This is a genomic window from Nevskia soli DSM 19509, from assembly GCF_000711955.1.
GTDB classification, from domain to species: domain Bacteria; phylum Pseudomonadota; class Gammaproteobacteria; order Nevskiales; family Nevskiaceae; genus Nevskia; species Nevskia soli.
Genome location: NZ_JONR01000020.1, coordinates 1 through 109054, shown reverse-complemented (window position 1 = coordinate 109054; position 109054 = coordinate 1). Strand labels below are relative to the sequence as shown.

At 66.9% G+C, this 109054-nt stretch carries 103 protein-coding genes; 48 read left to right on the top strand and 55 right to left on the bottom strand.

The genetic code is table 11. The features are described 5' to 3' along the window. Positions 1-275: 275 nt before the first annotated feature. Positions 276-1301: a hypothetical protein gene (locus BP26_RS0111960; RefSeq protein WP_029920817.1), complete on the top strand. Its 1026-nt coding sequence runs from the start codon at positions 276-278 to the stop codon at positions 1299-1301. Here BP26_RS0111960 and BP26_RS0111955 read toward each other — a convergent pair. The 11 genes from BP26_RS0111955 to BP26_RS0111905 all read right to left on the bottom strand — a co-directional run bounded on the left by BP26_RS0111955 (position 1298) and on the right by BP26_RS0111905 (position 13200). Then, positions 1298-2782 carry an FAD-dependent oxidoreductase gene (locus BP26_RS0111955; RefSeq protein ID WP_029920816.1) on the bottom strand — a complete coding sequence of 495 codons (1485 nt, stop codon included), beginning with the start codon at positions 2780-2782 and terminating at the stop codon, positions 1298-1300. The genes BP26_RS0111960 and BP26_RS0111955 overlap by 4 nt on opposite strands. A gap of 9 nt (positions 2783-2791) precedes the next feature. Further along, entirely contained in the window at positions 2792-5149 is a 2358-nt protein-coding gene (locus BP26_RS0111950) for a TonB-dependent receptor (protein ID WP_051748889.1), read from the bottom strand. Between the two features lie 227 nt (positions 5150-5376). Further along, positions 5377-6129 (bottom strand): c-type cytochrome, encoded by a 753-nt coding sequence (locus BP26_RS0111945; RefSeq protein WP_084183028.1) that lies wholly within the window; start codon positions 6127-6129, stop codon positions 5377-5379. 82 nt (positions 6130-6211) lie between these two features. Continuing rightward, the gene (gene mdcH / locus BP26_RS0111940) at positions 6212-7147 is read right to left on the bottom strand and encodes a malonate decarboxylase subunit epsilon (protein WP_029920813.1); all 936 of its coding nucleotides are present in this window, start codon (positions 7145-7147) and stop codon (positions 6212-6214) included. Beyond that, on the bottom strand, positions 7144-7785 hold the full coding sequence (locus tag BP26_RS0111935; protein ID WP_051748888.1) for a malonate decarboxylase holo-ACP synthase: 642 nt from the start codon (positions 7783-7785) through the stop codon (positions 7144-7146). Before BP26_RS0111935 ends, mdcH begins: the two co-directional genes overlap by 4 nt. Before the next feature lie 49 nt (positions 7786-7834). After that, positions 7835-8665: a biotin-independent malonate decarboxylase subunit gamma gene (gene mdcE / locus BP26_RS0111930; protein ID WP_029920811.1), complete on the bottom strand. Its 831-nt coding sequence runs from the start codon at positions 8663-8665 to the stop codon at positions 7835-7837. Next, positions 8662-9534 (bottom strand): biotin-independent malonate decarboxylase subunit beta, encoded by an 873-nt coding sequence (locus BP26_RS0111925; protein ID WP_029920810.1) that lies wholly within the window; start codon positions 9532-9534, stop codon positions 8662-8664. Before BP26_RS0111925 ends, mdcE begins: the two co-directional genes overlap by 4 nt. After that, positions 9531-9824: a malonate decarboxylase subunit delta gene (locus tag BP26_RS0111920; protein ID WP_029920809.1), complete on the bottom strand. Its 294-nt coding sequence runs from the start codon at positions 9822-9824 to the stop codon at positions 9531-9533. The genes BP26_RS0111925 and BP26_RS0111920 overlap by 4 nt, the downstream gene beginning before the upstream one ends. A gap of 5 nt (positions 9825-9829) precedes the next feature. Beyond that, the gene (locus tag BP26_RS29480; protein WP_157572493.1) at positions 9830-10750 is read right to left on the bottom strand and encodes a triphosphoribosyl-dephospho-CoA synthase; all 921 of its coding nucleotides are present in this window, start codon (positions 10748-10750) and stop codon (positions 9830-9832) included. An 8-nt stretch (positions 10751-10758) separates the two neighbouring features. After that, a complete protein-coding gene (mdcA, locus tag BP26_RS29475; RefSeq protein WP_029920807.1) occupies positions 10759-12423 on the bottom strand; it encodes a malonate decarboxylase subunit alpha in 1665 nt (554 codons plus the stop codon). Positions 12424-12456: 33 nt separating this feature from the next. Then, complete coding sequence (locus BP26_RS0111905) at positions 12457-13200, bottom strand: GntR family transcriptional regulator (RefSeq protein WP_084183026.1); 744 nt, start codon at positions 13198-13200, stop codon at positions 12457-12459. Positions 13201-13314: 114 nt separating this feature from the next. Here BP26_RS0111905 and BP26_RS0111900 point away from each other — a divergent pair, with 114 nt between their 5' ends. The 3 genes from BP26_RS0111900 to BP26_RS0111890 all read left to right on the top strand — a co-directional run bounded on the left by BP26_RS0111900 (position 13315) and on the right by BP26_RS0111890 (position 15437). Further along, on the top strand, positions 13315-14628 hold the full coding sequence (locus tag BP26_RS0111900; protein ID WP_029920805.1) for an MFS transporter: 1314 nt from the start codon (positions 13315-13317) through the stop codon (positions 14626-14628). A 187-nt stretch (positions 14629-14815) separates the two neighbouring features. Continuing rightward, positions 14816-15007, top strand: a complete 192-nt coding sequence (locus BP26_RS0111895; RefSeq protein ID WP_157572492.1) for a hypothetical protein — start codon at positions 14816-14818, stop codon at positions 15005-15007. 151 nt (positions 15008-15158) lie between these two features. Beyond that, on the top strand, positions 15159-15437 hold the full coding sequence (locus tag BP26_RS0111890) for a hypothetical protein (protein ID WP_029920803.1): 279 nt from the start codon (positions 15159-15161) through the stop codon (positions 15435-15437). 111 nt (positions 15438-15548) lie between these two features. Here the strand turns inward: BP26_RS0111890 and BP26_RS0111885 are convergent, their stop codons facing one another. After that, positions 15549-16040, bottom strand: coding sequence for a Spy/CpxP family protein refolding chaperone (locus tag BP26_RS0111885; RefSeq protein ID WP_029920802.1), 492 nt, complete (start codon positions 16038-16040; stop codon positions 15549-15551). 177 nt (positions 16041-16217) lie between these two features. Between BP26_RS0111885 and BP26_RS0111880 the strand changes: the two genes are divergently transcribed. Beyond that, positions 16218-17399: an acyl-CoA dehydrogenase gene (locus BP26_RS0111880; RefSeq protein WP_029920801.1), complete on the top strand. Its 1182-nt coding sequence runs from the start codon at positions 16218-16220 to the stop codon at positions 17397-17399. Positions 17400-17537: 138 nt separating this feature from the next. Here BP26_RS0111880 and BP26_RS0111875 read toward each other — a convergent pair whose 3' ends face one another. After that, positions 17538-18359 carry a hypothetical protein gene (locus BP26_RS0111875; RefSeq protein ID WP_157572491.1) on the bottom strand — a complete coding sequence of 274 codons (822 nt, stop codon included), beginning with the start codon at positions 18357-18359 and terminating at the stop codon, positions 17538-17540. 179 nt (positions 18360-18538) lie between these two features. Between BP26_RS0111875 and BP26_RS0111870 the strand changes: the two genes are divergently transcribed. From BP26_RS0111870 to BP26_RS0111860, 3 genes are all read left to right on the top strand, one after another. After that, on the top strand, positions 18539-19111 hold the full coding sequence (locus BP26_RS0111870; RefSeq protein WP_029920799.1) for an NUDIX hydrolase: 573 nt from the start codon (positions 18539-18541) through the stop codon (positions 19109-19111). Between the two features lie 82 nt (positions 19112-19193). Then, positions 19194-20147, top strand: a complete 954-nt coding sequence (locus tag BP26_RS0111865; RefSeq protein WP_084183025.1) for a DUF3187 family protein — start codon at positions 19194-19196, stop codon at positions 20145-20147. Between the two features lie 29 nt (positions 20148-20176). Beyond that, positions 20177-20785, top strand: coding sequence for a YiiX family permuted papain-like enzyme (locus BP26_RS0111860; protein ID WP_029920797.1), 609 nt, complete (start codon positions 20177-20179; stop codon positions 20783-20785). A 12-nt stretch (positions 20786-20797) separates the two neighbouring features. On the opposite strand, the gene BP26_RS0111855 is transcribed toward BP26_RS0111860, so the two are convergent. Both BP26_RS0111855 and BP26_RS0111850 read right to left on the bottom strand, forming a co-directional pair. Then, positions 20798-21760 (bottom strand): MBL fold metallo-hydrolase, encoded by a 963-nt coding sequence (locus tag BP26_RS0111855; protein ID WP_051748886.1) that lies wholly within the window; start codon positions 21758-21760, stop codon positions 20798-20800. Positions 21761-21768: 8 nt separating this feature from the next. Then, positions 21769-22395 (bottom strand): LysE family transporter, encoded by a 627-nt coding sequence (locus BP26_RS0111850; protein ID WP_029920795.1) that lies wholly within the window; start codon positions 22393-22395, stop codon positions 21769-21771. Positions 22396-22882: 487 nt separating this feature from the next. Between BP26_RS0111850 and cysS the strand changes: the two genes are divergently transcribed. After that, the gene (cysS, locus tag BP26_RS0111845; RefSeq protein ID WP_029920794.1) at positions 22883-24268 is read left to right on the top strand and encodes a cysteine--tRNA ligase; all 1386 of its coding nucleotides are present in this window, start codon (positions 22883-22885) and stop codon (positions 24266-24268) included. Between the two features lie 73 nt (positions 24269-24341). Here the strand turns inward: cysS and BP26_RS0111840 are convergent, their stop codons facing one another. From BP26_RS0111840 to BP26_RS0111825, 4 genes are read right to left on the bottom strand one after another with little or no spacing between them, the layout of a single operon-like run. Then, positions 24342-24926 carry a DNA-3-methyladenine glycosylase I gene (locus tag BP26_RS0111840; protein ID WP_029920793.1) on the bottom strand — a complete coding sequence of 195 codons (585 nt, stop codon included), beginning with the start codon at positions 24924-24926 and terminating at the stop codon, positions 24342-24344. Between the two features lie 9 nt (positions 24927-24935). Beyond that, positions 24936-26258: a dihydroorotase gene (locus BP26_RS0111835; protein WP_029920792.1), complete on the bottom strand. Its 1323-nt coding sequence runs from the start codon at positions 26256-26258 to the stop codon at positions 24936-24938. A gap of 5 nt (positions 26259-26263) precedes the next feature. After that, positions 26264-26986, bottom strand: coding sequence for a 16S rRNA (uracil(1498)-N(3))-methyltransferase (locus tag BP26_RS0111830; RefSeq protein ID WP_029920791.1), 723 nt, complete (start codon positions 26984-26986; stop codon positions 26264-26266). Beyond that, complete coding sequence (locus tag BP26_RS0111825; protein WP_051748891.1) at positions 26983-28062, bottom strand: aminopeptidase; 1080 nt, start codon at positions 28060-28062, stop codon at positions 26983-26985. The genes BP26_RS0111830 and BP26_RS0111825 overlap by 4 nt, the downstream gene beginning before the upstream one ends. A 74-nt stretch (positions 28063-28136) precedes the next feature. Here BP26_RS0111825 and BP26_RS0111820 point away from each other — a divergent pair, with 74 nt between their 5' ends. Together BP26_RS0111820 and BP26_RS0111815 are read left to right on the top strand one after the other, a co-directional pair. Next, the gene (locus BP26_RS0111820) at positions 28137-28421 is read left to right on the top strand and encodes a hypothetical protein (RefSeq protein WP_029920789.1); all 285 of its coding nucleotides are present in this window, start codon (positions 28137-28139) and stop codon (positions 28419-28421) included. After that, positions 28418-28714, top strand: a complete 297-nt coding sequence (locus tag BP26_RS0111815) for a type II toxin-antitoxin system RelE/ParE family toxin (protein ID WP_245611783.1) — start codon at positions 28418-28420, stop codon at positions 28712-28714. Before BP26_RS0111820 ends, BP26_RS0111815 begins: the two co-directional genes overlap by 4 nt. Before the next feature lie 18 nt (positions 28715-28732). Here the strand turns inward: BP26_RS0111815 and BP26_RS0111810 are convergent, their stop codons facing one another. After that, a complete protein-coding gene (locus BP26_RS0111810) occupies positions 28733-30850 on the bottom strand; it encodes a molybdopterin oxidoreductase family protein (RefSeq protein ID WP_029920787.1) in 2118 nt (705 codons plus the stop codon). A gap of 189 nt (positions 30851-31039) precedes the next feature. Between BP26_RS0111810 and BP26_RS30880 the strand changes: the two genes are divergently transcribed. From BP26_RS30880 to BP26_RS30875, 3 genes are all read left to right on the top strand, one after another. Next, entirely contained in the window at positions 31040-31171 is a 132-nt protein-coding gene (locus BP26_RS30880) for a hypothetical protein (protein WP_281172723.1), read from the top strand. Between the two features lie 57 nt (positions 31172-31228). Beyond that, positions 31229-31486 (top strand): hypothetical protein, encoded by a 258-nt coding sequence (locus tag BP26_RS0111800; protein WP_029920786.1) that lies wholly within the window; start codon positions 31229-31231, stop codon positions 31484-31486. A gap of 168 nt (positions 31487-31654) precedes the next feature. Then, positions 31655-31780, top strand: a complete 126-nt coding sequence (locus BP26_RS30875) for a hypothetical protein (RefSeq protein ID WP_281172722.1) — start codon at positions 31655-31657, stop codon at positions 31778-31780. Between the two features lie 34 nt (positions 31781-31814). Here BP26_RS30875 and BP26_RS0111790 read toward each other — a convergent pair whose 3' ends face one another. The 4 genes from BP26_RS0111790 to BP26_RS0111775 form a co-directional block, all read right to left on the bottom strand. Beyond that, positions 31815-32792, bottom strand: coding sequence for a threonine dehydratase (locus BP26_RS0111790; RefSeq protein WP_029920785.1), 978 nt, complete (start codon positions 32790-32792; stop codon positions 31815-31817). Continuing rightward, the gene (locus tag BP26_RS0111785; RefSeq protein WP_245611781.1) at positions 32792-33736 is read right to left on the bottom strand and encodes an MBL fold metallo-hydrolase; all 945 of its coding nucleotides are present in this window, start codon (positions 33734-33736) and stop codon (positions 32792-32794) included. The genes BP26_RS0111790 and BP26_RS0111785 overlap by 1 nt, the downstream gene beginning before the upstream one ends. Then, on the bottom strand, positions 33733-34764 hold the full coding sequence (locus BP26_RS0111780) for an ABC transporter permease (RefSeq protein ID WP_036516680.1): 1032 nt from the start codon (positions 34762-34764) through the stop codon (positions 33733-33735). The genes BP26_RS0111785 and BP26_RS0111780 overlap by 4 nt, the downstream gene beginning before the upstream one ends. A 151-nt stretch (positions 34765-34915) precedes the next feature. Beyond that, positions 34916-35797, bottom strand: a complete 882-nt coding sequence (locus BP26_RS0111775; RefSeq protein ID WP_029920782.1) for an ABC transporter ATP-binding protein — start codon at positions 35795-35797, stop codon at positions 34916-34918. A 145-nt stretch (positions 35798-35942) separates the two neighbouring features. On the opposite strand from BP26_RS0111775, the gene BP26_RS30335 reads away from it, so the two are divergent. Further along, positions 35943-37751, top strand: a complete 1809-nt coding sequence (locus BP26_RS30335) for an alpha/beta hydrolase family protein (RefSeq protein WP_029920781.1) — start codon at positions 35943-35945, stop codon at positions 37749-37751. Here the strand turns inward: BP26_RS30335 and BP26_RS0111765 are convergent. Further along, positions 37733-38707: an AraC family transcriptional regulator gene (locus BP26_RS0111765; RefSeq protein ID WP_051748890.1), complete on the bottom strand. Its 975-nt coding sequence runs from the start codon at positions 38705-38707 to the stop codon at positions 37733-37735. The two genes, BP26_RS30335 and BP26_RS0111765, sit on opposite strands and share 19 nt — an antisense overlap. Positions 38708-38885: 178 nt before the next feature. Here BP26_RS0111765 and BP26_RS0111760 point away from each other — a divergent pair, with 178 nt between their 5' ends. Both BP26_RS0111760 and BP26_RS0111755 read left to right on the top strand, forming a co-directional pair. Beyond that, positions 38886-40415, top strand: a complete 1530-nt coding sequence (locus BP26_RS0111760; protein WP_029920779.1) for a flavin-containing monooxygenase — start codon at positions 38886-38888, stop codon at positions 40413-40415. A gap of 36 nt (positions 40416-40451) precedes the next feature. Further along, a complete protein-coding gene (locus tag BP26_RS0111755) occupies positions 40452-41339 on the top strand; it encodes an alpha/beta hydrolase (protein ID WP_029920778.1) in 888 nt (295 codons plus the stop codon). 182 nt (positions 41340-41521) lie between these two features. Here BP26_RS0111755 and BP26_RS29465 read toward each other — a convergent pair whose 3' ends face one another. Continuing rightward, positions 41522-41809 carry a hypothetical protein gene (locus tag BP26_RS29465; protein ID WP_157572490.1) on the bottom strand — a complete coding sequence of 96 codons (288 nt, stop codon included), beginning with the start codon at positions 41807-41809 and terminating at the stop codon, positions 41522-41524. Positions 41810-42277: 468 nt separating this feature from the next. Between BP26_RS29465 and BP26_RS0111750 the strand changes: the two genes are divergently transcribed. Beyond that, a complete protein-coding gene (locus BP26_RS0111750; protein ID WP_051748884.1) occupies positions 42278-43318 on the top strand; it encodes a molybdopterin-dependent oxidoreductase in 1041 nt (346 codons plus the stop codon). A gap of 8 nt (positions 43319-43326) precedes the next feature. Beyond that, positions 43327-44235: a cation diffusion facilitator family transporter gene (locus BP26_RS0111745; protein WP_029920776.1), complete on the top strand. Its 909-nt coding sequence runs from the start codon at positions 43327-43329 to the stop codon at positions 44233-44235. 73 nt (positions 44236-44308) lie between these two features. Here BP26_RS0111745 and BP26_RS0111740 read toward each other — a convergent pair whose 3' ends face one another. Both BP26_RS0111740 and BP26_RS0111735 read right to left on the bottom strand, forming a co-directional pair. After that, positions 44309-44845 (bottom strand): TetR/AcrR family transcriptional regulator, encoded by a 537-nt coding sequence (locus BP26_RS0111740; RefSeq protein WP_029920775.1) that lies wholly within the window; start codon positions 44843-44845, stop codon positions 44309-44311. After that, positions 44835-45638, bottom strand: a complete 804-nt coding sequence (locus tag BP26_RS0111735; protein ID WP_051748883.1) for an alpha/beta fold hydrolase — start codon at positions 45636-45638, stop codon at positions 44835-44837. Before BP26_RS0111735 ends, BP26_RS0111740 begins: the two co-directional genes overlap by 11 nt. Positions 45639-45863: 225 nt before the next feature. Between BP26_RS0111735 and BP26_RS0111730 the strand changes: the two genes are divergently transcribed. Both BP26_RS0111730 and BP26_RS0111725 read left to right on the top strand, forming a co-directional pair. Further along, on the top strand, positions 45864-47399 hold the full coding sequence (locus BP26_RS0111730) for a WS/DGAT/MGAT family O-acyltransferase (RefSeq protein ID WP_169740695.1): 1536 nt from the start codon (positions 45864-45866) through the stop codon (positions 47397-47399). Positions 47400-47479: 80 nt separating this feature from the next. Then, the gene (locus BP26_RS0111725) at positions 47480-48361 is read left to right on the top strand and encodes a helix-turn-helix transcriptional regulator (protein ID WP_029920772.1); all 882 of its coding nucleotides are present in this window, start codon (positions 47480-47482) and stop codon (positions 48359-48361) included. Between the two features lie 918 nt (positions 48362-49279). Here the strand turns inward: BP26_RS0111725 and BP26_RS0111720 are convergent. The 4 genes from BP26_RS0111720 to BP26_RS0111705 form a co-directional block, all read right to left on the bottom strand. After that, on the bottom strand, positions 49280-49753 hold the full coding sequence (locus tag BP26_RS0111720) for a chemotaxis protein CheW (RefSeq protein WP_029920771.1): 474 nt from the start codon (positions 49751-49753) through the stop codon (positions 49280-49282). Position 49754: 1 nt separating this feature from the next. Next, positions 49755-56072: a hybrid sensor histidine kinase/response regulator gene (locus BP26_RS0111715; protein ID WP_029920770.1), complete on the bottom strand. Its 6318-nt coding sequence runs from the start codon at positions 56070-56072 to the stop codon at positions 49755-49757. Positions 56073-56187: 115 nt separating this feature from the next. After that, positions 56188-56751: a chemotaxis protein CheW gene (locus BP26_RS0111710; protein WP_169740694.1), complete on the bottom strand. Its 564-nt coding sequence runs from the start codon at positions 56749-56751 to the stop codon at positions 56188-56190. 23 nt (positions 56752-56774) lie between these two features. Further along, positions 56775-57194, bottom strand: a complete 420-nt coding sequence (locus BP26_RS0111705; RefSeq protein ID WP_051748880.1) for a response regulator transcription factor — start codon at positions 57192-57194, stop codon at positions 56775-56777. A gap of 199 nt (positions 57195-57393) precedes the next feature. On the opposite strand from BP26_RS0111705, the gene gshA reads away from it, so the two are divergent. From gshA to BP26_RS0111645, 12 genes are all read left to right on the top strand, one after another. Then, positions 57394-58716: a glutamate--cysteine ligase gene (gshA, locus tag BP26_RS0111700; RefSeq protein ID WP_029920767.1), complete on the top strand. Its 1323-nt coding sequence runs from the start codon at positions 57394-57396 to the stop codon at positions 58714-58716. 15 nt (positions 58717-58731) lie between these two features. Continuing rightward, positions 58732-59085, top strand: coding sequence for an MmcQ/YjbR family DNA-binding protein (locus BP26_RS0111695; protein WP_029920766.1), 354 nt, complete (start codon positions 58732-58734; stop codon positions 59083-59085). A 2-nt stretch (positions 59086-59087) separates the two neighbouring features. Then, positions 59088-60065: a glutathione synthase gene (gene gshB / locus BP26_RS0111690; RefSeq protein ID WP_029920765.1), complete on the top strand. Its 978-nt coding sequence runs from the start codon at positions 59088-59090 to the stop codon at positions 60063-60065. Between the two features lie 91 nt (positions 60066-60156). After that, positions 60157-60717 (top strand): YqgE/AlgH family protein, encoded by a 561-nt coding sequence (locus BP26_RS0111685; protein ID WP_029920764.1) that lies wholly within the window; start codon positions 60157-60159, stop codon positions 60715-60717. Further along, positions 60714-61190: a Holliday junction resolvase RuvX gene (gene ruvX, locus BP26_RS0111680; protein ID WP_029920763.1), complete on the top strand. Its 477-nt coding sequence runs from the start codon at positions 60714-60716 to the stop codon at positions 61188-61190. Before BP26_RS0111685 ends, ruvX begins: the two co-directional genes overlap by 4 nt. After that, positions 61187-62158 (top strand): aspartate carbamoyltransferase catalytic subunit, encoded by a 972-nt coding sequence (locus tag BP26_RS0111675; RefSeq protein WP_029920762.1) that lies wholly within the window; start codon positions 61187-61189, stop codon positions 62156-62158. Before ruvX ends, BP26_RS0111675 begins: the two co-directional genes overlap by 4 nt. After that, positions 62155-63414: a dihydroorotase gene (locus BP26_RS0111670; RefSeq protein WP_029920761.1), complete on the top strand. Its 1260-nt coding sequence runs from the start codon at positions 62155-62157 to the stop codon at positions 63412-63414. Before BP26_RS0111675 ends, BP26_RS0111670 begins: the two co-directional genes overlap by 4 nt. A gap of 118 nt (positions 63415-63532) precedes the next feature. Further along, positions 63533-63898: a response regulator gene (locus BP26_RS0111665; protein ID WP_029920760.1), complete on the top strand. Its 366-nt coding sequence runs from the start codon at positions 63533-63535 to the stop codon at positions 63896-63898. Between the two features lie 34 nt (positions 63899-63932). After that, on the top strand, positions 63933-65930 hold the full coding sequence (locus tag BP26_RS0111660) for a methyl-accepting chemotaxis protein (protein WP_051748879.1): 1998 nt from the start codon (positions 63933-63935) through the stop codon (positions 65928-65930). A 396-nt stretch (positions 65931-66326) separates the two neighbouring features. Then, positions 66327-68003, top strand: coding sequence for a phosphoenolpyruvate carboxykinase (ATP) (locus tag BP26_RS0111655; protein WP_029920758.1), 1677 nt, complete (start codon positions 66327-66329; stop codon positions 68001-68003). A gap of 133 nt (positions 68004-68136) precedes the next feature. Further along, the gene (locus tag BP26_RS0111650; RefSeq protein ID WP_029920757.1) at positions 68137-69618 is read left to right on the top strand and encodes a carotenoid oxygenase family protein; all 1482 of its coding nucleotides are present in this window, start codon (positions 68137-68139) and stop codon (positions 69616-69618) included. Between the two features lie 7 nt (positions 69619-69625). Then, positions 69626-70243, top strand: a complete 618-nt coding sequence (locus tag BP26_RS0111645) for a fumarylacetoacetate hydrolase family protein (protein ID WP_029920756.1) — start codon at positions 69626-69628, stop codon at positions 70241-70243. A gap of 127 nt (positions 70244-70370) precedes the next feature. Here the strand turns inward: BP26_RS0111645 and BP26_RS0111640 are convergent, their stop codons facing one another. The 3 genes from BP26_RS0111640 to BP26_RS0111630 are packed head-to-tail and all read right to left on the bottom strand — an operon-like array spanning position 70371 to position 72215. Further along, on the bottom strand, positions 70371-71252 hold the full coding sequence (locus BP26_RS0111640) for a sigma-70 family RNA polymerase sigma factor (RefSeq protein ID WP_029920755.1): 882 nt from the start codon (positions 71250-71252) through the stop codon (positions 70371-70373). Between the two features lie 9 nt (positions 71253-71261). Continuing rightward, a complete protein-coding gene (locus tag BP26_RS0111635) occupies positions 71262-71813 on the bottom strand; it encodes a hypothetical protein (protein WP_029920754.1) in 552 nt (183 codons plus the stop codon). Between the two features lie 12 nt (positions 71814-71825). After that, the gene (locus BP26_RS0111630; protein WP_051748878.1) at positions 71826-72215 is read right to left on the bottom strand and encodes a DUF2065 family protein; all 390 of its coding nucleotides are present in this window, start codon (positions 72213-72215) and stop codon (positions 71826-71828) included. Between the two features lie 100 nt (positions 72216-72315). Between BP26_RS0111630 and BP26_RS0111625 the strand changes: the two genes are divergently transcribed. Both BP26_RS0111625 and BP26_RS27580 read left to right on the top strand, forming a co-directional pair. Then, positions 72316-73512 carry an MFS transporter gene (locus BP26_RS0111625; RefSeq protein ID WP_029920752.1) on the top strand — a complete coding sequence of 399 codons (1197 nt, stop codon included), beginning with the start codon at positions 72316-72318 and terminating at the stop codon, positions 73510-73512. Continuing rightward, positions 73509-74105 (top strand): acyl carrier protein phosphodiesterase, encoded by a 597-nt coding sequence (locus BP26_RS27580; RefSeq protein WP_051748877.1) that lies wholly within the window; start codon positions 73509-73511, stop codon positions 74103-74105. Before BP26_RS0111625 ends, BP26_RS27580 begins: the two co-directional genes overlap by 4 nt. Here the strand turns inward: BP26_RS27580 and BP26_RS0111615 are convergent. Genes BP26_RS0111615 through BP26_RS0111595 form a run of 5 tightly spaced genes read right to left on the bottom strand, consistent with a single transcriptional unit; the run spans position 74093 to position 78520 of the window. Beyond that, positions 74093-74809 carry a site-2 protease family protein gene (locus tag BP26_RS0111615; RefSeq protein WP_029920750.1) on the bottom strand — a complete coding sequence of 239 codons (717 nt, stop codon included), beginning with the start codon at positions 74807-74809 and terminating at the stop codon, positions 74093-74095. The genes BP26_RS27580 and BP26_RS0111615 overlap by 13 nt on opposite strands. 26 nt (positions 74810-74835) lie before the next feature. Continuing rightward, on the bottom strand, positions 74836-75741 hold the full coding sequence (yihG, locus tag BP26_RS0111610) for a 1-acylglycerol-3-phosphate O-acyltransferase, YihG family (protein ID WP_029920749.1): 906 nt from the start codon (positions 75739-75741) through the stop codon (positions 74836-74838). Between the two features lie 20 nt (positions 75742-75761). Then, a complete protein-coding gene (locus BP26_RS0111605) occupies positions 75762-76256 on the bottom strand; it encodes a nuclear transport factor 2 family protein (protein ID WP_051748876.1) in 495 nt (164 codons plus the stop codon). A 39-nt stretch (positions 76257-76295) separates the two neighbouring features. Next, positions 76296-76811: a protease complex subunit PrcB family protein gene (locus BP26_RS0111600; protein ID WP_157572489.1), complete on the bottom strand. Its 516-nt coding sequence runs from the start codon at positions 76809-76811 to the stop codon at positions 76296-76298. 17 nt (positions 76812-76828) lie between these two features. Next, entirely contained in the window at positions 76829-78520 is a 1692-nt protein-coding gene (locus tag BP26_RS0111595) for a GMC family oxidoreductase (RefSeq protein ID WP_051748875.1), read from the bottom strand. A 304-nt stretch (positions 78521-78824) separates the two neighbouring features. Here BP26_RS0111595 and tfpB point away from each other — a divergent pair, with 304 nt between their 5' ends. From tfpB to BP26_RS31090, 3 genes are all read left to right on the top strand, one after another. After that, entirely contained in the window at positions 78825-80627 is a 1803-nt protein-coding gene (tfpB, locus tag BP26_RS0111590) for a type IV pilus assembly ATPase TfpB (protein WP_051748874.1), read from the top strand. 332 nt (positions 80628-80959) lie between these two features. Further along, positions 80960-81391 carry an Hsp20/alpha crystallin family protein gene (locus BP26_RS0111585; protein ID WP_029920744.1) on the top strand — a complete coding sequence of 144 codons (432 nt, stop codon included), beginning with the start codon at positions 80960-80962 and terminating at the stop codon, positions 81389-81391. A gap of 145 nt (positions 81392-81536) precedes the next feature. Continuing rightward, positions 81537-82460 (top strand): DnaJ C-terminal domain-containing protein, encoded by a 924-nt coding sequence (locus tag BP26_RS31090; RefSeq protein ID WP_029920743.1) that lies wholly within the window; start codon positions 81537-81539, stop codon positions 82458-82460. A 138-nt stretch (positions 82461-82598) separates the two neighbouring features. Here BP26_RS31090 and BP26_RS0111575 read toward each other — a convergent pair whose 3' ends face one another. Continuing rightward, complete coding sequence (locus BP26_RS0111575; RefSeq protein WP_029920742.1) at positions 82599-84089, bottom strand: amidase; 1491 nt, start codon at positions 84087-84089, stop codon at positions 82599-82601. Between the two features lie 159 nt (positions 84090-84248). Between BP26_RS0111575 and BP26_RS0111570 the strand changes: the two genes are divergently transcribed. Beyond that, on the top strand, positions 84249-85253 hold the full coding sequence (locus tag BP26_RS0111570; protein WP_051748873.1) for a CorA family divalent cation transporter: 1005 nt from the start codon (positions 84249-84251) through the stop codon (positions 85251-85253). Between the two features lie 27 nt (positions 85254-85280). Here BP26_RS0111570 and BP26_RS0111565 read toward each other — a convergent pair whose 3' ends face one another. Then, on the bottom strand, positions 85281-85706 hold the full coding sequence (locus BP26_RS0111565; protein ID WP_029920740.1) for a secondary thiamine-phosphate synthase enzyme YjbQ: 426 nt from the start codon (positions 85704-85706) through the stop codon (positions 85281-85283). Then, positions 85703-86284: an arsinothricin resistance N-acetyltransferase ArsN1 family B gene (locus tag BP26_RS0111560; RefSeq protein WP_036516676.1), complete on the bottom strand. Its 582-nt coding sequence runs from the start codon at positions 86282-86284 to the stop codon at positions 85703-85705. Before BP26_RS0111560 ends, BP26_RS0111565 begins: the two co-directional genes overlap by 4 nt. A gap of 135 nt (positions 86285-86419) precedes the next feature. Between BP26_RS0111560 and BP26_RS0111555 the strand changes: the two genes are divergently transcribed. Next, positions 86420-87583, top strand: coding sequence for an aminotransferase class V-fold PLP-dependent enzyme (locus BP26_RS0111555; protein ID WP_029920738.1), 1164 nt, complete (start codon positions 86420-86422; stop codon positions 87581-87583). Positions 87584-87744: 161 nt separating this feature from the next. Here the strand turns inward: BP26_RS0111555 and BP26_RS0111550 are convergent, their stop codons facing one another. Further along, complete coding sequence (locus BP26_RS0111550) at positions 87745-88449, bottom strand: DUF1134 domain-containing protein (protein WP_051748872.1); 705 nt, start codon at positions 88447-88449, stop codon at positions 87745-87747. 118 nt (positions 88450-88567) lie between these two features. Further along, positions 88568-89044, bottom strand: a complete 477-nt coding sequence (locus BP26_RS0111545) for an Mpo1 family 2-hydroxy fatty acid dioxygenase (protein WP_029920736.1) — start codon at positions 89042-89044, stop codon at positions 88568-88570. Positions 89045-89355: 311 nt separating this feature from the next. On the opposite strand from BP26_RS0111545, the gene BP26_RS0111540 reads away from it, so the two are divergent. The 4 genes from BP26_RS0111540 (at position 89356) to BP26_RS0111525 (ending at position 93959) form a co-directional block, all read left to right on the top strand. After that, entirely contained in the window at positions 89356-90333 is a 978-nt protein-coding gene (locus BP26_RS0111540) for a helix-turn-helix transcriptional regulator (protein ID WP_029920735.1), read from the top strand. 137 nt (positions 90334-90470) lie between these two features. Then, positions 90471-90785: a rhodanese-like domain-containing protein gene (locus tag BP26_RS28535; protein WP_084183023.1), complete on the top strand. Its 315-nt coding sequence runs from the start codon at positions 90471-90473 to the stop codon at positions 90783-90785. A gap of 105 nt (positions 90786-90890) precedes the next feature. Then, on the top strand, positions 90891-92312 hold the full coding sequence (locus tag BP26_RS0111530) for a TolC family outer membrane protein (RefSeq protein ID WP_169740693.1): 1422 nt from the start codon (positions 90891-90893) through the stop codon (positions 92310-92312). A gap of 135 nt (positions 92313-92447) precedes the next feature. Next, positions 92448-93959 carry a trypsin-like serine peptidase gene (locus tag BP26_RS0111525; RefSeq protein ID WP_029920732.1) on the top strand — a complete coding sequence of 504 codons (1512 nt, stop codon included), beginning with the start codon at positions 92448-92450 and terminating at the stop codon, positions 93957-93959. Between the two features lie 43 nt (positions 93960-94002). On the opposite strand, the gene BP26_RS0111520 is transcribed toward BP26_RS0111525, so the two are convergent. Then, entirely contained in the window at positions 94003-95997 is a 1995-nt protein-coding gene (locus BP26_RS0111520) for an OPT family oligopeptide transporter (RefSeq protein ID WP_029920731.1), read from the bottom strand. Positions 95998-96233: 236 nt separating this feature from the next. On the opposite strand from BP26_RS0111520, the gene BP26_RS0111515 reads away from it, so the two are divergent. After that, the gene (locus BP26_RS0111515; protein WP_051748871.1) at positions 96234-98267 is read left to right on the top strand and encodes a S9 family peptidase; all 2034 of its coding nucleotides are present in this window, start codon (positions 96234-96236) and stop codon (positions 98265-98267) included. A 122-nt stretch (positions 98268-98389) separates the two neighbouring features. On the opposite strand, the gene BP26_RS0111510 is transcribed toward BP26_RS0111515, so the two are convergent. Then, the gene (locus BP26_RS0111510) at positions 98390-99238 is read right to left on the bottom strand and encodes an HDOD domain-containing protein (protein ID WP_051748870.1); all 849 of its coding nucleotides are present in this window, start codon (positions 99236-99238) and stop codon (positions 98390-98392) included. A 76-nt stretch (positions 99239-99314) separates the two neighbouring features. After that, positions 99315-100295, bottom strand: a complete 981-nt coding sequence (locus BP26_RS0111505; RefSeq protein ID WP_169740692.1) for a CE1 family esterase — start codon at positions 100293-100295, stop codon at positions 99315-99317. A 192-nt stretch (positions 100296-100487) separates the two neighbouring features. Here BP26_RS0111505 and BP26_RS0111500 point away from each other — a divergent pair, with 192 nt between their 5' ends. After that, positions 100488-101177 carry a hypothetical protein gene (locus tag BP26_RS0111500; protein WP_029920727.1) on the top strand — a complete coding sequence of 230 codons (690 nt, stop codon included), beginning with the start codon at positions 100488-100490 and terminating at the stop codon, positions 101175-101177. Between the two features lie 84 nt (positions 101178-101261). Here the strand turns inward: BP26_RS0111500 and BP26_RS0111495 are convergent, their stop codons facing one another. After that, a complete protein-coding gene (locus tag BP26_RS0111495; RefSeq protein WP_029920726.1) occupies positions 101262-101585 on the bottom strand; it encodes a winged helix-turn-helix transcriptional regulator in 324 nt (107 codons plus the stop codon). A 58-nt stretch (positions 101586-101643) separates the two neighbouring features. Here BP26_RS0111495 and BP26_RS0111490 point away from each other — a divergent pair, with 58 nt between their 5' ends. Next, a complete protein-coding gene (locus tag BP26_RS0111490; protein ID WP_029920725.1) occupies positions 101644-102195 on the top strand; it encodes a carboxymuconolactone decarboxylase family protein in 552 nt (183 codons plus the stop codon). 30 nt (positions 102196-102225) lie between these two features. Here the strand turns inward: BP26_RS0111490 and BP26_RS0111485 are convergent, their stop codons facing one another. From BP26_RS0111485 to BP26_RS0111475, 3 genes are all read right to left on the bottom strand, one after another. Beyond that, complete coding sequence (locus tag BP26_RS0111485) at positions 102226-102426, bottom strand: hypothetical protein (RefSeq protein ID WP_029920724.1); 201 nt, start codon at positions 102424-102426, stop codon at positions 102226-102228. 284 nt (positions 102427-102710) lie between these two features. After that, positions 102711-104141 (bottom strand): bifunctional D-glycero-beta-D-manno-heptose-7-phosphate kinase/D-glycero-beta-D-manno-heptose 1-phosphate adenylyltransferase HldE, encoded by a 1431-nt coding sequence (gene hldE / locus BP26_RS0111480; protein ID WP_029920723.1) that lies wholly within the window; start codon positions 104139-104141, stop codon positions 102711-102713. A 25-nt stretch (positions 104142-104166) separates the two neighbouring features. After that, positions 104167-105123 carry a branched-chain amino acid transaminase gene (locus tag BP26_RS0111475; protein ID WP_051748868.1) on the bottom strand — a complete coding sequence of 319 codons (957 nt, stop codon included), beginning with the start codon at positions 105121-105123 and terminating at the stop codon, positions 104167-104169. Between the two features lie 183 nt (positions 105124-105306). Between BP26_RS0111475 and BP26_RS0111470 the strand changes: the two genes are divergently transcribed. Next, the gene (locus BP26_RS0111470; RefSeq protein ID WP_051748867.1) at positions 105307-106014 is read left to right on the top strand and encodes a dienelactone hydrolase family protein; all 708 of its coding nucleotides are present in this window, start codon (positions 105307-105309) and stop codon (positions 106012-106014) included. Positions 106015-106043: 29 nt separating this feature from the next. On the opposite strand, the gene waaF is transcribed toward BP26_RS0111470, so the two are convergent. The 3 genes from waaF to rfaD all read right to left on the bottom strand — a co-directional run. Beyond that, positions 106044-107051, bottom strand: a complete 1008-nt coding sequence (waaF, locus tag BP26_RS0111465) for a lipopolysaccharide heptosyltransferase II (protein ID WP_029920720.1) — start codon at positions 107049-107051, stop codon at positions 106044-106046. Continuing rightward, the gene (locus BP26_RS0111460; protein WP_051748866.1) at positions 107048-108085 is read right to left on the bottom strand and encodes a CHAD domain-containing protein; all 1038 of its coding nucleotides are present in this window, start codon (positions 108083-108085) and stop codon (positions 107048-107050) included. The genes waaF and BP26_RS0111460 overlap by 4 nt, the downstream gene beginning before the upstream one ends. Further along, the coding region (gene rfaD, locus BP26_RS0111455; RefSeq protein ID WP_157572488.1) for an ADP-glyceromanno-heptose 6-epimerase at positions 108067-109054 on the bottom strand (988 nt) is incomplete at its 5' end. The genes rfaD and BP26_RS0111460, both read right to left, overlap by 19 nt.

Below are 109054 nucleotides of genomic sequence, written 5' to 3'. Positions count from 1 at the left end.
AAAAATGGCCCCGTCCCGAAGGGTTGCGCCCAAAATCGCGCCAGGGCGGCCCCGACACGGTGCCCGAGCGTAACGAGGTGGGTGCGGGAGGGGCCGCCTTGGCGCGATTTTGGACTGCAACGCAGGTGCGATTCATTCTGTTACAGGCTCTAAGGCTTGCACCCTGGATGCGATTTGCCAAAGCGCAGGGGTGGACCGCGCAACGGCCATTGCCAGCCGGGCGGATGTGAGAGAGTGTCGGCGCCTGAATCCCCAGCGCGCCGGAAAACGATCCCTTGGCCAAGAAGAAGCCCACTACCGCCGAAGCCCTGCTCGAGGCGCACGTCGCCTTCATGCTGGGTCAGTTCGAGGGCAAGGCGCTGCGCCCGCGCATCGAGCGCGAAGTCGATGCCCTGCTGGCCGACGCCGAGCGCCTGAGCCTGAAGGACGTGGTCACCCGCGCGGCGGTGAAGGAGACGGTGCGGGTCTATGCGGTGAAGCTGGAACTGAACGCCGGCATTCCCGAACTGGTGGCCGACATCGCGCAGCGCCTGCATGCGCACAAAATCCATGAGCAGACCCGCCTGGGCGAACTGCTCTCCGACCAGCAGTTCACGGAGGTCCTCGACAAGCTGCTCGAGATGAAGGAACTGCGCACCCGCCTCCTGGACGAATCGGTGGCCAACCCGATCTACTCGGCCCTGGCGGCGGACATCGTCTACCACGGCATCAAGGGTTACCTCACCCAGAACAAGCTCACCGGCAACATCCCCGGCGCCGGTGCCGCGATGAAGCTGGGCAAGTCGATGATGAACCGCGCGGCGCCGAAGCTGGAAGGCGCCATCGAGGAGCGGCTGAAGGGCTATGTCTCACGCAACATCCAGTCGACCCTGTTGGAGAGCCGCCGCTTCCTGCTCGACCGCTTCGACGAGGCCTCGATCCGCGAAGTGGCGCTGGACGTGTGGGAGCAGCTCAAGCACAGCAAGGTTTCGCTGTTCCGCGACTACCTGCGCGGTTCGGACATCGAGGACTTCTTCGTCATCGGCTACGAATACTGGCACCAGCTGCGCAAGACCGACTGGTATGTGACCCTGATCGACGCCGGCGTGGACGGCTTCTTCGACCGCTACGAGGACAGCTCGCTGGGCGAGATCCTGGAAGAGATCGGCATCAGCCGCGACATGATCGTGGCCGACGCCATGCGCTTCGCGCCGAAGCTGATCGAGGGGCTGAACAAGCGCGGCTTGCTGGAGCCGATGGTGCGGCGCAACCTGCAGGACTTCTATCTTTCGGGTGCGGTGGAGAAGATCGTGGGCGGCTAAACCACCGGCGCTGTGCTCGCCGCACGCAGGCCCGCCTGCCGCCCGAAGTACGTGGCATCGGCCAGCGACATGCCGGAACTGTAGCCGGCTCCCCAGCGCGGCAGGCCGCAGGCGGTGCGGCCGGCGGCGTACAGGCCGGGCACGGGCTGGCGGTCGGCGTTGAGCACTTCGCCGGTCGGCAGTGTATCCAGGCCGCCCAGGGTGAAGTGCGAGTAGAAGCAGATGTCGATGCGGCAGTCCAGGGCCACGAAGGGCGGCGTGGTGAGCGGCTTGAGCCACTTCGCGCCCTTGTGGAACAGCGGGTCCGTGCCTTCCTGCGCGTAGCGGTTGTAGAGCTCCACCGTGGCCAGCAGCGAACCCTGCGGCAGGTCGAGGTCCTTCTCCACCTCGGCCCAGGTTTCGCCCGCCGCCGCGATGGTGATGTTGGAGAACTTGCCGAACTCGGGCTCGGCGTAGGTCTCGTGATCCTGCAGCAGGAAAATGCGGTTTCCGGCCTGCTGGATGATGTGCTGCGAGACGCGGCCGTGATAGCAGTCCTCGTTGATGAAGCGCTGGCCGCGCTCGTTGACGAAGATGCCCTTGATCAGCGATTCCGGCGGATACCAGGGCAAGGTGACGAAGCCCTCGTTCATGTTGATGGCGGCGCCGCCCACGCTCTGGCCGAGCAGGATGCCGGAACCGTCGTCGACGGTGCCGATGGGATGCTGCGAGCGCAGCAGGTGCGGCGCGTGGCGCCGTACCATGTCGCGGTTCATGACGAAGCCGCCGGCGCAGAGGATCACGCCGCGGCGCGCGCGCACGAAGCAGTCCCTGCCGTCGAGCTTCACCACCACGCCGTGCACGCGGCCATCGTCATCCGCAATCAGCGCCAGCACGCGCGCGTTGTAGCGCACGTCCACGCCGGCCGCATCGACCCGCTGCGCCAGTACGTCCATCAAATACTTGCCACCGCCCATGCCCAGCCACTGCGGCGTATGGCCGCGCGGACAGGGCTTGGCCTGCTCTACGAAGGGCCAGGCTTCCTCGCTGCCGCTCCAGATCAGGCAGTCGTCGGTGCTGGGCTCGACGATGCGCTGCGGGATGAAGGAGTTCTTGTACTTCACGCCCTGCGCCTGCAGCCACTCGAAATGCCCGAGGCTGTTGTCGGCGTAGGCGCGCACCTTGTCCGCGTCGGCATTGGGGCCGCCGGCCATCAGCAGGTACTGGTACAGGTCTTCGGTATCGTCGTGGAATCCGGCGCTGCGCTGGATCGGCGTGCCGCCGCTGCCGCCGACATACATCTCGCCGCCGGACATGGCCGAGGTGCCGCCGCTGCCCGCGGTGACCTCGAACAGCGTCACCTTCGCCCCGGCCTGCACCGCTTCCAGGCTGGCGCAGGCGCCCGCGGCGCCGAAGCCGACCACCACCACATCGGTTTCCAGGTCCCAGCCCGGCACATGGGAAAGACGGCAGGCCTGGTTGCGTGAATACGATGCGGTCATGGTGCGGACTCAGAAGTGGACGGTGCCGGTGATGCCGAAGGTGCGGGGATCGTTGAAGTAGGCTTCGGTCAGGCTGCCGAAACCGGGGCCGAAATCGATCAGGTTGGTCGCCACCGCTTCGTTGGTGACGTTGCGGGCCCAGACCGCCACATCGCCGCTGATGGAGCTTCCCAGCGGAATCTGGTTCAAGGCCAGGCGCAGGTTGAGCAGGCCGTAGCTCTTGACCCGGGTGTTTCCGGCGACTTGCTTGTTCTTGTCATAGCCCTGCGCACCGGGACCGCTAAGCTGGTAGGGATACAGGTAGTACGAAGTGGTATAGGCGTAGTCGGCCAGAGCCTCGAAGGTGCCCCAGGAGGTGCGCAGGAACTTGCTGTCGGCCACCAGATTGAAGGTATTGCGTGGCGCGTGAACGAAGGCACGGTTGTCCTTGACCTGCTGATCGGCATCCCTGAAAGAGTTGTAGTGTGCATCGAGGTAGGCATAGTTGGCGGATAAACGCGTGCCGCGCACTGGCGTCACCGCGCCTTCCAGCTCGATGCCGCGCACGATCGCCTGGCCGGCGTTGCGGATGGTCGATGAAGCCGCACCATTTCCGGTGAAGATCGATTCCTGCAGGTTCCTGACGTTGTTCAGGAACATCGCAGCATTCAATTCTGCCTTGCCGCCGAAGTAAGATGATTTCTCGCCCAGCTCGAACGTTATCTGCTTTTCCGGCTGGAAAGGCGTCTTGGTTTCCGTGATGTTGGCCTCACTTGTCTGAGTCACATCGCTGAACTCGCCATTGAAGCCGCCGCTTTTGAACCCTTCTGCAAAGCGAAAATAGGTATTGAGGTTTTCGCTGACCTTGTAAGCCGCAGTGAATGAGGGCGTGAAAGCCTCGAATCTGCCGAATGCATGAGTGCCCTGCGGAATGAGGTATTGATACCCCCCCGGCGTCGCACAAGCAGGACCGGTGCAGTAGCCGAAGATGCGATCCAGAGCCTTGAGTTCTTCGGTGTAGCGAACGCCCGCTGTCAGGGTCAAATTGTCGAGTACCTTGTAGTCGACCTGACCATAAGGTGCCCAGGCGTCGGTGCGAGTGCCGTACTGCGAATCGTATTGCGCACCGCCGAAGAAGAAGGTCTGCGGGTTATTGGTATAGCCGTCGTCGTGGAAGTAGTAGAGGCCGCCGACGTAGTTCCAGCGGTCGAGATGGCCGACCCACTGCAATTCCTGCGAGACCTGGTGATACTTGGTCAGCCTTTGCGTCGCCGCCACCGGAGTCGGAGAGCCATCGTAGTCCGCCGCATCGCGGCTATCGAGATGGCGGTAGGCGCTGATCGACTTGAGCGTGTTGTTGCCGCCTGCATTCCAGGTGAGGGTCAGCGAATGGCCCTCGGTATGCACATTTTCGAACGAGGGCGCATCGACGCTGGCGGTGGTCTGCCGATCCTTCGAGGCGTAGGGTGCGAGCGCCGGATACAGCGAAAAGCCGGAATCGATGCTGTAGAGCTGGCCGAACTCGCCATTCTCGTCGATGTTGGTCTTGTCGAAACGATAGTCGGCTTGCAGATCGCGCGTCAGGGCGAAATTCGCGGCCAGGCGCAGGCCGGTGTTGCCGCGGTTGTTGAGATTGTCGGTGGAACTACCGGGCGTGGTATTGACCCAACCGTCGCGCCGGTCGGAAATGACGCCGAGCGAGATGCTGGCGATGCTGACCTTGGGCAGGTCCAGCGACAGCTTCTCGACATGCGAGCCATAGTTGCCGGCGGATACGCTGGCATCGCCGCCGAACACACCGGTGGGCTTGCGCGTCACCAGGTTGATGGCGCCGCCGATGGTGTTGCGTCCATACAGGGTTCCCTGCGGGCCGCGCAGCACTTCGACGCGGTTGAGATCGACCACATCGAAGACCGAACCCTGCGACTTGCCCAGGTAAACGCCGTCCATGTAGACGCCGACCGCCGTATCCCAGTAGATGGCGGGATTGATCTGCACATTGCCGCGGATGGCCACCTGCGAGATGGAGCCGTTGGCCGGCGATTTCTCGACCTGCAAGCCCGGTGACAGGGCGCTCAGGTCAGCGATGTCCTGGATGCCGCGGGACTCCAGTTCCTTGGCGGTAATGGCCGTAACGGCGATGGGCACGTCCTGCAATTTCTGCTCGCGCTTTTGCGCGGTGACCACGACCTGCCCCAGGGTTTCGGTCGCACCCTGTTCCGCCGCCTTGGCCGGAGTCGGGGAGGCGGGTGCCGGCGTCACGGCGTCGGCCTGAACCGGAACCTGCGCCGCAGGCTGCGGTGTTTCATCCGCTCGCACCGGAACCGCGATGATCGAGATTGCGCCTGCCAGCGACAGGATCGCCGACGTGTTCTTGACTCGCACCATTTCCTCTCCTCCCACGATGACCGGTGTTCGCGGCGGCCTTGCCGGGCCTGTCGCGAGCCCTCTTCAGACTGAGGGTTTTGTATGGGGGTATTGGACCTTCCGCGGGAGAAAGCCGGCTTCGTCCATGCGGACGAGGCCGCGGCCATACTCCGGAAAGGTTGGGCGGGAGAATCAGCCGCGACGGCGCGGCCGCTCCCGGAGCAGCGGGGATTTTTTCGGGATGCGGATCAGCGCTGCGGCTTGGGCGGCGGCAGCTGCGCGAAGTAGGCGGAGACCGCGGCGATGTCGGCCGCGCTCAGCTTCCTGGCCAAAGACGACATTTGCGCGCCGTTGTCATTGCGGCGCGAACCTTCCCGCCATGCATCCAGCTGTGCGGTGATGTATTCGGCGTGCTGACCGGCAAGGTAGGGAAACACGGGAGGCTGGCCGCGACCGTCGGGGCCGTGGCAACTGACGCAAGCCGGTACACCAGTCGCGGCGTCGCCGGCGCTGGCGAGCTTGTGGCCCGCATCCAGCAGTTTTGCATCGGCCTTTTCCGGGGCGACCGCGGGCGCGGTCAGCCCAGCGTAGTAGGCGGCGATATCCGCCATGTCCTGCGCCGACATGGCCTTGGCGAAGCTCACCATCACAGCGTTGTCGCGGGTGCCGGCCGCGTAGTCGCCCAGTTGCCTGGCGAGATAGGCCGCGGATTGCCCGGCGAGCCGGGGGAACCGGCTCACCGCCAAGCCCTCGCCGCGCTGGCCGTGACAATGCGAGCAGGTGCTCACCAGCTGCGCCCCATGCCCAGCATTGCCGGCGGCAATGGATACACTGCCGGCCGCCGCCGCGAGTTGCCACAGCACGGCAGCGGCAATACCGGCCAGAGCCGCAAGGCTGCGCTTCATGGCTGCGCCCGTCCGCTCACGGCGTTGTCGATCTTCATTGGTTTTATAAGGCGATCCATACACAAGCGTTTTCACCGGGTAGTCCGGCGCATCCATGCAAGCGGGTCAGTCTGCCTTTGCCGGATCGGACAAGGCAAGCACAGCGGTACACCGGTGGCCTGAAAACGGCTCGCGGCGTTCAACCGTCCTGTGACTGCTCGCGCCGTGCCAGCAGCACGACCGAATCCAGGTCCACGTCGCCCAGCGCCACGCTGCGGGCGTCGCCGAAGGCCTCCCGCGCCAGGCGGCTCAGCACCTGCCCCGGCGGGGGTTCGACGAACAGCCGTGCGCCCAACTCGTACAGCACCACCGTCGCATCATGCCAGCGCACGGTACGGGCGACGTTGTTGATCAGGTCCTCGGCCACGCCCGCAGCGTCGCGCGCCACCCGGGCGCGGCAATTGCCGACATAGGGGATCCGCGGCGCCCGCAGCTCGATCTTCGCCATGGCCTCGGCCAGCTGGCTGGATACGGCATCCAGCAGGGGACAGTGCGAGGGCACGCTCACCGCCAGACGCTTGGCCTTGCGCGCCCCGGCCTGTCGCGCGGCGGCGATGGCGGCATCGAGCGCGGCATCCGGCCCGGCCAGCACCATCTGCGTCGGCGCGTTGATGTTGGCGAGGTAGAGTCGTGAATTCGCACCGCCCGCGCGCTCGACCAGCGCGGCGACGCGGCGCTCGTCCAGGCCAATGATCGCAGCCATGCCGTAGCCCCGCGGATAGGCGCGCTCCATGCCCTGGGCGCGCAGCTTCACCAGCGGCAGGGCATCGGCGAAAGACAGCGTGTCGCAGGCGACGGCGGCGGCGAAGGCGCCGACCGACAGACCGGCCACGGCGTCGGCGCTCACCCCCTCCCCGCCCAGTACGCGCCAGGCGGCAACGCCTGCGACCAGGGTCGTGAGTTGCACCGCGACGGTGGAGGACAAAGCTTCGGCACTGTCCAGGGCGAGGACATCCTCGCCCAATATTTCGGAGGCTTGATCCAACGTGGCGCGGACCAGCGGGTGTTCGGGCAGGCGATGCAGGAAGCCCGGACTCTGCGCGCCCTGACCGGGAAACAACAGCGCGACGCTCACGCGCTCAGTGCGCTGGCCGCGCTGGCAAGCCAGGGATCGGCCACCAGCCGCGCGCCCAGCGCGGTGCGCAACATCATCACGCTCTTGCCCCTGGCGTACTCGGCCAGCGCCACCGCTCCCAGGGGTGTTTCCAGCAGGACGTCGACGCGCAGCGGCAGCCTCGACAGGGCCGCCCACAGCGCGGCCGCGTCGCGCACGCCGAGCGGCTCCGGCACCTTCAGCACGAGGTCGAGATCGCTGGCCGGGGAGACACAAGGCAAGGTACTGGCCAGTTCGAAGCCGACGCTGCCGCCGGGACCCCAGCGGCCGGCGTAGCCGTGCGCCTGCAGGATGGCTTCCACTTCGTCGAGCAGGGCCAGCGCGGGAATCGTGTCGGCGCAGGGCCGCTGGCGCCAGGCGCGTGTCGTCGCCAGCATCTCCGGGGTGACGAAATCCGCCACCGCGGCGTCCGGCAGCCAGGCCGCGCAACGTTGCGGGCGCAGGCCGCCGCGGATGCCGACCGGCCACAGCCGCGGACGCGGCTCGACTCGGCGCACCACCACCCAGGGCGCAAGCTCCAACGCGGCGACAGCCCAGTCGGGGCGACCCTCTTCCCAGATCAGTTCGTCGACATGCCGCAGCCGCAGCAGCGTGTGCACCGCCGGCCGCGGCTCAGAGCTTGTCCGTGAATGAATCACGGATGAGCTCTCAGGCGGCATCCCACTGCTCCGCCAGGCGCCGCCGCACTTCGATGGAGGCGGCGCGCGTCGCATGCGCCTCCGGCGATGCCAGCCGCGATGACAGGTCGCGCGCGCCGGAGCGCGTATCGGCAATCGCCGCCAGCAGCGCTTCACGCACGCGCTGCACGTCGGCCGTGCCCGGTGCATCGGCGTCGACGCCTTCGATCAGCTGGTGCAGCAAACCAAGCTTGGCGTAAGCGCGGATGTCGTAGGCCATGGGCGCGATGCGCTCGCCCAGTTTTTCCAGGTCCGCCACCGATCGGCGGGTGACGCGCGCCGCCGCCTGCTTGCCCATGGCGTGCACCATCACCTCGGGCGAATCCAATGCCAGCAGGCGATTGGCCTGGTACCCGTGCGCGAGGAAAGCGCCGGACATGGCCTTGCCGACCAGCAGCGCGATCACCGGATGGCCGGCAAGGCGCGCGGAGGCATAGGCGTCGGCCGCCGCGGCGCAAGCCAGGTGAACGCCGAGCAATTCCTCACGCCGGCCGTAGGCCTGGCTGCTGACGTCGACCAGGGCGATGATCGGCCGGCGCGCGCCGTCCTTGCCGGCGGCGATGATCTTCCGCACCTGCCGCGCCAGGGCCCAGCCTTCTTCGAGGCCGACCTCGCCGTTGCGCGCGCGCGGGAAGCGGTTATGCGGATCCGGCACCACGGCGATGAAGCTGGCGGGCTCGTCGCCCAGCGCGGCTTCGGCCACACGCACCGTGGCCGGGGTGCCCTGGAGCACGCCGTCCTGCGCGGTGAGCGCCCGCAACCAGGTGATGCCGCGGGCCGATAGTTCCGTCTGTGTGCTCATGACCGTGCCGCTCCATGCCAGAGGGCGCGCAGACCAGGACCATCCAGCGGCCGCTGCGGATCGATCGCGGCGAGGCGCTCCAGGTAGAGATCCACCTGGGCGCTGCGCTCCTGCCGCGGCAGGCCCTGCGCGAATGCGGTACGCACGGACGCGGCGATGGCCACCGCGTCGTCTTCGAGCAGCTCGTCGACGAGACCGACCGCGTAGCGCTGCTCGCCGCCGATGAGACTCCATACCAGGGCGCGATCGGAAGCATCGAGTTCGGCGATGCCCGCTTCCTGCTCGATCACCTCGGGACCGTTCATGCCCAGGCGCGCTTGGCGCGTGACGATCAGGCGGCTGCACAACGCCGCCGCCAGCGACATGCCGCCGAAGCAGCCGACCATGCCGCTGATCACGCCGATCACCGGCACGTGCCGGCGCAGGGCGACGATGGCGGCATGGATTTCCGCGATGACGGCGAGGCCGAGGTTGGCTTCCTGCAAGCGCACGCCGCCGGTTTCCAGCAGCAGCACCGGCAGCACCGGCTTGCCCTGCTCGCAATCGCGCAGCGCCAACTCCAGGGCGCCGGCAATCTTGGCGCCGGAGACTTCGCCCATGCTGCCGCCCTGGTAGATGCTTTCGATCGCCGCCACCAGCGCCGGCCTGCCGTCGAGCGTGCCGCGCGCCAGCACCACGCCGTCGTCGGACTGCGCCACGATGCCCTGCAGGGGCAGCCAAGGCGACTTGAGGCGGTCGAAGGGGCCGAGCAGTTCGCGGAAGCTGCCCGCGTCGAGGATGGCGCGGGCGCGCTCGCGCGCCCCCATCTCGATGAAGCTGGTGCGGCCGAGGAACTGCCGGTGCTCGCGTACGGCGGCGACGGCGCTCATGCGCGCACCGCTTCCGCCGCCTGCTCCAGGCGCAGCATCACGGTGCCTGGAGTGGCGCCGAAATCGTTGATCTCGATCGAAGCCGCGCCGCCGAAGCGCTCGAAGAAACGGTCCAGCACGCTCTTCCACACCACGCCGAAACCGTCGACGCTGGTGTTGACCAGCACGTGCGCGCGCTGGTCCGGCGAGGGCTCCAGCAATACCTCGAGATCGCCCGAGCCGACCACGCCGACATGCACGCGGCGCGGCACGGCGTGCCGGGCGGGATAATCGAGTTCGATCCTTTCCATTCGGATTACCTCGTCGAGGAATGTGGGGCGCGCGCGGCGGCCAGCGGCTGCGCGCGGTCGAGAAACAGGCAGGCGGCGAGCAGGTCGGCGCAGCCGCCCGGGGAGGCGTTCAGCGCCAGCAGCTCCGCGTCCAGGCGCAACAAAGCGCGCCAACCTTCGGCGCTGGACGTCCCGCCCTCCGCCAGCACGGCGGCGGAGCCGGATTGCGCGGTGCGCAGCGCCGGCCAGCCGCCGCGATGCAGCAGGCAGGTGTCGTCGAGACTGCACATGATCGCCATCAGCGCATCGAGCCGCGCGCAGGTTTCGTCCGCGCCCTGATCGCGCGCGGCCCGCAGCGCAGGCAGCCCGATATCGACCACGTGCGGGAAGCCGGCATGGGCTTCGCCGCGTGCGCCGGCCACGCCGTAACGCTCGCACACGCGCAGGCCGTTCGAATCCAGGCGCGGCGCATGGCGGTCTTCGAACTGCGCGATGCGCGCGGCGACTGCGGCGACTTCATGCGGCGTGGCGCCGGCACCACCGCTGGCACGCGCGGCGATCAGCAAACCAAGCACCCAGATGGCGCCGCGATGCGCATTGCTGCCCTCGGTGGCGGCGAGCATGTCGGCCTCGCCGGCGCGGCCGATTGCAGCCAACTCTTCGCGCAACGCCTGGTCCGGCCCGCGGCCGGCGGCGACCATCGCCATCTCCAGGAAAGCGCCGCGCAGGGAGCGGGCGGAACGCAGCAGGCGGCCGAGATCGAGGTCGCGGTGCGCGCCGGGGCCGCGCTGGTCGACCAGCGCCGGCTTGGGTGTGAGCAGGGCTTCCGCGATCAGCGATTCCACCGCCAGGTCGGCCAGCTGCCGGGAATGGAATTGCGGACGCTCGCGCCAGCGCGTCAGCCGCTGGCTGACGGAGACGCGCAAGGCGGTGCCGATGGCGCTCATGGAAACTCCTACCAGCTGCGGAAGCGGGCCGGCGGCCGGTATAGCCCGCCGGACCAGGCGGCGAGATCCTCGATGCTGCGCGCGGCCAGCAGCGAGCGCTTCGCCGCCATGGGCGAGACGCCGAGGTCTTCGGGATAAGCGATGACGCCGCGCGCACGCAGCGCGGCACTGCGCGCGGCATCGGCGCGCAGGCCGATGGGCGTGGCGCCGGCGATGGCCGCGACGGCGGCGCGGCGCTCTTCGCCGCTGTCGGTCTTGTACAGGTAGGCGATGCCTTCCTCGGTGACGACGTGGCTGACATCGTCGCCGTAGATCATCACCGGCGCGATCGGCATGCCGCTCTTTTTGCCGACCTCGATCGCATCGAGCGACTCGACGATGGTGGGCGTGCCGCCCTTCTTGAAGGTCTCCGCCAGCTGCACCACCAGCTTGCGCCCGCGCACCACCGGCGCGTCGGCGGTGATCATGTTGAGCCAGGGCGCGCTGCTGTGGCGGCGCCCCTTGGGATCGTGGCCCATATTGGGCGCGCCGCCGAAGCCGGCGAGCCGGCCCAGGGTGACGGTGGAGGAATTGGCGTCGGCATCCATCTGCAGGGTCGAGCCGATGAACAGGTCGACGCCGTACTGCCCTGCCAGCTGGCACAGCACGCGGTTGGAACGCAGGCTGCCGTCGGCGCCGACGAAGAAGATATCCGGCCGCGCGCGGATGTAATCCTCCATGCCGACCTCGCTGCCGAAGCAGTGCACGCTCTCCACCCACCCGCTCTCGATCGCGGGGATCAGCGTCGGATGCGGATTGAGCGCCCAGTTGCGGCAGATCTTGCCTTTGAGCCCGAGCGATTCGCCGTAGGTAGGCAGCAGCAGCTCGATGGCGGCGGTGTCGAAGCCGATGCCGTGGTTGAGCGAGGTGACACCGTGGCGCTCGTAGATGCCGCGGATCACCATCATGCCCATCAGCACCTGCAACTCGGTGATGTGGCGCGGATCGCGGGTGAACAGCGGCTCGACCGCGAAAGGCTTGTCCGCCACCACCACGAAGTCGACCCAGGAACCGGGGATGTCGACCCGCGGCAGCTCGTCCACCAGTTCGTTGACCTGGGCGATGACGATGCCGTGGCGGAACGCCGTGGCCTCGACGATGGTCGGCGTGTCCTCGGTGTTCGGGCCCGTGTAGAGATTGCCCTGCGCATCGGCCTTCTCGGCGCAGACCAGCGCGATGTGCGGCGTCAGGTCGATGAACATGCGCGCGTACAGCTCGACGTAGGTATAGATCGAACCGATCTCCAGCTTGCCGTCTTCCAGCAGCTGCGCCACCCGCAAGCTCTGCGGCCCGGCGAAGGAGAAATCCAGCTTGCGCGCGATGCCGCGCTCGAACAGCGTCAGGTGCTCGGGACGGCTGATGGTGGAGATGAGCAGATGCAGGTCGTGGATTTTCTGCGGATCGACCTGCACCAGCGCGCGCGACAGGAAGTCCGCCTGCTTCTGGTTGTTGCCTTCCAGCGCCACGCGGTCGCCCGGCTGGAGCAGCTTCTGCAGCGTCTCCACCATGGCGCGCGCTTCGAGCACCTTGTTGCCGGCCGGGGCGCCAAGCGCGGCAAGGCGCCGCGCCTTGGCGTCGCGCAAGGTCGTCCATGAGCGCCCGGCGTGTGCAGCTTCGCCAGCGGTTTGCTTCATGCCCATCGCTGCTCCTTCGTTGCGGCCCGGCGATTATGCGCCGGCCGCTGCACCGGTCTTCCTGACCCCATTGCGCCGTTTGCCGCTGCCCGGCGCCTTGTCCGCGAGATGCTCGGCCAGGTAACGCGCCACCATCTCGCCGGTCTGCAACAGGTGCGGTTCGAGAATCCTCACCGCGGTTTCGATCTCGCCGCCGCGCACCGCCGCGAGAATCTGCTCGTGCTCGTCGTCCGACTGCTGCTTGTACGCCGGCAGGTCCAGCTTCAGGCGCAGGTAACGCTCGCCCTGGCTGTGCAGCGAATCGATCATCGCGGACAGGCGCGGACGCCCGGCCGGCGCATACAACGCCAGATGGAATTCGCGGTTGTGCTGGACATGAAGGGAGCGGTCTGCCTCGCCATGTGCGGCGCGCAGGATGGCAGCGGCGCGATCCAGGCTTTGCGGCGTATGCCGCGGCGCCGCCAGGCGCAGGGCGGTGACTTCGAGCGAGGCGCGGATCTCGTAGATCTCGCGCACCTCGTCGGCGCTCAGCGCGCTGACGCGGGCACCGCGGTTGCGCTCGAGCACGATCCAGCCCTCGCTCTCCAGCTGGCGCAGCGCTTCACGCACCGGGATGCGGCTGACCGAGAAGTGCTGCGCCAGGTTTTCCTGCCGCAGCGACTCGCCCGGCCCGAGCTGGCCTTCGATGATCGCCTGCCGCAGGGACTCCGCGATCAGCTCCGGCGAACTCAGCCGGCCGAGCAGCGGGTTGCCGAAGCGGTAGCTTGTGTTCGTCATTTGCATACTGTATACAATATCCGAAATCGAGGCAAGCAGCACGGCGACCGCTCCGGCGGCGAACCGTACCAACAGGAAACGCGGCCCAGCCGCGAGACGATGGAGGAGAAGATCATGAGCGGTATTTCCAATCCGGCCGCGGCGACAGCCGTTCCCGGCAAGCGCAGCAAGCTATCACGCAACCAGATCACCGGCTTCTGGGCGGCCTGGACCGGCTGGACCCTCGACGGCATGGATTCATTCATCTATGCCCTGGTGCTGAGCCCGGCGCTGACCGAGCTGCTGCCCAAGTCCGGCATGGACGGCTCCCCCGCCAATGTCGGCCTGGTCGGCTCGATCCTGTTCGCGCTGTTCCTGGTGGGCTGGGGCCTGGCCTTCATCTGGGGGCCGATCGCCGACCGCTTCGGCCGCACCCGCGTACTGGCCGCCTCGGTGGTGGTCTACGCCGTCTTCACCGGCGCCGCGGCGCTGTCGCAGAACGTGTGGCAACTGGGCCTGTTCCGCCTGCTCGCCGGCATCGGCATCGGCGGCGAATGGGCCCTGGCCGGCACCTACGTCGCCGAAGCCTGGCCGGAGGATCGCCGCAAGATGGGCGCCGGTTATCTGCAAACCGGCTACTACACCGGCTTCTTCCTCGCCGCCGCGCTGAACTTCACCGTGGGCGCACATTTCGGCTGGCGCGCCATGTTCCTCTGCGGCCTGGCCCCGGTACTGCTCTCGCTCTACATCGTGTTCAAGGTGAAGGAGCCGGAGAAGTGGGCGAAGAACGCCACCGCGGCGCTGGTCAAGGCCTCGAGCCCGCTGGCGCAGATCTTCAACGCGCAGTACCGCCGCCGCACCATCGTCAATGCCGCCCTGCTCACCGTGGCCATCATCGGACTGTGGGCCGGCGCGGTCTACGAGCCCAGCGCCATCATCAGCCTGGCGAAGAAGGAAGGCATGGACACCGCCGCCGCGGTGCGCACCGCCTCGCTCGGCACCGGCCTGCTGTCGATCGGCACCATCCTCGGCTGCCTGCTGGCGCCGTTCCTGGCCGAGCGCGTCGGCCGCCGCAAGACCCTCGCGTTCTTCTTCATCGGCATGGCCGTCTGCATCTGGCTGAGCTTCGGCTGGGCCTTCTACCTGCCGAACGGGTTAGTGCCCTTCATCGCCGTGCTGTTCTTCCTCGGCTTCTTCGGCGGCAACTTCGCCATCTTCAGCCTGTGGCTGCCGGAGCAGTACGGCACCGTGGTGCGCGCCACCGCCTTCGCCTTCGCCACCTCATTCGGCCGCCTGATCGGTGCCGGCGTGAACTTCCTGCTCGGCAACGCCATCCACGGCTACGGCAGTCTCGGCATCCCGGTGGCGACCACCGCCCTCGCCTTCCTGCTGGGGCTACTGATCATTCCGTTCGCGATGGAGACGAAGGGATTGCGCCTGCCGGATTGAACGGCTTCAAGCCTCGCGCGGCACCGGTCGCAGCAGTCTGCGGCCGGTGCCGATGTGGTTTCGCCCATCCTCGAAACACGCAGCTCCCAGACTCGAATAGTCTTGACTTTGCCGCGCCCGCTACTTGAAAGCGTCATCTCGCCCGGCTAACATCGGCTCATCTGCATCACCTTTGACCGCTGACAACATGCTGAACCAGACCCACACCATCGCTGCACAGGCCATGCGCTCCGGCGCCGCCTATGCCTGCGTGCGTGCGCACGGGCTCTGGCGCATGTCCACCAGCCTTGCCGTGTCGATGTCGCAGCAGTTTGGCAGCAACAAACAGCCGCAGAACATTGTCATTAACGGCAAAGCGCGAGCTCATCGCGTCCAGTAATACCTGACCGGTCCCCTCCCGTCAGGTTCGCCAGACGGGAAACGAAGACCCAGGTTTACCAGCTTCAAGCGGCACCAAACCTCTTCCGAACCCGCCCGGCACCAGCAGCAGGGGCGCATGCGTGCGCGCAGCACGCGAAGGAAGAGAAGTCGTGAAGAAGATCGTGTTGACGCGGGGAACCGCGGAAGAATTGAGAAGGATCGTGGACGGGGCGGACAAGCCGATGTCGCTGCTTGCCGATTTCGAACAGGCCCTGATCGAGCTGGTACCGAACGGCGCGCCGTTCTGCGTGCGGCTGGGCCGCGCGCAACGTCGCGATACCGGCGTGCGCCTGTCGGCCTGGCTGGTCGAGCGCCCGGCGGCGGACGACGAGCACCAGTTCACCTCGGTGCCGGATGCCGTGGCCTTCCTGCGCAATCAGTGTAGTTAATGGACATCCTGTCCCAACTACCCGACGTCCTGTCGGGACTGTTCAAACAAGCAAAAGCCCGCGCCGGCGATTGTGCCGACGCGGGCCTGGTGATGCGGCCCGCATTGCGGATTAGTTCGCGGACTGGGCCTGGGCGTGCTCGGCCTGCCAGGCGGCGACCTTCGCTTGATGTTGCGCCTGCAGCGTCGCCAGCTGCGACTTCTGCGCATCGGTGAGCAGGCCGTAGATCTGCGTGCGCAGCGTGGCTTCTTCCTGCACGCGGGCGCTCGCGGCGGCTGACGCGGCCTGGGCCAGGCTGGCGGCGGCGTTCTGGAAGGCGGGAGAGCCGGGGGTGGCCGCATTGAGCGCCTGGCGCTGCGTCATCAGCGCCAGGAACTGCGGTTTGAGTTGCTGATGGCTGGTCTCGAACAGCGCCTTGACGCTGGCCTTCTGCGCGTCGCTCAGGTTCAGCTCCTTCAGCTCGTGCATCATGGCGCCGCCGCGATGGTGGTGGTGCCAGCCATGGTGGCCATCGGGACCGGCAGCCTGATCCTGCGCATCGACGGCGGTGGAGAGCATGGCCGCGGCCAGCACGACAGCGGGAAGAAAGATCAATTTACGCATGGATGTTCCTGGGAGGCGCGTGGGAGTACGCAAACATTGGACGCCGCCCCCGGGTTTATAAGCGTTGCCGTGGCGTAAAGATCGGTAAACCCTGCAAAAATGGGCAATCTGCCGCACAGTTCACTGCACGCCTCGGGCTCAGGCCTTGACGGCGCCGACTCGATCCGGAGCAACGCCATGCATGAAGCCGCCGAATTCCAATGGGCCGATCCGCTGCGGCTCGACGAGCAACTCGAAGCCGAAGAGCGCATGGCGCGCGACAGCGCCGCCGCCTATGCGCGCGATCGGCTGATGCCGCGCGTGCTGGAATCCTTCCGCCACGAACGCACCGACCTCGCCATCTTCCGCGAGATGGGCGAACTCGGCCTGCTCGGCGCGACCATCCCGCAGGAATACGGCGGCGCCGGACTCAACTACGTCAGCTACGGCCTGATCGCGCGCGAGATCGAGCGCGTCGACTCCGGCTACCGCTCGATGATGAGCGTGCAGTCCTCGCTGGTGATGGTGCCGATCCACGTTTTCGGCAGCGAGGCGCAGCGGCAGAAATACCTGCCGCGCCTGGCGCGCGGCGAGTGGATCGGCTGCTTCGGCCTGACCGAGCCGGACCACGGCTCCGACCCCGGCTCGATGGTCACGCGCGCCCGCGCCGCACCCGGCGGCTACCAGCTGAGCGGCGCCAAGACCTGGATCACCAACAGCCCCGTCGCCGACGTTTTCGTGGTGTGGGCCAAGACCGATGACGGAAAAATCCGTGGCTTCATCCTCGACAAGGGCATGCAGGGCCTGAGCACCCCGGTCATCCACGGCAAGGTCGGCCTGCGCACCTCCATCACCGGCGGCATCGTCATGGACGAGGTATTCGTACCGGAGGAAAACCTGCTGCCCGGCGTCAGCGGCCTGAAGGGCCCCTTCACCTGCCTCGATGCCGCGCGCTACGGCATCTCCTGGGGCGCGCTGGGCGCGGCGGAGTTCTGCTGGCACAGCGCGCGGCAATACACGCTGGACCGCAAACAGTTCGGCCGCCCGCTCGCCGCCAACCAGTTGATCCAGAAAAAGCTGGCCGACATGCAGACCGAAATCACCCTGGCCCTGCAAGGCTGTCTGCGCCTGGGCCGCATGAAGGACGCCGGCACCGCCGCGGTGGAAATCACCTCGATCATGAAGCGCAATTCCTGCGGCAAGGCGCTGGATATCGCCCGCACCGCGCGCGACATGCTCGGCGGCAACGGCATCTCCGACGAGTACGGCGTGATCCGCCACCTGGTCAACCTGGAAGTGGTGAACACCTACGAGGGTACGCACGATGTGCACGCCCTGATTCTGGGGCGCGCGCAAACCGGCATCCAGGCTTTCAGCTAGGGCCGTATCGCTTGCCAAGCTTCCATCGCGCGCCTGGCCAGGAGATCCGGAAACGCGAAAGGGCGGCCTCGGCCGCCCTTTCGATTCAGCTTGTTCCAGCGATTCCGCGCCGGCTCGACCAAGCGAGCCGGATCCAGGCTACTTCGGCGCCGTCGCATCCGCCGGGGCGGGAGCGGCGTCTGCCGGGGCAGGGGCAGCATCCGTCGGAGCCGGCGTGGAGTCGGCCGGGGCAGCGGTATCGGCAGCGGGGGCTTCGGCCGGAGCCGAATCGGACGACGGCGCGGGCGCACTTTCGGCATTCGAACCGAAGCCGAAGTCATAGCGCAAACCGAAGTGGAAGCCGTATTCACGCGCATCGCTGCGCTGGTAATAGACCATGCCGCCGCCGGTGAGGCGCACGTCCGGCAGCGCCCGCCACAACACCCGCACCGGTATCTCCAGGTTGGCGCCGTAGGCGATGCTGTTGAGGTGCTTCTCCACCACGGCGCTGGTGCCGGCGGAAGTCTGCCCGTTCACGGTGATGCCGGAGTTGGTGTAGCCCACCGGGAAGCCGATCTCGAACAGGTCGAACACGTTGGCGGTGGGCACGGCAAAGATGCCGTAGTAATTGCGCTTCTTGTAGCGGCCGGGGTCGCCATCGTCCTGGTCGGGGATGCCGTAATGGGCCTCGATGCCGACCACCTTGAACAGGCGGTAACCGGCGCGAACGTCCCAGAACTTGCTGTCGTAACTGGTGGAATCGAGGCCGCTGAAGCTGTCCGAGTTGGAGATCGACAGCTTGGTGTTCTGCAGGTCGGCACCGACGTAGAAATTGTACTTGCGGTCGTCGTCGAAGGAATCGGCAGAGGCCTGCGAGTCGGAGCTGCCGCTGGAACCTCCGCCCACGCTCTTCATCAAACCCTGCGCATGCACGGTCGCGGTTGCGGAAAGCAGCAGTATCGACGCCAAAACCTTTTTCATGACTCCCCCTGCCTGGTGGTGCGGAGCCGGATCGCGCGACGGCCTGCGCTCCGGCATTAGTTCTGTTGCGATGATGTCCGATTTTTTCGTCTAAATCCAGCCTTTTGCCACTTACTCTGCTACCCTTCGGCAGCAGCATTTCCAGCCCGCAACCAGCGCTTATGTCCTCTGCAAACCTGATGAAGTTCTGCAGCGCCTGCGGTCATTCGGTCGAATTCAGGATTCCGCCGGGCGACCAGCTGCCGCGCCATGTCTGCGACCACTGTGGAACGATTCATTACCACAACCCCCGCATCATCGCCGGCTGCGTACCGGAAGCCGCCGACGGCCGCGTGCTCATGTGCCGCCGTGCCATCGAACCACGCCTGGGCTTCTGGACCTTTCCAGCCGGCTTTCTGGAACTGGGCGAGACCAGCGCCCAGGGCGCGGCGCGGGAAACGCTGGAGGAGTCGCAGGCGCTGGTGGAGATCGACGACCTGTTCGCGGTGATTACCGTGCCTTATGTCAGCCAGGTCTACATGCTGCATCGCGGCCGCATGCTGAACGACCACCACGGCGTCACCCACGAAAGCTCCGAAACCCGGCTGATGCGCGAAGACGAGATCCCGTGGGGGGAGATCGCCTTTCCCACCGTTTACCACGGCCTCAAATTCTTCTTCGAGGACCGGGCACGGGGCGCCAGGGACTTCCACGAACTGCACCTCACCGTACGCCTGCCGGTGAAAGAACACGTCAAGCTCGGCGGCGATTAAAGCCGGTTAGAATCTGGCCCGGTCCGGGGCCCGATGCAGAACCCGGTCGGGGACCGGAGCGGGACCACAACAGGGAGCTTCCATGCGTCGTCTAGCACTTCTCGCTTTGGCCATCTGCCCGATCGCATTCGCCGACGACCCACCACCGGTGGAAATGGGCGCGCTGGCACGCGGTTTCGCGCTGCCCGCCCTGGGCCGGACCGAAGTGTTGCCCGGCGGCGGTCTCAAGCTGCGCCTCTACCTCAACGATACCAACGAATACGTGGCCCGCTCCAACGACGCGGAAACCATCCTCATCGACGGCGAAGTCACCCAGCTCTCCTACGACCTGCACTACGGCATCACCGATCACTGGGAAGCCGGCCTGTTCGTGCCGGTGCTGTCGCAGGGCGGCGGCATCCTCGATTCCATCATCCAGGGCTGGCACAACTTCTGGGGCCTGCCCAACGGCGGCCGTGAAGACGTGCCGAAGAACGCCTACCACTACCAGTACACCCGAAATGGTCAGCAGCTGCTCAACGTCGACCAGGGCAGCGTCACCTTCGGCGACATCCGCCTCGGCACCGGCTACCAGATCGCCGACCACCTTGTGGCCCGCGCCATGCTGCAGCTGCCGACCGGCGACGCCAGCCACCTCTCCGGCAGCGGCGCCTTCGGCGGCGCCGCCTGGCTCGACGGCGGCCTGCCGCTGCACGGCTTCTTCCACTGGCTGACGCTGTACGGTTCGGCCGGCTACAGCTACACCGGCAGCGGCGACGTGCTGCCGGAACTGCAGAAGCACGGCCTGCCCTTCGGCGCGGCCGGCCTGGGCGTGCGCTTCACCCCGGACTGGGATGCCAAGCTGCAGGTCTACATCCACGCCGCGCCGTACAAGGGCAGTGAACTGGGCGCGCTCGACCACGTCGCCGCGCCGCTGACGCTCAGCACCAGCTACCGCATTTCGAAACTCACCTCGGTCAGCCTCGGCTTCCAGGAAAAGGCCAGCGTCTTCGCCTCGCCCGACTTCGGTGTGTTTCTGGGTGTGTCGCTTAACTGAATGCAAAGACCTGTAGCAAGGACGCTCCCTTGAAACGTTTCATCCTGCTGCTGGCCCTGATCGTCGCGGCCTGCAGGGCCGGCGCTTCGACGCCCGCAGTCATGGGAGGCGACATCATCTTCCAGACCTCGCTGTCCTCCCAGAGCCGCGCCATCCAGCTGGCCACGGGCTCGAAGTACAGCCATATGGGCCTGATCATCCTCCGCGACGGCAAGCCGTACGTCCTCGAAGCCGAAGCAACGGTGCGTTACACCCCGCTGGATCACTGGATTGCACGGGGCAGCGGCCACCACTACGTCGTCAAACGACTGATCGACGCGGACCGAGCCCTTACTCCCGATGCCCTGCAGCGCCTCGAAAGCAGTGCGAAGCACTTCGTGGGACGCCCCTATGACGCCGTGTTCGAATGGTCGGATGACCGGATGTATTGCTCCGAACTGGTGTGGAAGGCCTACAAGAACGCGCTCGGGCTTGAAATCGGCGGCTTGCAGCACATCAGGGATTTCAACCTTTCCAACCCCATCGTGCAGGCCAAGATGCACGAACGTTATGGTGACCACATCCCGCTCGACGAGCCGGTGATCTCCCCGGTCGCAATGTTCCAGTCCTCCTTGCTGGTGACCGTAGCCAAGGACTGAAGCCGGCCGGATTCAGATCGGCGGCAGCGTCGCTCCCGCATCCAGATCCAGCAGCCGCGTTTCGCCATGGCGGAACACCGTGAATTTCTCCGCTGCGATACCCGCCGCGGACAGCGCCTGCGCCAGCAGCTGCGGCGGTTCGTCCAGCGGCTCCGCGGTGAGCCGGAACGTGCCCCAGTGCATCGCCACCGACAGCCGGCTGCGCAGGTCCTGGTGGATGCGCACCGCTTCGGCGGGATCGACGTGCACCGGCGACATGAACCAGCGCGGGTCGTAGGCGCCGATCGGCAGCAGCGACAGGTCCATCGGCGGGAAACGCTCGGCGATATCGGCGAAATCCCGCGAGTAGCCGGTATCACCGGCGAAGAAGATCCTGCGGCCGGCGAGTTCCACCACGAAGCCGCACCACAAGGTGGCATCGCGGTCATGTACGCCGCGCCCGGAGAAGTGCTGCACCGGCACAGCGCTGACGCGCGCCGCCCCCAGTTCCACCGAACGCCACCAGTCCAGCTCGGTGACCCGTTCGATGCCGTGTGCGCGGAACCAGTTCGCCAGGCCCAGCGGCACCACGAACTGCGCCCGTGTGTGATCCCGCGCGATGCGCCGCACACTCTGCTCGTCGAGATGGTCGTAGTGGTTGTGCGACACCAGCACCAGGTCGATCGCCGGCAGATCATCGAAGCCCAGGCCCGGCGGGGATGTGCGTACCGGTCCGACGAAGGAAAACGGCGAGGCGCGCCCGCTGAAATGCGGGTCGGTCAACAGGTTGAGGCCGCCGAGCTGCAACAGGAAGGTGGAATGGCCGACCCAGGTCAGGCAGTCCTGGCTGCGGTTGGCCTTGAGCCAGGCCGGATCGTTCTGCGCCAGCGGAAAGTCGACCGGATCCCACTTCTGCTTGCGGAATTCGCGCATCCACTTGAGCGCGGCGCCGAGGCCGTGGCCGGTATGCGGGTAGCGATTCCTGTAGCGGGCCATGGAACCCTCTAACGCCGGAACGCGGCCAGCGCCGCGCCGGCACCGATGAACAGGCTGCCGAAGCCACGGTTGGTCCAGCGGATCACGCCGGGCGAACGCAACGCCTGCAAGGCGCGCGCGCCCAGCGCGGTATAGATCGACATCGACACCGAATCGGTGAACAGCAGCGTCGCCATGATGGTCAGGTATTGCGGCCATTGCGGCAACGCGGCATCGACGAACTGCGGCGTCACCGCCAGGGTGAACAGGATTGCCTTCGGGTTGCTCACGTTGATCAGCAGGCCGCGCAGAAAGATCGAGGAAGCGGCGAACGGCAGCACCTCGCCCAAGTCCTCGGCGACCAGCGGCCGCACCGGCGCGCGCCACTGCTGCACCCCGAGATACGCCAGGTAGGCGGCGCCGCACCACTTGATCAGGTTGAATGCCACCACCGAGGCCGACAGCACCGCGCCGAGGCCGGTGGCGACCGTGCCGATCAGGATCATTGACCCGACTTCGAGCCCCAGAATGTTCCACAGCGCGCGGCGGAACCCCCAGCGCATGCCGGCAGTCACACTCGAGAGCACACCCGGGCCGGGCGAGAGACAAATCAGCCAGGCCGCGATGAAGAAAGTGAACCAGGTTTCCAGCTTCAAAAGGTGTCCTTCGGTACAATGAACGCAGAGGGTAGCGCCAGGATGGCGCCGTTTTTGAACCCGCGCGGCCCGCAACCCGGGCGGCCCCCCACACGGAGTGCGGCATGGAAGCTGCTACAAACTGCGCTGTAGACGTACAGTCGATCAAGTGTAGTAAGTATTTACTACCTTCATCGGAACTCCCCGTAACAGACTGCATGCTATCGCGGACAGCGGGGGCAGGGTTCAGCGCATGATGACGTATTACGACAACCGTCTCGGACGGAACCGGTACAAACGGCGCTACGTCTGGGCCGGCTGGGCTTTTGCCGCAGGAGTCCTGCTGGGCGTGGTGGTCAGCCGCCTGCTTTAGAGCGCCGGCCTGCGCCCCATTCCGGTGCTTCCGGGCCCGAATCCGGCCCCGGGGCCGACCCGAAATCTGACAGTCACCCCGTAGCGCGGGTATCCTTGCGCGGCTTTCGCCCGCCCAATTGGATAGCCCGCCGCGATGCAGCTCCACAATACCGCCACCGGCCGCAAGGAAACCTTCGAACCGCAGGACCCTCAGCGGGTCACGATGTATGTCTGCGGCCCCACGGTCTACAACTATGCCCACATCGGCAACTACCGGCCGCCGGTGGTGTTCGACGTGCTGGCGCGCGTGCTGCGCCGCCGCTACCCCGGCGTGTCCTACGCCCGCAACATCACCGACATCGACGACAAGATCAACGCCGCCGCGGTGAAGGAAGGCGTGGAGATCGGCGTCATCACCAGCCGCTATGCCGCCGCCTTCCACGAGGACCTCGCCGCCCTCGGCGTGGCCCCCACCGACCACGAGCCCAAGGTCACCGAACACATCCCGCAGATCATCGCCATGATCGAGCGGCTGATCGCCTCGGGCAACGCCTACGCCGCCGAAGGCCATGTGCTGTTCCAGGTCGCCACCTACGCCGACTACGGCCAGTTATCCAAGCGTGACACCCGTGAAATGCTGGCCGGCGCGCGGGTGGAAGTGGCGCCCTACAAGAAAGACCCCGGCGACTTCGTGCTGTGGAAGCCGTCCACCCCCGACCTGCCCGGCTGGGATTCGCCCTGGGGCCGCGGCCGTCCCGGCTGGCACATCGAATGCTCGGCCATGGCCGAAGCCCTGCTCGGCGACACCATCGACATCCACGGTGGCGGCCACGACCTCGTTTTCCCGCACCACGAGAACGAACGCGCCCAGTCCACCTGCGCCCACGGCGGCAAGATCTTCGCCCGCTACTGGCTGCACAACGGCTTCGTCACCATGAACAGCGAGAAGATGTCCAAATCACTGGGCAACGTCCTGCTGGTGCACGAAATGCTCAAGCACGCTCCCGGCGAAGCCATCCGCATGGGCCTGCTCACCGGCCACTACCGCCAGCCGCTGGACTGGAACGACGAAACCATCCCCGACGCGCGGCGCAAGCTGGATCGCCTCTACGGCGCCCTGCGCGACGCCGGCGAAGTCGCTCCCTCCGACGCCAAGGCCCCGGAAGCCTTCGTCGCCGCCCTGGAAGACGACCTCAACACCCCAGCCGCCCTGGCCGAACTGTTCGAACTGGCGCGCAACCTCAACAAGGCCGAAACCGCCGAAGACAAGTCCCGCCTCGCCGCCCAGCTGCGTGACGCCGGCGACCTGCTCGGCCTGCTGCACCAGCCGCCACAAGCCTGGTTCGCCCTGCCCAGCGCCCACGGCGATGGCGCCCCCGAGGCGGCGGAAATCGAGGGCCTCATCGCCCAGCGCGCCGCCGCCAAGAAGGCGAAGAACTTCGAGGAAGCCGACCGCATCCGCGACGACCTCAAGGCCCGCGGCGTACTGATCGAGGATTCCGCGCAGGGCACGCGCTGGCGGTATGTCGACGCCGAGTGAAAACGTCAGCTGACTTGTAAATCCCCTCTTCCCACGAATGTGAGGAGAGGGGATTTACATTGCGCGGAATCGATTATTTCTTGCCGCGCCCACTCGACTCGGCGTGGCAGAAACACCCCACCACATGATCGTTCACCACCCCCACCGCCTGCAGATAGGCATAGATGATGGTGGTGCCGACGAACTTGAAACCGCGCTTCTGCAAATCCTTGCTGATGCGGTCCGACAGCTCGGTGCGGGCCGGCACCTGTCCCATGCCGGTCCAGCGGTTGACCACCGGCTTGCCGTCGACCCAGCGCCACAGCCAGGCGTCGAGACTGCCTTCGGTGCGGCATAGCTCCAGGTAGGCCTGGGCGTTGCCGATGGCCGCGCCGATCTTGAGGCGGTTGCGCACGATGCCGGCATCGCCCATCAGGCGCTCGCGATCCTTGTCGCCGTAGCGCGCGATCTTCTTGGCGTCGAACTGGTGGAAGGCGCGGCGGTAATTCTCGCGCTTGTTGAGGATGGTGCTCCAGCTCAGGCCAGCCTGTGCCCCTTCCAGGATCAGGAACTCGAACAGCACGCGGTCGTCATGCTGCGGCCGGCCCCATTCCTCGTCGTGGTAGGCCTGCATCAGCGGCTGCTCGCCGGCCCAGCTGCAGCGCGTCTTCTGTTTCATCGCAAGCGCTCAGGCGCCCAGGCGCAACCGCTGGCCGCGCGGCGCCAGCACCTTGCTGCCGTCCCAGGCCAGTTCGCCGTTGACCCAGGTCGAAGCGATGCTGGCGGCGAAGGTATGGCCGTCGAAGGGCGACCAGCCGCACTTGTACAGCACGCTCTCCGGCGTCACCACGGTCGGCCTGTTGGGGTCGACCAACACCAGATCGGCATAGGCACCTTCGCGCAGGAAACCGCGCTCCTGCACGCCGAAGCGCTCGGCCGGCGCGTGCATGGCACGCTGCACCACCGTCTCCAGGTCCAGCTCGCCGCGCGCGATCAGCTCGAACAGGGCCAGCAGCGAGTGCTGCACCAGCGGCAGGCCGGACGGCGCCTTGAAATACTTCTGCGCCTTTTCTTCCTTGGTATGCGGTGCGTGGTCGGTGGCGATGATGTCGATGCGGCCCTCGCGCACCGCCGCCACCAGGGCGACGCGGTCGCTGGCGCTCTTCACCGCCGGATTGCACTTGAGGTAACTGCCGAGGTCGGCATAGCGCGACTCATCGAAATACAGGTGATGCACGCAGGCTTCCACCGTGATCTGCTTGCCCTTCACCGGCCCCGGCTGGAAGAACTCCAGCTCGCGGGCCGTGGTCAGGTGCAGCACGTGCAGGCGCGCGCCGTGCCGCTTCGCCAGGCCCACCGCCAGCTCGGTCGACTTGTAGCAGGCTTCCACCGAGCGGATGTGCGGGTGTTCGGAGAAGGGCACGTCCTCGCCGTATTTCTCGCGCGCCGCTTCCTCGTTGCGCTTGATCAGCGGCGTGTCCTCGCAGTGCGTCAGCAGGATCGCCGGCGAGCGCGCGAAGATGCCTTCCAGGGTCACCGGGTTGTCCACCAGCATGTTGCCGGTGGAAGCACCCATGAAGATCTTCACCGCCGGTGTCTCGCCCGGCTCCAGCCGCGCGATCTCCTCGACGTTGTCGTTGGTGGCGCCGAAGTAGAAGGCATAGTTGGCGTGGGCGCGGCCCTGCGCCATGCGGTACTTGTCGGCCAGGGCGGCGCGGGTCACCGTCTGCGGAATGACATTGGGCATGTCCATGAAGCTGGTGGTGCCGCCCGCCACCGCCGCCGCCGACTCGGTCGACAGGTCGCCCTTGTGGGTCAGCCCCGGATCGCGGAAATGCACCTGGTCGTCGACCATGCCCGGCAGCAGGAACCTGCCCTTGGCGTCGAGCACCTTGACCCCCGCGGGCGCGGAGATCTTCGGCGCGATCTTCTCGATGCGCTCGCCCTTGATGAGCAGGTCCGCCTCGAAGCGGCGCCCTTCGTTGACCAGCACGGCATTGGTAATCAGCATGATATTTACCCCAAGTCGCCCCACAGTGCTTGCAGGGCAGCCAGGGCGGCCACTCCCGCGGTTTCGGTACGCAATACGCGCGGCCCCAGGCCGATGGCGGTAAAGCCGCGATGCACCGCCAGCGCGATTTCCTCGTCGCTGAGGCCGCCTTCCGGCCCCACCAGCAGGGTCGCCGCCTGCGCCTGCGGCAACTGCTTCAATGAATGATGCCCGCCCGGCGCCAGCACGAAGCGCGGCCCCGTGCCGGAGGCGGCCAGCCAGGCATCGAATTTCTGCACCGGCTGGAGCTGCGGGATCGCGGTACGGCCGGACTGCTCGCAGGCGGAGAGCATCACGCCGCGCCAGTGCTCCAGCTTCTTCTCCCAGCGCTCGCTGTCGAGCTTGACCACGCTGCGCGCCGACAGCAGCGGCACGATGGCGGACACGCCCAACTCCACCGCCTTCTGGATGGTGTAGTCCATGCGCTCGCCCTTGGCGACGCACTGCGCCAGGGTCATGGACAGGCCTGACTCGCGCTCGACGTCGCGGTAGTCCTGCACATGCACCTGCACCGTGCGCCGGTCCACCGCCTCGATCACCGCGACGTATTCGCCGCCGGCGCCGTTGAACAGGGTGAGCAGCTCGCCCTGGCGCATGCGCAGCACTTGTGCAACGTGCCGCGCGGCGGCTTCCGGGAGGGCGAGATGCGCGTCCACCGACAGCGGCTCCGCCACATGGATGCGCGTCATGGCGCGGTCCCGCCGGTACCCGCCGCGGGCGGCGCCAGCTGCTCCAGCGCGGCCGTGCGCGCCGCGGTGTCCAGCTTGCTCAAGGCTTTCGCCGCGGCGAAGAACTTCACCCAGTCCCCGCCCTGCTGCGCATACAGCGCAGCGAAAGCCGGCACCCACTTGTGATACAGCCCGAAGGGCAGCAGGCGGGCGTTGTTGATCGGCGCATCCATCCACACATCGTAACCCTTGTAGCCCTGCCATTGCGTATCGCGCAGGCTGCGATAGTCGGCGCGCAGGCGCTCGATCTCCGCCTGCTTGGCGGCGCGCATCTGCTCCGGCGGCAGGCCGCTGGCGTAAACCTTCTCCAGCCGCGCGCGGGCGTCGAGCACCAGCTGCGTGAATGCATCGCCGCGCTGCGTGGCGATGCTGTCCCCCGGCGGCAGCCCGCGCGCCGCGCGCCACTGGCGCAGACCTTCCTCCTGCACGAAGGTCGCATAGGATTCGTTGAAGGCCGTGTCGTTCTTCAGGTACAGCTTCTGGTGCGCCAGCTCGTGGAAGATGGTGCTGTTCAGCGCATCGTCGTCCCAGCGCATCATCGTGTTGAGGATCGGATCGTCGAACCAGCCCAGGGTGGAGTAAGCCGGTACACCGCCGACATAGGTTTCGTAGCCCTGGCTTTCCAGCTCCTTCGCCTCCGCCTCGGCGCGCGCCTTGTCGAAATAGCCGCGGTAGCCGACGCAGCCGGCGATAAGGAAGCAGTGCGTCACCGGCTTGAGCGAGAACTCCGGCGTGGCGAACACGTTCCACACCACGTAGGGCCGGCCGACGTCCGCATACACCGTGTAGCTGCCATTGCGCGGCAGGTCCAGCTTGTCCGAGGCGAAGGTACGCGCTTCCTGCGCCAGCTGCAGCCGCTCCTTGAGCCGCGGATCGGTGGCAGGATCGGCCACCACCTGCGCAATCGGCTTGCGCGCCGACAGCACACCGTACTGGCCTTCCGCCAAGTGGGTGAAATAGTCGACTGAGGAACAACCGCAGAGGATCGTGGCCAGCAGCGGCACGACGACGGCACGGATCAGGCGGGAACTAGGCATCCGGAAGGCTTGCGGCTTGAACTTTGCCATTGAGGTGTTACTATGGTAACACCTCATCGCCGGATTCGACACGCGTGTCCACCACCTCCCTGAAACTGCCCGACGACGTCAAGGAACTGGCCATCGCCGCCGCACAGCTTCAGGGTGTTAGCACTCATGCATTCATGGTCGAAGCCATCCGCTCGGCGGCGACGGCGGCGGAGCAAAGAGCCGGCTTTGTTGCACAGGCGCGGGCCGCCAGGACCGAGGTGGTGCGAAGCGGCAAAGGGTATGCGGCCGACGAAGTGCATGCCTATCTTCGTTCGCGCGCCATCGGAAAGGCCGCGCCCAGGCCCAAGGCCAAGCCTTGGCGCGGTTGACGTATGCAAAGGGCGCGCTGGCCGATCTGGATCGCGTCGCCGATTTCCTCCTCGAAAGCGATCCTGCCACCACCCCCGCCATCATCGACCTGATTGTGGAAGCGGTCGAGGTATTGGCGAACCATCCCCTGATCGGGCGGCCGGTGGAAGAAGGCCTGAGAGAGCTGGTCGTCTCGCGCGGCCATTCCGGCTACATCGCACTCTACAGCTACGAGGCCATGGACGACGCAGTGCTGATCCTGGCGGTGCGCCATCAACGCGAAGCCGGGTATCCGGACGATACCGGCCAATGACCCAGATGGATGGCGGCCCTAAGCCGCCTCCACCGTCACCGGCACCCCGTTGAGCGCCGCGTTGCCGGAGAGCCGGTCGAGATAGGTCTCGTCGGTCAGGTCGTTGTTGCTGGCCCCGGCATGCGCCTGCGCCACGCCCATCCGCGTCCCCTCGCGGTCATGCCCCCAGCCGTGCGGCAGGCTCACCACCCCCGGCATCACCTCGTCGCTGGATTCAACCTTCACCACCACCTCGCCGGCGCGCGAGCGGATGCGCACCGCGCTGCCGTCCAGCAGGCCGCGCGCCGCCAGGTCCTGCGGATGCATCAGCAGCTGGTGCCGCGTCGGCCCCTTCACCAGGCGCGCCGAGTTGTGCATCCAGGAGTTGTTGCTGCGCAGGTGGCGCCGCCCGATCAGGCTCAGCGCGCCGTCGACCAGCGCCTCCGGCAGTTCCGACGCGAAACTCTCCAGTTCCGCCAGCACTTCCGGCGGCGCGCAGCGGATGCGCTTGTCGGCGTGCTGCAGGCGCTGCGGCAGGCTCGGCAGCAGCGGCCCCAGGTCGATGCCGCTGGGCTGCTGCTTCAGCTTGGCCAGGCTCAGGTCCAGCGGGTGCTTGCGCATGCCGCCATACGGCCCGCTGCGCAGGCCCATGTCGATGATCTGGTCCGGACGCGGCGAGGGCTGGTGCTTCACCCCCAGCCGCTGCGCGATGCGCGCGCCCAGGCCTTCGAAGATTTCCCAGTCGTGCAGCGCGCCTTCCGGCTTGTCGAACAGCGGCTCGCTGTAGCGCGCGGTATTGCGCACCGCGAAGACGTGGAAGATCAGATCGTAATGGTCGTGCTCCAGCGCCGAGGTCGGCGGCAGGATCAGGTCGGCGTGGCGCGTGGTTTCGTTGAGATAGATGTCCACCGAGACCATGAATTCCAGGCTGTCCAGGGCGCGATCCAGCTGCGCGCCGTTGGGCGTGGACAGCACCGGGTTGCCGGCGCTGGTCAGCAGTGCCCGAATCTGGCCCTCGCCAGGCGTCAGGATTTCCTCGGCCAGCGCCGCCACCGGCAACTCGCCGGCGAACTCGGGCAGGCCGCGCACGCGGCTCCTCCAGCTGGCGAAATGGCCGGGCTTGGAAGCCGGCGAATCGATCATGTCCACCGCCGGCTGCGGGAACAGCACCCCGCCCTCGCGGTCGAGGTTGCCGGTGACGATATTGAGCAGCTGGATCAGCCACTGGCTCAAGGTGCCCCAGCGCTGGATCGACACGCCGATGCGGCCATAAGCCGCCGCGCGCTTTGCCGCGGCGAACTCGCGCGCGATGCGGCGGATGGTTTCCGCCGGGATGCCGCAATGCGCAGACAGTGTCTCCACGTCGAACGCGCCGATGGCCTGCGCCGCCGCCTCGATGCCGTCGGCGAACGGCGCCAGCCGGCCCGGCCGCGCCAGGCCTTCGTCGAAAATGGTCTTGAGCAGGCCGAGCAGGAAGGCGGCATCGGTGCCCGGACGGATGAAGTGATGCTCGTCGGCCACCTCGGCGGTCTCGGTGCGGCGCGGGTCGAGCAGCACCATCCTGCCGCCGCGCGCCTGCAAGGCCTTCAGGCGGGCGCGGAAGTCCGGCACCGTCATCAGGCTGCCGTTGGAGGCCATCGGGTTGGCGCCGAGCACCAGGAAATAATCGCTGCGGTCGATGTCGGCGATCGGCACCAGCAACTGGTGCCCGTACATCCAGTAGGCCAGCAGCTGGTGCGGCAGCTGGTCGACCGAGGTGGCGGAGTAGCGGCTGCGCGTCTTCAGCGGCGCCAGGGCGCGTGAACCATGCGTCATCGAGCCGTAGTTGTGGACGTTCGGATTGCCGTAGTAGGCGGCGATGCTGGCGGCGCCGTGTTCTTGCGAAATCGCCACCAGGCGCTCCGCCGCGAGGTCCAGCGCGGCGTCCCAGCTGATCTCCTCCCAGCCGTTCGCGGTGCGGCGCATCGGCTTGCGCAGCCGGTCCGGGTCCTGGTGAATGTCCTTCAATGCCACCGCCTTGGGGCAGATGTGGCCGCGTGACAACGGATCGGCATGGTCGCCGCGGATCGACAGGATTTCCGTGCCGCGCACGCGGATTTCAAGGCCGCAGATCGCCTCGCACAGATTGCAGGCCCGGAAGTGCGTTCTTTCGGGAATCGTTTCGGCGACTCTTTCGACCGGATTGGCTTGTGTCATGGTTCCTCCGCCGGCTGTGGTCGCCGGGTACCCCACGATAGCCGCTGCCGGGCTGCTTGACGAGTCGTTCCGGGCGGATGCCGCCGGCAATGTCCGGGATTCGCCCGGAACTGCGTATCCAATCGCATGGGGACAGGAAACAGCGCCGCAATGCCGATGAAACTGCACTACTTCGACGCGACCGTCGGGCGCCGCCGGCTCAAACGACGCGTCCGCTGGGCCCTTGCCGCGCTCGGCGCCGGCTTCATCGTCGGCTTCACGGCGGCAAAGCTGCTGGGCTGATGTAGCCCGCTGCCGCATCCATCACAACCGATGCATCCATCAACGAGGAGATTGAACATGAAACAACTGATCACCATCGTGGCACTTGGCCTGACGGCTCTCGCTGCGGACGTTCTGGCCGATGGTCAACCGGCACGGCCGGCAAACGCACCAGTGCCGGCAAGCACGGCCCCCACCCTCAACCAGAACGCCGCCAGGAGCATGGCCGGCGGCGCCGCCGCGCAGCAGAAACCGCAAACGCCGGCCGGCCTCAACAAGGCCGAAGGGGCGGATGATCTGCACAAGAGCGAAGGTGCCAACGACCGCCATAACTAGGCCGGGGGTGGTCGCAACCGGAAAAACCGGGTCCGGCCAGGCGGCGCGGCACCATCAGGTGCCGCGTCATCGCCTGCGGCAGCACCGCCGGGTGAAAGCTGCGCGAAAGACCACTGTGGGACATTCAGGGCGCGGACCTTGCTCACACCACTGATGCCGGATGCTCCAGTGAATCTGACCTACTTCGACGAAAGAACCGAGAAGTACCGCATCAAGTCGCGCTACAAATGGGGCTGCTGGTGCCTGCTCGCCGGCATCCTCATCGGATTCGTTCTCGCCCTGTTGTTCCAGTAGACGGACAAGTGCGTCCCGCACCGGGCGGTGATGACTATGGGCCGGCTTGCCGCAGGACTTCGGCGAACACTTCACGGTCCACGTTGCCGCCGCTCAGCGGCAGACCGACACGCAGCCCACGCAGTTCGCCGCGCAGCTTGAGCGCACCGGCCAGCGCGGCGGCGCCGGCACCTTCCGCGACATTGTGGGTGTCGCTGAAACAGGCCCGCATGGCGCCGGCCACTTCGTCCTCGCTGACCTCGATGATGCGGTCCACCGTTTCCCAGATGATCGCCATCGCGCCTGGATCCGGCGTGCGGCAGGCCAGGCCGTCGGCGAGACGGGTGCTCACAGGGGACTCGATGATGCGCCGCTCGGCGAAGGATTGCGCGTAGGCCGTCGCCCCGGCCGAGACCACGCCGATGATCCGCGCGCGCGAACCGGTGGCGGCACGCGCCGCCGCCGCGCCGCAGATGTTCGAGCCCAGGCCGATAGGCGCGAACACCACGTCCAGCTGCGGCGCCCGGGTGAACAGCTCGAGCCAGAAGGTGGCGGCGCCGCACAGCAGGTCGCGATGGAAGGACGGCACTCGGTGCAGTCCGCGTAGCTGCGCCAGTTCGATGGCATGCCCCACCGATTCCTGGAAATCCTCGCCATGCTCGATCAGCTCGGCGCCGAGGGCGCGCATGGCCGCGTTCTTCTCGCGCGAATTGCCGTGCGGCACCACTACTACCGCCTCCAGGCCGACACGGCTCGCCGCGTACGCCACCGCCTGGCCATGGTTGCCGCGTGTCGCCGCGATGACGCCGCGCACCTGCGGCTCGCGCCGCCGCAGCGCCTCGAAATACACCAGCGCGCCACGCAGCTTGAAGGCGCCGACCGGCAGGTGGTTCTCGTGCTTGACCCAAACCTCGGTGCCAAGGCGCTGCGCCAGCAGCGGCCAGGCGTATTGCGGCGTCGGCGCCACGCTGCAGTAGATCACCGCAGCGGCGGCATCTATTTCGGATTTATCAGGCAGCAGCGAAATGCTCATCACCCCTTATCCAGCCAGACTTCCAGGCCCTGCGTATTCAATTCCATGTCGAAGGCAAGCAAGTCCCGCGCCTGCTGTTCCGACAGCGGCGCGTTCATCGCCTGCAATTCCCGCAGCGCGTGCGCCATCAACGCTTCCTTGATCGCGGCATGCCGGTCCGGCGCAGCGGCGTGCTGGCGCGCCATCCGCTGATAGGCGACCAGGCCTCGGCGCAAGCGGTGAGCCAGCTCCCGCACGTTGCCGACGCGGCCGTAATGCGTCAGGTAGACATACGCCGGATCGAGCGCGAGGAAGCGATCGAGGGTTAGATTCCAGGCCTCCGGCTCGAACTGCACCGGCGTGGTGGTGGGAAACAGGTAGGGCCCCATCGGCCCGTCCGCTTCGCGATACGAAAGCCCGAATACGTCGCCGCTGAAGATGCCGCGGCTCTCCGCATCCCAGATGGCGTAATGGTGGCGCGCATGCCCCGGCGCATCGAGGAACAGCAGTTCGCGGCCGCTGAAATCCAGTTTGAACCCATCGTTCGCCACGATGACGCGGTCCTCCGGCACCGGTACGATCTCGCCGTACATGGCGGCGAGGTTCTCCGCGCCGTATACCGCGGTGGCGCCCTCGATCAACTTGGTGGGATCGATCATGTGCCGCGCGCCGCGCGGGTGGATCACCAGCCTGGCGTCGGGCAGCCGGCGCAGCAGCTGGCCGGCGCCGCCGGCATGATCCAGGTGCACGTGCGTGGGCATGACGTAGCTGACCTGCTCCGGCGCGATGCCGCGCTGCTCCAGCACCCGCATCAAACCCGGCACCGACAGCGCGGTGCCGCACTCGACGAAAGCGTAGCGGTCGCCGCTGCGCAGCAGGTAGCAACAGGCCAGCCCGGGGCGCAGCAGCTCGGTGTCGATGCAGCTGATGTGATGCGGGTAGTCGGTGATGCGGGGCAGCTTCAATTCTGTCTCCATTTGAACATGGCGGCGCCGAGCACCAGGTAGAACGCGCTCATCGCCGCCAGCGCCAGCAGGTTGGGCATGACCTGCTGCAGGCCGGCGCCGTCCAGCATGATGGCGCGGGCGCCGTTGATCAGGTGCGTCAGCGGCAGCAGCTGCGCCACGATCTGCAGGATATGCGGCGCGCCGTCGATGGAGAAGAACACGCCGCACACCACCATCATCGGCGTGGAGATGACGTTGAGAATGCCGCCGGCCAGTTCCTCGCTGCTGATCCGCGCCGAGACCACCAGGCCCATGGCGATCATCGAGAAGGTTGCCAGCGTGGTCAGCAGCAGCAGATTCCAGTAGGAACCTTCCATGCGCAGGTCCAGCAGCAGGCGGCAGGCCACGAACACCGCGGCGTTCACCGCCACGATCAGCAGCAGCCGCGACAGCAGCTGCGCCAGCAGGAATTCGAAGGCGCGCAGGGGCGTCGCGTTGAGTCGCTTGAGGTAGCCGTTCTTGCGGTAGCGCACGATGACGTAGCCGATGCCGAACAGGCAGGAAAACATCATGTTCATGCCGAGCACGCCGGGCGTGACCCAGTCGACGTAACGCACCTCCGCGCCGCTGGTGGTCTGGCGCTGCAGGGGATCGCCGCCGGCGCCACGCAGCAACTGCTCCAGCAGCTTGCCCTTGGGCGACTGCTCGTTGACCCAGTAGCGGCCCGGCGAAACGGTGAAATCGGCCAGCATGTCGATGCGCTGCAGCTGCACCTTGTGCAGCGCCGTCTCGCCCGGCTCCTCGCGGTAGAACTGCACCTGCGGCGTGGCGAGGAAAGGATGCAGTTTCGCATCCAGCGCGGCGCCGGCCGGCGCCAGCACACCGACCTTGAACATCGGCTGCCCCGGTCCGGAGAACACATAGGCCAGTCCCAGCACCAGCAGCACCGGGAAGATCACATTCCAGCCCACGGCGGACTTGTCGCGGATGAACTCGAGGCTGCGCGCCCAGGTGGCCGCCTTCAACCTTCTCCAGGAACCGGTCACTGTTCAAACTCCAGGCAACTACAAACGGGCGCGTAGGCGGCCATCCTGAGCGCAGCGAAGGATCTCCCCGACGCAATGGGGACGCCGGATCGAAACTGGCATAGTGAGCAGGCCAGATCCTTCGCTGCGCTCAGGATGACAACCGGATTGCTCATGTCCGCAGGTCCCTGCCGGTCAGCTCCAGGAACAGGTCTTCCAGCGTGCGCTGGCGGATGCGCAGCTGCGCCAGCGAGGCGCCCGCCGCCAGCAGCCGGGCGATGGTGCCGTTGATGTCCGGCGTATGGATTTCCACCACGTCTCCCTTCGGCTTGCAGGCGGCGGGATCATGCAGCTTGTCCGCCTCCGCCGTCGGCAGTTCGAGTACCGAGTCGTTGAAGTGCGCGGCCAGCAGCGCCGCCGGGCTGCCGCGCGCGATGATCTTGCCGTGGTCGACGATGGCGATCTCGTCGCACAGCAGGTAGGCCTCTTCCATGTAATGCGTGGTCAGCACGATGGTCTTGCCCTGCGCCTTGACCCCCTGCACCAGGTCCCAGAAATTGCGCCGCGCCTGCGGGTCGAGGCCGGTGGTGGGCTCGTCGAGGAACAGCACTTCCGGTTCGTTGACCAGGGCAATGGCCAGCAGCAGGCGCTGGCGCTGGCCGCCGGACAGCTTGCTGGTGTCGCGGTCGAGGAACTCCTCCAGCCGGCACAGCGCGACCAGTTCCTCCAGCGGCCGCCGCTTCGGGTACAGCGCGCTGAAGAAGCGCAGGTTCTCGCGCGTGGTGAGATGTTCCTGCAGGGCCGTGTTCTGGAACTGGATGCCGACGCGCTCGCGGTAGTGGCCGCCGAGCGGGGCGCCGCGGAACAGGATCTGGCCGGAGGTCGGCTTGAGCAGCCCCTCCATCATCTCGATGGTGGTGCTCTTGCCGGCGCCGTTGGGGCCGAGCAGGCCGAAACAGCTGCCTTCCTGCACTTCGAAACTGAGGCCATCCACCGCACGGACGCCGCGGGGATAGTGCTTGACCAGATCGCGGACTTCGAGGACGGAGGGCATGGCCTCCTATTTTGCCGCAAGCCAGGAAGGTACGCAGGCAGATGACAGGCGCGCCGTCCGCGGCTGGCCGCCGCGTCATTTCCACCGGGGTTCACAGGGGCGCACACTGCGGCCATAACAAAAGCGTCATGCTCGGAGGAGAACCGTGAACCAGATCGCCCGCGCCTTGGCCGTGGCAGCCGCCCTGTGGTGCGGCATGGCCTGCGCCATACCCGAAGGCCCGACCTTCCCCTCCGCCGGCTGGACCCAACGCGAGGTGAAGAACTTCGCCACGGTGACGCAGGCGCCGGCCGAACAACTGGCCAATCCCGCCTTCCTCGCCCGCCTGACCACGCAAAGCCTGCTCAACATCGGCAGCCTCACCACGCGCGACCTGGCGGACCCGAGCTGGCTGCTGGCCTCGTCCACTCCGCTCGACCAGTTGCTTGCCGCGCTGAAGGACCCGGCCTCGCTCAGCGCCACCCTGCAGCAGATCCTCAAGGAGGCGATCGCCAATCCAGCCGGCGCGGTATCGCTGTCGCTGGACTCGCCGCTGACGCCGCTGTGCACCAGCTACGCCTTCCCCTGCGACGGCGATCCGTTCCGTTTCCCGTCGGCGGCGGGACCGGACGGCGGCGCGTTCTATACCAATGAAGCCGTGGTCACCCCGGTGGTGTTCTACGACTCCGGCTGCGCCCGCCTCAACGGCCAGGTGTGGCAGCCGAAGACCGTAGCGGCCGGCACCACCCTGCCCGGCATCGTGATCCAGAACGGCTCGGTGCAGGCGCCGCAGACCGCCTACTGGTGGGCGGCGCAATTGCTGGTGCGCAGCGGCTACGTGGTGCTGAGCTTCGACCCGCGCGGCCAGGGCCGCTCCGACGAGCAGACGCCCTCCGGCGGCCAGGGCACCAATATCAATCCGGTGGTGTTCTGGACCGGACTGGTCGACGCCATCGACTTCTTCCGCTCCTCGCCGGCCACGCCGTATCCGAACAACGCCGCCTGCGCCAGGTCGTATCCGACCCAGGTCACGGACTCCAACCCGGCCTATGCCGCCATCGACCCGGATCGCCTCGGCATCGTCGGGCATTCGCTCGGCGCCATCGGCGTGAGCATCGTGCAGGGTTATGGCGCGCCGGGCGCCGATCCCTGGCCCGGCAAGCTGGACCAGAGCAACCCGGTGAAGGTGGCGGTCGCCTGGGACGGACTGCTGGCGCCGGGCAGCACCACCATTGGCGGCGCAGCCGGGGGCGGCGTGCTGAGTCTGCTACAGCAACTGCCGATCACCAGCCAGGCCTACGACTTCATCGAGCAGGAGGTGATCACGCGCGGCGAACCGAAGGTCGCGCCACGCGTGCCGAGCATGGGCCAGTCCTCGGAATACGGCCTGGCGCCGACGCCTTTCCTGATCCCGCCCGATCCCGAAGGCCACAAGGACGGCTTCAATGCCTGGCAGAAAGCCGGGATACCGACTTTCGAGTTCACCATCCAGGGCAGTTCCCATTACGAGTGGAGCCAGGTGCCGGTATTCCCCACCAGTTCGTGGTGCCCGGATCCCGGCAGCGGCGCCTGCACCGGCGGCTGGGGCGAACCGATGGCCGAGCACTACACCCTGGCCTGGCTCGACCGCTGGCTGAAGAAATCCGGCGAGGGGGGCTACGCCGATGCCGATGCGCGCCTGCTCGACGACCAGGGCGATCAAGGCAGCGCCAAGATGAGCTTCTACTACCGCTCCTCGCGCAACTTTCCCGATCGCAGCGGTACCGCGCACAGCTGCGACGACATCCGTGCCGGCTGTGCCGATGTGGCGGGCAGCAGCAGCAGTTCCGGCGGCGGGAGCAGCAGCTCCGGCAGCAGTTCCAGTAGCGGCAGCTCCGGCGACGGCGGTGATTCAGGCGGCGGGGCTTTCGCGCCGTGGCTGCTGGCCGCGCTGTCTGGCCTGGCCTGGCGGCGCCGCTACTTGCCCAAGCGGTAGCTGTGCGGCGGCCGGCCCTTCCAGCGCTTGAAAGCGTGAATGAAGCTGGCCGCCTCCGAATAGCCCAGGCGCTCGGCGATCTGCTCCACCGACAGGTTGGCGGCGGACAGCAACTCCTCCGCCAGCGTCTCGCGCACCTCGTCGGTCAGCGCCTTGTAGCTGGTGCCTTCCTCCAGCAGGCGACGGCGCAGGGTGCGCGGCGTCAGCAGGAGATCACCGGCCACCGCCGTCATCGGCGGGATGTGCCCCGGCTGGTGCAGGATGCGATCGCGCACCCGCTCGGCCAGGCCGCTGCGCACCTTGCGCGCGGCGAGCAGCTTGCGGCATTGCTCCTCCGCCATGCGCCGGCTCGACTCGTTGGCCTGCGGCAGCGGCGAATCCAGCACCGCGGCATCCAGCGCCACCTCGTTGCGCGCCGCGCCGAACTGCGGCTCCACCCCGAACAGCCGGGTGAACTGCTCCGCATAATCCGGGCGCCGGCAGCGCAACGACACCCGGCGCGGCACGAGGCTGCTGGAAAACATCTCGCGCTGCAGGATCAGCGCCGCCGCCGCGTCGCGCTCCAGCAGGAATTGCCGCACGTCTTCGGGGATGGCGCTGTCGTCGAACAGCAGCAGCATCTCGTCCTCACCTTCCTCGGCGGTGATGTGGTTGTAGGCGTAGGTCAGGTTGAGATAGCGCAGGGCCACATCCATCGCGCTGCGCAGGTCGGGGCTGCTGATGATGGCGAAGCCGAGAATGCCGTAGGCGGTGAAGTGGTAGCGCGTACCCGCCTCCAGCCCCAGGCCCGGCACATGGGACAGCCCGCGCACGAGGTTGCGCACCAGGGCCAGTTCCTGGTGCGCGCTGACGATCGCGGTGGAGTCGGCCAACTGCGCCGGCGTCAGACCGGTTCCTTCGAGGCAGGCGGCCAGGGACAACCCGTGCTCGACACCCAACTGCGCCTGCAGCTGCATGCTGGCAATGCCGCGCCGGAAGTCCCAGTTATGCACCCTGCCTCCTCAAAATGACCGACGTTTTTGCCCCTCTGTCCTCAATTATCAATATTTTGTCCCGAAACGCCATAACCCGGCCGTTTCCCGCGCCCTAAGCTGGCCTACAAGTTCGCGATGGAGCGGGCTGGAGGAGATATAGATGAACGTGAGCGCAAAGCAGGCAAATGGTGCGGGCCCTTCCGTGGTGATCATCGGCAGCGGCTTCGGCGGCCTCAGCATGGGCCACTCGCTGAAACAGGCCGGCATCGAGTCGTTCACCATCCTGGAAAAGGCCCAGGACGTCGGCGGCGTGTGGCGCGAGAACACCTATCCCGGCGCCGCCTGCGACGTGCCCTCGCACCTCTACTCCTTCTCCTTCGAACCGCACTACCCCTGGTCCTGCCGCTACGGCAAGCAGGCCGAGATCCTCGACTACCTGCGCCACGTCGCGCGCAAGCATGACCTGCTGTCCCATGTGCGCTTCGGCTGCGAGGTGCTGGGCGCCGACTACGACGAGGCGCGCGGCCTGTGGCGCATCCGCCTCAAGGGCGGCGAAGTGCTGGAAGCGAACATGCTGGTCTCGGCCGTGGGCCAGTTGCACCAGCCGCAGATTCCGCAGCTCAAGGGCCTGGAGGGCTTCAAGGGCCGCACCTTCCACTCCGCCCGCTGGGACCACGGCTACGACTTCAAGGGCAAGACCGTGGCGGTGATCGGCACCGGTCCGAGCGCCGTGCAGCTGGTGCCGGAGATCGCCAAGGAAGTGAAGCGGCTGCACCTGTACCAGCGCTCACCCGGCTGGTGCGTGCCCAAGCTGGACCGGCCCTACCGCCGCTGGGAGCGCAGGCTGATCGAGGCCTTCCCGCTGCTGCACGACTTCGATCGCATGCGCATCTTCTGGACCTTCGAGCTGCTCAACTCGGCCCTGCTGCGCAAGCCGATCCTCGGCACCATCGCCAAGACCTTCCTGCGCACCAGCGCCGAGGTGCTGAAGCATCTCCAGGTACGCAACCGCGCCCTGCGCGCCAAGCTTACGCCGGACTACCCGATGGGCTGCAAGCGTACCCTGCTCTCCAACGAGTGGATGCGCACCCTGGCACAGCCGCATGTCGAAGTGATCAGCGAAGGCATCCGCGAAGTCACCGCCGGCGGCATCCGCGCCGAGGACGGCACCCTGCGCGAAGTCGATGCCATCGTCTACGGCACCGGCTTCGCCTCCACCGAATTCCTGGCGCCGATGGAAATCCACGGCCTCGGCGGCCGCAGCCTGCGCGAACGCTGGAAGAACGGCGCCGAAGCCTACCTCGGCATGAGCGTCAGCGGCTTCCCCAACCTGTTCGTGGTCTACGGCCCCAACACCAACCTCGGCGCCGGCTCCATCATCTACATGCTGGAACAGCAGACGCGCTACATCGCACAGGCCGCAACCGTGCTGCGCGACCGCGGGCTGGCCTCGCTCGAGGTGCGCGTCGACGTGCAGCACGAGTTCAACGCCATGCTGCAAAAGCGCAACAAGCAGACCGTGTTCGAAGCCGGCTGCCACAGCTGGTACCTCACCGCTGATGGCCGCAATACCAATACCTGGGTGGGCTACATGAGCGAATACGGCCGCCTCACCCGCACGCCCAACCTGGCCCACTATCATCTCGTCCCGGCCAAAGCCTCCGACGAAGCGCTGGCGCGCGCGGCCTGATAGGCTGCGCGCCGAGGAAACAATAAAGGGGCTGTGATGAAGACCGTCCTGCGCACCGTCATCCGGCTGCTGTTCAAGCCCATGCTTTCGCCGCGCGTGCCCATCTCCATCCAGCGCCAAGGCTCCAAGGCCGCCGGCCTGCTGTCGAAATATCCGCGCGGCACCGAAACCACCAGGCTGGAGATGAACGGCGTGCCGGCCCTGCGCCTGCACGCACCCGGTGCCCAGGCCGGCAAGGCGCTGCTGCTGCTGCATGGCGGTGCCTATGTCCTCGGCGGCCCCGCCAGCCACGGCGCCCTCGCCGCGCAACTGGGTCAGGCCGCCGGCGCCGAAGCCTATCTCGCCGACTACCGCCTCGCCCCGGAAAATCCCTATCCCGCCGCGCTGGACGATGCGCTCGCCGCCTACCGCTGGCTGCTGGAGCAAAACGAAGCGGGCCAGGTGGCCATCGCCGGCGACTCCGCCGGCGGCAACCTGACCCTGGCCGTCGCCATCGCCATCCGCGATGCCGGCCTGCCCCCGCCCGCCGCCCTGGTGCTGATCTCGCCCTGGGCGGACCTCACGCAAAGCGGAGAAACCATCCGCAGCCGCGCCCAGCGCGACCCGATGCTCAATCCCGCCTGGATCGGCGCCTGCGCGAAGCTGTATGCCGGCAACATCCCGACCAGCGATCCCCGCATCTCGCCCCTGTTCGACAATCTCAAAGGGCTGCCGCCGATGATGATCCACGTCGGCACCGAGGAGATCCTGCTCAGCGACTCGGAGCGGCTGGCACAGCGCGCCGAAGCTGCTGGTGTGGAGGTGAGCCTGCACCGGTTCGAGGGCATGTGGCATGACTTCCAGCTGCATGCCGGGCAACTGGCCGAGGCGGATGCCTCGATTGCCGAGTTGGGGCAATTCATGCGGAAGCATTGGCGGGTTTAAGACAGCCATTCGGCATCCGGTGCGGTAGCTGACCGTAAGCAGATACGACTCACCAAAACCCCTGTTTTTGCCCATGCGTGCCATGTGTGCCAAGGGTTTTTGTTGGCACGCATGCGGCGAGCGATGTTCCTTTTCACGGGAAAAAGGCGGCGAAAGTCGGGGCTGTATACCGTTCGTTGAGGTCAGCAAAACTGGATCCCCGCCTGCGCGGGGATGACGAAGAGGGATAGGGCGCGCTCAAGAGCGACGTTTCGGCTTTTGACGTTGTTTTGCGCTTTTGACGTTCCCTCCCCGTGTGGCTGCGCCGAGCATCGCAGGACAAGGTGGAACAGCCGCGCGCAGACGCGGGCGAGGCAGGATGCCGAAGCGTTTTTGTACAGGCCAAGGATGGCCTGTACAAAAACCCCACCTTGGCCGAGAAGCGCAGGGGACCGAACAATCACCGACAGGTGATTGTTCGGCGCAGACATCGGGTCGCATTTCTTTTGGTTACTTTTCTTTGGGCGAAACCCAAAGAAAAGTAACCCGCCATCAGGGCGGAACCGGGGTTTCAGACAGCGCAGGCAATGACCCGCGTGCAAGCGCGTACGCGAAGGTTTCAGAGCGAGCGGTAAAAGCCAGCATGGCGGAATGCGCTTCGCTTATTCCGCCCTACTATTCGGCGCCCAAAGTGAGTTCATCCGGCACCCAAGTTCATCTATGCCTGGATTCCGGCTTTCGCCGGAATGACGATGGGAGATGGTTCCGTGCTGGCTCCTCGATACACCCGCTTCGCGGGCACTCGGAGCGAACGGAGTTTGGGGTGGCTTTGAAGTTTATGGCAACAGCCTCCGGGCGCCTCTTTTCCGGACGCGAGTGCGAAACGAAGTCATTCCCAGACCACCGTGCTGGAAGCGACGCCTTTACAATTCGCACATGATTCGAGACGGCAAGACATCGTGAGCGCCGAAGCTTCCGCCAGCTGGCTGCCTCCCGGGCAGGCGGCCACTGACAAGTTTCCGGTGGTGGGGGAGATGATTCCCGCTCCTGGGCTGAGCGCGGACAGCTGCACGGTCGAGATCGGCGGCCTAGTGGAGCGCTTGCGTACCTTCACCCTGGCCGAAGTGCTGGCACTGCCGCAGCGGACCCGCACCATCGACATCCATTGCGTGACCGGCTGGTCGCGCCGCGCGGTATCGATGCGCGGCATGCCATTGTCGGTACTGCTGGCGCAGATGGGGGTCGCGGACTCGGCCCGTTATGTCCGCTTCGTCGCGCACAGCGTGCGGGCGCACGATACCTCCCTGCCGCTGGACCTGGCCCTGGCGCAGACCTGGCTGGTCCACGAGATGGACGGCGTGCCGCTGTCGACCGAACACGGCGGCCCGCTGCGCACGGTCACGCCGGGCCGCTACTTCTACAAGAGCCTGAAGTGGCTGGCACGGATCGAGCTGCTGGCCGAGGACACCCCCGGTTACTGGGAACGCGAGAGTGCTTACCACAACGAGGCGGATCCGCTGCTGGAACAACGCTTCGATGAAACGCGCGTGGCGACGCCCGAAGAGACGCAGGACCTTCGCAACGCGAAGGACTTCGGTCCTTTTCGCGGCCGGGTGTTGTTGAAGGCGCGGCTTGGCGGCTGGCAGCCGGCTTCGCGCGATCTTTCCGGCTTGCAATTGAAGTACTGCTCATTCCGCAAGGCGATGCTGGCGGGCGCCAATTTCCGTGGCGCCAATCTTTCGCTGAGCAACTTCGAAGGGGCCGACCTGCGCGGCTGCGACTTCAGCGGAGCCGACCTGGAAGGCGTGAGTTTCGCGGGCGCCGATCTGCGCGATGCGGTGATGGCGGACGTGGCCCTGTCGGCAACACGCTTTTATCGCGACTTCGACAACGGGCGCCGCCTGGCGGCGCAGGTTGACGGCCTGCGCCTGTCCGGCCAGCGCGGCTTGCTGGAAAACCAGGCCTTGTTTCTGCGCAATGCCGGTGTACTCAAGGAATAGCAGACCAAGTGAGTCCCTCCCGATTCTCGTTGACGCGTTATGCCTGGCTGTCGGTGATCGCCGCGCTCGCCGTGCTGGCGCTCAAGCTGGGCGCCTGGAAGCTGACCGGCTCGGTGGCCCTGCTGTCGGACGCGCTCGAGACCTGCACCAATCTCGGCGGCGCGGTGATGGCATTGCTGATGCTGCGGCTGGCGGCGCAGCCGCCGGACGACGAGCATGCCTATGGCCACAGCAAGGCGGAATATTTCTCCAGCGGCTTCGAGGGCATGCTGATCTTCCTGGCCGCGGCGGTGATCGTGGTGCAGGCGCTGCCGGGCCTGTGGAAGCCGCACGAATTGCAACAGGCGGATATCGGCCTGGCGGTGGCCGCGGTGGCGACGGTGATCAACTTCGCCGTGGCGCGCCTGCTGGCGCTTGCCGGCGCCAGGCATCACTCGATCTCCCTCCAGGCGGATTCGCGCCACCTGATGGCGGATGTGTGGACCACGCTGGGCGTGATCGTCGGCGTGGCCCTGGCGACCCTGACCGGCTGGCTCTGGCTGGACCCGCTGGTGGCCTTGTTGGTGGCGGCCAACGTGCTGTGGGAAGGCTACACGCTGGTGCGGGAATCGGCGATGGGGCTGATGGACGCGGCCTGGCCGGAGGACGAGCAGAACGTGCTGCATGCGGTGCTGGGCGAATTCCGCACCGAGGGGGTCGACTTCCACGCCGTGCGCACACGCCGTTCCGCGGCACGCCGTTTCGTCAATTTCCATGTGCTGGTGCCTGGCAGCTGGACGGTGAAACAGGGCCACGACCTGGTGGAGCGGGTGGAGCAGCGGCTGGCGGAGAAGCTGCCCTATGTCACCGCGTTCACGCACCTGGAACCTTCGGACGATCCTTGCTCTTACGGCGATGAAGGCCTGGATCGGATGTAGTGGACATGGACATCCTGTCCAACAACCGGTCATCCCTGACCGGACTGTTCAAACAAGCAACCCTGCTTCCCGTCTAGCTCAGAAAACGAGCCAGGGCCTGGCGCATGGTCGGCAGCTTGCGCTTCGCTTCGGCCTCGGCAATCGCCGCCTCGGCCACCATGCCGACCCATAGCTGGGCGGCCTGCTGCGGCGCCGGCCAGTCGGCCGCCTTGAACTCATCGGCGGCGAGCCGGGCGAAGCGCGCGTTCTGCGCCGACACCGCCTGCTGGATCGCCGGCTCCGCGCGCGCGCCGAGCAGCATGGCCTTGATGCCGCGTTGCTCACCGCAGCCGTCGAGGTAGGCCAGGCTGCCGCGCAGCAGACGCGGCATGCCCAGAGCCAGGCCGACGACGGCGCGATCGATGCGTTCGGCCAACTGATCGTGGAAGCGGCGATGCAGTGCGACCAGGAAGTCCTCGCGCGTGGCGAAGTGGACGTAGAAGGTGCCCTTGGCCACGCCTGCGGCGTTGACCACCTCGTCCACCCGCAGGGTGGAGAAGGCGCCGGCATGTGCGAGCTGCAGGCCGGCATCGAGCAGGCGTTCGCGGGTGGCGCTGCCGTCACGCGACATGGTGGGCCGTCCAGAAGCCGCCGACGGTTTCGAGAAACTGCTCCGGCAATTCGGCGAACGGCGCGTGGCCGCAGTCGAGTATCACCTGCCGCGCGCCGGGAATGGCACCGGTGGCATTGCGGCCGTCGGTCTTCGGCGGCAGCACCGGATCGTGTTTGCCGCTCACCACCAGGGCCGGGATGCGCAGGGCGCGGGCGCTGGTACGCAAGTCATGCTGCGGCTCGAGGAAGCTGCGCCAGACCGCGGCATTGACCTGCAAGGCATCGCCGGCGGCCTGCTCATGGCCGGCACGACTGATCATCGCCTGCGTCCAGGAATTGCGCCTGCGCAGGTAGTAACGCGTGAAGCCGCTGCCGAGGAGGCGCTTGAACCAGACCTGGCCTTGCAGAGTGCAGAAGGCGCGGGTGAAGGCATTGTGCGTGGTGAAGCCGCCGGGCGAGACCAGCACCAGGCTGCGCACGCGTTGCGGCCGGCGCAGGGCATAGCGGACGGCGACGTTGGCGCCGACCGAGTTGCCGAGAAGGTGGGCCTCGTGGATATCCAGGTCCTCCATGAAGGCGTCGAAGCATTCCAGGAAGTGACTCGCGCCAGCCTGCGCGGGCGGCCGCGGCGCAGGACTGCTGCCGTAACCGGGCCAGTCCAGCCGGATCAGGCGGAAGCGTTGTGCCAGCTGCGGTGCGATGGCATCGAAATCGCGGCTTTCGCCGGGATTGGCGGAGAGGAGCACCAGCACCGGGCCTTCCCCTTCGCTGCGATAGGAGAGGCCAAGCGGTTCGAAGAAATGTTGGCTCATGGCGTGAATTATAAATGACCGACCAGTCAGTCATAAATTAATCCGGGGACAGGCGAAGCGCAAGTACCGGCGGGGCCGATCGCCTGTACTGGTTCTTGCCGGCGTCCCGCACCGCGCGGGAATCTCCGCTCTGCGGCACCCGCGTATGGAGACAACCAGGATGGGTGGTAGCGACGTGCGGCCTTCGTCGGCACAATGGGGGCGCAGACACAGGAGGTGAATGCGATGAAGCAGCTCAGCGGCATGGACTCGATGTTTCTCAATCTCGAGACCGCCGATGCGCCGATGCATATCGGCGGGGTCACCTTGCTCGACCTGGCGCGGGCGCCGCAGGGCTTCGGCTTCGAAACGGTGCGCCAGCGCATCGCCGAGCGCCTGCACCTGCTGCCGAGTTTCCGCCGCCGCCTGGTGAGCATGCCGCTCAACCTGGTGCCGCCATTCTGGATCGAGGACCCCGACTTCCGCTTCGACCTGCATGTGCGGAAAGTGCAGCTCAAGGCGCCCGGGCGCGATGCGCAACTGGCCGAGCTGGTGGCCGAACTGGCGGGCACCGCGCTGCCGCGCGACCGGCCGCTGTGGGCCTTCTATTACGTGGAAGGCCTGTCGCGCAAACGCGCCGCCTGCATCTCCATCATCCACCACGCCTGCATCGACGGCGTCTCCGGCGCCGAGCTGCTGAGCAAGCTGCTCGATCTCGAGGCCATCGCCGCACCGCTGCCGCCGCCGGTGGCGCAGTGGGACCCGGACGAGCTGCCGCAGGTCATCGACCGGCTCCTGTTCACCGCCAAGCAGGCCTGGAGCCGTCACCGCCAGTTCGTCGGGCTGGTGCGCAGCAGCGCACCGGTGGCCTGGCAACTGGGCAAGGCCCTGATAGGGCGTGGTGAACCCGCCCCCGATGCCCCGACACCCCCGGCTGAAGGGGCGGACCCGGCCCTGCTGCCGGAGTCGTTCAAGCCGGCGCCGCGCACGCGCTTCAACGTCTCCATCGACGCCCGGCGCAGCTACGCCTTCCGCTCCCTTTCGCTGCCGCGCATCAAGGCCCTGAAGCGCGCGTTGAGCATCACCGTCAACGATGCGGTGCTGGCGATCTGCGCCGGGGCCCTGCGTCAGTACCTGCTGGAAAAGGACGAACTGCCCGAGCGTCCGCTGGTGGCGGCGGTGCCGATCTCGGTGCGCAGCCGCGAACACCGTCAGGCGGGCGGCAACCGCATCGCCATGCTGACGGTGGAGCTGCCGACGCAGTATGCCGATCCCCTGCAACGGGTCGCCGCGGTCAGCCGCAGCACCGGCAAGCTGAAGCGCGTGCACCGCGCCGTGCCGGCGAAGATGCTGATGGACTGGATGGAACTACCGACGCCGGCGCTGATGGCACGGGCCGCGCGGCTGTACGAGAATTTCGTCAACAGCGACCGCCTCAAACCACCGGTCAACGTGCTCATCTCCAACGTGCCCGGGCCGCCGGTGACGCTGTACCTGGCGGGTGCGCCCCTGCTGGCCAATTATCCGATCAGCATTCCGTACCACGGGCTGGCCCTGAACATCACCGTGCTGAGCTACCGCGACCAGCTGGACGTGGGCCTCACCGCCTATCTCGACGCTGTGCCGGATATCGAGCACCTGCTGGACCTGATGGCCCAGGCCCTGGTCGAACTGGAAAGCGCGGCAGGGATCGCGACAGCCCCGAAACCGGCCCGCGCCGGCCCGGTTGCGAAGCGTAAATCGCCGGGGCGCGTGAAATCCGCGCGAAAACAGGCACAATAGGTGTCGTGTCGCGGATGACGGCACGGATTCGACCATAAAAACCTTAGCCAGAAACACTGAATCGCGCCCGGAAGCGAGCAATGGAAGGCACCGACGCACTGATCAACGCGCTGTACTGCACCGCCACCGAGGGTGACTGGCAGTCGTTCCGCGGTCGCGCCCTGGGCCTGCTCTGCGAACAGTTCGGGGCCAGCGCCGCCGCGTGGTGGTCGCGCGGCGCGCGCAACGATGGCGAGCTGACCCAGCACCCGCAGCCCTTTCTCACCACGGCCGTACTGGCCAAGCTGGCACTGCCCCCTGGCGGCGAAGCCGTGGTGCTGGAAGCCTCGCCGACGGCGCAAGCCTTCGTTTACAGCCCCACGGGCAGCGAGTTGGTGCATACCGTGGTGCTGCAATATCCAGCGCGCGCCAAGCGCGCCAGCGAAGAAGCCCTGCAACGGGCCGGCATGCACCTGTGCGCCGCCGGCGCCCTGTCGATGCTGCAGTTCGTGCGGCGCGACGACTGGCTTCACTCCATGGGGCGCGCCAACCGCGGCTCCGCCGCTCTGGTCGACGGGGGAGGCGCAGTCTATGCGGTCAGCGGACGTTTCCGCAGCCTCCTGGAGGAGGCCGGCCATGCCGGCGATGTCGCGCGGCTGCCGTTCACCCTGCCGGAGAGCGCGCTGGGCGAAGAGGGCGGCGAGTTGATGGAAGGCGGCCTGCACCTGCGCGTGGCGCGCTGCGGCAGCCTCTATCTGTTGCATGCGCGCAAGCCGCTGCCGCTGGATGCGCTGTCGCCGCGCGAGCAGGAAATCGCGCGGGCGTTGAGCAATGGCAAGACCTTGAAGTCGATCGCAAGACAGTATGGGATCGCGGTGTCGACAGTGGCGAATCACACCACGCGGATTTATCGGAAGCTGGCGATTTATCGGCGGGAAGATCTCATTGAGTTGCTGCATATGAAGCCGAGTACGGTGCGCTGAGGCCGCCGTTTTCTGGCGCTTCCTGTCTTTCCCCTTGCTCTGCTTGCTCTCTGAAGAGTCGCGGCGTACGCGCTTGCGCGCGGGCTGGATCCTCCTCAGCGACTGTACGAAGTTTTTCGCCTCCGGCGAGTCACTTTTCTTGGCGCAAGAAAAGTAACCAAAAGAACATGCCCCCGAAGTTTGCGCCGCCTACGGCGGTGCCCTGCGCTTCTCGCTCGTGGCGGGGTCTGAAGACAGGCCATCCCTGGCCTGTCTTCAGACGCTTCGGCATCCTGCCTCGCCCGGCGCGAACACACGCGCCGGCTCATGCCGCCCCGAGCTGCGATGCTCGGCGCAAACTACGGGGGCGGAAAGTCAAAAACGCAAAGCAACATCAAAAGCGCCACTACTCCACCCTTGTCATTCCCGCGAAGCGAATCCAGGAGGTCAAGCGATGCACCCCGCTACCTACCCCTCTCCCTAGCCCTCTCCCGCAAGGGGAGAGGGGACTAAAGGCAGGGGGAGCGCGACGCTTTTGCCGTTGCTTTGGCTTTTGACGTCCCTCCCCGTGTGGCTGCGCCGAGCATCGCAGGCCAAGGTGGAATAGCCGCGCGCAGACGCGGGCGAGGCAGGATGCCGAAGCCGTTTTAGACAGGCCAGGGATGGCCTGTCTAAAACGCCCACCTTGGCCGAGAAGCGCAGGGGACCGAATAAATACCGACAGGTGTTTATTCGGCGCAGACATCGGGTCGCATTTCTTTTGGTTACTTTTCTTTGGGCGAAACCCAAAGAAAAGTAACCCGCCTTCAGGGCGGAACCAGGGTTTCAGGCAGCGCAGGCAAGGAGCCGCGCGCAAGCGCGTACGCCGAGGTTTCAAAGTCAGACCAGAGAAAGAAGCGTGCGCCAAACAGCGCATCGAGCAAGCAGACAGCCAGCGAATCAAACCTGCAAAGTAGCCAACACCGCCGCCATCTCCGCCTCGATCTTTTCCAGATTCGGAATCAAGGCCTCCTGGCTCGCCACCCGCACACGAGACAGGATCAACTCGCTGTCCTGCGGCCGCGCCTCGGCCGGCCGCAGCGCGGAACGGTTCAGGGTGACCAGGTGCGGATACCCTTCCGCCAGGATGCCGTAACGGCCCGCCGACAAGCGCGTCGTCACCGAATTGATCACCGCGATGCGCGTGCGCCGGCTCGGCGGCTCCGCCGCGCCGTTGTTGAGCAGCTCGAAACGCGCGATCGGCAGTTCGCGTCCCTGCCACGGCAGCAGCCCGGCGAACCAGGGCGGCGCGCCGGACACCGGCCGCAGGCCTTCCAGCGACACCACCTCCGCCACCGCCAGGTTCGGCAGCAGCAAGGTATCGCTCTGCAATGCGACGAGAACGGCGTAAAGCTGTTGCGGTGCTCCGCTCATGTCAATGCTGCCTGCGCACGTCTTTCACTTCCGCCAGCAGCTGATCTTCCTGGTAAGGCTTGATCAGGTAGCGGTCCACACCCAGCACGCGCGCGCGCTCGCGATGCTTCTCGCCGGAGCGCGAAGTGATCATGATGATCGGCACGCCGGTCAGGCGCGGGTTGTTGCGGATGAAGGCCGCGACCTCGAAACCGTCGGCGCGCGGCATCTCGATATCGAGCAGCACCGTCGACGGCGTTTCCGTCTGCAGCATGGCGATGGCATCCAGGCCGTCCTTCGCCGTCACCACGCGGTAGCCGTTGCGCGTCAACAGGCGCTCCGCCACGCGGCGCATGGTGACCGAATCGTCCACCACCATGATGGTCTCGCGCTCTTCCACCGCGGCGGCTTCGACGCGCCCGGCGGCTTCCGCCAGCAGCGCGCGGCGCGAGCGCTCGGCCACCAGCGCCGCCACGTCGAGGATCAGCACCACCCGGCCATCGGCCAGGATGGTGGCGCCGGCCACGCCGGGCACGCTGCTGACCTGCGGACCGACCGCCTTGGACACGATTTCGCGGTTGCCGTGGAGCACGTCCACGATCAGCGCGACGCGGCGCTCGGCCGCACCCAGGCCCTCACCGAGGCGTACCAGGATGGCGGTATAGGTACGCGCATCCGGATCCGGCGCATGCGTCACGCCGACATAGTCGCCCAGGTGACGCACGCGGTAACCGCGGCCGCCGTAGGCGAACAGCGGACCGTCGTCGCGCACATAATCGCTCAGCTCCGCGCGCGGCACACGCGCGATGCCCTCGATGCTCGGCAGCGGAATGGCATAGCTGTCCGGCCCGACGCCGACCAACAGCGCCTGCGATACCGCCAGCGTCAGCGGCAGGCGCAGCAGGAAGCGCGTGCCCTTGCCCACTTCGGAGCGCAGCTCCAGCGTGCCGGCGAGCTGCTTCACTTCGCTGGCCACCACGTCCATGCCGATGCCGCGGCCGGCATCCTGGGTCAGCTTCTTGGCGGTGGAGAATCCGGGTTCGAAAATGAAGCGGGCCAGGTCGTCGTCGGACAGCTGCGCCTCCGGCACCATCAGGCCGCGCTCGATCGCCTTGTGGCGGATCGCCATGAAATCCAGGCCGCGGCCGTCGTCGGACAGCTCGACCAGCAGCTGCGAGCCTTCGCGCGACAAGCGCAGGTTGATGGCGCCGACCACCGGCTTGCCGGCCAGCGCGCGCTCCGCCGGATCCTCGATGCCGTGCACCACGGCATTGCGCAGCAGGTGCTCCAGCGGCGCGGTGATGCGCTCCAGCACGTGGCGGTCCAGCTCCGCCTCCACGCCCTGGAACTGCGCTTCCGCCTGACGGCCGTTCTCCAGCGAGGTCTGCCGCACCACGCGCAGCAGGCGCTGCACCTGGCGCGAGAAGGGCACCATCAGCGTGCCCATCAGGCCCTGCTGCACCTCGGTGGTGATGCGGCTCTGCTGCAGCAGCAGCGTATCCGACTCGCTCACCGCCTCGTCCATCGTCGCCTGCAGCGAGGACAGATCGCTGATCGACTCGGCCAGGGTGCGCGACAATTCCTGCATGCGCGAGTAGCGGTCCATTTCCAGCGGATCGAAATCCTGGCTGTACTGGTCCGGGTGCGCGCCGAAGCCGCGGCCGCGCGCGGCGATCTGCGCTTCGGTCTCGATATCGAGCATGCGCAGCTGCTCGCGCACGCGCGCGATGGTGTGCGCCATTTCCGCCAGCTGCGTGCGCATGCTGGTGTTGCGCTCTTCCAGGCGCGAGCGGTAGATCGAAATCTCGCCCGCCTCGTTGAGCATGGTGTCCAGCGCATCCACCGCGACGCGCGCCGTTTCCGTGCGCGCCAGGGCGAAGCCGCTGAGGTCTTCCTCCGGCCGCCAGAACAGCTCCGGCGCCCATTGGCCGGCGGCGGGCACCACCGCCACCGCGGGTGCGGCAACCAGCGCTTCCTGCGCCACCACCTCGGCCGCCAGCGGGCTGACCAGCAGCTCGGCCTGGCCGCGGCGGATCTGGTCATGCATGGTCTGCAGCCGGTCCAGCTCGCCGCGCATCTGCACGAAGGCGGCGGTATCCGGGAACTCGCCGGCAGCGACCAGTGCATTGACGCGGCTTTCCAGCTCGTGGACCGCATCGCCCATGGCGTCGAGACCGGCCATGCGCGCGCCACCCTTGAGCGTATGCAGGGCGCGCTGCACATCGCGCACCGGTTCGGTGTCGTCGCCGTTCTGCCAGCCCTCGAAGCCGGTATCGAGCTGCTCCAGCAGTTCCGAGGCCTCGGCCGAGAAGATATCGGTGATCTCGTCGTCGAGCGTGCGCTGCTGCTCGTCCGCGAGAGCATTGCCGCCGGTCACTGCCGGCGGCTGCGCGATCGTCTGCTGCCAGGCCGGCGCCTCCAGCACCACCGGCGCCGGCTCGGGCAAGACCTCCGGCTGTTGCAGCAACAGCGGCGGCTCGGGCAACGGTTCGGACTGGAATTCCGGCACAGGCGTTTCAGGCGCGGCCGGCACTTCCAGTTCGCTCACCTCGATCAGCGGCAGCGGCTCTTCCTCGGCCGCCACCACCGGCGGCTCCGGCGGCGCGGGCGCGGGCGCGAAGACGATGGGTTCCTCCGCCACCGGGAAGGATTCCGTCTCCACCGGCGCCTGCGGTTCGAGCGACAGGGCTGCCGGCGGCGCGGCCGAAAAGATGTCTTCGGCCGGCGGAAAGCTCAGCGACAAAGGCGTATCCGCGAACGCGGCTGCTGCTTCCGCCGGGGCTGGGGGCGTTTCCACCAGGGCCGGCGGAGTTTCAACCGGGGGCGGAAGCGCTGCCTCCATCGGAGGCGCGGGCAGCGGGAGTGGCGCCGCGGCCAGCGGCGTGTTGAGCAGCATCGCGTCGATCGCCGCCAGCGCCGGCCCCGCATCGAGCGGCCGGCCGCGTTGCAGATCGCTCACCAGCTGATGCAACTCGTCGAAGCCCACGCCGAGCGGCGTCTGCAGCGCCGCCGAAGACAGCTGCGCGTCTTCGCCGAACAGGTTTTCCAGGTGGTGCGCCACCGTGCCGATGGCGTCCGCCCCGGCGGTGCGCGCGCTGCCCTTGAGCGTATGCAGGGCGCGCTTCAGTTCGTTGGCGGCGTCGGTGTAGCCCGGATCGCGCCGCCATACCTGGAGGTAGTGCTCCATCGACTCGAGCAGTTCCTCCGCTTCCGCGCCGAAAATTTCCAGCAACTCCGCATCGATGGTACCGGCCGCGACGATCTCCGGTTCCAGCGGACGCTCCACCGGATGTGCGATCTCCAGCGGCGGCGGCACATACACCGGGGCAACGGCGGGCCGGGGCAACGCCTGCACCCGCGCCACCCACTCCGCGCCGTCGCCGAGCTTGTCGCCGTCACGATACGCGTCGAGCTGCTGGTACAACCCTTCGATGACTTCCAGCAGGGTGGCGAAGAAGCCGATGCCCGGCGCCTGGCCACCACGCCAATCCGCCAGCCGCTCGCTTGCCGCCTGGCCGATACGGGTGATCGGCTCGCAACCGACGCGCGCCGCAAGGTCGGCCAGGTCGGCGAAGCCGGTGCCCAGATTGGCCGCCGCCAAGCCGTCGTGATTGGCTGCGGCCGGCTGTTCGGCCCAGGCCCGTGCCTGTTGCTCCAGCGCCTGCGTCGCGGTCAGCGCCTGCAGGCAGAACGCTTCGTCGAAGGCCGGGCGCGACGGCGGCGGCGGTGCCTCGGCCTGCGGCGCCGACGGTGGGGCCAACAGCGCGGCAATGCGCGCCTGCCAGGCGGGGACGTCGTCGACACCGGCATCCACCACATCCACCGACTCGATCCAGGCGCGCAGGGTCACCAGCGCGTCGGCGATCAGCGGCAGGCCCAGCGCCGGCAGCGTGCGCCCTTCCAGGCGCAGGGTATTGAACAGTGATTCGAAGGCGGCGGCGAGCTGGCTCACCCCTTCGGCATGGATCACTGCCGCGCTGCCGCGCAGCGTATGGAAGGCGCGGACCACTTCGGCATCCGGCTCGAAACCGCTTTCGCGCGGATCCTGCGCCTCCAGCCAGCGCCGCACCAGACCCAGGCGCTCGCGCGCGTCCTCGCGGAACACCGCCAGCATGTCCGGCTCGGTGCTGGCCTTGGTCGAAGCCAGCTTGGTGGCGCTGTCGATCAGCGCGGCCACCGCCGGATCTTCCACTCCGGTGCCGACGCCATTGCGGAAATTCTCGACCAGGCCCGGCAGCAGGGCGACCGCCTGCTCGATGGTCTGCAGCACCGGGGCGCGCACCGACAGCGCGCCCTCAAGGCAGCGGTTGAGCATGTTCTCCACCGCCCAGCCGAACTCGCCGATGCGCAGCGCGCCGACCATGCGGCCGCTGCCCTTGAGCGTGTGGAAGGCACGGCGCACCTCGCCGATCACCGCGCGGTTGCCCGGCTCGCGCCGGAACGCCGGCAGATGACGCTCCAGCTCGGCCAGCACTTCGCCGGCCTCCTCGATGAAGATCTCGCGGATTTCCGGATCGATGCCGTCACCCACCGGAGCCGAAGCGGGCGCGGGCTCCTGCACCACGGGCGCGGCTGCAACGGGCTGCACAGCCTCCGCCGGCTCCGCCACGGCCACATCGGCGGCCGGCACGGGGGCTTCCGCCGCGCGGAAATCGAGCCGCGAAATATAGCTTTCCAGGTCGTCGAGGATGCGTCCCGGCTCCGGCAGGCCCTCGCGCAAAGCCTCCAGATAGACCTCGACGCAGGAGATCGCATCGGCGAAGCGTTCGAACTCGGCGCGTCCGTCCTGCGTGCCGAGCAGCGTGCCCAGCCGCACATAATTCTCCAGCTTGCGCACCTGGGTACTGGCGCGCACGTGGTCGAGAATCATCAGGCCGGCGGCCACTTCGTTGAGCATGCGCGGCGCATCGCCGAACGCGGATGCGTCGCCGTTCTTGAGATAGACGTCGAAGCCGGCCTTGAGGTGCGCCAGGTCGACCAGCGATTCACGCAACAGCGCCTTGGTGCTTTCGCGCAGATCCTGCGCATGCGGCACCTCGGCCTCGATCTCGGCATAGGGCCGCGCCGGCTCCGTGCCGTGGCGGCCGAGGGCGCGGAACAGCGCCTCTTCCAGGCTGTGCTCGACGCGCAGGATGGCGGTGGCCACATCCATCCACGCCAGCACCCCTTCCGGCGGCGGATTTTCCAGCAGGCGCGCCTGGTTGAGCAGCGCCTGCTGCGGCGCCGGCAAGCCCAGCGCGCCGAGCGTATTGGCCAGTCGCTGCAGGCGCTCGCGCGTCACCGCCAGGTCGCCGGTGCTGCGGCCGCCGGTGCGCACCGCCAGGTCGATGCCGTCCTTGACCTGGGCGAAGTCGCGGCCGATCTCGGCGTGGACACGGCCGAGGATCGAGGTATTGGGGCCGCGCAGGCGCCGGCGCAGCTCGTCCATCTGTTCCAGTGCCGGCAACAGTTCGTCGATGCGGCGGCCGGTGATGAGCGCGTGCGAACGGTCGGTCTGGCGGCTGGCGCGGGCGATGTGGAACAGCAGCTGCTGCGGCGTATCGCCGACATCGGCGCCGGCCACCGCCTCGCCCTGGTCGACCAGTTTCTTCAGGTGCTGCCCGGCGCGGCCGAAGAGGCGCTTCAGGTCCAGCGAATCGAACTGCAGATCGCCGCGCAGGCATTCCGACAGCACCGCGTAGCCGGACCACATCTCGCGCAGATCGGGAGCCGCCGCGTTGACCGCCACCGCATCGGCGATCTTGCCCATGCGGGCCATCGCCGCATCCGTATTCTGGCCGCGGAACCACTGCACGAAGGCGGTCTGGAACGTACCCAGTTCGCGCCGCGCGACGCTCTGCACCGCTTCGCCGCCCGGAGGGCGAAGCTCTTCCGGAAGCTCCGGCAAGGATTCCTGCTGCGCGCGCAACTGCGCCGCGAACAGCTCCGCCTCGGTCAGCAGCGGCTTGCCGCGCGCCAGGCGCAGCTCGTTGATGCCGGGTTGCAGCACCACGGCACGGTCGCTCTCGCCGTGCGCCAGCAGGTCGACGTAATCGGACAGGTGCAGGGTGGCGCCGGTCAACGCCGCGAACGGTTCGAGGTTCTGGTCCGGCGCGTTCTGCCGCATCTCCTGCAGCAGTTGCAGCATCTCTTCGGCCAGCGCGGCGGCGCCGAAGCACTGGATCATGCCGACAGTGCCGCGCACCAGGTGCAGCTCCTCGGCGGCGACGTCGAGGTGGTGCTTCTCCTCGGGCGACTCCAGGTACTGCTCGAGCGCGCCGCGGGCGCGGCTCAGGCTTTGTTCGATCTCGCCGCGGACCCAGTGCAGGCCGTTGGCGATTTGCGGGCGTTGTCCGACCATCAATATGGTCCCGGCAGCCTACGGCTGCCGACGACAGCCTCTCTCCTCCCGGGAGAGAGGGGGACCACCCGCGGATGCGGGTGGTGGAGTGAGGGGCACAGGTGGTGCATGTGATTCACACTCCCGCCACGGTGAACGCCTGGCTGCGCGTCAGCTTGTGCAGCGACAGCACCAGCCAGTTGCGTCCCTCGCGGTTGAAGCCGCCGAGCAGGTACTGCTCGAGCTCGCCGGTTTCGCGCGCCAGCTCATGGCGCTGGTCGGAGGGCGCGAACTGGCGGTAGCCCGCCACCTCGTCCACCAGCACGCCCGCCGGCACGCGATCGGAATTGAATACCAGCACGCGCTGGTCGCGGTGGTCCGGGTTGCGCGGGTACCCCAGCATCTGCCCCAGGTCGGTCACCGGCAACAGGCTGCCGCGCGCATTGGCGACGCCCAGCATCCACGGCTTGGAGCCCGGTACCCGGGTCACCTTCGGCACGGTGATGACCTCGCGCACGTCCTCCCGGGGCGCCACCAGCCAGTAGTCGCGCAGGCGGAAGCCCAGCCCGGTCCAGGACTGGGTCTGGCCGGCGGCGATGTCCAGCCGCGCTGCGCGCAGCCGGTTTTCCAGCGCGAACAGCAATTCGAAAGGCTGCCCGACCAGACCGTAAAGGTCGGCCCCGTGGGCGGTGGGATTCACGGCGCTCATAAGGGACTATGGCCTCAGCCGGCCTTCTTCCCCAGGTGTGCCCGCACCGCCCCGATCAGCTCGTCCTTGGTGAACGGCTTGGTCAGGTACTCGTCGGAGCCGACGATGCGGCCACGGGCGCGGTCGAACAGGCCGTCCTTGGAGGACAGCATGATCACCGGCGTCTTGGCGTAACGCGCGTTGTTCTTGATCAGGGCGCAGGCCTGGTACCCGTCCAGGCGCGGCATCATGATGTCGATGAAAATCAGGTCTGGCTCGTGGTCGGCGACCTTGGCCAGGGCCTCGAAGCCATCCGCGGCGGTAATAACGGCGTAGCCTTCCTTGACCAGCAGCGTCTCCGCGGTCTTGCGGATGGTCTGGCTGTCATCAATGACCATGATCTTGGCCAAAGCGATGGCGTTATCGGTTCCTGCACCGGCTGCTGCTGTGGACATGACCCCCCTCGTGCATGCTCATCCCCGACCGCCCCCAACGACCCCGTCGTGTCGCGGCTCAAGTTTGCGCAAAAATATGTTTTGCCTGCAATTTGTAGCACAACGGCGCTGCCCTGCCTATTTGCCGGCCGATCGCCGCGTTCACCCCGCTGACCGGCAATGAGTTACCCTATTGGTCTCGCATTAATCGGGCGCTCTCATGCACGACGCCGTCCCCAATCTCACTACCGCACAAACCGCGCCACTGCTGCGCTTCGAGTCCCTGCTGCTGGCACGCGCGCCGGACATCGAAGCCTGGTTCAGGAAGCAATGGCTGAAGACCGCCCCGCCATTCTACGGCTCGGTGGACCTGCGCAACGCCGGCTTCAAGCTGGCGCCGGTGGATACCAACCTGTTCCCCGCCGGTTTCAACAACCTCAACCCGGCGTTCGAAGCGTTGTGCGTGCAGGCCATCCAGGCCGCGCTCGACCGCATCATGCCCAGCGCCTGCGGCATCCTGCTGGTGCCGGAAAACCACACGCGCAACCAGTTCTACCTGGAGAACGTGGCGGTACAGCAGGACCTGCTGCAGAAAGCCGGCTACAAGGTACGCATCGGCTCGCTGCGCCCGGAGCTGCACGCGCCGGAACTGCTCAAGCTGCCCTCCGGCCGCGAACTGCTGCAGGAGCCGATCGTGCGCAGCGGCGACAAGGTCGGCGTCGACGGCTTCGAGCCCTGCCTGGTGCTGCTCAACAACGACCTCAGCGCCGGCCGCCCGGCGATCCTCGAACACCTGACCCAGCCGGTGGTGCCGCCGCTCGGCGTGGGCTGGAGCACCCGTCTCAAGACCCATCACTTCGGTATCTACCGCGAGGTGGCGCGCGAGTTCGGCGCCCTGCTCGAGATCGACCCCTGGCTGGTGGAGCCGTTGTTCCGCAACTGCGGCCAGATCAACTTCAAGACCCGCGAGGGCGAGGACTGCCTGGCCGGCAACGTCGAACTGCTGCTGGAAGAGATCAGCGCCAAGTACGAGGAGTACGGCGTCAAGGAACAGCCCTTCGTCATCGTCAAGGCCGACGCCGGCACCTACGGCATGGGCGTGATGACGGTGCGCAGCCCGGATGAAATCCGCAACCTCAACCGCGACGCGCGCAAGAAGATGGCCGCGACCAAGGAAGGCAAGGAAGTCACCGGCGCCATCATCCAGGAAGGCGTCTACACCTTCGAGCGCTGGGGCGACGAGCAGGCCACCGCCGAGCCGGTGGTGTACATGATCGACCACTACGTCGTCGGCGGCTTCTATCGCGTCCACGGCGGCCGCTCGAACCAGGAAAACCTCAACGCCCCCGGCTCCAGCTTCCAGCCGCTGGCCTTCGCCGAGCCCTGCAGCCACCCGGACTGCACCAAGGCGCCGGACGCCCGCCCCAACCGCTTCTACGCCTACGGCGTGGTGGCGCGGCTGGCGCTGCTGGCGGCGGCGCGGGAAATCGACCTGGCCAACGCGCAGGAGGCCAAGGCGGCACACTCGGCTGTTGCGGCCTGAAGTCCGGCCGGCGCCATGCTGAGCTGGCAGACCGCCAGGACGCTGGCGCTGGCCCTGCCCGAAGCGGAAGAGCAGCCGCATTTCGACAAGCCCTCGTTCCGCGTGCGCGGCAAGATCTTCGCAACCCTGTCGGCCCCCGAGGCCAGGGTCACGCTGAAGCTCGCGCCCGCCGACCAGATGGCCCTGACCATGCTCAACGGTGACGCGATCCGCGCGGTCGAGGGTTACTGGGGGCGGCAGGGCTGGACTGAAGTCAAACTCGGCCGGGTTGGCCTCGAGGAATTGAAGAGCCTGCTGCTGCAGTCCTGGCGGCAGGTCGCACCCAAGCGGCTGAGCGCCGCATTCGACAGCGAACATATCCAGACATGAGCATGATAAAAACCCTCGGCGTGGTGATGGACCCGATCGGCTCCATCAAGCCCTACAAGGACACCACCCTGGCCCTGATGCTGTCGGCGCAGAGCCGCGGCTGGCACCTGTTTTACTTCGAGCAACAGGACCTGTGGCTGCGCGACGGCATGGCCTGGGGACGCGCCCGCCCGGTCACCGTGTTCGACGACAAGAAGCACTGGTTCGAGCTGGGGGAGCCGCAAACCCTCAGGCTGGGTGAGTTGAGCGCGATCCTGATGCGCAAGGACCCGCCGTTCGACCTGGAGTACATCACCAGCACCTACATTCTCGAACGCGCCGAGCAGCAGGGCGCCCTGGTGGTGAACAAGCCCGCCTCGCTGCGCGACTGCAACGAAAAGGCGTTCACCGCCTGGTTCCCGCAGTGCACGCCGCCGACGCTGTTCTCGCGCGACCCCGCCAGCCTGCGCGGCTTCCATGCCGAGCATGGCGACGTCATCTACAAGCCGATGGACGGCATGGGCGGCGTCGGCGTCTTCCGTGTCGGCGCCGATGGCCTCAACCTCGGCGCGGTGATCGAGCAGCTCAGCGACAACGGCCGCCGCACCATCGTCGCGCAGCGCTACCTGCCGGCCATCAAGGACGGCGACAAGCGCATCCTGATGGTCGACGGCGAGCCGGTGCTGTACTGCCTGGCGCGCATCCCCCAGGCCGGAGAAACCCGCGGCAACCTGGCCGCCGGCGGCCGCGGCGAGACGCGCCCGCTGAGCGCGCGCGACCTGTGGATCGCCGAACAGGTCGGCCCGGAGCTGAAACGGCGCGGGCTGATGTTCGTCGGCCTCGACGTGATCGGCGAATACCTGACCGAGATCAACGTCACCAGCCCGACCTGCGCGCGCGAGATCGACGCCGACTGTCACACCGATATCGGCGGCCGCTTCATGGATGCGCTGGAGAGCCGGTTCCGGCCCGGACGGATGCCGGGGACGCGCCTGGAATAGATGATTTTTGGGGCTTTTCGGGGGGTTATGAGGCGAAATTTCCCGCTTTAACAGGCTTGTAATGGCCGCAGCCGCCCGGGATACTAGGCGCATGGCCGATGAAAGCTATCTCAGCAATCAATTCCTGGTGGCCATGCCGGGGCTGGAAGACAATAATTTCAGCCACTCGGTAACCCTCTTGTGCGAACACTCCGACAAGGGCGCCCTCGGCCTCATCATCAACCGCCCGACCGATCTGCGTTTGAGCGAAATGCTCGACCAGATGGGGGTGGAGCGCGGGCAGCTGTCGGGCGATCCGATCGTCTACTGGGGCGGCCCGGTGCAGCCGGAACGCGGCTTCGTGGTGCATTCCGGCCCGGGGGCCTGGGACTCCACCCTGAAGCTCGACGAAGACCTTTACATCACCACCTCGCGCGACGTGCTTGGCGCCATCGGCCGCGGCGAAGGACCTGAACGCTACATCGTCGCCCTCGGCTACGCCGGCTGGGGCGAGGGACAACTCGAAAGCGAAATCATGAGCAATTCCTGGCTCAACACACCGGTCGACCGCAGCGTGCTGTTCGGCACCCCGGCGCCGGAGCGCTGGATCGCCGCGACGCGGCTGCTGGGCGTCGACGTCAGCCATCTGGCCAGCGTGGCTGGTCACGCATGACGGCTCCCTCGCAGGGCTCGATCTTCCTGGGGTTCGATTACGGCGCCAAGCGCATCGGCCTCGCCGTGGGCGACACCCTGACCGGCTCGGCGCGCCCACTGCCGGCGGTGGCCAACGGCCGCCAGCCCGACTGGGATGCCCTGGCCAAGGCGCTGAAGGAATGGCGCCCCGCCGGCTGCGTGGTGGGCCTGCCGGTGGACCTCGACGGCCTCGACCAGGCCATCACCGCCCATGCCCGCGCCTTCGCCGAACAGCTGCGCACCCGCTACGGCGTGCCGGTGCACCTGTGCGACGAACGCCTGTCCTCGCGCGCCGCCGACGATGAAATCCGCAACGCACGCGCCGACGGCCGCATGAACCGCCGCACGCGCAGCGGCGACCGCGACGGCGTCGCCGCCCGCCTGATCCTGGAACAGTGGCTGGCGTCCCCCGCGGCACGCCCGGCTCCTTCCGCAACCACGCCTTCCGCATGAGCGACAACCTGCAGATCGGGCGCGATGGCCGCCTGCGGCATTTGCTGACCATGGAAGGCCTGCCGCGCACGCTGCTGCTGCAGATCCTCGACCAGGCCGAGCGCTACGCGGCGGACCGGCGCGCCGAGGGCGCCCACGGCGACAAGAAGCACCCGGTGCTGCACGGCAAGACCGTGGTCAACCTGTTCTTCGAGGCCTCCACCCGCACCCGCACCACCTTCGAGCTGGCCGCCAAGCGCCTGGCCGCGGACGTGGTCAATCTCCAGGTCAGCGCCAGCAGCACCAGCAAGGGCGAGACCCTGCTCGACACGCTGAAGACCCTGGAAGCGATGCAGGTGGACATGTTCGTGATCCGCCACGAGGCTTCCGGCGCCGCGCACTTCTTCGCCCAGCACGCAGCGCCCGGCGTGGCCATCCTCAATGCCGGCGACGGCCGCCACGCGCACCCGACGCAGGCCCTGCTGGACATGTTCACCATCCGCCGCCACAAGCCGGATTTCAGCAAGCTCAGCGTGGCCATCGTCGGCGACGCCCTGCACTCCCGCGTCGCCCGCTCCGACATCCATGCCCTGCGCACCCTCGGCGCCAGGGACGTCCGCCTGGTCGCGCCGCGGCCGCTGGTGCCGACCGGCATCGAGCATCTGGGGGTGAAGGTATTCAACGAACTCGAAGCCGGCCTGGACGGCGTCGACGTGGTGATCCTGCTGCGCCTGCAGACCGAGCGCATGCTCGGCGCCTTCCTGCCCTCCACCGGCGAATTCCACCGCGACTTCGGCCTGACCCGCGAGCGCCTGGCCAAACTCAAGCCGGATGTGCTGGTGATGCACCCCGGCCCGATCAACCGCGGCGTCGAGATCGAAGGCGACGTCGCCTACGGCGAGCGCTCGGTGATCCTGGAGCAGGTGGCGCATGGCGTGGCGGTGCGCATGGCGGTCATGGCCATGATCCTCGGCGGAGAAGCGGCATGAGCGTCCTGATCAAGAACGCCCGCATCCTCGACCCGGTCGCCGGCACCGACACCGTCGGCTGCCTCGGCTTGCGCAAGGGCCGCATCGACTATCGCGGCATCCGCGCGCCCAAAGCCGCCTACGACGAGGTGATCGAGGCCAAGGGCCTGTGGCTGATGCCCGGCATCGTCGATCTCTGCGCCCGCATGCGCGAACCCGGCCATACGCAGAAGGCAACCATGCGCTCGGAAGCGCGGGCTGCCCTGGCCGCTGGCATCACCGCCGTGTGCCTGCCGCCGGACACCCGGCCGGTGATCGACAATACCGCCGTGGTCAATCGGGTCAACCGCATCGCCAAGGCCGCCGCCGGCACCTACGTCTACATGCTCGGCGCGCTGACCAAGGGGCTCGAAGGCCAGGCCCTGTCGGAGATGAGCGCGCTGAAGCAGGCCGGCTGCGTCGGTGTCGGCAACGGCCTGTCGCCGGTGGCCAACACCCTGATCGCGCGGCGCGCGCTGGAGTACGCCTCCAGCCTGGGGATTACCGTGCACGTGGTGCCGCTGGATCCGTCCCTCGCCAACGGCGGCTGCGCCCATGAAGGCGCGGTGGCGACCCGGCTGGGCCTGACCTCGATCCCGGTCTCGGCCGAAACGGTGGCGATGCGCCAGTGGATTTCCCTGGTGGAGGACACCGGCGCGCGCATCCACTTCGGCCGCCTCAGCAGCGCCCGCGGCGTGGAGCTGCTGCAATCGGCGCAGCGGCGCGGTCTGCCGGTTACCGCCGATGTGGCGGCGCACCAGCTGTTCCTTACCGATGCCGACCTCGAAGGCTTCAACGCCATGGCGCACGTCATGCCGCCGTTGCGCCAGGCGCAAGACCGCGACGCCCTGCGCGCCGCGGTGAAGAGCGGAGTCATCGGCGCCATCTGCTCCGATCACCAGCCGCACGAGGCGGACGCCAAGATCAACCCCTTCCCGCTCACCGAGCCCGGCATTACCGCTCTGGAAACGCTGCTGCCGCTGAGTCTGCGGCTGGTCCAGGACGGCGTGCTGACACCCCTGCAGGCCGTGGCACGGCTTTCGCTTGCCCCGGCCCGGGTGCTCGGCATCGAACGCGGCAGCCTGGCGGCGGGCACCGCCGCCGACCTGGTGCTGGTCGATCCCTCCGCGGCCTGGCGGCTCGACCCGGCGGAGTTGCTCAGCCGCGGCCGCAATACGCCGTTCGCGGGCGCCGACTTCAAGGGCCGCGCCCTGCGCACCTGGCTCGGCGCCGCCTAGTACGCAGACGGCGAACGCTCAGGCCGCACGCCTTGGTTTATAGTAAAGACGCGCCATACCTATAGAATCGGCGCGAACTCAAAGGGTAGTCGAAAGGTTGTTAGGGAGAGGGAATAGCATGGCTCGCGTGATGGTGGTGGACGACTCGCCCACCGACAAGGCGTATCTGAAACAGATGCTGGAACGCTCCGGCTACGAAGTGCTGGAAGCGGCTTCCGGCCAGGATGCCATCGACATGGCCAAGAGCCAGTTGCCGGACTGCATCGTCATGGATGTGGTGATGCCCGGCATGAACGGCTTCCAGGCCACCCGCTCCCTGTCGCGGGATCCGGCGACCGCCGCCATCCCGGTCCTGGTGGTCAGCAGCAAGAACCAGGAAACCGACCGCCTGTGGGCCCTGCGCCAGGGCGCCAAGGAATACATCGTCAAGCCGGTCAAGGAAGCAGACCTGATCGGCAAGATCAAAGCGGTGCTCGGCGCCTAGACCCGAGTCTTAAACGCATCAATTGGGGGTAGAGATGGCTGATTCACAAAGCCGACAGTCCGGTTCACGTCGTCAGTTCCTGCCGCTGGTCTTCGCCATCGCGCTGATCTTCATCGCCGGCGCCGCGTTCGGCTGGATCCAGCTCACGGAAGGCCGCGACCGCACCTGGAACGAACTGGCGCGCCAGTTCCCGGCCGATGCCGAGGCCCTGGTCACCGCCGGCCGCGCGGCACAGCCCGACTTCGCCACCCTGAGCGCGCTGTCCGGCAACTTCGACGACAACATCCAGGCCCTGCGCCAGGGCGACAGCGCCGCAGGCATCGCCTCAGCCCCGTCCTCGGTGCAGCCGCAGGTGGAAACGCTGGCCAAGTCTTGGAGCACCATGCGCCAGTCGATCCGCGACATGCTGGCCAACGAGAAGGCCTTCACCCATATCGCCGACAACATCGACGCCATCAATGCCGCAGCCGATGCCACCACCGCCGACTACGACCAGGTCACGGCCCGCCTCGGCGCGAAGGGTTCCGGCGCGGCCACGGTCCTCGCCGCCACCCAGATGATCAAGCTGGAGCAGATCAAGTCCAGCGTCGCGCGCCTGATCTATGCCGCCCGCTCCGCCCCCGGCATGCCGGACAACCTGTCACGCCTGGCCGCCGACTTCACCGAACACAACAAGCAGCTGCAGGACAGCGCCGGCGCGGACGCCTCCGTCGACGCCGCCCTGCGCAAGGCCGCTACCGATTTCGCCCCGGTCGCCGCGGCGATCGGCGGCCTGGGCCAGGATTCGGCTTCCATCGGCAAGCTGCAGCAGGCCGCCTCGGGCTTGCAGGCCAATGCCACCGACGTGATCGCCGCCTCCAAGACGCTGGAGCAGTCCCTGCTCGACGAGACCGGCAAGCGCAGCAAGCTGCTGCCCTACGTGGTTTACATCTCCGCCATTCTCGCCGTGCTGGCGCTGATCTCCTTCATCGCCCTGTTCTACGCCGGCCTGCGCTCGCGCGTGGGCGAGGCCGAGGAGAAGGACGCCAAGCAGCAGCAGGCCATTCTGAATCTGCTGGATGAGATCACCAACCTGGCCAACGGCGACCTCACCGTGGACGTCACCGTGACCGAGGATTTCACCGGCGCCATCGCCGACTCGATCAACTACACGGTGCAGACGCTGCGCGGACTGGTCGGCACCATCAACCAGACCTCGGAACAGATCGTCACCTCGGCGGCCAGCACGCAGGACACCGCCCAGCGCATGAGCCAGGCCTCGGACCGCCAGGCGCGGGAGGTCGTCGCGGCCGCCAACTCGATCACCGCCACCAGCCAGCAGTTGCAGGATGTGGCCGGACGCGCCGAGCGCATCGCGGTACAAGCGCAGACCTCCGTGCAGATCGCCCACAACGGCGCCAGCACGGTGGGCCGCACCATCCAGAACATGGCCGTGCTGCGCGAGCAGATCCAGGACACCGCCAAGCGCATCAAGCGCCTGGGCGAATCGTCACAGGAAATCGGCAACATCATCGAGTTCATCAACGACATCGCCGAGCAGACCAACACCCTGGCGCTGAACGCCTCGATCCAGGCCGCCATGGCCGGCGAAGCGGGCCGCGGCTTCGCGGTCGTCGCCGACGAAGTGCAGCGACTGGCCGAACGCGCCGGCTCCGCCACGCGCCAGATCGAAAACCTGGTCAAGACCATTCAGGCCGATACCAACGAGGCCATCATCTCGATGGAGCGCAGTACCTCGAACGTGGTGGCGGGCGCCAAGTCGGCCGAAGAGGCGGGCCAGGCCCTGACCCGCATCGAAGCTTCCTCGCAGGAACTGGCCAAGGGCGTGCAGGAAATCTCCGGCGCGGCGCGCACGCAGTCGGCCGAGGCCACCAAGATCGCGGGCACCATGCAGGGCATTCGGGAGATCGCAGTGCAGACCTCGGGCTCCGCCAACTCGACCGCGCAGGCGATTGGCGAGTTGAACAATCTGTCGGACAAGTTGCGGGAGTCGGTGGCGGGCTTCAAGTTGCCGGAAGGCGTGGGGGCGTAGTTACACGGGCAGCAAGCACAAATTCATCCTTGCCATCCCTGGCGAGACCTCGGTAGATTTCCCTTCGGGCCCACATGCGGCGGTCCGAATTCGCTCCAGGCGAATCCGTCGGTGCCATGCGAATGACATTGAGTCATTCGCGCAAGCCACTACCATGCGTGCCAACAAAAAACCTTGGCACACATGGCACGCATGGTGAACCCGGCCCCTTTACATTCCTGCGCGTTAGCAAAAATTAGGCGCCATAACCAGCGCCGGCGCGACATAACCGCCCGTTTGGCGGCTTTTGCGGGAACTTGCCGAAATTTTGGGCGCCTTCAAGTAAAATACCCCATCTGTCCGCGCCGGGCGGACCACCATTTTCTTTTCCAAACGATCGCGAGCTTCCGTAAACCCATGGCTATCGCTAAAGCTTCGACTCCGAATTTCCAGGCCGACCTGGAGAAACTGTTCGGTCTTACCTCGGTTTCCTACAAGTACGAACTGAGCAAGGAGGAGTTGTTCCACGAGGCGATCAAGAACGATCGCGGCAGGGTGCATCGCGATGGCGGCAGCAACGAGCAGAAGGCGTTCCCGACCAAGCTCGGCGTGAATGGTCCGCTGGTGTACTACACCGATCCGGACTGCACCGGCCGCCGCACCAAGGACACCTTTGCGGTGAAGTGGCCGGAAGTGGCGGACGAGATCTGGTTCAAGGCCGACCTCAACCCCTACGATCCCGAGAAGTACCAGGCGCTGCTGCAGCGCGTGATCAAGCATCTCAACGACAAGAAGGCTTCGCTGTACGTGAAGGACGTCTTCATGGGCAGCGACCCGGAGTTCGCCGTGCCCTACCGCTTCATCGGCGAGTACGCCACGCACGCCATGTTCGTGCACAACATGTTCCCCAAGAACCTGCAGGGCGTGCGGGACGTCGACGCGCGCCGCTGGACCATGCTCAACGTGCCGAGCTTCGTCTGCGAGCCGGAGCGCGACGGCAGCCGCGCCGAAGTCGCTGTGATCATCGACGCGCGCAACAAGATCTGCCTGGTGGCCGGCCGCGCCGACTACTGCGGCGTCAACAAGAAGACCATCTTCACTGTCGGCAACTACCTGCTGCCGAAGGACGGCCGCCTGTCGATGCACTGCTCGGCCAACGTCGGCGCGAAGAATGACGCGGCCATCCTGTTCGGCCTGTCCGGCACCGGCAAGACCACCCTGTCGGCCGACGCCGCGCGCCGCCTCATCGGCGACGACGAGACCATCTGGTCGGACAACGGCCTGTGCAACCTGGAAGACGGCTGCTACGCCAAGCTGATCAACCTGGACAAGGAAGCCGAGCCGGTCATCGCCGCCGCCCTGTCCAAGCCCGGCACCATCATCGAGAACGTGCCGCCGCTGCCGGGCAAGACGATGGAGCAGTGCCATCCGGACGAGCTCGATCTGAACGACGACTCCATCGCCGAGAACACCCGCTTCAGCTATCCGCTGGAAGCCAACCCCAACGTCATGCCCCACGGCCAGGGCCCGCACCCGCAGACCATCGTGCTGCTCACCGCCGACGCCTTCGCCGTGCTGCCGCCGATCTCCATCCTGGAACCGAAGGACGTCATGTATCACTTCGTCTCCGGCTTCACCGCGCGCGTCGCCGGCACCGAGGTCGGCATCACCGAGCCGACCCCGACCTTCTCCGCCTGCTTCGGCGGCCCCTTCATGGCGCACAAGCCCAACGTCTACGCCAAGCTGCTGGCGGACAAGATGCAGCACCACAAGGCGCGCTGCATCCTGCTCAACACCGGCTGGAGCGGCGGCCCGCACGGCGTCGGCAAGCGCATGTCGATCAAGCTGACCCGCGCCCTGCTCAACGCGGCGCTCAACGGCGAACTGGACGACGTCGAGACCGAAGTGCATCCGATCCTCAAGCTGAAGATGCCCAAGTCCTGCCCGGGCGTGCCCAGCGAAATGCTCAACCCGCGCAACACCTGGACCGACAAGGCCGCCTACGACGAGCAGGCGCTGAAGCTGCGCGACATGTTCCGCCAGAACTTCAAGAACAAGGGCTTCGCGGACTTCGGGATTGAAGAGCGCATCTGATTCCGACAGCGGTATTGCGGTACATTAAAGCGGCCGCCGGGAAACCGGCGGCCGCTTTCGTTGGTGCTTTGCTTGTTTCAACAGTCCAGTCATGGATGACTGGTGCCTGGGCAGGATGCCCACGGAGACAAGAATGAAAGCAACGCTGGTCAACCGCGTGCATTCGACCATCGACCCGGCCGACGACCATCCCTACCTCAACGGCGCCTGGACGCCGATGATGGAAGAGTGGGATGCGGAGGAGCTCAGCGTCGAAGGCAGCCTGCCGCTCGACCTTGACGGTGTCTACCTGCGCAACAGCGAGAACCCGGTGCACCAGCCACTGGGCAAGTACCATCCCTTCGACGGCGACGGCGTGCTGCACGCGATCCGCTTCCGCGACGGCAAGGCCTCCTACCGCAACCGCTTCATCCGCACACAGGGCTTTCTTGCCGAGCAGGCAGCCGGCCGCGCGCTGTGGTCCGGGCTGGCCGAGATGCCATCGCGCTCGGAACGTCCCGGCTGGGGCGCGCAGGGCGCATTGAAAGATTCTTCCAGCACCGACGTGGTGGTCCACGCCGGCCGCGCGCTCAGCTCCTTCTACCAGTGCGGCGCGCTGTACCAGCTCGACCCGCAGACGCTGGAGCAGTATGGCCCGGCCGATTGGAACGGCAGCTTTCCCGCCGAAGGCGTCTCGGCCCATGCCAAGGTCGACACCACGACCGGGGAGTTGCTGTTCTTCAACTACTCCAAGCAGGCGCCCCATATGTACTGCGGCGTGGTCGATGCCGCCGGCAAGCTGATCCACTACCAGCCGGTGCCCCTGCCCGGCCCGCGCCTGCCGCACGACATGGCCTATACGCGGCGCTTCATGATCCTCAACGACTTCCCGCTGTTCTGGGACGCCAGCCTGTTCTCCCGCGGCCTGCACGTCGCGCGCATGCACGACCTGCCGTCGCGTTTCGCCCTGGTGCCGAGGCCGGGCGTGGGGGGAGACATCTGCTGGTTCGAGGCCGATCCCACCTATGTCCTGCACTTCGTCAATGCCTGGGAAGAGGGCGACGAGGTGGTGCTCAACGGCTATCGCCAGCGCAGCCCGATGCCGCCGCCGCTGGCCGGTGCGCCGCGCGCCTATGCCATGCTGATGGCCTACACCGACCTGCACTCGCTCAAGCCGCAGCTATGGCGCTGGCGCTTCAATCTGCGCACCGGCGCCACCCGCGAGGAGCCGCTGGACGAGGGCATCAGCGAGTTCGGCAGCTTCAATCACCGAAACGCCATGCAGCCCAATCGTTACGTCTACAGCGCGCTGGGCGAGCCTGGGATGTTCCTGTTCAACGGCCTGTGCAAGCACGACCTGCGGAACAAAACCCGGCAGGACCTGTCTTTCGGTGCGGGCATTTTCGGCAGCGAAGCGCCGTTCGCCCCGCGCAAGGGCAGCCGCGCCGACCAGGCGGAAGACGACGGCTACCTCGTCACCTACATCACCGACATGAACCGCGACCGCTCCGAATGCTGGGTTTACGCCGCGCAGGATCCGGGCGCCGGCCCGCTGGCCAAGGTGCGCCTGCCCGCGCGCATTCCCAGCGGCACCCACGCCTGCTGGGCATCGTCGGAAGAATTGGCATCCCACTGAGAGGCACATGAACGTCAATCGCATCTTCTGCATCGGCCGCAACTACGCCGAGCACATCAAGGAGCTGGGCAACACGCCGGACGAGGCTTTCGTGCTGTTCATGAAGCCACCGTCCTGCGTGGTACCGCCGGGCAAGACCCTCACCCTGCCGCGCGGCCGCGGCGGCGTGCACCACGAGGCCGAACTGGTGGTGGCGCTCACCGGCGGCGGCGCCGACATCCCGGAAGCCCAGGCCCTCAGCCACATCAGCCACATCACCCTGGGACTGGACCTGACCCTGCGCGATCTGCAAAGCGAGCTGAAAAAGAAAGGCTGGCCCTGGGAACTGGCCAAGGCCTTCGACCAAGCCGCGCCGCTGGGCGATTGGGCGCCTTATCGCCAGCAGGACCTGCAGGCACTCGAATTCACCTTCCACGTCAACGGCGTCCTGCGCCAGCACGCCAGGACCAGCGACATGCTGTTCTCCGTCGCCCGGCAGATCCATATCCTGTCGCGCACCTGGGCGCTGCAGGATGGCGACATCATCTACACCGGCACACCTTCCGGCGTCGGCCCGCTGATGCCGGGCGACCGCCTGCTGCTGGAGAGCGAAGGCATCGGCCGCTTCGAGTGGAATTGCGCCTGAAATAGCCCAGGAATCCTGTGGACACGTCGTCGCGGAAACCGTCGGTTCCGGGCGCAAGCGCCCTTGAACCGACCTACGAAGGCCTCCTCGTAGGTCGGCTCAAGCGCAGCGGAGCCGACAGGCTCGCTCAATGCAGGTGGCGCAGCTTGTCCGGATTGCGCACCGTGTAGAGCCGGGCGATCAGGCCATCGCGCACTTCCAGCGCGAGGGTCTGGAAGGGTCCCGACGGACCCAGCAGCACCAGCCCCGGCATGCCGTTGATGCGCGCCGGGCGCGCCTGCATGTCGGGAGTGCCGTAGCGGCGCAACACGCCGAGCAGGAAGCGGGCGATGTGCTGCGGACCGGACACCGGCTTCAGCGCCGCCTTCACCTTGCCGCCGCCGTCGGAGTAGAACACCGCATCCTGCGCCAGCACCCGGCTCAGCGCGGCCACATCGCCGCTGCCGAGTGCGCTGGTGAAAGCCGAGAACACCCGCGCTTCTTCTTCCGCCGAAGGCCGGAAGCGCGGCTTCTCCTCGCGCACGTGATTGCGCGCCCGCGTCGCCAGCTGACGGCAGGCCGCCGCCTCGCGGCCCAGGGTTTCGGCCACCTGCTCGAAGCTCATGTCGAATACATCGTGCAACAGGAAAGCCGCGCGCTCCAGCGGCGACAGCCTTTCCAGCGTCAGCAGCAGGGCCACCGACAGGTCGTTGGCGTACTCGCCGGCGCTCTCCACCGATAGCGTGCTGTCGTCCAGCAAGGGCTCCGGCAGCCAGGGACCGATGTATTCCTCACGCTGCACCCGCGCGGACTTGATGTGGTCCAGACACAGGCGCGTCACCGTACGCGACAGGAAGGCGCGCGGCTCGCGTACCGCGGCGCGATCCACCGCATGCCAGCGCAGGTAAGCCTCCTGCACCATGTCCTCGGCCTCGGCGCGCGAACCCAGCATGCGGTAGGCCAGACCAACCAGGTAGCCGCGCAAGGGCTCGAAGCTTGCCGCCGCATCAGTGATCTTTGCTTCACTCATGTGCCTGGCTCACGCGATTGCGGCCCGCACCGGCATGTCGACACCGCCGACACGCACGCGCCTGCAGCTCTGCCCATGCCCCAGGGCATATTTCAGCGTGGGGAAGATGCGCGCCGAAGTCAGGGCGAAGGCCAGCGACACCAGCGCCTTGGCGCCCCAGCGCCGCAGGATCTCGCCGCGCAGCTCGTCGGCCTGCGCATCATGCGCCAGCGCCGCCTGGGCGAAGCGGAAGCCCAGCGCGGTCCCGGGCGTCATCGCCGCCCTGTCGTGCTGGAGGACGGCGCGGATCTGCACGGGATCCATACCCTCGCGCTCGGCCATGCCGGCCACCAGTTGGGTGCAGGGGCCGCAGTCCTCTGCCAGCGTGCCGACCAGCTTGGCCGCGTACCAGGCTTCCAGCGGCAGATCCTGCCGGTACCGGGTGAAGCCCATGATGCGGTTGAAGCTGAACAGGGCGTGCGGACTCGCGTCGAGGATCTCGCGCGCATAGCCCATGTCGTAATCATGCTCACGCTCGAACGCGGCGATGCGCCAACGGATCAATGATTTCAGCGGATTCATGCAATGCCTCCTTCAGGCGGGTCGCCGTGGCGGCCACGCCAGCCACATCGCCCAGAGCGCCGGGATCACCACCAGCACGGTGTCGATGGCGAAGTGCGCGAACTCCTCGCGCCCGGCCAGCAGGTCCCAGACGTGCATCACGGCGTGCAACGTCAGGAACATGCTACCGGCCATCGCGGCCGGCCAGGCCTTGGCGTCCCGCGCCAGCCACAGCAGCGAGGCGCCGGCGGCGGCATAGGCGCAACCGATGTCGCGCACGAAATGCGGGTTGAACGGGCCGGTGCCCGGCACCGTCGGCACCGCGTGATACCACTGCTCCGGCGCCAGCAGCATGAACAGGCCGTTGAGCAGGTGCACCAGGCCCAGCAGCAGTGCCGACCAGGCCGCAAAGGCGTTGCGCATCGCATCCCTCCTTTATCGTCTGGGTATAGGACGAGATAGCATGCTCCCTTGTGACATGCCCATGCTATATAGAGGCTCGACGCCGCCCCATCGCACCGCCATGAGCCCATCCCCCGACGCGCACGCCGCCCCCTGGAGCGCGCGCTCCGCCCTCAGATTCGTCGTGGTGTTCGGCGTGGTCGGCCTGTTCTCCGACTTCGCCTACGAAGGCGCACGCGGCATCAATGGCTCTTTCCTCGGCGTGCTCGGCGCCAGCGGCTTTGCCGTCGGCATCGTCGCCGGGAGCGGCGAACTGGTCGGCTATGCGCTGCGCCTGCTGTCGGGCCGCGCGGCCGACCGCAGCGGTCTTTACTGGCCCATGACCCTGGGCGGCTACGCGGTGCAGATGCTGGCGGTGCCGGCCCTGATCCTGGCCGGAAGCTGGCACAGCGCGGCGCTGCTGATGGTGCTCGAGCGCGCCGGCAAGGCGATCCGCAAACCGGCCGCCGGCGTGATGCTGGCCGGCGCCGGGGAACGCATCGGCCGCGGCTGGGCCTTCGGCCTGTACCAGGCGCTCGACCAGATCGGCGCACTGATCGGGCCGCTGACGGTGGCATTTGTGCTGGCGCGGCGGCACGGGGACTACCCGCTCGCCTATGCCTGGCTCGGCCTGCCGGCGCTGGCCACCCTGCTGGTGCTGGCGGCGGCCCGCCTGCGTTTCGCCGAAGCCGGAACCATCCGGCACCGGCCGGCGCCCGCAGGCGATGGCGGTTACCCGCCGGCGTTCTGGTGGTACCTGGCGGGCGTCGCCCTGGTCGGCTTCGGCTTCGCCGACTACCCGCTGATCGCCTACCACTTCATCCGCAGCGGCAGCGTCAGCGAGGTCTGGGTGCCGCTGCTCTACGCGGCGGCGATGGGTGCGGGTGGTGCAGCTTCACTGCTGTTCGGCAGGCTCTACGACCGCAAGGGCCTGATCGTGCTGCTGCCGCTGACGCTGCTGGTCGCCGTGTTTCCGCCGCTGGTATTTCTGGGCGGCTTCGGCGCCGCCGTGGTCGGCGCCCTGCTGTGGGGTATCGGCCTGGGTGTGCACGAGTCGGTGATGTCGTCCGCGGTGGCGGGCATGGTGCCGTCGCAGCGCCTGGGCTCGGCCTATGGCCTGTTCACCTCGATCTTCGGCCTGGCCTGGTTCGCGGGCAGCGCCATACTCGGCGCACTCTACGACGTTTCCATCACGGCCACCGTCACGGTGGCGGTGGTCGTGCCCCTGCTGGCCCTGCCGCCGCTGTGGGTGGCCGCGCGCAAGGTACACCGCGCATGAATTACCTGGCGCACCTGTGGTTGAGCGAACAGGCGGGGCTGCCGCTGCCGGGCGCGATTCTCGGGGACATGGTGCGCGGCCGCCTGGACGGTCGCTTTCCACCGGAACTGGAACGCTCGATCGCCCTGCACCGCCGCATCGACGTGGTCACCGACAGCCACCCGCTGGTGATCGCCGCGCGCAGCCGCTATGCACCCGGCGCCCGGCGCTATGCCGGCATCGTGCTGGACATCGTCCACGACCACTGCCTGGCACTGGACTGGCCGCGTTACAGCGAAGAGAGCCTAGCCAATTTCTCGCGACGAGCGGCAGACGCATTGGCGGCCGAACGCGAAGGTTTTGACTTGGCGGGGAAGTCTGTGCCCTCGGCCTGGCGCTTCCGTCGACTGCTGCTGTCCTATGCCGGTGAAAGCGGCATCGACCGCGCCATCAGGCGCACTGCCATGTGGATGAAAAAGCCGGAAGGCCTGATCGAGGCCGGCCAGGACTGGCGCGAGCATCTGCCGCAGGTGCAGGCGATGCTGCCGCAACTGCTCGCCGACCTGCGTCTCGCCGCCCTGGAATTCGCCAAGGAACCCGCTCAGCGGCCGTAAGTCAGCGCCAGCCCCTGATGCAGGGAATAGGTCATGGCGCCGAGGAAGGCGACCAAGCCGAGATAGCAGATGCCGTAGTTGATGCGCACCTGCACCGGCACGTCGTAGTAGGCGGCGTTCTCCTGCGGCGTGCCGCTCCAGGCCTGCCGCAGCTTGGGCCAGGCGAGAATGGCGATGAGCAGGTACATCGGGCTGGGATGCAGGATGAACAGCACCACCAGCACCGGCACGCCGAACAGCCAGATGCGCGGCGAGATCACCGCCGTGATGCGCCCGCCGTCCAACGGCGACACCGGAATCAAATTGAACAGGTTGATCATGCAGCCGGCATAGGCCAGCGCCAGCAGCAGCCCGCTGCCGGTTTCCCGCGCCGCGAAATAGCAGGCAACCGAAGCGGCCGTGCCCGCCAGCGGCCCGGCGATGCCGACATAGGCCTCCGTCTCGGCATCATGCGGCATCTGCTTGAGCTGGATCCAGGCGCCGACAAACGGAATGAAGGTCGGCGCGCCGACATCCAGCCCGCGCATGCGTGCCGCGACGTAATGCCCCAGCTCGTGAAACAGGATCAGCAGGACGAACCCGACGGCGTAAGGCCAGCCGAAGATGAACGAGTACACCACTACCGACAACAGCATGGTGCCTGCGGTCAGCGCCACCTTGCCGAACTTGGCGCCTTTCAGCAGCAGCAATAACGCGCTGATCATGGTTGGGGAATCCGGCTACGCGTGGCTCAGGTCGTACGCGCTTCCGTCAGCAACTGACTGATGCGCTGGTCCTTCTCCGCCCACAGTTGCGCAATCCAGTCCTGGAAGCGCTTGCGGTAGTCGGGGTCGTCCTCGTAGCTGCCGGAATAGAATTCCTGCGGGATGGTCAGCTTGCGCACTTCGACGACGATGCGGTGCACGCGGCCGGCCATGAAGTCCCAGAAGCCGCGGGCGCCCTCGGGGTAAACGATGGTGACGTCGAGCAGGGAGTTGATCTTCTCGCCCAGCGCCGACAGGCTCAGCGCCATGCCGCCGGCCTTGGGCTTGAGCAGGAAGCGGTAAGGCGAACCCTGCTGGTCGTGCTTGGCCTTGGTGAAGCGCGTGCCTTCGAGGAAGTTGAGGATGGTCACCGGCACGTTGCGGTAGTGCTCGCAGGCGGCGCGGGTGGTTTCCAGATCCTTGCCGCGCAGCTCCGGGTGCCTGGCCAGCTTGGCCGGGGAATAGCGCTTCATGAAGGGGTAATCGAGGCCCCACCAGGCCAGGCCCAGGAACGGCACCCAGATCAGCTGCTGCTTGATGAAGAACTTGAAGAACGGCGCGCGCCGGTCGAAGGCCCACATCAGCACGAAGATGTCGTTCCAGCTCTGGTGGTTGGAGCAGACCAGGTACTGCCCCTTGGGATCCAGCTTGTCCACGCCGCGCACATCCCAGCGGATGCGCAACAGGTGGTTGGTAAGCCAGACGTTGACGCTGGCCCAGTTCTGCGCGCCCCAGGCAACCCAGCGCGAGACGGTGTCGCGTGCGCGTCCCCTGGGCGAGAGCAGCTTGACCAGGGTGGTGATGTAGACCGGCACCACCCAGAACAGGGTGTTGAGGCAAAGCAGCAGCAGCATGATGGTGCCGAGCAGCGGCGCAGGCAGGAAGTGCAGCATGGGCCCCTCTTTGTGTTTATTTAGTGCTTGTCTGCAGCTGGCTTGGCTTCGCCTTCACCCGGATGGGCCGACCAGTGGATGTGCTCGATGGTCCAGCTGTTGCCGCTGCGCTGCAGCACCATGGTCTCGGTGCCGACCAGGTCGATCGGGTGCCCCTGGAAATTACCCTGGGTATGGGTTTTGGAGATGACACAGGCGGCGTTGTCGCCGAGCCAGATGATGCGCCGCTCCAGGATCTGGAGATCGTTGCTGGCGAAGGCGGCATCGGCGGCGATATGCGCCCCGGCATAGTCGGCGCGCGTCTGGTCGACGAAGCCCTGTTCGAAGATGCTGACGCTGACCGAGAGCATCTTGAGCGCGGTGGCGGGGTCGTTGGCCTTGAGCGCCGCGTGGAAGGCATCGACCACGCTGACCGGGCCCGGCACGGCGTCGCCGGAAGAGGCGGCGGCCCAGCCGGCGGGCGCGGCCGCGAGGGACGCGGCGAGTGCAAAAGACAGCAGCAGATTCTTTACCACGAAGGAGACCCCGGAACGTCGGCGGAACAGGCGATAAGCTTACTGCACCGGCGTTGCCGCGTCCGCCCGCGCCAGCAGATTGCCCGCCGGATCGCGCAGTTCCGCGGCACGGTAAGTCCCGTGGGGCAGCGCCACCAGCACGCAGGGACTGGTAAGCATCTGCGCGGCCGCTTCGCCCGCGTCCGGGCTCAGCAGGCTGGCGCTGAGGGTGATGGTGAGCCCGCTGATCTGGGCGCGGCGGCTGATCGCCAGGCCGTAGCCGGCGCTCATGTGCACGCCCATCTCCACCAGCGCATAGGCGCCCGCCTCCGGCAGGGGATCGACCCCGACCAGATCGACGTTGTGGCTGCCCTGCCAGGCCCGCACCGCCTCGCGATCGGCCAGAAGGGACAGGCGCGTCTGCGGCCCGTCGCTGTTGCAATTGAGCAGGCGGCGCACCTCGGCCACCTCGATCGACGAGCTGCCCTGCAGCACCTCCGGCAGCGAACCGCAGCCGGCGAACAGGCACGCCGACAGTGCCGCGGCGAAGCGCGGCAATCCTTTTGAAACCGACATGCTTCCCCCGTGAGCGACTACTTTTCCACCATGGCGTCGGCCGCGGCCGGCACCGGCGCATAGTCTGGCATGCCGACGCCGAGGGCCGCATCCTGCAGGATGAGGTCCGCCGCACGCTCGGCAATCATGGTGGTGGGCGCATTGGTGTTGCCGCCGATCAGGGTCGGCATGACCGAGGCATCGACCACGCGCAGGCCGGCGAGGCCATGCACGCGCAGGCGCGGATCGACCACCGCCATGCCGTCGCTGCCCATCTTGCAGGTGCCGACCGGGTGGTAGACGGTCTCCGCGCGGCGGCGGATGAACTCGCGGATCTGCTCGTCGCTCTGCACCGCCGCGCCCGGCTCCATTTCCTGCAGGCGGTGCGGGGCGAAGGCCGGCTGTTCCAGCACCTGGCGCGCCAGCCTGACGCCCTTGACCAGGGCGTCCATGTCGCGCGGCGTGGCGAGGTAATTGGCGTCGATCACTGGCGGCGCCAGCGGATCGCTGCTGGCCAGCCGCACGGTGCCGCGGCTTTCCGGGCGCAGGAAGCAGGTCATCAGGGTGAAGGCGTAATACTTGAACAGCGGCGTAAGATCCTGGCCGTGATTGGAATAGACGAAGGGCACCAGGTGCCATTGCAGGTCCGGGATGGCCTGCGCGGGATCGCTCTTCACGAAGCCGCCGGCCTGGGCTAGGTTGCTGGTGAGTTCGCCGCGCCGCCCGGTGAGGTACTGGAACAGGCTTTTCAGCGAGCGCCACAACGAGGTCCAGTGCAGGCTGATGCCGTGGCGGGTCTTCTCTTCCCAGGTGACGTGGATGTCGAGGTGATCCTGCAGGTTCTCGCCCACGCCGGGCAGTTCATGCACCGCCTGGATGCCGTGTTGCTCGATCTGCGCGCGCGGGCCCACACCCGACAGCAGCAGCAACTGCGGCGAGCCGATGGCGCCGGCGCTGAGAATCACTTCCTTGCGCGCCATCGCCTCGGCGTAGCGGCCGTTCTGGAGATAGCGCACACCGACCGCGCGCTTGCCTTCGAACAGCACGCGCGCCGCATGGGCGCCGGTGATCACCTTGAGGTTGGGCCGGTCCAGGACCGGCGTGAGGAAGCCGCGCGCATTGCTGCAGCGCTCGCCGTCCTTCTGCATCACGTGGTAGTAGCCGATGCCTTCCTGCTGCGCACCGTTGAAGTCGGCGGTCTTCTTGTAACCGGCTTGCTGGCCGGCCTCTACGAAGGCTGTCATCAGCGGGTTGACGAAACGGTGCTCGGCCACGTTGAGCGGACCGCCGCTGCCGTGGAACTCGCGCCCGCCAGGGACCTTGTCGATGGCCTCGAAATTCTCCATCTTGCGGAAATAGGGCAGCACGTCCTTGTAGGACCAGCCCTCGTTGCCCAGGCTGGCCCAATGGTCGTAATCCCAGGCATGGCCGCGGATGTAGCACATGGCATTGATGGAGGAACTGCCGCCGAGGGTGCGGCCGCGCGGCCAGAACATCGGGCGGCCGCCGCAACTCTGCTGCGGCGTGGTCCAGAACTTCCAGTTCAGCACGTTGCTGCGGATCACCGGGATGATGCCGGTGGGCATGTGGATGAACGGGCTGCTGTCCGCCGGGCCGGCTTCGAGCAGCAGCACCTGCCACTTGCCGCTGGCGGAGAGACGGTTGGCCAGCACGCAGCCAGCGGAACCGCCGCCAACGATCAGGAAATCGTAGCTGCGATCTCCACTCATGACAGTCTCCACATGCAATGAGCAGCGCAGGTGGTTCGCATCCCCGTCGCCGGGGCGATCCCCTTCGGGGCCCCTCGCCCAACGGCGCCAGGTCGCCCACCGCCCACAATGACGAAATCGTATGTATTCACCGCGCTCCTCCTGCCGATTTCATTTCCGCCCAAGCCCAGGGGCACCGGCAACCCGGATACTCCTTTTTGAATCCTTGAACGCACGTTTAATTTGGCCGAGTCTACTCCCCTGGCTCGCCTCTGTGAACCGGCCGGAGGGAAGGCCCGGTGGAATTTGGTGATAAGTTAGCGCCATGAATCAGGCCGTCCCGCAAACCCAGAACGACAAGATCCGCGATCACGCCATCGACCTCGCCGAGGTGCTGGACTACCTCGTCGGCGACGGCATGATCCTGCCGGAACAGGCGCGCGCCCTGCGTGCCCGGGCCGGCGAATGGCGCGAATACCGCCATCCGCTGCAGCGGGTGGCCGAGTGTGAACTGGACAATGCCAGGCAGCCGGGCAAGCGCCTGACCCTGGAGGCGCTGGTGCAGTACCTGGCCGGCAGGACCGGCCTGCCCTACCTGCGCATCGATCCGCTGTCGATCGAGGTGGGCAAGGTCACCACCGTGGTGTCGTACGCCTATGCCGCGCGCCTCAAGATCCTGCCGGTGAAGGTGACGCACGAGGAAGTGGTGATCGCCACCGCCGAGCCCTGGCTGCGCGAATGGGAGCGCGACCTGGGCAGCGTGCTCAAGCTGCGCATCAAGCGCGTGCTGGCCAATCCGCTCGATATCGAGCGCTACCTGGTGGAGTTCTACGCGCTGGCCAAGTCGGTCAAGGCCAGCAGCGAGGAGCGCGCCAAATTCGGCAGTTTCGGCAACACCCGCACGCTGGAGCAGCTGGTCGAGCTGGGCCGCAGCGGCAAGCTCGACGCCAACGACCAGCATGTGATCAACATCGTCGACTGGCTGCTGCAATACGCCTTCGACTCGCGCGCCAGCGACATCCACCTGGAGCCGCGCCGCGAGCACGGCAAGGTGCGCTTCCGCATCGACGGCGTGCTGCACGAGGTCTACCAGATCCCGGCGACGGTGATGACGGCGGTGACCAGCCGCATCAAGATCATCGCGCGCATGGACGTGGCGGAAAAACGCCGGCCGCAGGACGGCCGCATCAAGACGCGCTCGCCCGAGGGCAAGGAAGTCGAATTGCGCGCGGCGAGCCTGCCCACCGCCTTCGGCGAAAAGCTGGTGCTGCGCATCTTCGATCCCGAGGTGCTGCAACGCGACTTCAGCCAGCTCGGCTTCTCGGTCGACGAGGCGCGCATCTGGCAGGAGATGATCACGCGGCCGCATGGCATCGTGCTGGTCACCGGCCCCACCGGCTCGGGCAAGACCACCACGCTGTATTCCTCGCTGCGGCAGCTGGCCACACCGCAGGTCAACGTCTGCACCATCGAGGATCCGATCGAAATGGTCGATCCGGCCTTCAACCAGATGCAGGTGCAGGGCAATATCGATCTCGACTTCGCCGACGGCATCCGCGCGCTGATGCGCCAGGATCCGGACATCATCATGGTCGGCGAAATCCGCGACCTGGAGACGGCCGAAGTCGCGGTACAGGCCGCGCTCACCGGACACCTGGTGCTCTCCACCCTGCACACCAACGACGCGCCATCCGCGGTGACGCGCCTGCTCGACCTGGGTGTGCCGAGCTTCATGATCAAGGCGGTGGTGATCGGCGTGGTGGCGCAGCGCCTGGTACGGCGCCTGTGCCCGCACTGCAAGCACGCGGTGGAACTGGACGCCGACCGCTGGTTCGACATCACCGGCGGCGCGCCGATGCCGCGGCCGGAAACCGCGTACGAGCCGATCGGCTGCCTCGAGTGCCGCGAGACCGGCTACCTCGGCCGCGTCGGCATCTACGAGATCATGCCGCTGAGCCACACGCTGAAGAAGCAGATCCACGAACAGACCGACGGCGCGGTGCTGCGCGAGCATGCGGTGCGTGAAGGCATGACGCCGCTGCGGCTGGCCGGATGCAGGAAGATCGTCGAAGGCCTGACCAGCGTGGAGGAAGTGCTGGGCGCTGCCGGGCTGGAACCGGCGGCCTAGGCTCCTTCACCGCATGCCCCGGCTTCGCCAGGGGCGTTGCGGCGAGAACGCACCAGCCTATCGTGCCGCGGCGTGCCTTGGACGCTGCCGGTCTCATCCCGTCCGCCTCTTGGTTCACCTCTTGATTGGCGGCGCGAACACCCCATATTGGACTTGAAGTTTGCCTGGCCGCGTGAGCCGCTTCGCCCCGGCCCGATGCGAGAGCGTAGTGATTTTATCTACAGGCGCACGCCGCGGCCGGGCAGACTCTTGAACCGCGAAACACCATCCCTAACTTCCATTGACGAGGGCGTTGAGCCCGAATCATCAAGCAACGTAAGGAGATTTAGGACATGACGACTCTGCTGCGCTATCAACCCTGGTCCGTGCACCGGGAACTGCTGAACGAATTCAACCGCTACTTCGACCGCGCCGACGCATCGACCGGCGCCACCGCCGAGTGGACGCCTGCGGTGGACATCGAGGAATACGCCGACAAGTTCGTGCTGTATGCGGACGTGCCGGGCGTGGACCTCAAGAGCATCGAGGTGACGCTGGAGAAAGGCGTGCTGACCCTGAGCGGCAACCGCGAGAAGGCGGTCGAAGCCGCCGGCGTCGAGGCCCGCCGCATCGAGCGCGCCAACGGCCGTTTCTTCCGCCGCTTCAGCCTGCCGGACACGATCGACGGCGAATCCGTCACCGCCAAGGGCAGCAACGGCGTGCTGGAGATTGCGATCCCGAAGCGTCCCGCGGCCCAGCCTCGCAAGATCACGGTCAGCCACTAAGCCTGCGTACAAGCCCCGGCTTCATTGATTGGCAGGACGCCGGGGCGGCATAGTCGGTAACCGGCTGCATAGTTGGTAAAGTAACGGGGCGCTTCGGGCGCCCCGTTTTCTTTTCCGTCCCCGATTTTCTGGAATTCGTCGAACCGTGGAATACAAGGATTACTACAAGATTCTCGGCGTGCCGCGTACGGCCGATGCGGCCGAGATCAAGCGCGCCTACCGCAAGCTGGCGCGGCAGTACCACCCCGACAAGAACAAGGCCAAGGGTGCCGAGGACAAGTTCAAGGAGGCCAACGAGGCCAATGACGTCCTGGGCGATCCGAAGAAGCGCGAGGCTTACGACCAGCTCGGCGCCAACTGGCGGGCGGGCGAGCGCTTCACACCGCCGCCCGGCTGGAACTTCGAATCCGGCGGCTTCGGCCGCGCCGGCGGCCGCCGGGCGGGACCCGGCGGCGCAGCGGGCTTCGGCGGCGCGGGCGGTCCCGGCGCCGGCAATTTCTCCGATTTCTTCTCGACCCTGTTCGGCGGCGCCGCGGGCGGCTTCGACGATGCGGAAGGAAACTTCGGCGGCATGCCGCAAGACCAGCGCGCCAAGCTGGCCATCGCGCTGGAGGATTCCTTTGCCGGCGCCACCCGCAACATCACGGTCGGCGGCCGCACGCTCAGCGTGCGCATTCCAAAGGGCGTAACCGGCGGGCAAACCATCCGCCTTGCCGGCCAGGGCGCGAACGGCGGCAATCTGCTGCTGGAACTGGAGTTCGCGCCGCACGCGGTATTCCAGGTCGAGGGCCGCGACATCCTGGTCACCTTGCAGGTGGCGCCCTGGGAAGCGGCGCTGGGCGGCAAGGTGCCGGTGCCGACGTTGGGCGGCGCGGTGGAGCTGAACCTGCCGGCGGGCACCCAGGCCGGCAAGAAGCTGCGCCTGAAGGGCCGCGGCCTGCCGGGCGCCACGCCGGGTGACGAGATCGTCACCATCCAGCTGGTCACGCCGCCGGCGAAGACCGACGAGGACCGCGCCTTCTACGAGGGCATGAAGCAGCACTTCGCGGTCGAGCCGCATAAGGCCTGAAGCCGTGTAACCATGTAGCCCGGGAAGCGCGCAGCGCTACCCGGGGTTTGCCGCACCGTCGGATGGCGCAACCCGGCTAACGCTACGCGTTTGCCGGGCTACTCTTCAGCGTGCATGTCGGGACAGGCTTGACCCGACCTACATTGTGGGCCGCTTGTCCTTCCACGGCCGTGCCTGCTCCAGCTGCGCCGCCAGGCGCAGCAGGGTGGCCTCCTCGCCGAAGCGCGCCACGAACTGCACACCGACCGGCAGTTCGGGACCACCAAGCTCGGCGGGCGCCCAGTGCAGCGGCACCGACATGCTGGGCGTGCCGGTGAGGTTGGACAGCTGGGTGAAGGGCACGCGCCTGAGGCTTTGGTCCACCAGCTGCCTGACGATGTCGCTGTGCAGCAGCAGCTTGCCCACACCCAGGCGCAGGATCACCTTCAGCAACGCCTGCTGTGCCGCCGGCATGGCCAGTTCGCCGATGCGCGAGGGCGGCATGGCGGTACTGGGAATCAGGTAGAGGTCGTAGGTCTGGTGGAAGCGACCGAGCGCGCGGGCGAAGCCGTTCCATTGCTTGCGGCTGGAAACGTACTCGCCGGCGCTGAGGGCCCTGCCGAACATGCCCAGGGCGCGGGTCTCCAGTTCGAAGTCCGCATCGCCGGCGCCGGTGGCATGCCTGGCCTCGTCCATGCTGGCGGCGACCTGGCCGAAATACATGTTGATGAAGCATCGCGCCAGCGCCTGACCATCGATTTCCGGCTCGGCTTCCTCGACGTGGTGGCCGAGCTGTTCGAGCAGGTGCGCCGTATTGCGCACCGCTTCGATACAGGCCGGATCGACTTCGGTGCCCAGCGGCGAGCGGGTGCAGAAGCCGACGCGCAGGCGCTCGGGCTCGCGGGTCGCCTCTTCGGCAAACGCGTGCTGCGGCCGGGCGATGACGAAGGGGGCGCCGATGTCGGCGCCGGCGATGGCGTCGAGCATGCGTGCCGAGTCGCGTACGCTGCGGGTCAGCACATGTTCGCTGGAGGCGCCGTCCCAGAACTCGCCGTGGAGCGGTCCCGGCGGTACGCGGCCGCGGGAGGGCCGCAGGCCGAACAGACCGCAGTAAGAAGCCGGGATGCGGATGGAACCGCCGCCGTCGGAAGCGCCTGCCATCGGCACGATGCCGGCCGCCACCGCCGCGGCCGTGCCGCCGGAGGAGCCGCCGGGCGTACGCGACGGGTCCCAGGGATTGCGCGTGGCGCCCCACAGCTCGGTTTCGGTGAGGGCCTTGAGGGCGAACTCGGGGGTGGCGGTCTTGCCGAAGATCACCAGGCCGGCGCCGAGGAAACGGTTGACGATCTCGGCATGCTCGGTGGGGATCCAGTTGCGCAAGGCGCGGCTGCCGGAGGTGGTGGGTACGCCGGCGTAATCCTGGGCGATGTCCTTGATCAGGAAGGGTACCCCGGCGAAAGGACCGCTCAGTCTTTCGCCGGCCCGGGCGCGGCCGATGTCCAGCATGGGGATGTTGATGGCCCTGAGTCCGGGATTGACCACCTCGGCACGGGCGATCGCCGCTTCCAGCAGTTCGGCGGCACTGACTTCGCCGCGGGCGACCAGCTCGGCCAGGCCGGTGGCGTCGTAACTGCCATATTCCTTGAACATACTTCCCCCAAGATTGTGTGTTGGGTGGCGCCGCGGGGTGGTCCCGGCCTGGCTGCACCGCATTGATGGTCTAGTTTAATCGGCTCCCGGGGTTCCTCACCGTCGGGTGCGCCAGCGGTACCAACGGGGCCGGTCGACGGCCCCCTGCAAAGGCACAATATGAATATGTTCGAGATCGTCGACAGCAAGGGCATGATCTGCGGCTTCCGCCTGCGCGCGGAGGCGGCTCCCGAGGCGATCCAGCTGGACGTCGACGCGGCGGACGCCGAGCGGGAGTGCGGCACGCCGCAGCAGCCGCTATGGCTGCATTTCAACCTGGTCGACACACGCGCCAGCCGCTGGATCGCCAACAGCGAACATATCCCGGAGGAGGCGCGCGAGCTGCTGCTGGACGTCGACCCGCGCATCCGCCTGGAGCCCTTGGGTGATGGCCTGGTCGGCGTACTGGGCGATCTGCACCACGACTTCGAGTCCGATCCGGAGGGCTTCGGCACGCTGCACCTGTATATCAGCGAGACGCTGGTGGTCAGCGGCCGCCGCCATCCGCTGGCCTCGTCCGACCGCTTGCGCCACGAGTTGCGCGGCGGCGAGACGGTAGGCTCCGCCATCCAGTGGCTGTCGCAACTGGTGCACAACCTGGCAGAGACTTTCGGCACCGCGGTGACCGATATCAACGAGGCCGTCGATGAGGCGGAGGACCGCATCCTGCAGGGCCGCGTCGCCGACGAGGGCAAGGAACTGGGACGGGTGCGCCGCCTGCTGGCGCGCCTGCGGCGGCAGCTCGGCGCCAACCGCCAGTCGCTGATCCACGCGCGCACACGACTGCCGGCCTGGGCCAAGGAAGCGGACGCGGGCCAGCTGCGCCTGGCGATCGAACGCCTCGACGCAGTAGCGCAGGACCTGGAGCTGGTGCAGGAACGCGCGCGCCTCCTTCAGGAAGAAATCGCCGGCCAGCTCGGCGAGGCAACCAACCGCAACCTCTACCTGCTGTCGATCGTCACCACCGTGATGTTGCCGATCACGCTGATCACCGGCGTGTTCGGCATGAATGTGGGCGGCCTGCCCTGGCTGCAGGACAGTGCCGGTTTCTGGAACGTGATGCTGCTGATGACGGGCGTAGCCGTGGCCACACTGGTGGTGCTGCACTGGCGCAAGCTTTTTTAGGGCCTGGCACCAATCGCGGGGGGCACCTCAGCGTTCGCCCTGCAGCGTCACCACCACCTCGCGGCGATGGCCGGAGGTACGGTGTTCCCACAAATAAATGCCTTGCCAGGTTCCAAGCGCGAGGCGTCCATCGCGGATCGGCACGGTCAGCTCGTAGCCCGCAAACAGGTTGCGCACATGCGCCGGCATATCGTCCGGACCTTCGGCATCGTGACGGAACAGCCGGTCGCCATCCGGCGCCAGACGCTGCGCGAAGCGTTCCAGATCGCGGTGGACCTCGGGATCGGCATTTTCGGCAAGGCACAGCGAAGCGCTGGTGTGGCGCAGGAACAGGTGGCACAGGCCGATGCGCAAGCCGGCGCGCGACAGCAGGTCTTCGACCTGCGCCGTCAGCTCAAGGAAGCCGCGGCCGCGGGTAGCGACGGCGATCGTGGTCTGCTGCCACGGGCTCATGCGTTCTCCAGCAAGGCGTGCAGGCTGGCGTGATCCAGCATCGGGAAAGGAATCGGCTCGGCCGGGTTCGAGGGCGGCGGCCGCAAGCCCAGCGCCCACCAGCCGACGTCGTGCCAGGCGCCATGCTTGTAGCCGACCTGGCGATAAATCCCGACCGGTGCGAAGCCCAGGGCTTCATGCAGGCCGACGCTGGCATCGTTGGGCAAGGCGATGCCGGCATAGGCGTTGACGTGGCCCAGGCGCCGCAGCACTTCGAACAGCGCCCGGTATAAACGGCGGCCGACGCCGCGCCGGTGTGCGTCCGCCGCGAGATAGACCGCCACGTCCACATCCCAGCGATAGGCGGCGCGGCTGCGGTGCTCGCCGGCATAGGCATAGCCGAGCACGCGGCCGCCCTGCTCCGCCACCAACCAGGGATAGCGCGCGCCGATGGCGGCAAGGCGGCGGCCCATTTCCCCTGGCGCCGGCGGCTCGACCTCAAACGAGACGATGGTGTCGCGCACATAGGGCGCGTAGATCGCCGCGATGGTCGCGGCATCACGCACCTGCGCTTCACGAATCCGGATCGTTCCGTACATAACTTTGCTCCGACCTCAAACCGGGGACACTGTTCCCGCGATGCAAAACCTGTCCCGGTGCGCAGACCGACTCCCTGGTTCACTGCCAGCCCGGCACAGCGTATAACTGCCTTCATACGACTATCGGCATCGGCCATGACGACATCCTGGAAGCATCACTTTTCCCGTTTTCTCGGCGCAGGGCAATGGCTGCATGCCGCGGCGCACAGCCATCACCCGTGGCCGGACGTGAGTTTCGAAGCGCAGCAGCAGGCCTGGCTCGACGCGGCGGAGCTGATCGACGGCAAATGGGATCTGGTTTACAGCGAGGTGTTGCCGCAGGCGCAGGCACATGTGGCGCGGCGGCTGAACCTGCCCTCGGCGCAGACGCTGTGCTTTGCCGGCAATACACACGAATTCCTGCTGCGCCTGCTGTCCTGCATCGAACGCCAGCCGGTGCGGGTGCTCAGCACCGATGGCGAATTCCACAGCTTCTCGCGGCAGCTGCGCCGCCTGGAACAGGCCGGTCTGGCGCAGATGGAGCGCGTCGCCACCGAGCCGTTCGACAGTTTCGGCGAACGCTTCGCCGCAGCCGCGGCGCGCGGCGGTCACGACCTGGTGTACTTCAGCCAGTGCTTCTTCAACAGCGGCTTCCTGGTGCAAGACCTGGCAGCGCTGGTACGGGAGGTGCGCGATGCGCAGACGCTGGTGGTGATCGATGGCTATCACGCCTTCATGGCGCTGCCGACCGATCTTTCCGATATCGCCGGCCGCGCCTTCTACCTTGCCGGCGGCTACAAGTACGCCATGTCGGGTGAGGGCTGCGTGTTCCTGCATTGCCCGCCGGGTTATGCCGAACGGCCGGTGAATACCGGCTGGTTCGCCGGCTTCGGCGCGCTCAGCAGCGGCGCCGACGAGATTCCCTACGCCTGCGACGGCCAGCGCTTCATGGGCGCCACCTACGATCCGACCGGCCTGTACCGCTTCAATGCGGTGATGAACTGGCTCGATGCGCACAAGCTGACGCCGGCGCTGATCCACGCGCACGTCGAAGCCTTGCAGGAGCGCTTTCTCGACGGGATCGCACGGCTGGGCCTGGATGCGCTGAAGGCGGAACGGCTGATGCCGCAACGCGGATTGCCGCGCGGCAACTTCCTCTGCTTCCGAAGTCCGCAGGCGGCGGATTGCCATGCGCGGTTACAGGCGCGGAACGTGATGGCAGATTATCGCGAGGACCGGCTACGGCTGGGGTTCGGGATTTACCACGATGCCAGCGATATCGATGAGCTGCTGCATCGCTGTATCGCAGCACTGGCCTGAAAAATATCGTAGGTCGGCTCAAGGCGCTTGCGCCAGGAGCCGACTGTGCCGAGACGACCGTCGGGTCCGCTACGCTTGACCCGACCTACGGTGACGGTCGTAGATCGCACCGCTTATTTGAACAGTCCGGGCCAAGGATGGCCCGGTGCTTTGACAGGATGTCAAAAGGGAATCCAGGTCTTCTTTTCGGTGTAGCTCAGGTAGCCGACGTTGGCGCCCGCGCGCAGGCCGACGCCGGTGCGGATCGGGGCCAGGGTGATGTTGTTGGCGCGCTGGTAGTTGAGGCCGACGCCGGCGACGATGTAGAGGCTGCCGTCCACGCCGGGGAAACGCTGGAACAGGTCGCGCGTCCAGTGCAGGTTGTAGACCAGGGTGAATACCTTGGAGGCGTTGCCGCCGAAATCCCAGCCGACCGACGGACCCTGCCAATAGACCTTCATCGAGCCGCCGCCCTTGTAATACAGCGTGCCCTCGCCGTAGCGCAGGCCGAGGATCACGGCGCCGGAGCCTTCTTGGCCGACGATGTAGGCATTGGGACGGCCGTTGTCGGAAAACACTTTTTCGATGGCCTTGGCCAGGCCTTCGGTGGTGCCGCCGAAGAAATTCTTCGCGGCGGCCATGGTTTCATCCTGGGTGTAGGTCTGCGGACCGATCTCGCCGTTCTGCGGCACCGGCTGGTTGGCCGGAGAATTGGTGCCGGCTGGAGGCGGGCTGGCGGGGGCGTCGCCCGGCTGCTCGCCGATGGTGGAGGTCGGCGGACTGGAACTGTCCTGCGCGCTGGCCTGCGGCAAAGCAGCCAGCAGGGCGGCGAAAGCCAAGGCCAAGCCGGCGGAGGCCACGCGGGCCTTCCGGTAGTTCTGATTCATCAATTTTGTCTCCGGGGTCGCCAAAAAGGCGCTTATGAGACCTTACAAAGGCCCCCGGGTTCAACCTGAGAGCCGCGCCAGGCGTGGCGGCCAGGCCAGCTGCGAGCCCCTTGCGGGTCTAAATGCGGGCAGCCCGCGGCGCTTCCAGCGGCAGGTGCAGGCGGCGGTAGATGAAGGCCAGCAGCCACAGCGGGCCGATCAGCAGGAACTGCAGGTCCTTGAAGAAGGACGGCTTGGCGCCTTCCACCCGGTGGCCGACGAACTGGCCGATCCAGGCCAGCACGAATACCGCGACCATCGCCGGCAGGTGCAGGCGGCCCAGCTGATGAAAGGAGGAATCGGCGACCCCGTAGAGCAGGGCCAGTACGCCGGCGGCGCCCAGCGCCAGCCGCCACGACAGGGCCAGGTAATAGGCCAGCGCCAGCAAGGCGCCGACGGAGGCGGCATTGAGCGTGTCGTTACCGCCCGGCACGGCGCGCAGCAGGCCGAGCAGGGAAAGCACGATCGGCGGAATGCAGATCCAGTGCAGGGTCTTGTTCAGCGGATTGAGATGGCTCAGCGAGTACTCGTCCAGCCATTGTGCGATCGGCTTCATGCCATCGGCTCCGAAGAATATGCGGCAGGCAAACCGGCACTCCGGGTTGCGCCGCGCAGTATGCTGGGGAATGATTGAGGGGGCGATAGTAAATCCGCCCCCGCGGCGACCCGGCAACTGGGCATTTTTTGCGGGCCGCCTGCAAGGTTTCGTCCCTCCTTCGGCGCGCACAGGGCCGTATGCAGGGGATTCATCAGCCAGGTCAATGCGTTGCGACGACGGACAGTGCAACTGAACGGGCGAATTCCCGGCCCCCGCCGTTATGGGCCACCAAGGGAATCGGCGCCGCCGCAACCGCTTCGAGGAGAGGCATGCAGGAATTGAAGCCGTCGAGTCCCGTCGATGTGGTCGATCGCTATATCGGCCGTCTCTACCGTTCCGCGCTGAGCGTGCCGCCGGAGGGCTTCCGCGCCTGGGCGCTGGACGAGCTGCGGCAAGTAGTGGAGTTCGACGGCGCGCTGTGGGGCAGCGGCTCGCTGCCGCGCTGGCAGTTCCACACCGTGGCGATGGTCGGCCTGCCGGAGGAGTTCCCCCGCGCGCTGGAGCAGACCCACGAGATCAACCCGATCGTGCCGCGCATCCTGGCCAACCTCGGCGCCCCGGTGGACATGCGCAGCGTCATGCCGGATGCGCGCTTCTTCCGCTCGGAGATCTACGAGCAGTGCTTCAAGCGCTTCGACATCAGCCGCATCCTCAGCACGCTGCACCTGGATCCGCGCAGCGGCCTGTATTCCCTCCTGACCCTGTACCGGAAGGATCGCAAGCAGGTGTTTTCCGAACAGGACCGGCAACGCCAGCAGCGCGCCACTTTCCACTTGTTCAACGCCGCTTCGCATGCCTTCTTCCTGCACCTGATGCGCACGCCCACCGACCGGCCGGCGGAAAGCGCGGCGGCGGCGATCGACCGCGAGGGCATGTTCCATGAGGCGCAGCCGCGCTTCCTGGAGATGTTGGAGAAATATTTCCCTGGACGCGCGCCGTACACCCTGCCCTTCGCGCTGCCGCCCAAGGGTGAGACCACCCTGGTCAACGGCCTGTGCATCCGCTGCGAGCCGCTGGCGGACTTCAACTATGTCTTCATCTGGCCGGCGGGCGCACTGGACCGGCTGACCCAGCGCGAGCGCGAGATCGTCTACGCCGTGGCCCATGGCCTCAGCTTCAAGCAGGCGGCACGGCGCATCGGCATCGCCCCTTCGACTGTCGCCAATCATCTCTACCGCATCTACCGCAAGCTGGGCGTGTGCAGCCGCAGCGAGCTGGCTGGCCTGGTCTACCCGACGGCGCCGTAAATAGGGGCGCTTACACCTCGACGGGGCAGGCCTTGGACGGCCCCGTAGCCGGCTGCCTGGAAACTTTGCTTTACACGCCGCTATGCTAGGCTTTCCGGCCATTCAGCCCGGCCCCGAAAGGCCCGAAACGCCCGCCCATGCGCAATCTCAGCCCGGAAGAACTCAAATCACTGCTCGACCAGGGCCGGATACGCCTGCTCGACGTGCGACAGGCGGAAGAGCTGGAAATCGCCCGTATCGACGGCGCGGTGCATATCCCCCTCAACGAGCTGCCCGCCCGGCTGGCGGAACTGGATCCGGCGCAGCCCATCGCCGCCCTCTGCCACCATGGCGTGCGCAGTGAAATGGCCGGCCGGATACTCGAACGCAACGGTTTTACCCATGTCGCGCATCTAAGTGGGGGAATCGATGCCTGGTCGCAGGCCATCGACCCCGCCATTCCGCGTTATTGAGGGGGTGGCCGGCTGATCGCCGGCCTGCCGACAAGGACGCTTATTTAAACAGTCCGGTCACGGATGACCGGTCGCTTGTACAGGGACGTACAAACAGAGGGATTCATGCGCCGACTCATTTTGGGGGCTTTGTCGTTTTCGGTTCCGGCCATGGCCGGGGCCAACGGCCTGCTCGATGCCTATCACCAGGCCCAGGAACAGGACCAGACTTTCCAGGCCGCCGTGCATCAGCGTGACGCCAGCATCGAAGCCAAGCCGCAGGCCTGGTCGGTGCTGTTGCCGCAGGTGGTGGCCCAGGGCGGGATCGAACGCGACCGCCAGCACGTCCTGTCGAGCAGTAGCAGCCAGATCGACAGCACCGGCGCGGCGCCGCAGAAGGACGTGCAGTGGTTCAGTTCGCGCAGCTACTCGCTCACGCTGAATCAGGTGATCTTCGACTGGTCGGCGTTCCAGACGGTGGCGCAGTCCGACAAGGAAGTGGCGCAAGCGCAGGCCACCTACCGCTCCGCCGAGCAGAGCCTGATCTCGCGCACTGCCGCTGCGTACTTCGCGGTGCTGAGCGCGCAGGATACGCTGCGCGCCGACCTCGACGCGCAGACCTCGTTCAAGCAGCAGCTGGAACAGGCGCAGAAGAAATTCGACGTCGGCCTGGCCGCCATCACGGATGTGCGCAACGCGCAAGCCTCTTACGACACCAGCACCGCCCTGGTCATCGCCGACCGCACCGCGATGGACAACGCCAAGCGCGCGCTGGGCCTGATCGTCGGCCAGCCGGTGGATGCCATCGCCGACCTGCAGCAGGATATCCCCCTGGTGGCGCCGAACCCGGCCATCCCGGCGGAGTGGAGCAAGTCCTCCAGCCAGGATAACCCGGACTTGATGACGGCCTTCTATGCCGCCGAGGTCGCGCGCAAGCAGGTGTCGATCTACCGCGGCAAGTACCTGCCCACGGTCGGCGCCACGGGCTCGCTCAACCGCTCCGACTCGCACTCCAAGTTCGGCAGCGACACGCTGGACGATGCCGTCTCGCTGACCCTGACCTGGAACATCTTCCAGGGCGGCCTGGTCACTTCGCAGGTGCGGCAGGCGGTGGCCAGCTACCAGCAGACGCAGGCGCAGTACGAGTTGCAGCGCCGCACGGTGGACCAGAACACCCGCAACGACTACGAAGGGGTGGTCAGCGGCATCGCCAGCGTCAAGGCCAACAAGCAGGCGGTGATTTCCAACCAGACCAGCCTGGAAGCGACGCAGGTGGGCTTGAAGGTCGGCACCCGCACCGAGATCGACGTATTGACCGCACGGCAGGCCCTGGCCGCCGCGCAGAAGAGCTACTACCAGTCGCGCTACAACTATCTCAACAGCCTGATCGCGCTGAAGCAGGATGCGGGGCGCCTGGGCGAAGACGACCTGGCGGAGATCGACCGGCTGGTGGTGGAAACAGCGACGCCGTCGCCGCCGATCTCGGCGGGCGAAGCCACCATCCCGGACACCATGCCGACAGCGCCGATCAAGCCGCCGACGCCCTGAGCGTGATCGCCCGGTCGCCACGCGACGGGGTTTGAGACGCGAAGCGGGCGTACCGCGCCGACTGTCACAGCGGATCTCACTCTCTGAGCTAAACTCCGGCAGGCCGATATAGACGGCTGCCGGGGGAGAAGGCTCATGGCGATGATGGGGCGCATCCTGTTGCTGTCGGGCCTTCTGGTGCTGGGGCAGGCCCATGCCGCGACGCAGCCGCAAGCCAACCTGCATGCACTCGACGCGGTGCCCCGCTTCGCCCTCGATGGCGCGGCCGTGGCCAAGGTCGTGGCGACGGCGGAGCAAGGCAAGAGCCGCCCGCTGCAGTTCGCGGTGACGATGGATCTGCCGCTGACCCTCTCTGACGGACGCTGGGAAACGCTGGACGCCGATACCTCGTCCTGGCGCCTGCGTGTCGGTTCGGCGGGCGCGCAGTCGCTGGGTTTCGAATTCTCCAGGTTCCGCATGCCCGCCGGCGGTGAGCTGCTGATCTACGACGCCCGGGGCCAACTGATGCAGGGCCCTTATACCGCCACCAGCGAGACCCCGGAGGGCCGGCTGTGGACCGCCATCGTGCCTGGCGCCGAAGCGGTCATCGAGGCGCGGGTGCCGACGGCCGCGCGCGACGCATTGCAACTCGAACTGGCCCGGGTCGGCCACGGCTTCCGCGATTTCTCCGCGGCGGCGGCGGGAATCGCGGAGCCCCGGGCCATTCCGGGCGGCGGCGCGGCAGCGTCCTGCGAGGTCAACATCGCGTGCCCGGCCGGCAACGACTGGGGCAACGAGGCACGCGCGGTGGCGACCTATACGGTGGGCAACCAGTTCATCTGCACGGGACAATTGGTCAACGACGTGCCGGGGGACAACACGCCGTTCTTCCTCACCGCCAATCACTGTGAGGTCGGCCAGACGCTGACCACCCCGGCCTCATCGGTTGTGGTGTATTGGAACTACCAGGCCAGCGGCTGCAGCGGCGGCGCCGGACCGCTCAACCACACCCAGAGCGGTGCCAAGCTGATTGCCGGGGACTCGGGCGCGGACTTCACCCTGATCCAGCTCAATCAGACCCCGGATCCGTCCTACAACGTCTGGTACGCCGGCTGGGACGTCACCGGCACCCCCGCCACGTCCGGCGCGGACATCCACCAGCCCGGCGGCGACGTCAAGAAGATCAGCCTGTTCAGCCGCCCCACCAGCAAGGTCACCGTGCAACTGCAAAACACCTTGCGCACGGTGCAGGCCTGGGACGTGGTGTGGTCCCTCGGCATCACCGAGGATGGCTCGTCCGGCTCCGGCCTCTACAACAGCAACCACCACCTGATCGGCGTGTTGTCCGGCGGCTCTTCGTCCTGCGCCAGCCCGGGCGGTGACGATGTATTCGGCCGGCTCGACGTGGCCTGGACCGCGCAGGCCCTCGCCAGCGGCCAGCTCAAGGCGCACCTGGATCCGAACAATACCGGCGCGAAGTGCGTGGCCGGGCGCAATCCGGGAGATAGCCCGGCATCAACCGATTGCAGCGTTGTCGGCGGTAGCGCCGCGACGCAGGGCACTGGCGGTGAAAGTGGAGGTGGCAGCGGCGGTGCCTGGCCGATTTCGCTGAGCCTGCTGCTGGCGCCGCTGGCGGCACTGCGCAGCCGGCGCCGCAAAAAGGCTTGAAACCTCGCACCGGGCTCAGCCGGCACGAGGCCCGGTCAAAACCTCAGGCCTTCGCCCGGCCCTGGTGCAAGCGACCCAGCCAGCGGTAGAGCGCGGCGACGGTCAGCGCAAAGGCCGCCAGGCCGATCCATTGCGCTGCGTTGGCGAAGCTGTCGCCCACCAGGGCCAGCGGCGTGTCCTTGCCGGACGCCACCACCACGCCGGCGAGGATCACGCCCAGCAGGCTTTCGCCGACAATCAGGCCGGAGGCGAGCAGTACGCCGAGCTGCTTGGCGCCTTCGGCATCAGACTCGCGCTCGGCGCGCTTGTCGTACCACCAGCCGACGACGGCGCCGACCACGATCATCAGGGTCACCACCAGCGGCAGGTACATGCCCAGACCCACCGCCAGGGGCGGCACCCGCAGCTTGCGGGTGGTGCGCCCGAGGATTTCGTCGACGAGGATGATGCCGACGCCGATGGCGACGCCGTATTCGATCAGGTTCCAGTCGAGCTGCCCCTCGATCACGCCCTTGGCCAGGGCCGAAATCAGGGCCGCCTGCGGTGCCGCCAGGGCGTTGACCGGATTGGCACCGGGCACGCCGGAAAAGCCGTAGGCGTGATTCAGCAGGTCCAGCACCGGCGGGATCACCGCGGCGCCGGCAACCACGCCGATGACCAGGGCCACCTGCTGTTTCCACGGCGTGGCATCGACCAGTTGCCCGGTCTTCAGATCCTGCAGGTTGTTGTTGGCGATGGTCGCCACGGCGAACACCACCGAGGTGATGAACAGGGCGAAGGCCACCAGGGCCGCGCCGCCGTTGCCGCCGAGCAGGGGCTTGATGCCGAACACCAGCAGCAGGGCCGCGCCGATCACCACCAGGATGCCGACGCCGGACAGGGGGCTGTTGGAGGAGCCGATCAGTCCCGCCATGTAGCCGCATACCGCGGACACCAGGAAGCTCATCAGCACCACGTAGATCAGGCCGCCCAGCACCAGCGACAGGACATGGTCGCCGAGCCCGCTTTCATTGGCGAAACGGGCCAGCAGCCAGGTGATGGGGGCCAGGCAGACCAGCGAGATCAGGCCGACCAGGCCGATGGGGATGTCCTGTTCGGTGCGCGGCAGGGTGGCGCCCTGGCCGGCCTTGCGCACCCGCGAAGCCGCCATGGCCGAGGCCAGGCCGCTGGCCACCGGCTTGACCAGCTTGAGCAGGGTCCAGATGGCGGAGATGCCGATGGTGCCGGCGCCGATGAAGCGCGCCTGGTGCTTCCAGGTGGCCAGCGCCACGTCCGCCGCCGCACCGGGATCCGGATGCAGCGCGGTCAGCCAGGGCATCAGCCCGGCCCAGGTGACCAGCGCGCCGACCAGCATGGCGATGCCGCAGGACAGGCCGACCAGGTGGCCCACCCCGAACAGGGCCAGAGACAGGCCGAAATCGTAACCACTGATTGAATTGCCGCCGCGGATGCGGAAGTAATCCACGAAGTCGCTGGCGAACACCTGGGTGGCGGTGATCAGGTAGAACACCGCCGACACGATCGAACCGACCACCACAGCCAGCAGGCCGTCCTTGCTGCCCTCCGCGCCGGCCTCACCCGAACCGGCGCCGACCTTGAGCACCTCGGCACAGGCCACGCCTTCCGGATAGGGCAGGTCGGAATTGGTCACCAGGGCGCGGCGCAGCGGGATCGAATACATCACGCCGAGGATGCCGCCGAGGGCGCAGATCCAGAACGATTCCCAGTAGGGGAAGCCGGTCCACCAGCCGATCATGATCAGGCCGGGCAGCACGAAGATGATGGAGGACAGGGTGCCGGCCGCCGAGGCGACGGTCTGTACGATGTTGTTCTCCTGGATGGTGACGCCCTTGAAGCCGCGCAGCACCGCCATGGAGATCACCGCCGCCGGAATGGAGGAGGCGAAGGTGAGGCCGGCCTTGAGGCCGAAAAACACGTTGGCGGCGGTGAACACCACCGTGATGATCGCTCCCAGGACGAGGCCGCGGAAGCTCAGTTCGGTACGCGGTTCCGCGCCGGGCGGTTTGGTTGCAGGCACCAGGTTGTCTCCAATGATGGTTTTATCGCGATATCGCCCGTACCTGTTTCTTGCCCCCGAGGCCGGGCTGCCGCCGTATGGTCCGAGTATAGCGGCGTGTACCGCGAAAGCCGTACCATGCCGGCACTCGCGACAGCTTCATGCTGCATCGCACATCCATTGAGGACACCCGCATGCGTCTTTCCCGGCTTGCCGCCGCCCCCACTTTAATATTGGCTTTGGCTTTGGCTTTGCCCATGATCACTATTGCCGCCACGCCGGCTCCCCGCCCCTTCAATTCGCACGACCTGGTGACGCTGGACCGCGTTTCCGATCCGCAGGTCTCGCCCGACGGCAAGACCCTGGTGTTCTCGGTCCGCGAAACCGACCTGGCCGCCAACAAGGGTGTGCGCAGCATCTGGCGGCTGTCGCTGCAGGGCAAGGACGCGCAACCCGAGCGCCTTACGGCCAAGGGCAGCAACGCCGATACGCCGCGCTGGTCGCCGGATGGCAAGGCCCTGTACTTTCTGTCCTCGCGTTCCGGCGGCACCCAGATCTGGCGCCTGGACGCCGGCATGGGCGAGGCCCGCCAGGTCACCAGCCTGCCGCTGGACGTGAACAATTTCATCATCGCGCCGGACGGCAAGCGCCTGGCGCTGTCGATCGACGTGTTCACCGATTGCGCCGATCTGGCCTGCACCAAGAAACGTCTGGACGACAAGGAAGCGAACAAGGCCACCGGCACGGTCTACAACCGCCTGTTCATCCGCCACTGGGATACCTGGGCCGACGGCCGCCGTTCGCAGCTGTTCATCGCCGACCTGGATGAAGAAGGCACGGTCAGCGCCGCGCCGCGCTGGATTACGCGCGACGCCAATGGGGGGATCGATGGTGACGTTCCTTCCAAGCCCTTCGGCGACGAGTCCGAGTATTGCTTCTCGCCGGACGGCAAGACGGTGTATTTCGGCGTGCGCATCGCCGGCAACAGCGAGCCCTGGTCGACGAACTTCGACATCTATTCCGTGCCAACCGCAGGCGGCAGTGCGCCCAAAAACCTGACCGCGGACAACCCGGCCTGGGACGCCAACCCGGCGGTCTCGAAGGACGGCAGCAAGCTCTATTACCTGGCGATGAAGCGCCCGACGTTCGAAGCCGACCGCTTCGGCATCATGGAACTGGACCTGGCCAGCGGCAAGAAGCGCGAAGTCGATCCGGAGTGGGATCGCTCCGCCGGGTCCATCCGCCTGTCCGAAGACGGCCACAGCATCTACGCCCTGGCCGACGACAATGGCGAGCACCCGCTGTTCAGCATCGACATCCGCAGCGGCAAGGTGAAGAAGCTGGTCGGCGAAGGCAATGTCAGCGCCTACACCGTCGCCGGCGACAGCATCTTTTTCTCGCGCGATACGCTGAAATCCCCGGCCGACCTGTTCCGCCTGAAAGGCGGCGGCAAGGCCACGCGCCTCACTGCGTTCAACACCGAAAAACTCAAGAACGTCGCCTTCGGCGATTACGAGTTCTTCCAGTTCAAGGGCTGGAACGACGATACCGTGCAGGGTTATGTGGTGAAGCCGGCCAACTATGTGCCGGGCAAGAAGTACCCGGTAGCCTTCCTGATTCACGGCGGCCCGCAGGGCTCCTGGCTCAACGACTTCCATTACCGCTGGAATCCGCAGACCTATGCCGGCGCCGGCTTCGCCGTCGTCACCATCGATTTCCACGGTTCCACCGGTTATGGCCAGGCGTTCACCGACGCCATCACCGGCCACTGGGGCGACCGCCCGCTGGAAGACCTGCAGAAGGGCTGGGCGGCGGCGCTGGCGAAGTATTCCTTCCTCGACGGCAACCACGCCTGCGCCCTCGGCGCCAGCTACGGCGGCTACATGATCAACTGGATCGCCGGCAACTGGAATACACCATGGAAGTGCCTGGTCAACCACGATGGCGTCTTCGACAACCGCGCCATGGCCTATTCTACCGAGGAGCTATGGTTCGACGAATGGGAGAACCAGGGCACGCAGTGGCAGAAGCCGGAAAACTACGAACGCTTCAACCCGATCAACCACGTCGCCGACTGGAAGGTGCCGATGCTGGTAGTCCATAGCGGCAACGACTTCCGCATTCCGCTGGAACAGGGCATCGCTGCCTTCACCGTGCTGCAGCGCCGCGGCATTCCCAGCCAGTTCCTGACCTTCCCGGAAGAGAGCCACTGGGTGCAGAAGCCGCAGAACAGCCTTCAGTGGCACGACACGGTGGAAGCGTGGATCAAGAAGTGGACGGCTGCGGAGTAAGCTCGGTGCCGTTACGTTTTTTAATCGCACCATAGCGTGCGGGTGAGCTTACGCGCGGGCCGTTACGGGCCCGCGCGTAAGGCACCTTGCGGACTCCCCTGAATCTCCCGGGCTTTCCCGGATCAGTTGAGCATCCCCATGCTCTTCTGCAAATCGATCTGCATGGCGTCACTGCTATAAAACGCGGCGGCACTTTCCAGTCCCAGCCTTTGCGCGGGCGCGAAATCATTCCATTCCGCGATCTCCGCTCCGATCTGTTCCAGGGGCCTGGACAACAGGCAGGCCACGGCAACGATATCGGCAAAATCCGGCGTATCGCCGCTTGCGCGGGACGGATCACCATAGGCTTCCGGTACGCCGGCGATGTCCTCCGGGAAACGCCAGTGGCGCAGAATCCTGCCGCCGACCTCGGCATGCCGGCTTTCGATCATGGCGAACAAGGCTGCCGCATCCACATGCCCGAGCTGCTCATCCTCCACCGCGGCGAGCAACGGCAAGGCGCCGATGAAATGCAGCAGGCCGGCGAGCAGGGCCTGCTCCGGGGCCAGGCCGGTGCAGTGCCGCGCCAGCACCTGGCTCACCGCGGCGACATCCTTGCTGCGGCGCGAGATGCGCTGCTGCAACTGCCGGGTGACCGGGGAGCGCGGCTCGAAGGCATGCTCCAGGGCCAAGGCGGTAACCAGGTCGCGCACGTAGTAGAAACCCAGCCGGGTGATCGCCTGCGGCAGGGTGCGCACTTCCATGCGGCCGCGCAGCAAGGGGCTGTTGGCGACGCGGATCAGGCGCGCCGTCAAGGCGGCGTCGCGCACCAGCTGCTGCGCCAGATCTTCGACGGTGGCATCGGGGTCCGCGGCGATGGCCCGCACCTGCGCCGTCACCTCCGGCAGCGAGGGCAATTTCAGCGCATTGAGCCGGAAGCCTTCGGCGACGGCATCGAGTGCTTTTCTTTCAAGCGTCTGTTGCTGTGACATGGTTCCCCTCCGATCGTGTGCGCCCCGTGCAGTTTCCGTGCCCGGGGCGCAACGCGATTGGGGAGCTTGCGGACCCTCAGCGGTGATAGGCGCTGGCGAAGCTCCAGATGATGCCGGTGGCATCCAGGTTCTGGGTGGTTTTGCCGGCCGTCTGGGTGATGCCGTTGGGCCAGGCGTGGCCGCCGTTGTAGACCGTGTACAGGCGCAGATCGTTGCCGGCGGTGCAGCCGGTGTAGTCGGTCAGCTGCACCGTGGTGCCGTCGCTGACCAGGGTCGGCAGCATGCTGGCCACGGTGCCGCCGCAATGCTGCAGGCCGACCCAGAAGGCCATGCTCGCGGCCGCCGAATCCACACCCAGCCTGCCGCCGTTGTAGGGCACGATGGGATCGTTGGTGCCCATGATGTAGAGCTTGGGGCGCTGCACCGCCGGCTTGCAGTAGGTGGGGGAATTGGCGATCACCGCCCCGGCGTCGATGCCGAAGGCCGCGATCTTGGTGGACAGCTCGCAGGCCAGACGTTCGCTCATGAAGGCGCCGTCGGAATAACCGGCGGCATAGACGCGGGTGGCGTCCGCGCCCTGCGTGACCAGGCTGTCGATGAGGGCGGAGATGAAGTTGGTATCGTCCGTGCCGCTGCGGCTGATATCGTCTTCCCATTGGCCGTTGACGGCCTGCGGCAGCACCACCCAGAAGTTCTGCGTGGCGACGAAATTGATGACCTTGGTCAGGTTGGCCATCTGCATCGGCGTGGTATTGATCGGATGCAGCAGGATCAGCAGCGGCGCCGCGGTGGCCGCGGCGACGGGGCGCATGAGAATGTAGGTGCGCGCCACGCCGTTGACGGTCAGCGTGGCGCTGAACGCCGTGGTGCCGGCGGCGACGGCGACGGCAGTGCCGTTGATCTGCGGGTAGGTGTAACTGAAATTGCCACTGGTGCTGAGCATGCCGTTGACCGGATTGACGGTTCCGGTAACAGCCGCGGCCTTGACCGCCGCTTCCGCTGAAGCCGACAGGATCAGCCCGAACACCAGCGCCGCTGCTGCTTGGTATATTTTCACTATACCCCTCCACATGATCAGGAACGTTCAACTACTTGACATGGGGTGAAGACTAGCCGGATATCCGTCCGACAAAGCAGCGCCGCAAGATGAACGGTGATTCAGGGGCGATGAACCGGTTGTTGCACTGCGATACCCAGCGCAATGACGCAGGAGGTCCTATGCTTGGAAAACTCACCATGACAACGGCAGATGAACGATCAGGTCAGTCAATTCCGTGATGATTACCGCCGCCGGCTGATTGGCCCGCGTTACAGCGGCATCGCGCATTTCTGCTTCACCAGCGGCGCCTGTCTTGCCGCCGTGGCTTTCTGCGCCAGCCGCCTGCACCAGGTGCAATGGTGGGAATGGCTGACGGTGCCGGTGACCTTCTTGTTCGCCAACCTGGTCGAGCACGCCGGCCATCGCGGACCGATGCATCATCCACGCCGGGGGCTGGGACTGATCTTCGAGCGGCATACCCGGCAGCATCACCGCTTCTTCACGCCGGAGCGGATGGAGTTCGAGAACGCGCGCGACTTCAAGGCGGTATTGTTCCCGCCGGTGCTGCTGCTGTTCTTCTTCGGCTGCTTCGCGGTACCGGTGGGCATACCGCTGGCGCTGCTGACCACGGCCAACATCGGCTGGCTGTTCGCCGCCACTTCGATCGGCTATTTCCTCAACTACGAGTGGCTGCATTTCGCCTATCACACGCCCGAGCAATCCTGGATCGCGCGCCTGCCCGGCGTCGCATGGCTGCGGCGGCACCACACGCTGCATCACGACCATACGCTGATGTCGCACTACAACTTCAACATCAGTTACCCGATCGCAGACTATCTGCGGGGGACGCTGTATCGGCCGCAGGCCAGTGGGGCGAAGGCCCCGGCAACAGACATGTAGGTTGGGCTGAGCACAGCGAAGCCCAACATTGTTTGAGCGGTGCCGAAGACGTTGGGCTTCGCTGTGCTCAGCCCAACCTACCGGCTAAGACTTGCGCAAGGCCACGGCCCACGTTGTGGCCCACTGGCTGACCGGATCGAACAGTTGCAACAGCTCGGCACCGCGCTTGCTGAGCTGATAGCCGTCCTCCCCGACCTCGACGATCAGTGCCTCGCGCAGTTCCACCAGCCGGGTGTTGAGCACCGAGGGCGAGATGCCGCAACGTGCCTGCAGGGCGCGGAACACCAGTGGCCCTTCGCGCAATTCCCAGATCACACGCAGGGCCCAGCGCCGCCCGAGCAGGTCGAGCAGCGCCATGATGGGGCGGCCGCTGCTGGAGCCGCGTACCGGACGATCGACGAGTGCCATGGTTGCGCTACGAATTCCGAAGCATTATGCTTCGATTATCGTAGCATAGGAAAAGCCCATGACCACGCCGCGCATTGCCCTGGTTGATCCGCCTTATCCCGAGCCGATGCAGCAGGATTTCGACCGCGTCATGCGCGGCCTGCCGCCGCTGAACATCTTCCGCACCGTGGCACATAACCCGCGTGTGTTGTCGCGGATGGTGGCCGGCGGCCTGCTCGACAAGGGCAGCATCAGCCTGCGCGAGCGGGAACTGGTGATCCTGCGTACCTGTGCCCGGTGCAAGGCCGAGTACGAATGGGGCGTACACGTCGCGGCCTACGGCGCCAAGGCACAATTCACACCGGAGCAAGTTGCCGCCACGGTGCTTGGCGATGCCGCCTCACCGCTGTGGAGCGCCGAAGAGCGGCTGCTGATCGGATTGTGCGACTCGCTGCAAGGCAAGCAGGACATCGATGACGCCCTGTGGTCGGAGCTGAGTGCCGCGTACAGCGAAGCGCAGCTGATCGAATTGCTGATGCTCGCCGGCTTCTACCAGATGGTGTCCTGCGTGGTGAACGCCACGCGCATCGAACACCAGGCAGGTACGCCGCGGTTTCCCACCACCAATTAAACCGGGCGGCGTCCGGGGCGCATGGGCGGTCTAGTCGTCGCGCCGGGCCAGTTGCAGATAGTCGGCCTTGCGCTCATGGCGAACAGCCACGGCCATATCGGTATCGACCTGCGCGCTTGCCTCCATCGACGGCTGCAGGACATCCGCCATGCTTTTCGCCGCGGTCATTGCCGCATAGAGCAGCAGGGCGATGGTGGCCCCGGCGATGATGGCGTCGCGCAGCTTCTTCATGAGGCCATTTCCGGCGCAGTGCGATGCCGCGGCGCGGCACACGCATTACGTCCATTCACCACGACCCATCCCGTTACGCGTTCCATGACTTCCCCCATACAATGCCAGTATCAACCCAGGCAGGGTTTGATGCCAGTGCAGCGGCAGGTATTGCCCCCGCGACCGGTACGAACCGACTCTATAAGGAGAAACGCGGGCGGACTGCGTTTTGCGTCACGCAGCGGCGCCGTTCATCGGGCGGAGTGTGACGGACTTCAAAAACGCGCCGGGTTTGCCGATCCGCCCTAGGAGCGGGCGCGCTCGATGATGCCGGTGGTGGAGTAACCGGCATAGAAATCGAGGATCACCACCTGGCCGCCGTTGGCGGTGACTTCGGCGTAGCCGGCCACCTGCTCCGGCTTGTAGTCGCCGCCCTTGACCAGCAGATCGGGCAGCACGCTTCCGACCAGGCGCTGCGGAGTGTCCTCGGCGAACGGCACCACCCAGTCGACGCATTTCAGCGCGGCCAGCATGCGCATGCGGTCGGCGACCTTGTTCAGCGGGCGGGTCGGACCTTTCAGGCGCTTGACCGAAGCATCGTCGTTGACCGCGACGATCAGCACGTCGCCGAGCTTGCGCGCGGCTTCCAGGTAGCGCACATGGCCGACATGCAGCAGGTCGAAGCAGCCGTTGGTCATCACCACGACCTGCCCTTGCGCGCGCGCCGCGGCGACGCGCTCCAGCAGTTCGTCCTCGACCAGCACGGCGCCGTCGTCCTCATGGGTACGGCTGATGGCCCGCGCCAGTTCGGCGGTGCTGACGGTGGCGGTGCCGAGCTTGCCGACGACGATGCCGGCGGCGAGGTTGGCGACACGCGCCGCATGGGCGAAATCGTGGCCGGCGGCGAGCGCCGCGCCGAAGGTGGCGATGACGGTATCGCCGGCGCCGGTGACGTCGAACACCTCGCGCGCCTCGGTCGGCAGGTGCAGGGGCTCGTGCCCCGGCACCAGCAGGGTCATGCCCTGCTCGCTGCGCGTCACCAGCAGGGCTTCCAGCCCCAACTCGTCGCGCAGCTTGCTGCCCTTGGCGACGATGGTCGCTTCATCCGGGCAAGGGCCGACCACGGCTTCCAGCTCGGTCAGGTTGGGCGTGATCAGGGTGGCGCCTTGGTACGCTCGCCAGTCGCTGCCCTTGGGGTCGACCAGCACGGCGCGGCCGGCTTCGCGCGCCAGCTTCACCAGCTCGGCCGCATCAGCCAGGGTGCCCTTGCCGTAGTCGGACAGGATCACCACCTGGGCATTGGCCAGGGCGATGCGGTAACGCAGCAGGTAGGCTTCGCGGTCGAAGGCCCCGATCTGCGACAGGGATTCCTCGAAGTCGAGCCGGATCAGCTGCTGGTTGCGCGACAGGATGCGCAGCTTGGTGATGGTGGGCCGGCCGATGGATTCCACGAAGTCCGGCTGCACCCGCTTCAGCTCCAGCGCCTCGCGCAGTTTCTGCGCGGTCTCGTCGCGGCCGACCACGCCGAGCAGGTGCGCATGGCCGCCCAGGGCGGCGATGTTGAGCGCCACGTTGGCGGCGCCGCCGGGACGGGTTTCATCCTTCTGGATGCGCACCACCGGCACCGGCGCCTCGGGCGAGATGCGCGAGGTGGGACCCTGCCAGTAGCGGTCGAGCATGACGTCGCCCGCCACCAGCAGGTGCGCGCGATCGAACTCGGGAATGGCCGTCTGCATCAGTCGCGGATTCCGGTTCGGCGGTTCAGGCGGCGGTCTTTTTCTGCGCAGCGGATTCGTTGACCAGGCTCAGCCACTCGGGGTACTCGGCGCGCTCGCCCTTGACCTGTGCCGCGTATGCCTTCTGCAGCTTTTCGGTAACCGGGCCGCGCTTGCCGCCGCCGATGCAGCGGTTGTCGGCTTCGCGGATCGGCATCACTTCGGCGGCGGTGCCGGTGAAGAAGGCTTCGTCCGAGATATACAACTCGTCGCGGGTCAGGCGCCGCTCGTAGACCTTGATGCCGGCATCCTCGGCCAGCTGCATCACGGTGCGGCGGGTGATGCCGTCGAGGGCGGAGGTGACGTCCGGGGTATGCAGCGCGCCATCCTGCACCAGGAAGATGTTCTCGGCCGAGCCCTCGGCGATGAAGCCGTGCGGGTCGAGCATTACCGCCTCGTCGTAGCCGTCGCGCAGGGCTTCGTTCAGCGCCAGCATCGAGTTGAGGTAGTTGGCGTTGGCCTTGGCGCGGCACAGCGCGGCATTGACGTGGTGACGCGAGTAGGAGCTGGTCTTGACGCGGATGCCGCGCTCGACGTTGTCGGCGCCGAGATAGGCCCCCCAGGTCCAGGCGGCGATGATCAGGTGCACCTTGAGGTTGTCGGCGCGCAGACCCATGCCCTCGGAGCCGTAGAAAACCATCGGCCGGATGTAGGCTTCCTTCAGCTTGTTGGCCCGCAGCACTTCCAGCGTGGCTTCATTGACCTGCTCCGGCGTGAAGGGAATCTTCATGCCGAGGATCTTGGCCGAGTTGAACAGGCGCCGGGTGTGTTCTTCCAGGCGGAAAACGGCGGTGCCCTTGGGCGTGGCGTAGGCGCGAACGCCTTCGAAGACGCCGGCGCCGTAATGCAGCGTATAGGTCAGGACGTGGGTGGTGGCATCACGCCAGGGAACCAGTTCGCCGTCATACCAGATGAAACCATCACGGTCGGCCATCGTCGTCATCGCTGAAATCCTCAAAACGGAAAATAAAGGCCGCGTAGGGGCGGCCGTGCGCATTATAGGGGAACCGGATGCATGAAGCCGCGTTCCAAGGCCCCGACAAGCACTTCCAGGACCGTTCCGGCGCATTCGTGCCGCGACGGCATTCTTCAAATCAATCAGGCACTTCCAATGACAGATCCCGGCATGATCGCGATCACCGAAACGCTCCAGGGCTACTACGCCGGCCCACCGCAGGCCAGCGCCGCGCCCGGCATCGTGGTGCTGATGGAGGCTTTCGGACTGACACCGCACATCCGCCGCGTCTGCGACCGCTTCGCCGCCGCCGGCTTCGCCGCGCTGGCGCCGGACATTTATTACGGCAAGCAGTTTTCGTATGACAAGCTGGAGGAGGCCATGGGTACCCTCAAGGCCCTGCGCGATGACCAGGTGATGGCGGAAATCGGCGCCAGCTTCGACTGCCTGGGCCGGCAGCCCGGCGTGACGCCGGCGCGGCTCGGCGTGGTCGGCTTCTGCATGGGCGGCCGCCTCGCCTTCCTCGCCGCCTGCCGGCACGCGGCGCGCGTTCGCGCCAGCGTCGCCTACTACGGCGGCGCCATCTTTCCGGAGGGCGAGAAGGACCGCTTCGGCCGCACCGCGCCGATCGGCGAGGCCGCTGCGCTGGCGGCGCCGCTGCTGCTGATCTACGGCGGCAAGGATGGGGGCATTACGCCGGCGGAACACGGGCGCATCGCGCAGCGGCTGGGCGAGCTCGACAAGCGTTACAGCCTCAGCCTGCATCCCGGCGCCGGCCATGGCTTCTGCTGCGAGGACCGTGCGAGCTATGCGCCGAAAGCGACGGAAGATGCCCACGCCGAGGCAATCGATTTCCTGAAACGCGCATTCGCCGCCTGAGCGGCCGTGTCGGCCCTGCCGAAGCCACCCTACGCCGGCTTCAGCAGGGCCGCAAACACCTGCGCCGGCGTGATCTGCCGCAGGCAGTTCAGATGGCCCAGCGGGCAGATGCGCTGGAAGCAGGGGCTGCAATCCAGGTCCAGGTAGAGCACCTGCGCAGCCTTTGACAGCGGCGGCGTCATCTTCGGCGAGGAACTGCCGTAGATCGCCACCAGGCGCGTACCTACCGCGGCGGCGACATGCATCAGGCCCGAGTCGTTGCTCACCGCCGCTCCGGCGGCGGCAAGCAGATCGACCACGTCGGCCAGCTGGGTGCGGCCGCTGAGATCGTGGATGTCCGCGCGCCCCTGCGCGATGGCGGCGCCCAGCTCCTTTTCCTTGGCCGAACCCAGCACCCAGACCTGGTGACCGGCGGCAACCAGCCGGCCCGACAGCTCGGCGAAATATTCCGGCGGCCAGCGCTTGGCGGGACCGTACTCGGCGCCCGGCATCAGGGCCACTGCCGGCTTGTGCGGATCCAGCCCGAACTGCTGCCGCAGCGCTTCGATGCGTTGTGGCTCGGCGCGCAGCCGCGGCTGCGGAATGGACGGCGCCTGCGTCACCGCGCCCTCTTCCGCCAGGGCCAGGAACTGCTGCACGGTGGTGGGCAGGATGGTTTTGTCCAGCGTGCGCAGGTCGTTGAGCAGGCCGTAGCGGAACTCGCGGCGATAGCCGGTGCGGCGCGGAATGCGCGCGAAATACGGCGTCAGCGCCGACTTCCACGAGCCGGGCAGGACGATGGCCTGCGCGTACTTCTTGCCGCGCAGGCTGTGTCCGATACGGCGACGCTCGCCGAAGCCGAAATCGCCATGCCCCAGCGGCAGTTCGATGCCGGCGCGCACTTCCGGCATCCGCGCCAGGATCGGCAGCGACCAGCCGGGGGCGAGCACATCGATGGCCGCTTGCGGATGAAGCGCGCGCAGGCGCATGAACAAGGCCTGCGCCATCACCATGTCGCCGACCCAGGATGGGCCGACGACCAGGATGTCCTGACTCATGCGTTGGTCCGAATCGGCGGGAACGGATGCGCGACGCGCGGCGGCGCAAGCTCCTTCGCCGCCGCATCCAGGCGCCGCATCAATGCGCTGATTTCGCCACTGCGCAGCTTCTCCAGCAGCTGTGCGCGCCCTGCGCGCATCTGCTCCTGCACCCGCCGCGCCAGCGCCGACAGCCCGGCACGTTCGTCGCCGCGCTGTCGCGCCACCGGACCGAATTCGGCCGCATCATCACCCAGCGCCTGCCGGATCAGGGCACGATAGCGCGCCGCACCGGCGTCCGCCGCGGCTTCGCCGAGACTTGCGCCGAGCACTTCGGCATCGTGCATCTCCCCAAGCAGATCCTGCAGGCCGCCGAGCCGGCGGACCAGCTCCTTGCCATCCGGCAAGGCCGCCGCCACCGGCTCCAGCAGATAACGCGCGCGCTTCACCAGCAGGCGCGCGGCATGCACAGGCGCCATCTGTTCCGCGTCCTCCCCGATCGCCGCGAAGCTGCCGTCGATCTCGGCGACCAGGGGCCTGAGCCGTTCGCCGCTCACCTGCGCGAAACTGACGGGCGTGGCTTCGCTGGGCATGGTCAGGGCGGCGCGCAACAGTGCGCCGAGCGCGGCGAACTCCAGCGGCACCGCCGCGCGGATCGCGGCATAGCCCTGCCGCTGCCGGTCTTCAAGCCGGCGCCGCAACCACTGATAGCCACTGCGCTGGTTCGGCCGCAATGCAGCGCGCTGCAGATCCAGCCAGCCCAGCTGCACTTCGCTGTCGCGCGCCGGGCCGGTGCTTTGCACCAGCTCCCGCAAGCGCTTGCGCAGCTTCTTGGGCAGGGCGTCCGCGACCCAGTCGCGATGAGCGCGTTCGATGGAACGGAAGCGGCGCAGGGCGACACGGAAGTCATGCAGCGCATCCGGGTCTTCACCGATCGCCAGCCGATGCCCGGCCGCTTCGGCATTCTTCAACTGCCGCAGCAGCAGCTTGCGCGCGGCGCGTTCCGGCGCGAGCAGATGCAGCGGCGTATCGGCGTCTAGTCCTGGTGTAGCCAATCCAGGTATCTCTTCACGCCCTGCTCCACCGTCAGGAACGGCCGGTCATACCCGGCGGCGCGCAGCTTGGCATGGTCCGCCTCGGTATAGGACTGGTAGCGGCCGACCAGGGCTTCCGGGAACGGCACGTACTTGAGCTTGCCCTTGCCGTGCCAGGCGATGACGGCCCTGGCGATGTCGTTGAAGGGCTGGGCACGGCCGGTGCCGCAGTTGAAGATGCCGGACTTGCCGGGGTGTTCCCAGAACCACAGGTTCATGGCCACGGCGTCGTCGACGTGGATGAAGTCGCGGCGCTGCTCGCCGGGGCCGTAGCCGTCGCTGCCCTCGAACAGGCGGCACTCGCCTTCCTTTTCGATCTGGTTGTTGAAATGGAACGCGGTGCTGGCCATGCCGCCCTTGTGCTGTTCGCGCGGGCCGTAGACGTTGAAGTAGCGCAGTCCCACCACCTGCGGCCGCGCGGACTTGACGCTGCGCTTGGCCACGGCATTGCCGCGGGTCTTCTTCGGCGCCGGCGCATCGTAGCCGAGACGGCGCACGTACTGGTCCATCAGGAACTTGGAGTAGGCGTACATGTTAAGCGGCTTCTCGCAGGCGCGGTCTTCGCGGAAGCCCTGCTTGCCCATGCCGTAGACCGAGGCCGAGGAGGCGTAGAAGAACGGCACGCGCTTGCCCTGGCACCAGTGCAGCAGGGTCTTGGTGTAGCGGTAGTTCACGTCCATCATGAAGCGGCCGTTCCACTCGGTGGTGGCGGAGCAGGCGCCCTGGTGGAAGATCGCCTCGATCTTGGGCAGCTCGCCGCGCTCGACCCGGCCGAGGAACTCGTCCTTGTCCATGTAGTCGGCGATCTCGGCTTCGGCCAGATTGCGGAATTTGGTGCCGTCCTGCAGATCGTCCACCGCGATGATGTCGGTGGCGCCCTTGCCATTCAGGCCCAATATCAAGTTCGCGCCGATGAAGCCGGCGGCGCCA

Bases quoted from the DNA above. Each gene is read 5' to 3' on its own strand.
- BP26_RS0111900 (WP_029920805.1), top strand. From the start codon at position 13,315: ATGAGCGGTATTTCCAATCCGGCCGCGGCGACAGCCGTTCCCGGCAAG.
- BP26_RS0111775 (WP_029920782.1), bottom strand. From the start codon at position 35,797: ATGCCCTCCGTCCTCGAAGTCCGCGATCTGGTCAAGCACTATCCCCGC.
- BP26_RS0111720 (WP_029920771.1), bottom strand. From the start codon at position 49,753: ATGAGCGGAGCACCGCAACAGCTTTACGCCGTTCTCGTCGCATTGCAG.
- BP26_RS0111875 (WP_157572491.1), bottom strand. From the start codon at position 18,359: ATGAAAAAGGTTTTGGCGTCGATACTGCTGCTTTCCGCAACCGCGACC.
- BP26_RS0111585 (WP_029920744.1), top strand. From the start codon at position 80,960: ATGACGACTCTGCTGCGCTATCAACCCTGGTCCGTGCACCGGGAACTG.
- BP26_RS0111515 (WP_051748871.1), top strand. From the start codon at position 96,234: ATGATCACTATTGCCGCCACGCCGGCTCCCCGCCCCTTCAATTCGCAC.
- BP26_RS0111765 (WP_051748890.1), bottom strand. From the start codon at position 38,707: ATGCAGCTGCAGGCGCAGTTGGGTGTCGAGCACGGGTTGTCCCTGGCC.
- BP26_RS30880 (WP_281172723.1), top strand. From the start codon at position 31,040: ATGCCGATGAAACTGCACTACTTCGACGCGACCGTCGGGCGCCGCCGG.
- BP26_RS0111880 (WP_029920801.1), top strand. From the start codon at position 16,218: ATGCATGAAGCCGCCGAATTCCAATGGGCCGATCCGCTGCGGCTCGAC.
- BP26_RS0111870 (WP_029920799.1), top strand. From the start codon at position 18,539: ATGAAGTTCTGCAGCGCCTGCGGTCATTCGGTCGAATTCAGGATTCCG.
- BP26_RS0111555 (WP_029920738.1), top strand. From the start codon at position 86,420: ATGACGACATCCTGGAAGCATCACTTTTCCCGTTTTCTCGGCGCAGGG.
- BP26_RS0111955 (WP_029920816.1), bottom strand. From the start codon at position 2,782: ATGACCGCATCGTATTCACGCAACCAGGCCTGCCGTCTTTCCCATGTG.
- gshA (WP_029920767.1), top strand. From the start codon at position 57,394: ATGCACGACGCCGTCCCCAATCTCACTACCGCACAAACCGCGCCACTG.
- hldE (WP_029920723.1), bottom strand. From the start codon at position 104,141: ATGCAGACGGCCATTCCCGAGTTCGATCGCGCGCACCTGCTGGTGGCG.
- BP26_RS28535 (WP_084183023.1), top strand. From the start codon at position 90,471: ATGCGCAATCTCAGCCCGGAAGAACTCAAATCACTGCTCGACCAGGGC.
- BP26_RS0111715 (WP_029920770.1), bottom strand. From the start codon at position 56,072: ATGGTCGGACAACGCCCGCAAATCGCCAACGGCCTGCACTGGGTCCGC.
- BP26_RS0111650 (WP_029920757.1), top strand. From the start codon at position 68,137: ATGAAAGCAACGCTGGTCAACCGCGTGCATTCGACCATCGACCCGGCC.
- yihG (WP_029920749.1), bottom strand. From the start codon at position 75,741: ATGCTGCACTTCCTGCCTGCGCCGCTGCTCGGCACCATCATGCTGCTG.
- tfpB (WP_051748874.1), top strand. From the start codon at position 78,825: ATGAATCAGGCCGTCCCGCAAACCCAGAACGACAAGATCCGCGATCAC.
- BP26_RS0111545 (WP_029920736.1), bottom strand. From the start codon at position 89,044: ATGAAGCCGATCGCACAATGGCTGGACGAGTACTCGCTGAGCCATCTC.
- BP26_RS0111885 (WP_029920802.1), bottom strand. From the start codon at position 16,040: ATGCGTAAATTGATCTTTCTTCCCGCTGTCGTGCTGGCCGCGGCCATG.
- cysS (WP_029920794.1), top strand. From the start codon at position 22,883: ATGCAGCTCCACAATACCGCCACCGGCCGCAAGGAAACCTTCGAACCG.
- BP26_RS0111790 (WP_029920785.1), bottom strand. From the start codon at position 32,792: ATGAGCATTTCGCTGCTGCCTGATAAATCCGAAATAGATGCCGCCGCT.
- BP26_RS0111630 (WP_051748878.1), bottom strand. From the start codon at position 72,215: ATGCGCAACGCCTTTGCGGCCTGGTCGGCACTGCTGCTGGGCCTGGTG.
- BP26_RS0111645 (WP_029920756.1), top strand. From the start codon at position 69,626: ATGAACGTCAATCGCATCTTCTGCATCGGCCGCAACTACGCCGAGCAC.
- BP26_RS0111500 (WP_029920727.1), top strand. From the start codon at position 100,488: ATGAACGATCAGGTCAGTCAATTCCGTGATGATTACCGCCGCCGGCTG.
- BP26_RS0111735 (WP_051748883.1), bottom strand. From the start codon at position 45,638: ATGAGCCAACATTTCTTCGAACCGCTTGGCCTCTCCTATCGCAGCGAA.
- BP26_RS0111755 (WP_029920778.1), top strand. From the start codon at position 40,452: ATGAAGACCGTCCTGCGCACCGTCATCCGGCTGCTGTTCAAGCCCATG.
- BP26_RS0111615 (WP_029920750.1), bottom strand. From the start codon at position 74,809: ATGATCAGCGCGTTATTGCTGCTGCTGAAAGGCGCCAAGTTCGGCAAG.
- BP26_RS0111655 (WP_029920758.1), top strand. From the start codon at position 66,327: ATGGCTATCGCTAAAGCTTCGACTCCGAATTTCCAGGCCGACCTGGAG.
- BP26_RS0111840 (WP_029920793.1), bottom strand. From the start codon at position 24,926: ATGAAACAGAAGACGCGCTGCAGCTGGGCCGGCGAGCAGCCGCTGATG.
- BP26_RS0111830 (WP_029920791.1), bottom strand. From the start codon at position 26,986: ATGACGCGCATCCATGTGGCGGAGCCGCTGTCGGTGGACGCGCATCTC.
- BP26_RS0111665 (WP_029920760.1), top strand. From the start codon at position 63,533: ATGGCTCGCGTGATGGTGGTGGACGACTCGCCCACCGACAAGGCGTAT.
- BP26_RS0111800 (WP_029920786.1), top strand. From the start codon at position 31,229: ATGAAACAACTGATCACCATCGTGGCACTTGGCCTGACGGCTCTCGCT.
- BP26_RS0111475 (WP_051748868.1), bottom strand. From the start codon at position 105,123: ATGACGACGATGGCCGACCGTGATGGTTTCATCTGGTATGACGGCGAA.
- BP26_RS0111600 (WP_157572489.1), bottom strand. From the start codon at position 76,811: ATGTCGGTTTCAAAAGGATTGCCGCGCTTCGCCGCGGCACTGTCGGCG.
- BP26_RS0111825 (WP_051748891.1), bottom strand. From the start codon at position 28,062: ATGCCTAGTTCCCGCCTGATCCGTGCCGTCGTCGTGCCGCTGCTGGCC.
- gshB (WP_029920765.1), top strand. From the start codon at position 59,088: ATGATAAAAACCCTCGGCGTGGTGATGGACCCGATCGGCTCCATCAAG.
- BP26_RS0111575 (WP_029920742.1), bottom strand. From the start codon at position 84,089: ATGTTCAAGGAATATGGCAGTTACGACGCCACCGGCCTGGCCGAGCTG.
- BP26_RS0111920 (WP_029920809.1), bottom strand. From the start codon at position 9,824: ATGGAAAGGATCGAACTCGATTATCCCGCCCGGCACGCCGTGCCGCGC.
- BP26_RS0111565 (WP_029920740.1), bottom strand. From the start codon at position 85,706: ATGAGCCCGTGGCAGCAGACCACGATCGCCGTCGCTACCCGCGGCCGC.
- BP26_RS0111905 (WP_084183026.1), bottom strand. From the start codon at position 13,200: ATGACGAACACAAGCTACCGCTTCGGCAACCCGCTGCTCGGCCGGCTG.
- BP26_RS0111740 (WP_029920775.1), bottom strand. From the start codon at position 44,845: ATGTCGCGTGACGGCAGCGCCACCCGCGAACGCCTGCTCGATGCCGGC.
- BP26_RS0111705 (WP_051748880.1), bottom strand. From the start codon at position 57,194: ATGTCCACAGCAGCAGCCGGTGCAGGAACCGATAACGCCATCGCTTTG.
- BP26_RS0111560 (WP_036516676.1), bottom strand. From the start codon at position 86,284: ATGTACGGAACGATCCGGATTCGTGAAGCGCAGGTGCGTGATGCCGCG.
- BP26_RS0111760 (WP_029920779.1), top strand. From the start codon at position 38,886: ATGAACGTGAGCGCAAAGCAGGCAAATGGTGCGGGCCCTTCCGTGGTG.
- BP26_RS0111640 (WP_029920755.1), bottom strand. From the start codon at position 71,252: ATGAGTGAAGCAAAGATCACTGATGCGGCGGCAAGCTTCGAGCCCTTG.
- BP26_RS29480 (WP_157572493.1), bottom strand. From the start codon at position 10,750: ATGAGCGCCATCGGCACCGCCTTGCGCGTCTCCGTCAGCCAGCGGCTG.
- BP26_RS0111925 (WP_029920810.1), bottom strand. From the start codon at position 9,534: ATGAGCGCCGTCGCCGCCGTACGCGAGCACCGGCAGTTCCTCGGCCGC.
- BP26_RS0111570 (WP_051748873.1), top strand. From the start codon at position 84,249: ATGAATATGTTCGAGATCGTCGACAGCAAGGGCATGATCTGCGGCTTC.
- ruvX (WP_029920763.1), top strand. From the start codon at position 60,714: ATGACGGCTCCCTCGCAGGGCTCGATCTTCCTGGGGTTCGATTACGGC.
- BP26_RS0111675 (WP_029920762.1), top strand. From the start codon at position 61,187: ATGAGCGACAACCTGCAGATCGGGCGCGATGGCCGCCTGCGGCATTTG.
- BP26_RS0111855 (WP_051748886.1), bottom strand. From the start codon at position 21,760: ATGGCCCGCTACAGGAATCGCTACCCGCATACCGGCCACGGCCTCGGC.
- BP26_RS29465 (WP_157572490.1), bottom strand. From the start codon at position 41,809: ATGTCTGCGCCGAACAATCACCTGTCGGTGATTGTTCGGTCCCCTGCG.
- BP26_RS0111525 (WP_029920732.1), top strand. From the start codon at position 92,448: ATGGCGATGATGGGGCGCATCCTGTTGCTGTCGGGCCTTCTGGTGCTG.
- BP26_RS0111540 (WP_029920735.1), top strand. From the start codon at position 89,356: ATGCAGGAATTGAAGCCGTCGAGTCCCGTCGATGTGGTCGATCGCTAT.
- BP26_RS0111835 (WP_029920792.1), bottom strand. From the start codon at position 26,258: ATGCTGATTACCAATGCCGTGCTGGTCAACGAAGGGCGCCGCTTCGAG.
- BP26_RS0111660 (WP_051748879.1), top strand. From the start codon at position 63,933: ATGGCTGATTCACAAAGCCGACAGTCCGGTTCACGTCGTCAGTTCCTG.
- BP26_RS0111530 (WP_169740693.1), top strand. From the start codon at position 90,891: ATGCGCCGACTCATTTTGGGGGCTTTGTCGTTTTCGGTTCCGGCCATG.
- BP26_RS0111550 (WP_051748872.1), bottom strand. From the start codon at position 88,449: ATGAATCAGAACTACCGGAAGGCCCGCGTGGCCTCCGCCGGCTTGGCC.
- mdcA (WP_029920807.1), bottom strand. From the start codon at position 12,423: ATGAAGCAAACCGCTGGCGAAGCTGCACACGCCGGGCGCTCATGGACG.
- BP26_RS0111595 (WP_051748875.1), bottom strand. From the start codon at position 78,520: ATGAGTGGAGATCGCAGCTACGATTTCCTGATCGTTGGCGGCGGTTCC.
- BP26_RS0111950 (WP_051748889.1), bottom strand. From the start codon at position 5,149: ATGGTGCGAGTCAAGAACACGTCGGCGATCCTGTCGCTGGCAGGCGCA.
- waaF (WP_029920720.1), bottom strand. From the start codon at position 107,051: ATGAGTCAGGACATCCTGGTCGTCGGCCCATCCTGGGTCGGCGACATG.
- BP26_RS0111670 (WP_029920761.1), top strand. From the start codon at position 62,155: ATGAGCGTCCTGATCAAGAACGCCCGCATCCTCGACCCGGTCGCCGGC.
- BP26_RS27580 (WP_051748877.1), top strand. From the start codon at position 73,509: ATGAATTACCTGGCGCACCTGTGGTTGAGCGAACAGGCGGGGCTGCCG.
- BP26_RS0111895 (WP_157572492.1), top strand. From the start codon at position 14,816: ATGCTGAACCAGACCCACACCATCGCTGCACAGGCCATGCGCTCCGGC.
- BP26_RS0111470 (WP_051748867.1), top strand. From the start codon at position 105,307: ATGATCGCGATCACCGAAACGCTCCAGGGCTACTACGCCGGCCCACCG.
- BP26_RS0111695 (WP_029920766.1), top strand. From the start codon at position 58,732: ATGCTGAGCTGGCAGACCGCCAGGACGCTGGCGCTGGCCCTGCCCGAA.
- BP26_RS0111490 (WP_029920725.1), top strand. From the start codon at position 101,644: ATGACCACGCCGCGCATTGCCCTGGTTGATCCGCCTTATCCCGAGCCG.
- BP26_RS0111510 (WP_051748870.1), bottom strand. From the start codon at position 99,238: ATGTCACAGCAACAGACGCTTGAAAGAAAAGCACTCGATGCCGTCGCC.
- BP26_RS0111495 (WP_029920726.1), bottom strand. From the start codon at position 101,585: ATGGCACTCGTCGATCGTCCGGTACGCGGCTCCAGCAGCGGCCGCCCC.
- BP26_RS0111865 (WP_084183025.1), top strand. From the start codon at position 19,194: ATGCGTCGTCTAGCACTTCTCGCTTTGGCCATCTGCCCGATCGCATTC.
- BP26_RS0111625 (WP_029920752.1), top strand. From the start codon at position 72,316: ATGAGCCCATCCCCCGACGCGCACGCCGCCCCCTGGAGCGCGCGCTCC.
- BP26_RS0111725 (WP_029920772.1), top strand. From the start codon at position 47,480: ATGGAAGGCACCGACGCACTGATCAACGCGCTGTACTGCACCGCCACC.
- BP26_RS0111635 (WP_029920754.1), bottom strand. From the start codon at position 71,813: ATGAATCCGCTGAAATCATTGATCCGTTGGCGCATCGCCGCGTTCGAG.
- BP26_RS0111730 (WP_169740695.1), top strand. From the start codon at position 45,864: ATGAAGCAGCTCAGCGGCATGGACTCGATGTTTCTCAATCTCGAGACC.
- mdcE (WP_029920811.1), bottom strand. From the start codon at position 8,665: ATGAGCACACAGACGGAACTATCGGCCCGCGGCATCACCTGGTTGCGG.
- BP26_RS0111485 (WP_029920724.1), bottom strand. From the start codon at position 102,426: ATGAAGAAGCTGCGCGACGCCATCATCGCCGGGGCCACCATCGCCCTG.
- BP26_RS0111685 (WP_029920764.1), top strand. From the start codon at position 60,157: ATGGCCGATGAAAGCTATCTCAGCAATCAATTCCTGGTGGCCATGCCG.
- BP26_RS0111945 (WP_084183028.1), bottom strand. From the start codon at position 6,129: ATGGATGCGCCGGACTACCCGGTGAAAACGCTTGTGTATGGATCGCCT.